At 71.1% G+C, this 108,933-nt stretch carries 98 protein-coding genes, 4 tRNA genes and 1 pseudogene (1 of these 103 only partly in view); 75 read left to right on the top strand and 28 right to left on the bottom strand.

Annotated features, from left to right (window positions below; genetic code table 11):
* Positions 1-243 precede the first annotated feature (243 nt).
* Positions 244-447 carry a cold-shock protein gene (locus AC07FY_RS13585; RefSeq protein ID WP_030012116.1) on the bottom strand — a complete coding sequence of 68 codons (204 nt, stop codon included), beginning with the start codon at positions 445-447 and terminating at the stop codon, positions 244-246.
* A gap of 237 nt (positions 448-684) precedes the next feature.
* Here AC07FY_RS13585 and AC07FY_RS13580 point away from each other — a divergent pair, with 237 nt between their 5' ends.
* The 4 genes from AC07FY_RS13580 (at position 685) to AC07FY_RS13565 (ending at position 5,465) form a co-directional block, all read left to right on the top strand.
* Positions 685-1,551: a menaquinone biosynthetic enzyme MqnA/MqnD family protein gene (locus AC07FY_RS13580; RefSeq protein WP_479004907.1), complete on the top strand. Its 867-nt coding sequence runs from the start codon at positions 685-687 to the stop codon at positions 1,549-1,551.
* A 207-nt stretch (positions 1,552-1,758) separates the two neighbouring features.
* Entirely contained in the window at positions 1,759-3,504 is a 1,746-nt protein-coding gene (locus AC07FY_RS13575) for a serine/threonine-protein kinase (RefSeq protein WP_479004905.1), read from the top strand.
* Between the two features lie 72 nt (positions 3,505-3,576).
* The gene (mqnC, locus tag AC07FY_RS13570; RefSeq protein ID WP_479004902.1) at positions 3,577-4,776 is read left to right on the top strand and encodes a cyclic dehypoxanthinyl futalosine synthase; all 1,200 of its coding nucleotides are present in this window, start codon (positions 3,577-3,579) and stop codon (positions 4,774-4,776) included.
* The gene (locus tag AC07FY_RS13565; RefSeq protein WP_479004899.1) at positions 4,776-5,465 is read left to right on the top strand and encodes an imidazolonepropionase-like domain-containing protein; all 690 of its coding nucleotides are present in this window, start codon (positions 4,776-4,778) and stop codon (positions 5,463-5,465) included. Before mqnC ends, AC07FY_RS13565 begins: the two co-directional genes overlap by 1 nt.
* Here the strand turns inward: AC07FY_RS13565 and AC07FY_RS13560 are convergent.
* Entirely contained in the window at positions 5,431-5,736 is a 306-nt protein-coding gene (locus AC07FY_RS13560; protein WP_479004897.1) for a helix-turn-helix domain-containing protein, read from the bottom strand. The two genes, AC07FY_RS13565 and AC07FY_RS13560, sit on opposite strands and share 35 nt — an antisense overlap.
* A gap of 49 nt (positions 5,737-5,785) precedes the next feature.
* A complete protein-coding gene (locus tag AC07FY_RS13555) occupies positions 5,786-6,694 on the bottom strand; it encodes a DUF3152 domain-containing protein (protein WP_479004894.1) in 909 nt (302 codons plus the stop codon).
* Positions 6,695-6,955: 261 nt separating this feature from the next.
* Here AC07FY_RS13555 and AC07FY_RS13550 point away from each other — a divergent pair, with 261 nt between their 5' ends.
* Together AC07FY_RS13550 and AC07FY_RS13545 are read left to right on the top strand one after the other, a co-directional pair.
* On the top strand, positions 6,956-7,648 hold the full coding sequence (locus AC07FY_RS13550; RefSeq protein WP_479004891.1) for a demethylmenaquinone methyltransferase: 693 nt from the start codon (positions 6,956-6,958) through the stop codon (positions 7,646-7,648).
* Positions 7,649-7,654: 6 nt separating this feature from the next.
* Complete coding sequence (locus AC07FY_RS13545) at positions 7,655-8,566, top strand: glutaminase (protein ID WP_479004888.1); 912 nt, start codon at positions 7,655-7,657, stop codon at positions 8,564-8,566.
* Positions 8,567-8,619: 53 nt separating this feature from the next.
* On the opposite strand, the gene AC07FY_RS13540 is transcribed toward AC07FY_RS13545, so the two are convergent.
* Entirely contained in the window at positions 8,620-9,150 is a 531-nt protein-coding gene (locus AC07FY_RS13540) for a GNAT family N-acetyltransferase (RefSeq protein WP_479004885.1), read from the bottom strand.
* 98 nt (positions 9,151-9,248) lie between these two features.
* Here AC07FY_RS13540 and AC07FY_RS13535 point away from each other — a divergent pair, with 98 nt between their 5' ends.
* A complete protein-coding gene (locus tag AC07FY_RS13535) occupies positions 9,249-10,532 on the top strand; it encodes a geranylgeranyl reductase family protein (protein ID WP_479004882.1) in 1,284 nt (427 codons plus the stop codon).
* On the opposite strand, the gene AC07FY_RS13530 is transcribed toward AC07FY_RS13535, so the two are convergent.
* Entirely contained in the window at positions 10,498-10,815 is a 318-nt protein-coding gene (locus tag AC07FY_RS13530) for a hypothetical protein (protein ID WP_479004879.1), read from the bottom strand. The genes AC07FY_RS13535 and AC07FY_RS13530 overlap by 35 nt on opposite strands.
* Positions 10,816-10,920: 105 nt before the next feature.
* Positions 10,921-11,766 (bottom strand): C40 family peptidase, encoded by an 846-nt coding sequence (locus AC07FY_RS13525; RefSeq protein WP_479004878.1) that lies wholly within the window; start codon positions 11,764-11,766, stop codon positions 10,921-10,923.
* An 804-nt stretch (positions 11,767-12,570) separates the two neighbouring features.
* Between AC07FY_RS13525 and AC07FY_RS13520 the strand changes: the two genes are divergently transcribed.
* From AC07FY_RS13520 to nuoN, 14 genes are read left to right on the top strand one after another with little or no spacing between them, the layout of a single operon-like run.
* Positions 12,571-12,930 (top strand): NADH-quinone oxidoreductase subunit A, encoded by a 360-nt coding sequence (locus AC07FY_RS13520; RefSeq protein WP_479004875.1) that lies wholly within the window; start codon positions 12,571-12,573, stop codon positions 12,928-12,930.
* Between the two features lie 14 nt (positions 12,931-12,944).
* Entirely contained in the window at positions 12,945-13,499 is a 555-nt protein-coding gene (locus AC07FY_RS13515) for a NuoB/complex I 20 kDa subunit family protein (RefSeq protein WP_007265818.1), read from the top strand.
* Entirely contained in the window at positions 13,496-14,245 is a 750-nt protein-coding gene (locus AC07FY_RS13510; RefSeq protein ID WP_479004872.1) for an NADH-quinone oxidoreductase subunit C, read from the top strand. Before AC07FY_RS13515 ends, AC07FY_RS13510 begins: the two co-directional genes overlap by 4 nt.
* On the top strand, positions 14,245-15,579 hold the full coding sequence (locus AC07FY_RS13505; RefSeq protein ID WP_479004870.1) for an NADH-quinone oxidoreductase subunit D: 1,335 nt from the start codon (positions 14,245-14,247) through the stop codon (positions 15,577-15,579). Before AC07FY_RS13510 ends, AC07FY_RS13505 begins: the two co-directional genes overlap by 1 nt.
* A complete protein-coding gene (gene nuoE, locus AC07FY_RS13500) occupies positions 15,576-16,337 on the top strand; it encodes an NADH-quinone oxidoreductase subunit NuoE (RefSeq protein ID WP_479004867.1) in 762 nt (253 codons plus the stop codon). Before AC07FY_RS13505 ends, nuoE begins: the two co-directional genes overlap by 4 nt.
* Entirely contained in the window at positions 16,337-17,683 is a 1,347-nt protein-coding gene (gene nuoF / locus AC07FY_RS13495; RefSeq protein WP_479004864.1) for an NADH-quinone oxidoreductase subunit NuoF, read from the top strand. The genes nuoE and nuoF overlap by 1 nt, the downstream gene beginning before the upstream one ends.
* Positions 17,680-20,187 (top strand): NADH-quinone oxidoreductase subunit G, encoded by a 2,508-nt coding sequence (locus AC07FY_RS13490; protein ID WP_479004861.1) that lies wholly within the window; start codon positions 17,680-17,682, stop codon positions 20,185-20,187. Before nuoF ends, AC07FY_RS13490 begins: the two co-directional genes overlap by 4 nt.
* The gene (nuoH, locus tag AC07FY_RS13485; protein WP_479004858.1) at positions 20,184-21,551 is read left to right on the top strand and encodes an NADH-quinone oxidoreductase subunit NuoH; all 1,368 of its coding nucleotides are present in this window, start codon (positions 20,184-20,186) and stop codon (positions 21,549-21,551) included. The genes AC07FY_RS13490 and nuoH overlap by 4 nt, the downstream gene beginning before the upstream one ends.
* Positions 21,544-22,182, top strand: a complete 639-nt coding sequence (gene nuoI / locus AC07FY_RS13480) for an NADH-quinone oxidoreductase subunit NuoI (protein WP_479004855.1) — start codon at positions 21,544-21,546, stop codon at positions 22,180-22,182. The genes nuoH and nuoI overlap by 8 nt, the downstream gene beginning before the upstream one ends.
* The gene (locus AC07FY_RS13475) at positions 22,179-22,997 is read left to right on the top strand and encodes an NADH-quinone oxidoreductase subunit J (protein WP_479004852.1); all 819 of its coding nucleotides are present in this window, start codon (positions 22,179-22,181) and stop codon (positions 22,995-22,997) included. Before nuoI ends, AC07FY_RS13475 begins: the two co-directional genes overlap by 4 nt.
* Positions 22,994-23,293, top strand: coding sequence for an NADH-quinone oxidoreductase subunit NuoK (gene nuoK, locus AC07FY_RS13470; RefSeq protein ID WP_045946785.1), 300 nt, complete (start codon positions 22,994-22,996; stop codon positions 23,291-23,293). The genes AC07FY_RS13475 and nuoK (AC07FY_RS13470) overlap by 4 nt, the downstream gene beginning before the upstream one ends.
* 12 nt (positions 23,294-23,305) lie before the next feature.
* Complete coding sequence (nuoL, locus tag AC07FY_RS13465; RefSeq protein ID WP_479004849.1) at positions 23,306-25,246, top strand: NADH-quinone oxidoreductase subunit L; 1,941 nt, start codon at positions 23,306-23,308, stop codon at positions 25,244-25,246.
* A 1-nt stretch (position 25,247) separates the two neighbouring features.
* Entirely contained in the window at positions 25,248-26,843 is a 1,596-nt protein-coding gene (locus tag AC07FY_RS13460) for an NADH-quinone oxidoreductase subunit M (RefSeq protein ID WP_479004847.1), read from the top strand.
* 5 nt (positions 26,844-26,848) lie between these two features.
* Positions 26,849-28,495: an NADH-quinone oxidoreductase subunit NuoN gene (gene nuoN / locus AC07FY_RS13455; RefSeq protein ID WP_479005470.1), complete on the top strand. Its 1,647-nt coding sequence runs from the start codon at positions 26,849-26,851 to the stop codon at positions 28,493-28,495.
* A 67-nt stretch (positions 28,496-28,562) separates the two neighbouring features.
* On the opposite strand, the gene AC07FY_RS13450 is transcribed toward nuoN, so the two are convergent.
* The 3 genes from AC07FY_RS13450 to fahA form a co-directional block, all read right to left on the bottom strand.
* Positions 28,563-29,141, bottom strand: a complete 579-nt coding sequence (locus AC07FY_RS13450) for a hypothetical protein (RefSeq protein WP_479004844.1) — start codon at positions 29,139-29,141, stop codon at positions 28,563-28,565.
* Between the two features lie 112 nt (positions 29,142-29,253).
* Positions 29,254-29,865 carry a hypothetical protein gene (locus AC07FY_RS13445; protein WP_479004841.1) on the bottom strand — a complete coding sequence of 204 codons (612 nt, stop codon included), beginning with the start codon at positions 29,863-29,865 and terminating at the stop codon, positions 29,254-29,256.
* A 197-nt stretch (positions 29,866-30,062) separates the two neighbouring features.
* Complete coding sequence (gene fahA / locus AC07FY_RS13440) at positions 30,063-31,286, bottom strand: fumarylacetoacetase (protein ID WP_479004839.1); 1,224 nt, start codon at positions 31,284-31,286, stop codon at positions 30,063-30,065.
* A 141-nt stretch (positions 31,287-31,427) separates the two neighbouring features.
* Between fahA and AC07FY_RS13435 the strand changes: the two genes are divergently transcribed.
* Positions 31,428-32,234: an HAD family hydrolase gene (locus AC07FY_RS13435; protein WP_479004837.1), complete on the top strand. Its 807-nt coding sequence runs from the start codon at positions 31,428-31,430 to the stop codon at positions 32,232-32,234.
* A 116-nt stretch (positions 32,235-32,350) separates the two neighbouring features.
* Here AC07FY_RS13435 and AC07FY_RS13430 read toward each other — a convergent pair whose 3' ends face one another.
* Entirely contained in the window at positions 32,351-34,366 is a 2,016-nt protein-coding gene (locus AC07FY_RS13430) for a CocE/NonD family hydrolase (RefSeq protein ID WP_479004834.1), read from the bottom strand.
* Between the two features lie 273 nt (positions 34,367-34,639).
* Between AC07FY_RS13430 and AC07FY_RS13425 the strand changes: the two genes are divergently transcribed.
* The 4 genes from AC07FY_RS13425 to AC07FY_RS13410 all read left to right on the top strand — a co-directional run bounded on the left by AC07FY_RS13425 (position 34,640) and on the right by AC07FY_RS13410 (position 37,818).
* The gene (locus AC07FY_RS13425) at positions 34,640-35,650 is read left to right on the top strand and encodes a polyprenyl synthetase family protein (protein WP_479004831.1); all 1,011 of its coding nucleotides are present in this window, start codon (positions 34,640-34,642) and stop codon (positions 35,648-35,650) included.
* Positions 35,651-35,886: 236 nt separating this feature from the next.
* A complete protein-coding gene (locus AC07FY_RS13420; protein WP_479004828.1) occupies positions 35,887-37,098 on the top strand; it encodes a LolA family protein in 1,212 nt (403 codons plus the stop codon).
* Positions 37,099-37,207: 109 nt separating this feature from the next.
* Positions 37,208-37,411: a ribbon-helix-helix domain-containing protein gene (locus AC07FY_RS13415; RefSeq protein ID WP_242438685.1), complete on the top strand. Its 204-nt coding sequence runs from the start codon at positions 37,208-37,210 to the stop codon at positions 37,409-37,411.
* On the top strand, positions 37,408-37,818 hold the full coding sequence (locus AC07FY_RS13410) for a hypothetical protein (protein ID WP_479004825.1): 411 nt from the start codon (positions 37,408-37,410) through the stop codon (positions 37,816-37,818). Before AC07FY_RS13415 ends, AC07FY_RS13410 begins: the two co-directional genes overlap by 4 nt.
* Before the next feature lie 25 nt (positions 37,819-37,843).
* Here the strand turns inward: AC07FY_RS13410 and AC07FY_RS13405 are convergent, their stop codons facing one another.
* The 7 genes from AC07FY_RS13405 to AC07FY_RS13375 form a co-directional block, all read right to left on the bottom strand.
* Entirely contained in the window at positions 37,844-39,160 is a 1,317-nt protein-coding gene (locus AC07FY_RS13405) for a M28 family metallopeptidase (protein ID WP_479004823.1), read from the bottom strand.
* A 236-nt stretch (positions 39,161-39,396) separates the two neighbouring features.
* On the bottom strand, positions 39,397-40,374 hold the full coding sequence (rarD, locus tag AC07FY_RS13400; protein ID WP_479004820.1) for an EamA family transporter RarD: 978 nt from the start codon (positions 40,372-40,374) through the stop codon (positions 39,397-39,399).
* A 230-nt stretch (positions 40,375-40,604) separates the two neighbouring features.
* Positions 40,605-41,672, bottom strand: coding sequence for a 2-oxoacid:ferredoxin oxidoreductase subunit beta (locus AC07FY_RS13395; RefSeq protein ID WP_479004817.1), 1,068 nt, complete (start codon positions 41,670-41,672; stop codon positions 40,605-40,607).
* On the bottom strand, positions 41,665-43,608 hold the full coding sequence (locus AC07FY_RS13390) for a 2-oxoacid:acceptor oxidoreductase subunit alpha (protein ID WP_479004814.1): 1,944 nt from the start codon (positions 43,606-43,608) through the stop codon (positions 41,665-41,667). The genes AC07FY_RS13395 and AC07FY_RS13390 overlap by 8 nt, the downstream gene beginning before the upstream one ends.
* A gap of 147 nt (positions 43,609-43,755) precedes the next feature.
* Positions 43,756-44,415 carry a response regulator transcription factor gene (locus AC07FY_RS13385; RefSeq protein ID WP_479005467.1) on the bottom strand — a complete coding sequence of 220 codons (660 nt, stop codon included), beginning with the start codon at positions 44,413-44,415 and terminating at the stop codon, positions 43,756-43,758.
* 328 nt (positions 44,416-44,743) lie between these two features.
* Complete coding sequence (locus AC07FY_RS13380) at positions 44,744-46,117, bottom strand: sensor histidine kinase (protein WP_479004811.1); 1,374 nt, start codon at positions 46,115-46,117, stop codon at positions 44,744-44,746.
* Between the two features lie 636 nt (positions 46,118-46,753).
* The gene (locus tag AC07FY_RS13375; protein WP_479004808.1) at positions 46,754-47,926 is read right to left on the bottom strand and encodes a sensor histidine kinase; all 1,173 of its coding nucleotides are present in this window, start codon (positions 47,924-47,926) and stop codon (positions 46,754-46,756) included.
* 147 nt (positions 47,927-48,073) lie between these two features.
* Between AC07FY_RS13375 and AC07FY_RS13370 the strand changes: the two genes are divergently transcribed.
* The 13 genes from AC07FY_RS13370 (at position 48,074) to AC07FY_RS13310 (ending at position 60,195) form a co-directional block, all read left to right on the top strand.
* Positions 48,074-48,481: an NADH-quinone oxidoreductase subunit A gene (locus AC07FY_RS13370; RefSeq protein ID WP_479004805.1), complete on the top strand. Its 408-nt coding sequence runs from the start codon at positions 48,074-48,076 to the stop codon at positions 48,479-48,481.
* A complete protein-coding gene (locus AC07FY_RS13365; protein ID WP_479004802.1) occupies positions 48,472-49,134 on the top strand; it encodes an NADH-quinone oxidoreductase subunit B in 663 nt (220 codons plus the stop codon). The genes AC07FY_RS13370 and AC07FY_RS13365 overlap by 10 nt, the downstream gene beginning before the upstream one ends.
* Positions 49,131-50,402, top strand: coding sequence for an NADH-quinone oxidoreductase subunit C (locus AC07FY_RS13360; RefSeq protein ID WP_479004799.1), 1,272 nt, complete (start codon positions 49,131-49,133; stop codon positions 50,400-50,402). Before AC07FY_RS13365 ends, AC07FY_RS13360 begins: the two co-directional genes overlap by 4 nt.
* The gene (locus AC07FY_RS13355) at positions 50,399-51,367 is read left to right on the top strand and encodes a complex I subunit 1/NuoH family protein (RefSeq protein ID WP_479004796.1); all 969 of its coding nucleotides are present in this window, start codon (positions 50,399-50,401) and stop codon (positions 51,365-51,367) included. Before AC07FY_RS13360 ends, AC07FY_RS13355 begins: the two co-directional genes overlap by 4 nt.
* Complete coding sequence (locus AC07FY_RS13350; RefSeq protein WP_479004793.1) at positions 51,367-52,050, top strand: NuoI/complex I 23 kDa subunit family protein; 684 nt, start codon at positions 51,367-51,369, stop codon at positions 52,048-52,050. Before AC07FY_RS13355 ends, AC07FY_RS13350 begins: the two co-directional genes overlap by 1 nt.
* Positions 52,047-52,640 carry an NADH-quinone oxidoreductase subunit J family protein gene (locus AC07FY_RS13345; protein WP_479004790.1) on the top strand — a complete coding sequence of 198 codons (594 nt, stop codon included), beginning with the start codon at positions 52,047-52,049 and terminating at the stop codon, positions 52,638-52,640. The genes AC07FY_RS13350 and AC07FY_RS13345 overlap by 4 nt, the downstream gene beginning before the upstream one ends.
* Positions 52,640-52,987: an NADH-quinone oxidoreductase subunit NuoK gene (nuoK, locus tag AC07FY_RS13340; protein ID WP_479004787.1), complete on the top strand. Its 348-nt coding sequence runs from the start codon at positions 52,640-52,642 to the stop codon at positions 52,985-52,987. The genes AC07FY_RS13345 and nuoK (AC07FY_RS13340) overlap by 1 nt, the downstream gene beginning before the upstream one ends.
* On the top strand, positions 52,984-54,984 hold the full coding sequence (locus tag AC07FY_RS13335; RefSeq protein WP_479004784.1) for an NADH-quinone oxidoreductase subunit 5 family protein: 2,001 nt from the start codon (positions 52,984-52,986) through the stop codon (positions 54,982-54,984). The genes nuoK (AC07FY_RS13340) and AC07FY_RS13335 overlap by 4 nt, the downstream gene beginning before the upstream one ends.
* Before the next feature lie 38 nt (positions 54,985-55,022).
* Positions 55,023-56,576 (top strand): complex I subunit 4 family protein, encoded by a 1,554-nt coding sequence (locus tag AC07FY_RS13330; protein ID WP_479005464.1) that lies wholly within the window; start codon positions 55,023-55,025, stop codon positions 56,574-56,576.
* Positions 56,573-58,156 carry an NADH-quinone oxidoreductase subunit N gene (locus tag AC07FY_RS13325; protein WP_479004782.1) on the top strand — a complete coding sequence of 528 codons (1,584 nt, stop codon included), beginning with the start codon at positions 56,573-56,575 and terminating at the stop codon, positions 58,154-58,156. Before AC07FY_RS13330 ends, AC07FY_RS13325 begins: the two co-directional genes overlap by 4 nt.
* Positions 58,157-58,351: 195 nt before the next feature.
* The gene (gene htpX, locus AC07FY_RS13320; RefSeq protein ID WP_479004780.1) at positions 58,352-59,215 is read left to right on the top strand and encodes a zinc metalloprotease HtpX; all 864 of its coding nucleotides are present in this window, start codon (positions 58,352-58,354) and stop codon (positions 59,213-59,215) included.
* Positions 59,212-59,604, top strand: coding sequence for a YccF domain-containing protein (locus tag AC07FY_RS13315; protein WP_361754095.1), 393 nt, complete (start codon positions 59,212-59,214; stop codon positions 59,602-59,604). The genes htpX and AC07FY_RS13315 overlap by 4 nt, the downstream gene beginning before the upstream one ends.
* 66 nt (positions 59,605-59,670) lie before the next feature.
* Positions 59,671-60,195 (top strand): SMI1/KNR4 family protein, encoded by a 525-nt coding sequence (locus AC07FY_RS13310; protein WP_479004776.1) that lies wholly within the window; start codon positions 59,671-59,673, stop codon positions 60,193-60,195.
* Here the strand turns inward: AC07FY_RS13310 and AC07FY_RS13305 are convergent.
* The 3 genes and pseudogenes from AC07FY_RS13305 to AC07FY_RS13295 all read right to left on the bottom strand — a co-directional run bounded on the left by AC07FY_RS13305 (position 60,179) and on the right by AC07FY_RS13295 (position 62,709).
* Positions 60,179-61,414 carry an APC family permease gene (locus tag AC07FY_RS13305; RefSeq protein WP_479004774.1) on the bottom strand — a complete coding sequence of 412 codons (1,236 nt, stop codon included), beginning with the start codon at positions 61,412-61,414 and terminating at the stop codon, positions 60,179-60,181. The two genes, AC07FY_RS13310 and AC07FY_RS13305, sit on opposite strands and share 17 nt — an antisense overlap.
* A pseudogene (locus tag AC07FY_RS13300) lies at positions 61,399-62,157 on the bottom strand (SulP family inorganic anion transporter); the annotation flags it as partial. The gene AC07FY_RS13305 and the pseudogene AC07FY_RS13300, both read right to left, overlap by 16 nt.
* A gap of 63 nt (positions 62,158-62,220) precedes the next feature.
* Complete coding sequence (locus AC07FY_RS13295; protein WP_030009008.1) at positions 62,221-62,709, bottom strand: YajQ family cyclic di-GMP-binding protein; 489 nt, start codon at positions 62,707-62,709, stop codon at positions 62,221-62,223.
* 199 nt (positions 62,710-62,908) lie between these two features.
* Here AC07FY_RS13295 and AC07FY_RS13290 point away from each other — a divergent pair.
* Both AC07FY_RS13290 and AC07FY_RS13285 read left to right on the top strand, forming a co-directional pair.
* A tRNA-Tyr gene (locus tag AC07FY_RS13290) sits at positions 62,909-62,990 on the top strand.
* Between the two features lie 158 nt (positions 62,991-63,148).
* Positions 63,149-63,448: a hypothetical protein gene (locus AC07FY_RS13285; protein ID WP_479004771.1), complete on the top strand. Its 300-nt coding sequence runs from the start codon at positions 63,149-63,151 to the stop codon at positions 63,446-63,448.
* Positions 63,449-63,495: 47 nt separating this feature from the next.
* On the opposite strand, the gene AC07FY_RS13280 is transcribed toward AC07FY_RS13285, so the two are convergent.
* Both AC07FY_RS13280 and AC07FY_RS13275 read right to left on the bottom strand, forming a co-directional pair.
* Positions 63,496-64,152, bottom strand: a complete 657-nt coding sequence (locus AC07FY_RS13280; protein WP_479004769.1) for an SDR family oxidoreductase — start codon at positions 64,150-64,152, stop codon at positions 63,496-63,498.
* A 53-nt stretch (positions 64,153-64,205) separates the two neighbouring features.
* On the bottom strand, positions 64,206-65,753 hold the full coding sequence (locus AC07FY_RS13275) for an amidohydrolase family protein (protein WP_479004766.1): 1,548 nt from the start codon (positions 65,751-65,753) through the stop codon (positions 64,206-64,208).
* Positions 65,754-66,100: 347 nt separating this feature from the next.
* Here AC07FY_RS13275 and AC07FY_RS13270 point away from each other — a divergent pair.
* The 10 genes from AC07FY_RS13270 (at position 66,101) to AC07FY_RS13225 (ending at position 72,620) form a co-directional block, all read left to right on the top strand.
* Positions 66,101-66,173 (top strand) — tRNA-Thr (locus tag AC07FY_RS13270).
* A 48-nt stretch (positions 66,174-66,221) separates the two neighbouring features.
* Positions 66,222-66,294: transfer RNA gene (locus tag AC07FY_RS13265), tRNA-Met, on the top strand.
* Positions 66,295-66,382: 88 nt separating this feature from the next.
* Positions 66,383-66,547, top strand: coding sequence for a 50S ribosomal protein L33 (rpmG, locus tag AC07FY_RS13260; RefSeq protein WP_007265873.1), 165 nt, complete (start codon positions 66,383-66,385; stop codon positions 66,545-66,547).
* A 158-nt stretch (positions 66,548-66,705) separates the two neighbouring features.
* Positions 66,706-67,158, top strand: a complete 453-nt coding sequence (locus tag AC07FY_RS13255) for an FAS1-like dehydratase domain-containing protein (RefSeq protein WP_479004763.1) — start codon at positions 66,706-66,708, stop codon at positions 67,156-67,158.
* Between the two features lies 1 nt (position 67,159).
* Positions 67,160-67,588: a MaoC family dehydratase gene (locus AC07FY_RS13250; protein WP_479004761.1), complete on the top strand. Its 429-nt coding sequence runs from the start codon at positions 67,160-67,162 to the stop codon at positions 67,586-67,588.
* Positions 67,589-68,444: 856 nt separating this feature from the next.
* Positions 68,445-69,014 carry a TetR/AcrR family transcriptional regulator gene (locus AC07FY_RS13245; RefSeq protein ID WP_479004758.1) on the top strand — a complete coding sequence of 190 codons (570 nt, stop codon included), beginning with the start codon at positions 68,445-68,447 and terminating at the stop codon, positions 69,012-69,014.
* A gap of 83 nt (positions 69,015-69,097) precedes the next feature.
* Positions 69,098-70,624, top strand: coding sequence for a DHA2 family efflux MFS transporter permease subunit (locus tag AC07FY_RS13240; RefSeq protein WP_479004755.1), 1,527 nt, complete (start codon positions 69,098-69,100; stop codon positions 70,622-70,624).
* 52 nt (positions 70,625-70,676) lie between these two features.
* The gene (locus AC07FY_RS13235) at positions 70,677-71,075 is read left to right on the top strand and encodes a DUF3291 domain-containing protein (RefSeq protein ID WP_479004752.1); all 399 of its coding nucleotides are present in this window, start codon (positions 70,677-70,679) and stop codon (positions 71,073-71,075) included.
* A gap of 56 nt (positions 71,076-71,131) precedes the next feature.
* Positions 71,132-72,187 carry a UDP-N-acetylmuramate dehydrogenase gene (locus AC07FY_RS13230; protein WP_479004749.1) on the top strand — a complete coding sequence of 352 codons (1,056 nt, stop codon included), beginning with the start codon at positions 71,132-71,134 and terminating at the stop codon, positions 72,185-72,187.
* 16 nt (positions 72,188-72,203) lie between these two features.
* A complete protein-coding gene (locus AC07FY_RS13225; protein ID WP_479004746.1) occupies positions 72,204-72,620 on the top strand; it encodes a hypothetical protein in 417 nt (138 codons plus the stop codon).
* Here the strand turns inward: AC07FY_RS13225 and AC07FY_RS13220 are convergent.
* Positions 72,610-73,629 carry an adenosine deaminase gene (locus AC07FY_RS13220; protein ID WP_479004744.1) on the bottom strand — a complete coding sequence of 340 codons (1,020 nt, stop codon included), beginning with the start codon at positions 73,627-73,629 and terminating at the stop codon, positions 72,610-72,612. The genes AC07FY_RS13225 and AC07FY_RS13220 overlap by 11 nt on opposite strands.
* A gap of 226 nt (positions 73,630-73,855) precedes the next feature.
* Positions 73,856-75,082 (bottom strand): pyridoxal phosphate-dependent aminotransferase, encoded by a 1,227-nt coding sequence (locus AC07FY_RS13215; RefSeq protein ID WP_479004741.1) that lies wholly within the window; start codon positions 75,080-75,082, stop codon positions 73,856-73,858.
* A gap of 205 nt (positions 75,083-75,287) precedes the next feature.
* On the opposite strand from AC07FY_RS13215, the gene AC07FY_RS13210 reads away from it, so the two are divergent.
* The 6 genes from AC07FY_RS13210 (at position 75,288) to AC07FY_RS13185 (ending at position 79,238) form a co-directional block, all read left to right on the top strand.
* Positions 75,288-75,360, top strand: a tRNA-Trp gene (locus tag AC07FY_RS13210).
* A gap of 105 nt (positions 75,361-75,465) precedes the next feature.
* On the top strand, positions 75,466-75,747 hold the full coding sequence (gene secE / locus AC07FY_RS13205; RefSeq protein WP_030825982.1) for a preprotein translocase subunit SecE: 282 nt from the start codon (positions 75,466-75,468) through the stop codon (positions 75,745-75,747).
* Between the two features lie 84 nt (positions 75,748-75,831).
* Positions 75,832-76,752: a transcription termination/antitermination protein NusG gene (nusG, locus tag AC07FY_RS13200; RefSeq protein WP_479004737.1), complete on the top strand. Its 921-nt coding sequence runs from the start codon at positions 75,832-75,834 to the stop codon at positions 76,750-76,752.
* Between the two features lie 165 nt (positions 76,753-76,917).
* Positions 76,918-77,352 (top strand): 50S ribosomal protein L11, encoded by a 435-nt coding sequence (rplK, locus tag AC07FY_RS13195; RefSeq protein WP_069921505.1) that lies wholly within the window; start codon positions 76,918-76,920, stop codon positions 77,350-77,352.
* Between the two features lie 88 nt (positions 77,353-77,440).
* Positions 77,441-78,169 carry a 50S ribosomal protein L1 gene (gene rplA, locus AC07FY_RS13190; protein ID WP_073912938.1) on the top strand — a complete coding sequence of 243 codons (729 nt, stop codon included), beginning with the start codon at positions 77,441-77,443 and terminating at the stop codon, positions 78,167-78,169.
* A 187-nt stretch (positions 78,170-78,356) separates the two neighbouring features.
* A complete protein-coding gene (locus AC07FY_RS13185) occupies positions 78,357-79,238 on the top strand; it encodes an SCO4651 family lipoprotein (RefSeq protein WP_479004732.1) in 882 nt (293 codons plus the stop codon).
* 104 nt (positions 79,239-79,342) lie between these two features.
* Here the strand turns inward: AC07FY_RS13185 and AC07FY_RS13180 are convergent, their stop codons facing one another.
* The gene (locus AC07FY_RS13180) at positions 79,343-79,477 is read right to left on the bottom strand and encodes a hypothetical protein (RefSeq protein ID WP_479004729.1); all 135 of its coding nucleotides are present in this window, start codon (positions 79,475-79,477) and stop codon (positions 79,343-79,345) included.
* Between AC07FY_RS13180 and AC07FY_RS13175 the strand changes: the two genes are divergently transcribed.
* The 5 genes from AC07FY_RS13175 (at position 79,415) to AC07FY_RS13155 (ending at position 89,282) form a co-directional block, all read left to right on the top strand.
* Positions 79,415-79,858, top strand: a complete 444-nt coding sequence (locus AC07FY_RS13175; RefSeq protein ID WP_479005462.1) for an SCO4651 family lipoprotein — start codon at positions 79,415-79,417, stop codon at positions 79,856-79,858. The genes AC07FY_RS13180 and AC07FY_RS13175 overlap by 63 nt on opposite strands.
* A gap of 320 nt (positions 79,859-80,178) precedes the next feature.
* Positions 80,179-80,709 carry a 50S ribosomal protein L10 gene (gene rplJ / locus AC07FY_RS13170; protein ID WP_479004727.1) on the top strand — a complete coding sequence of 177 codons (531 nt, stop codon included), beginning with the start codon at positions 80,179-80,181 and terminating at the stop codon, positions 80,707-80,709.
* A gap of 110 nt (positions 80,710-80,819) precedes the next feature.
* The gene (rplL, locus tag AC07FY_RS13165) at positions 80,820-81,206 is read left to right on the top strand and encodes a 50S ribosomal protein L7/L12 (RefSeq protein ID WP_479004724.1); all 387 of its coding nucleotides are present in this window, start codon (positions 80,820-80,822) and stop codon (positions 81,204-81,206) included.
* Between the two features lie 596 nt (positions 81,207-81,802).
* A complete protein-coding gene (gene rpoB / locus AC07FY_RS13160) occupies positions 81,803-85,285 on the top strand; it encodes a DNA-directed RNA polymerase subunit beta (RefSeq protein WP_479004722.1) in 3,483 nt (1,160 codons plus the stop codon).
* Positions 85,286-85,382: 97 nt separating this feature from the next.
* Complete coding sequence (locus tag AC07FY_RS13155; protein WP_479004719.1) at positions 85,383-89,282, top strand: DNA-directed RNA polymerase subunit beta'; 3,900 nt, start codon at positions 85,383-85,385, stop codon at positions 89,280-89,282.
* A gap of 64 nt (positions 89,283-89,346) precedes the next feature.
* On the opposite strand, the gene AC07FY_RS13150 is transcribed toward AC07FY_RS13155, so the two are convergent.
* Positions 89,347-91,836: a YfhO family protein gene (locus AC07FY_RS13150; protein ID WP_479004716.1), complete on the bottom strand. Its 2,490-nt coding sequence runs from the start codon at positions 91,834-91,836 to the stop codon at positions 89,347-89,349.
* A 497-nt stretch (positions 91,837-92,333) separates the two neighbouring features.
* Between AC07FY_RS13150 and rpsL the strand changes: the two genes are divergently transcribed.
* The 4 genes from rpsL to tuf all read left to right on the top strand — a co-directional run bounded on the left by rpsL (position 92,334) and on the right by tuf (position 96,694).
* Complete coding sequence (rpsL, locus tag AC07FY_RS13145; protein WP_007265893.1) at positions 92,334-92,705, top strand: 30S ribosomal protein S12; 372 nt, start codon at positions 92,334-92,336, stop codon at positions 92,703-92,705.
* A 2-nt stretch (positions 92,706-92,707) separates the two neighbouring features.
* Positions 92,708-93,178: a 30S ribosomal protein S7 gene (gene rpsG / locus AC07FY_RS13140; protein ID WP_007265894.1), complete on the top strand. Its 471-nt coding sequence runs from the start codon at positions 92,708-92,710 to the stop codon at positions 93,176-93,178.
* Positions 93,179-93,217: 39 nt separating this feature from the next.
* Complete coding sequence (gene fusA, locus AC07FY_RS13135) at positions 93,218-95,350, top strand: elongation factor G (protein WP_479004713.1); 2,133 nt, start codon at positions 93,218-93,220, stop codon at positions 95,348-95,350.
* A 150-nt stretch (positions 95,351-95,500) separates the two neighbouring features.
* Positions 95,501-96,694: an elongation factor Tu gene (tuf, locus tag AC07FY_RS13130; protein WP_352214024.1), complete on the top strand. Its 1,194-nt coding sequence runs from the start codon at positions 95,501-95,503 to the stop codon at positions 96,692-96,694.
* Between the two features lie 201 nt (positions 96,695-96,895).
* Here the strand turns inward: tuf and rfbC are convergent, their stop codons facing one another.
* Together rfbC and rfbA are read right to left on the bottom strand one after the other, a co-directional pair.
* Complete coding sequence (gene rfbC / locus AC07FY_RS13125; RefSeq protein WP_479004709.1) at positions 96,896-97,495, bottom strand: dTDP-4-dehydrorhamnose 3,5-epimerase; 600 nt, start codon at positions 97,493-97,495, stop codon at positions 96,896-96,898.
* Positions 97,492-98,367 carry a glucose-1-phosphate thymidylyltransferase RfbA gene (gene rfbA / locus AC07FY_RS13120; RefSeq protein WP_479004706.1) on the bottom strand — a complete coding sequence of 292 codons (876 nt, stop codon included), beginning with the start codon at positions 98,365-98,367 and terminating at the stop codon, positions 97,492-97,494. The genes rfbC and rfbA overlap by 4 nt, the downstream gene beginning before the upstream one ends.
* Positions 98,368-98,449: 82 nt before the next feature.
* Here rfbA and rfbB point away from each other — a divergent pair, with 82 nt between their 5' ends.
* From rfbB to AC07FY_RS13075, 9 genes are all read left to right on the top strand, one after another.
* Positions 98,450-99,427, top strand: coding sequence for a dTDP-glucose 4,6-dehydratase (gene rfbB, locus AC07FY_RS13115; RefSeq protein WP_479004703.1), 978 nt, complete (start codon positions 98,450-98,452; stop codon positions 99,425-99,427).
* A 47-nt stretch (positions 99,428-99,474) separates the two neighbouring features.
* On the top strand, positions 99,475-100,344 hold the full coding sequence (gene rfbD / locus AC07FY_RS13110) for a dTDP-4-dehydrorhamnose reductase (RefSeq protein ID WP_479005459.1): 870 nt from the start codon (positions 99,475-99,477) through the stop codon (positions 100,342-100,344).
* Positions 100,341-101,672: a polysaccharide biosynthesis protein gene (locus AC07FY_RS13105; RefSeq protein WP_479004700.1), complete on the top strand. Its 1,332-nt coding sequence runs from the start codon at positions 100,341-100,343 to the stop codon at positions 101,670-101,672. The genes rfbD and AC07FY_RS13105 overlap by 4 nt, the downstream gene beginning before the upstream one ends.
* 68 nt (positions 101,673-101,740) lie before the next feature.
* On the top strand, positions 101,741-102,430 hold the full coding sequence (locus tag AC07FY_RS13100; protein WP_479004697.1) for a glycosyltransferase family 2 protein: 690 nt from the start codon (positions 101,741-101,743) through the stop codon (positions 102,428-102,430).
* Complete coding sequence (locus AC07FY_RS13095; RefSeq protein ID WP_479004694.1) at positions 102,427-102,882, top strand: DUF2304 family protein; 456 nt, start codon at positions 102,427-102,429, stop codon at positions 102,880-102,882. The genes AC07FY_RS13100 and AC07FY_RS13095 overlap by 4 nt, the downstream gene beginning before the upstream one ends.
* 6 nt (positions 102,883-102,888) lie before the next feature.
* On the top strand, positions 102,889-103,791 hold the full coding sequence (locus tag AC07FY_RS13090) for a glycosyltransferase family 2 protein (protein ID WP_479004692.1): 903 nt from the start codon (positions 102,889-102,891) through the stop codon (positions 103,789-103,791).
* Between the two features lie 65 nt (positions 103,792-103,856).
* The gene (locus AC07FY_RS13085; RefSeq protein ID WP_479004689.1) at positions 103,857-105,689 is read left to right on the top strand and encodes a hypothetical protein; all 1,833 of its coding nucleotides are present in this window, start codon (positions 103,857-103,859) and stop codon (positions 105,687-105,689) included.
* A 193-nt stretch (positions 105,690-105,882) separates the two neighbouring features.
* Positions 105,883-108,465 carry an N-acetylmuramoyl-L-alanine amidase gene (locus tag AC07FY_RS13080; RefSeq protein ID WP_479004687.1) on the top strand — a complete coding sequence of 861 codons (2,583 nt, stop codon included), beginning with the start codon at positions 105,883-105,885 and terminating at the stop codon, positions 108,463-108,465.
* 115 nt (positions 108,466-108,580) lie between these two features.
* Positions 108,581-108,933 carry the start of a hypothetical protein gene (locus AC07FY_RS13075; protein WP_479004684.1) on the top strand. The gene runs 772 nt beyond the window's last position, so 353 of the gene's 1,125 nt are visible here — the first part of the coding sequence; the start codon lies at positions 108,581-108,583; its stop codon lies off the right edge, out of view.

Raw genomic sequence — 108,933 nt, 5'->3', positions numbered from 1 at the left:
CCCCTCCCCCCCCCCCCCCGGGGGATGCTGACAGAACAAGAAACCCCCCCCCCCCCCTCTTCCCCTGGACCCGGTAAGCGGCGCGGGCCAGGGGGGGGGGGGGGGGGGTGCCCCCCACGTCGTTACCCCGCCACCCACCCCGGGAGGGAAAAGGCAGGAGCCCTGCCGTTCTGCTCGCGCAGAAGGGGACAGGGCTCCTTGGGTACTGCTCTTTCCAACCGCGATATAGGTTGGCCCAGGCGATTAGGCCGGGGTGACGTTCTCCGCCTGCGGGCCCTTCGGACCCTGCGTGACGTCGAAGTTCACCGTCTGGTTCTCCTCGAGGGAGCGGAAGCCAGAGGCGTTGATCGCGGAGTAGTGGACGAAGACATCCGGGCCGCCGCCGTCCTGGGCGATGAAGCCGAAGCCCTTTTCAGCGTTGAACCACTTCACGGTTCCGGTAGCCATGAGCCCTCCTATGGGCCAAAGGGTCGCCCTGCTCCAGAACCTGCTAAGAAGTCTGAAAACTACAAAAGCCTGCGGGTCACATTCTCCGCAGGCCTCGTACTGCAAGGGAAACCAAACTGCAACTTGCGACGAGCCTAGCACGCAGACCGCGGCGGAGACCAGAGGGAAAGATCACGTCACTCGGACGTTTGAGACCCGCCCCGAGGCTGACGTGACCCCGGGGGCTAGTCTCGCGATGTGGACGTCTACCGCAGCCGGCCCCGCGTCGGCCACATCCAGTTCCTGAACTGCCTGCCCCTCTACTGGGGCCTGGCCAGAACCGGCACGCTGCTGGACCTGGAACTGACCAAGGACACCCCCGAGAAGCTGAGCGAGCGCCTCGTCGCGGGCGAGCTCGACATCGCCCCGATCACCCTCGTGGAGTTCCTGCGCAACGCGGACCGGCTCGTGGCCTTCCCCGACCTCGCGGTCGGCTGCGACGGCCCGGTGATGTCCTGCGTGATCGTTTCGCAGGTCCCGCTGGAGCGGCTCGACGGGGCCCGCGTGGCCCTCGGCTCGACCTCCCGCACCTCCGTGCGCCTCGCCCAGCTGCTGCTTTCCGAGCAGTACGGCGTCCGGCCCGACTACTACACCTGCCCGCCCGACCTGGGCGTGATGATGCAGGAGGCCGAGGCCGCCGTGCTGATCGGCGACGCCGCCCTGCGCGCCTCGCTCCACGACGCCCCCCGGCTCGGCCTGAAGGTGTACGACCTGGGGCAGATGTGGAAGGAGTGGACCGGGCTGCCGTTCGTCTTCGCCGTCTGGGCCGCCCGCAAGGACTACCTCGCCCGTGAGCCCGCCGTCGTGCGGCAGGTCCACGAGGCCTTCCTCGCCTCGCGCGACGTGTCCCTGGAGGAGGTCGCCAAGGTCGCCGAGCAGGCGGCCCGCTGGGAGGCATTCGACGCGGAGTTGCTGGAGCGGTACTTCACCACGCTGGACTTCCGCTTCGGGCCGGATCAGATCGCCGGCGTACGGGAATTCGCCCGCCGTACCGGGCCGACGACGGGCTATCCCGCGGAAGTGGCCCTGGAGCTCCTCACGGCGGCGGCCCCCGCCGACCGCTGACCGCGCACGAATGACCGCACGAATGACCGTGCGACGCCGGATATGCCGTTTCCGGTGAATTCGACTCCCCTTTCCCTTCCCGTCACCCGCGGGGAAAGGAAAGGAGCCCCGCCCCGTCCGCCCACCCCCTAATCTGCTGCCTGGCGTCGGGCCGCTCGTCCGGGCGATGACGAGGGGCCCGGGCTTGGCGGGGGATGGGGGGACACGATGCAGCCGCTGGAAGCCGGTGAGCCGCGGACCATCGGCGCGTACCGACTGCTGGGCCGGCTCGGTGCCGGCGGCATGGGCCGGGTCTACCTGGGACGCAGCGCGGGCGGCCGGACCGTGGCCGTCAAGATCGTGCACCCGCACTTCGCGGCCGACGAGGAGTTCCGGGCCCGGTTCCGCCGCGAGGTCGAGGCCGCCCGGCGGGTGGGCGGGGAGTGGACCGCGCCCGTGCTCGACGCCGACTGGGACGCCCCCGTCCCGTGGGTGGCGACCGGCTATGTGGCGGGCCCGTCCCTGGACCGGGCGCTGGCCGCGCACGGCCCCCTGCCCCCCGCCACGGTGCGGGCCGTCGGCGCCGGTCTGGCCCGCGCGCTGGTCGCCGTACACGCGCTGGGCCTCGTCCACCGGGACGTGAAGCCGTCCAACGTGATGCTGACCCTGGACGGCCCCCGGCTGATCGACTTCGGGATCGCCCGGGCCGCGTGGGGGTCCTCCCGGACGGAGTCCGGCGCCGCCGCCCCGCTCACCTCCACCGGGGTCTCCATCGGCTCGCCGGGCTACATGTCGCCCGAGCAGATCCTCGGCAAGGGCGTCGCCGGGGCCTCCGACGTGTTCTCGCTCGGCGCGGTCCTGGTCTTCGCGGTGACCGGCCGGCCGCCCTTCACCGGGGACAACCCGGCGACCCTCCTGTACAAGGTCGTCCACGAGCCGCCCGAGCTCGACGCGGTGCCGGCCGGACGGCTGCGGGAGCTCATCGGGGCCTGCCTGGCCAAGTCGGCCGAGGACTGGCCCGCGCCGGAGGCGGTGGCGGCGGAGCTGGGCGGGGCCCCGCTCACCCCCGGCTGGCTGCCCGCGCCCCTGGTCGAGGAGGCGAGCCGGGCCGCGGTCGCCCTGCTCGACCTGGACGCCGACCCGGGCGCGGCCGGCGCGGTGGTCCCCGACGCCCCCTCGGGCCCGATCCCGTTCACGGCCCCTTCGGCCCCTTCGGCCCCTTCGGCCCCTTCGTACGGCGGGCCGCCCGGCGCCGGCTTCGGCGCCCCCGACCCCTCGTACGGACGGCAGGCGCAGCCGGCCCCGTACGGTCCCTACGGACCGCCCGCCGCGGTCGGCGGCGGGAGCGTGCCCGCACCACCGGGCACCGCCCCCGGCGGACGGCAGGTCACCGTCGGCGCGGCCGGGCGCCGCTTCAGCTGCACGCTCGTGCTCGCCGCGGCGGCCGTGCTGGCCGCCGTGTCCGGCGGGCTGTACGGGGCGGGGCTGCTGCCGGGTTCGGGAGAGGAGGGCCGGGACAGCGCGGCGGGCGAGGGCCCGCGCACCTCCGCGTCGGCGTCGCCCCCGGCCGCGGGGACCGGCCCGACCGCCGGGAGCACGTCCCCCGGCGCCCGGCAGGACGTACCCGAGGCACTGATCGGCACCTGGAAGGGCACCGTCACCACCGCCCGGCTGGGCGTCGCCACCGAGTTCGAGATCACCATCAAGGCCGGGAAGGTCGGCGAGGCCGTCGGCCGGGACAGGTCGGTCCTCGCCGTCCTCGGCACCGACTGCAGCGGCGACTGGAAGCTGGCCTCGGCGACCGACCGCTCGCTGGTCCTGGACACCTCGGGCGGCCCCAACCCCGCTCCCGGTATCTGCTCCAACGGCTCGGCCGACGAGCGGTTCAGCCTGCGCGACAACGGGACCCTGCACTACCGGTCGGGGGACGCCGCGGCCGGAAAGCCGGAAGGGGACCTCACCCGCAGCCCGTGACGGGCGCCCGGAGGCCCTGGCGTAGGCTGGATCGGTCCGGACCTTGACACACCGCCGAAAGGTGACGCACCGGTGACCGACCAGGCCGCTCTCCAGTCTGTCCTCGACCGCGCCGCCGCAGGGGGCCGGATCACCAGGGACGAGGCGCTCGACCTCTACCGGCACGCGCCGCTGCACGCGCTCGGCCAGGCCGCCGACGCGGTGCGCCGCCGCCGCTACGCGGGCACCGAGCACATCGCCACGTACATCATCGAACGGAACATCAACTACACGAACGTGTGCGTCACGGCGTGCAAGTTCTGTGCCTTCTACGCGGCCCCCAAGGACGCGAAGAAGGGCTGGTCGCGCGACCTCGACGACATCCTGCGCCGCTGCGCGGAGACCGTGGAGCTCGGCGGCACGCAGATCATGTTCCAGGGCGGGCACCACCCGGACTACGGCGTCGAGTACTACGAGGAGCACTTCTCCGCCATCAAGAAGGCCTTCCCGCAGCTGGTCATCCACTCCCTCGGCGCGTCCGAGGTCGAGCACATGGCCCGCATCTCGGGCGTTACCGCGGAGGAGGCCATCCGGCGCATCCACGCGGCCGGCCTCGACTCCTTCGCGGGCGCCGGCGCCGAACTGCTGCCGGAGCGCCCGCGCAAGGCGATCGCCCCGCTCAAGGAGTCCGGCGAGCGCTGGCTGGAGATCATGGAGATCGCCCACAAGCTGGGCGTGGAGTCCACCTCCACCATGCTGATGGGCACCGGCGAGACCAACGCCGAGCGCATCGAGCACATCGCGATGATCCGTGACACGCAGGACCGTACGGGCGGCTTCCGCGCCTTCATCCCGTACACCTACCAGCCCGAGAACAACCACCTCAAGGGCCGCACCCAGGCGACGATCTTCGAGTACCTGCGCATGATCGCCATCGCGCGCCTGTTCCTCGACAACATCGCCCACATCCAGGGTTCCTGGCTCACCGTTGGCAAGGAGGCGGGCCAGCTCTCGCTGCACTACGGCGCGGACGACCTCGGCTCGATCATGCTGGAGGAGAACGTCGTCTCCTCGGCCGGTGCCAGGCACCGCTCCAACCGCCAGGAGATCATCGACCTGATCCGCAAGGCGGGCCGCACCCCGGCGCAGCGCGCGACGACGTACGAGCACCTCCTGGTGCACGACGACCCGGCGAACGACCCCGTCGACGACCGCGTCGTCTCGCACATCTCCTCCACCGCCATCGAGGGCGGCACCGCGCACCCCGAGCTGAAGCTCATCCCGACGAACTGATGCTGACGCTCCACACCGCCGACCTCCTCCTCCCCGGGGCGGGGGCGGCCCCGGCCGGGGAAGGGTCCGCGCCGCTGCCCGGCGGCGCGGTCCTGGTCGAGGGCGAACGGATCGCGGCCGTGGGGGCGTACGAGGACCTCGCCGCGGCCCACCCGCACGCGCGGACCAGGCGGTGGCCGGGGATGCTGACCCCGGGGCTGCTGGTGCGCGGTGCGGACACGCTCCTGGAGCGGACCTATTACCCGCACGATCCGTACGAGACCGCCGAGCTCGGCACCGAGCCGATCAGCGGGGCGCAGGCGCTGGAGCGGCTGGAGTTGACCGAGGCGCGGTGGGGCCACAGTGCCCGGCGCGGCACCCAGAAGCTCCTGGCGTGCGGGGCGGTGGCGGTCGCCGGCCGCTTCGCGATCCCGGCGGTGCGCACGGCGGTGGTCCGCTCGGGGCTCGCGGTCCTGCCGCCCGCCCCGTACGACGGCGCGCCCCGTATCGACCCCTTCGCGGGCCTCGCCGGGGAGGGCCGTGCGGGCCGGGCCGCGGCCGGGGACGCCTTCCACGGGGCCCTGGAGCGGGGCGCACCGGCCCGGTTCGCGGTGTTCGCGGTCGCCGGACCGCAGGAGCTGGTGGAGCGGGGCGCCACGACGTGCGTGGCCACGGTCATCGGGGGCCGGCTGCTGCACCGCCGTCGCTGAGTGGCGGGCGCTGCCGGGCGAGCGCGGCGAGCAGGCAGACCTGGAGGCGGCTGATCCCGCCGAGCTTCGTCCGTATGTTGCCCACGTGGAACTTGACGGTGCTGACGGACAGGTGCAGTTCGGCGGCGAGCTCCGCGTTGGAGGCGCCGGTGGCCAGGCACAGGAACACCGCCGACTCCTGCTCCGTCAGCTGCGCCGGGCCGCGGACGTCCCCGGGAGGGGCGTCGTACGGGGGGAACCACGCGGGGACGCTGAAGCTGACGACGCGCACGGTTTCCACTCCTCGGCCGCGGCCGGTCCATCCGGTGCCGGCTCTCCCCTTAAGGGACGGGCGGACCGGACAGGTAGGTTCCGTCCACGTCGTACGGCCAGGCATTGGACTTGCAGCCGAGCAGGCCCTTGATCTGCTGCATCATCGCGGGAGCGGGCTGGCCGGGGCCCGGGCAGGTCTCGTGGTCGCGGCCGAGCTCGTGCCCGACCTCGTGGTTGACGATGAGTGCCCGGTACTCCTCCACCGAGCCGCTGAACTGCGGTGATCCCTCCTGCCAGCGTTTGAGGTTCACCACCACGGTGTGCCCGGCCCGGCAGTTGGTCTCGCCGACCAGCTCGGGGGTGACCACCTCGCACAGCCGGTCGGTGGTCGTGGGCGTCGCGATCTTGACGGTGAAGTCCACCGGCTGCCCGGGGCCGGCGAGCTGGAAGGCGTAGGCCGGGTTCCTGATCCAGCCGCGCGGGTCCGCCAGGATCGCCTCGACGGAGCGGGCGGCGGAGTCCGGGTCGACCCCGCTGCCCTCCTCGACCTCGATCCGCCAGCGGCGCACGGTCCCCTTGCCGCGGGCGGAACCGGAGGCCGCGGAGGCGGTGAAGGCCCCCGTGCCGGCGGCCGGGACGGTGGGGGAGGCGGAGGCGGCCGGGGTGGGCGTGGGCGAGCCGGCGGGCTTGGCCGGGGGGCTGGCGGCGGCGGAGGGGGAGGCGGAGCGGACGCCGCCCTGGGCGGCCGGGCCCGCCCCCTCGGCGGCCGCACCGCCCTGGTCGCTGCGGGCCGCGGCGGGCCGTCCGTCCGCCGTGGCCGCGTCCTCGCCGGGCGACATCGCGTACGCGGTCGCCGAGACGGCTACGAGGGCCGCCGAGCCGAGGACGAGCGTACGGCGCAGCCGCTTGCGCCGCTCCGCCCGGCGCGCGGCGCGCGGGCCGAGGCGGGAGCGACCGGTGGAATGGCCTGCCGGCATCGTGAAGCCCTTTGCTCGTGGCGGCCGCCACGGATCCGGCCGCTGGTGAAGGCCCATGATCCATTGGGTGACCGTCACCGGGCCGCACCGGCCCCCAGTCAACGCCCCCCGGGCCCCGCGCGGAACTGTCCTTCGGGCCAGTTGTGCGCCCTGCGCCGTCCGGGACCGGTCCGTCCGGGGCCGGTCCTTCGGTGCCCGTCCGGCCTGAGAGGATGGGGCGGTACCCGCCGATCCGCAGCGCACACCGAGGGGCGAACACCAGTGACAAGGGCTTCCCTGGACAAGCAGCCGCACGAAGTCGCCTCGATGTTCGACGGCGTGGCGGCGAACTACGACCTCACCAACGACGTGCTCTCCCTCGGCCAGGCGCGGCTGTGGCGCAAGGAGGTCGCCAAGGCCGTCGGCGCCCGCCCCGGGCACCTCGTCCTCGACCTGGCCGCCGGCACCGCGACCTCCTCGCTGCCGTTCGCCGCGACCGGTGCCTACGTCGTGCCCTGCGACTTCTCGCTGGGGATGCTGCGGGAGGGCAAGAAGAAGCACCCGTGGCTCCCGCTCACGGCCGGCGACGCGACGAAGCTCCCCTTCAAGGACGGCGTCTTCGACACCGTGACGATCAGCTTCGGCCTGCGCAACGTCCAGAACACCGACGGTGCGCTGCGCGAGCTGTACCGGGTGACCAAGCCCGGCGGCCAGGTCGTCATCTGCGAGTTCTCACAGCCGACCTGGGCCCCCTTCCGCACGGTCTACACCGAGTACCTGATGCGGGCCCTGCCACCGGTAGCGCGGGCGGTCTCCTCCAACCCGGACGCGTACGTGTACCTCGCGGAGTCGATCCGCGACTGGCCCGACCAGCCCGCGCTCGCCACCCTGCTGCAGAAGGCGGGCTGGTCCAAGGTCGCCTGGCGCAACCTCAGCGGCGGCATCGTGGCGCTGCACCGGGGCACCAGGGCCTAGGGACCGGTGGACTACCAGGCACTGCTGGAGCGGGTGGCGGCCGACATCGCCCCGCTGGTGGGCAGCGGCACCCCCGCCGAGTACATCCCGGCGCTGGCCGCCGTGGACCCGGGGCAGTTCGGCATGGCGCTCGCCGACGTCGAGGGCAACGTCTTCGGCGTCGGGGACTGGCAGGTCCCCTTCTCCGCGCAGTCCGTCACCAAGGTCTTCGCCCTCGCGCTGGCGCTGGCGGAAGGCGGCGACGGGCTGTGGGAGCGGGTCGGCCGGGAGCCGTCCGGCAACCCGTTCAACTCGCTCGTGCAGCTGGAGTACGAGAACGGCATCCCGCGCAACCCCTTCATCAACGCGGGCGCGCTGGTGGTCACCGACCGGCTGCAGACCCTGACGGGTGACGCGAGCAGCGAACTCCTCGACTTCCTTCGGGTGGAGAGCGCGAACCCCTCCCTCGCCTTCGACGCGGAGGTGGCCGCCTCCGAGCAGGAGCACGGCGACCGCAACGCGGCCGTCGCCCACTTCATGGCCTCCTACGGCAACATCGACAACCCCGTACCGGCCCTGCTGGACCACTACTTCTGGCAGTGCTCGATCGAGATGAGCTGCGCCGACCTGGCCCGGGCCGGCCTCTTCCTGGCCCGGCACGGGCTGCGCGCGGACGGCTCGCGGCTGCTGACCCGCAGCGAGGCCAAGCAGGTCAACGCGGTGATGCTGACCTGCGGGACGTACGACGCGGCGGGCGAGTTCGCCTACCGGGTCGGGCTGCCGGGCAAGAGCGGGGTCGGCGGGGGGATCGTGGCCGTCGTCCCCGGCCAGTGCGTCCTGGCCGTCTGGAGCCCCGGGCTGGACCCCCACGGCAACTCGGTCGCGGGTGTCGCGGCCCTGGACCGCTTCACGACCCTGACGGGCCTGTCCGTCTTCTGACGCGCCGCGGACCCGGCCCGCCCCGGGGGCCGGGGCGGGCGGGGCCCGGCGGATCAGCTCCGGTCGAGCGCCAGCTCGTAGCGGCGGCCGTACCGCGTGCCCCCCGGCAGCGGGAAGCGGTCCGCCAGGGTCATCCCCAGCCGCTCCGCCACGGCCACGGACCGCGCGTTGGCGTCGTCGATCATCGCCACCACGTGCGGGACACCCGCTGCCCGCACCCGCTCCAAGGTGGCCAGCGCGGCCGCGTAGGCGTACCCGCGGCCCCACGCGGAGCGCCCCAGCCGCCACCCGATCTCGATCTCCCCCACCGGCCCCCACGCCTTCTCCCGCGGCCACGGCTGCGCCCCGGTGAAGCCGAGCACCGAGCCGTCCTCGCCCAGCAGCGTCCACAGGCAGTAGCCGAGCTGCGCGTCGTGCATCCGCTGGCGGGCGGTGATCTCCACGTACGAGGAGAGCTCCGCCGGTCCGCCGAGGAACTCCATGACGTCCGGGTCGTCGAACACCGCGTGCCAGGCGTGGGCGTCCTCATGGGTGGGCACGCGCAGCTGTACGGCGGGGAGCGGCCGGGTCGGCGAGGTGGTCACAGGAGGCAGCCCTTCGGTTCGTGATCTCTCTCGCTGCATAGACTGCACGTGTCCGGTGCCGCCTGGCACCCTTTATCGAGCCTTCGGGAGACCCCGCAGTGACCGAGCCCCTCTCCGAACACTCCGCGGACGTGATCGTCGTCGGGGCCGGGCCCGCCGGCTCCACCACCGCGTACTACCTCGCCAAGGCCGGACTGGACGTCCTGCTGCTGGAGAAGACCGCGTTCCCGCGCGAGAAGGTCTGCGGCGACGGGCTGACCCCGCGCGCCACCAAGCAGCTGGTCGCGATGGGCATCGACGTCTCCGAAGAGGCCGGCTGGCTGCGCAACAAGGGCCTGCGCATCATCGGCGGCGGGCAGCGGCTCCAGCTGGACTGGCCGGAACTCGCCTCCTACCCGGACTACGGACTGGTCCGCAAGCGCGACGACTTCGACGAGACCCTGGCCCGCCAGGCGCAGAAGGCCGGCGCCCGCCTCCACGAGCGCTGCACCGTCGGCGAGCCCGTCCGCGACCCGCGCACCGGGCACATCACCGGCGTCCAGGCGAAGCTCGGCGAGGAGAAGACCCCGGTCACCTTCCACGCCCCGCTGGTCGTCGCCGCCGACGGCAACTCCTCGCGGCTCTCCCTGGCGATGGGCCTGCACCGGCGCGAGGACCGTCCCATGGGCGTGGCCGTGCGCACCTACTTCACCTCGCCCCGGCACGACGACGACTACCTGGAGTCGTGGCTGGAGCTGTGGGACCGGCGCGGCCCGCAGGACCGGCTGCTGCCGGGCTACGGCTGGATCTTCGGCATGGGCGACGGCACGTCCAACGTCGGCCTCGGCATCCTCAACTCCTCCTCCGCCTTCAAGGAGCTGGACTGGCGGGAGGTCCTCAAGGCATGGTGCGCGTCCATGCCGGAGGACTGGGGTTACACCCCGGAGAACATGACCCAGCCGATCCGCGGCGCGGCCCTGCCGATGGCCTTCAACCGGCAGCCGCACTACACCAAGGGCCTGCTGCTGGTCGGTGACGCGGGCGGCCTGGTCAACCCGTTCAACGGCGAGGGCATCGCCTACGCCATGGAGTCGGGGCAGATCGCGGCCGACGTCATCGTGCAGGCACACGCCCGGGCCACCCCGGCCCAGCGCGAACTGGCGCTGCACAACTACCCGAAGGTGCTGAAGGAGACGTACGGGGGCTACTACACGCTGGGCCGTGCCTTCGTGAAGCTCATCGGCAACCCGAAGGTCATGAAGATCGCCACGCAGCGCGGCCTGACGCACCCGGTGCTGATGCGGTTCACGCTGAAGATGCTGGCCAACCTCACCGACCCGACGGGCGGCGACGCGATGGACCGCATCATCAACGGTCTGTCGAAGGTGGCCCCGAAGGCCTGAGGCCGTCGGGCGGCGGGCCGGGCGGGCCGGGCGGGGTCGGGCCGCCGCGGTCCGCTCCTGCGTGTACGCCGCGCACGCAGCGGACCAGGAGGACCAGCCCGCACACCAGCAGCACGCCCGAGGCGCTCCAGCCGAGGGCGAGGGTGAGCGGGTGCCAGGGGCGGTGCCAGGGGCGGGTGGTGGTCAGCGCCCAGCCGCCGACGGCCAGGAGGCCGAGCCCGAGCGCGGCCCGGACGGCGGTGGGATCGCCGGCGCCGCGGTTCTGTTCCGGCTTCACGTTCACGCCGCCATCTTCGCAGGACCCGGTCGCGGGCAGGACGAAGGGCCGGTACTCCACCCCCGAGCGGGGGAGTACCGGCCCTTGCGCCGTTGCGGGCGGTGCGGCGGCTCAGAGGACGCGCACGGCACCCGTCGGCTTGTCGTAGCTCATGTTGCGCTCGACGATGCCCGTGCTGGGGTTCTGCGCGCCGACGAACTTGCCGCCGCCGACGTAGAGGGCGACGTGGTAGGCGCTGCCCTTGGAGCCCCAGTACAGGATGTCGCCCGGCTGCAGGGCGCTCAGCGACACCGAGGTGCCGGCCGAGGACTGCGCCTGGGACATGCGCGGCAGGCTGATGCCGGCCTGGCGGTAGGCGGCCTGGACGAGGCCGGAGCAGTCGAACGAGGACGGGCCGGTGCCGCCCATCACGTACGCCTTGCCGACCTGCGCGCGGGCGAAGTTCACGATGGCGGCGGCGGAGCCGGTCGCCGGGGCGGCCACGGAGGCACCGGAGCCGTCGTTGGGGGTCGCGGCGGACTTGGTCGACAGCGAGGCGCGGGCGGTGCTGCGGTTGGCGCGCTCGGCCTCGGCCTTGCGGTCGGCCTCTTCCTTGGCCTTCTTGGCGGCCGTCTCGTCGTCGGCCTTCTTCTGGGCCGCTTCCTTGGCCTGCTTGGCCTCGGCGGCGGCGCCGGTGCGGGCGCTCTCCTCCTGGGCCGTCAGTTCGCCCTCGACGGCGGCCGCGCGGGTGTTCTCGGCGGCGGCGGTGACGGCGGAGGAGACCTCGGCGGCCAGATCCAGGTTGAGGACCGGCATTTCGAGCGTCGTCTCGGCCACGGGCTCGGCGGGGGACGCGCTCGCGGTGCCGGCCATGGCGAGGGTGCTGAGGACGCCACCGGCAACTCCGGCGCGGACCGCGAGCTTCGAGGCGCTGCGGCGGGGCTTCCGGTGGCTGGGTATGTGAGCGGTGTGGGACATGAGGACAACCGCTATCAGGGTGCGAGGGTTCCCTTCAAGAAACGTGGTTTGCGCCACAGTTGCGCGCGAACGGCGCTAACCGGGCGCGCCGTGGCCCTTATTGACGACGTAACGGACACAACGGACACGCCGTCACAAGGCTGTGATCATGGGGTTTCCGCAATTAGTCCGAATTGATCCTCGGACTACCATCCCTCCGCACAGATGGCCAAGCCCCCTTTCCCCGTCACGAAACGGGTGTGGCGCAGGTCACAGGAGCGTCACGCTGTGCGGACGCTGTGGGCCTTCCGTGACCCCGCCGTGAACTCCCCGCTGGACTTCGTGAACGGATGCACGCGCGGAAGGCGCCGCCGGGGCCCGCGTCCGCCCCCTGTCCACCTCCGTACGCGCGCCCTCCCTCGACCGGGCGACCCCGGTTCCTTTATCACCACACCCGATGCGACGCCAATTTGCTTGCAGGGGACATCGTTTGATAGGGCGACACTCCTTCGACCTGCGGTAACCGGCCCGGATGTCACCTTTGGTGATCATGTGGATGCTTCGCGTACGAAGATCACCACTCATCGGACTTGATGATCGTTCGCCAGGTGGTGGAGATCACAAACTCGGTGTTGTTACCCGTGTCGCAGATCATAGAGGAGCAGGCATAAGATGCGCCTGAGTCCGGCTTGTGAACTGCCTCACATGATGCGTTCGATCCCCGAGCGATCTTCGCGAGGCGGGGCACGCCCCGGCCGCCGCTGGGAAGTGCCCCAGCCGGCGCAGCGGTCCAACGGTCAAGGACGACTGGAAGGAGCGAGGAGCGTGAATGCGTACGCGCCCATCCTCGTGCTCGGCGCCCTCGGCGCAGGGTTTGCGATCTTCTCCGTGGTCATGGCCACGCTGATCGGCCCAAAACGGTACAACCGGGCAAAGCTTGAGGCATACGAGTGCGGCATCGAGCCCACTCCGGTGCCGGCCGGCGGCGGCCGCTTCCCCATCAAGTACTACCTGACGGCGATGCTCTTCATCATCTTCGATATCGAGGTCGTCTTCCTCTACCCCTGGGCCGTCACCTTCGACTCCCTGGGGATCTTCGGGCTCGTCGAGATGCTGCTCTTCGTGCTCACCGTCTTCGTCGCCTACGCCTACGTGTGGCGCCGCGGCGGCCTGGAATGGGACTGAGGGGCTGAATTCCCATGGGACTGGAAGAGAAGCTGCCGAGCGGCTTTCTGCTGACCACCGTCGAACAGGCGGCGGGCTGGGTGCGCAAGTCATCCGTCTTCCCCGCGACCTTCGGGCTGGCCTGCTGCGCCATCGAGATGATGACCACCGGAGCGGGACGGTACGACCTGGCCCGCTTCGGCATGGAGGTCTTCCGTGGCTCGCCCCGCCAGGCCGATCTGATGATCGTGGCCGGCCGGGTCAGCCAGAAGATGGCGCCGGTGCTGCGGCAGGTGTACGACCAGATGCCGGCTCCCAAGTGGGTCATCTCTATGGGGGTTTGCGCATCTTCGGGCGGAATGTTCAACAACTACGCGATCGTCCAGGGCGTCGACCACATCGTGCCGGTGGACATCTACCTGCCCGGCTGCCCGCCGCGCCCCGAGATGCTGATGGACGCGATCCTCAAGCTCCACCAGAAGATCCAGGGCTCGAAGCTCGGCGTGAACCGGGAAGAGGCGGCACGTGAGGCGGAGGAGGCGGCCCTCAAGGCCCTCCCCACCATCGAGATGAAGGGGCTGCTCCGGTGAGCGCGACCCGAGAGCCGGAGAACGGCGACAACGGCAACGGCACGGGCGGCGGCGCGAGCGACGTCCCCGCCCCGCGCGCGAGCGGCCCCGAGGTCATCGGCGTCCGCAAGGGCATGTTCGGAGCGCAGGCCGGCGGCGACACCAGCGGCTACGGCGGGCTGGTCCGCACCGTGGCCCTGCCCGGCGCGGCCACCCGACCGTACGGCTCCTACTTCGACGAGGTGGCCGACGAACTCGAAGGCGCCCTGGAGGAGCAGGACCTGCTCCCCGAGAACGCCATCGAGAAGACGGTGGTCGACCGGGGCGAGCTCACCTTCCACATCGCCCGCGAGCACCTCGTCCGGGTGGCGCGCACCCTGCGCGACGACCCCGCCCTGCGCTTCGAGCTCTGCACCGGCGTCTCCGGCGTGCACTTCCCCGGCGACAAGGGCCGCGAGCTGCACGCCGTCTACCACCTGCGCTCGCTCACCCACGGCCGGATCCTGCGGCTGGAGGTGTCCGTCCCGGACAGCGACCCGCACGTCCCCTCGCTCGTGGCCGTCTACCCGACCAACGACTGGCACGAGCGCGAGACGTACGACTTCTTCGGCCTGGTCTTCGACGGCCACCCCGCCCTGACCCGGATCATGATGCCGGACGACTGGCAGGGCTTCCCGCAGCGCAAGGACTACCCGCTCGGCGGCATCGCCGTCGAGTACAAGGGCGCCCAGATCCCGGCTCCCGACCAGCGGAGGTCGTACAGCTGATGAACACCCCGAACGCATCGCACACCGCCTCCGCGCGCGAGACGACCGAAGGCACCGTCTACACCGTCACCGGCGGCGACTGGGACGAGATCGTCCGGTCCGCCGCCAAGGCGGACGACGAGCGGATCGTCGTCAACATGGGCCCGCAGCACCCCTCCACCCACGGAGTGCTGCGCCTGATCCTGGAGATCGACGGCGAGACGGTCACCGAGGCCCGCTGCGGCATCGGCTACCTGCACACCGGCATCGAGAAGAACCTCGAGTACCGGAACTGGACGCAGGGCACCACCTTCGTGACGCGCATGGACTACCTGACGCCGTTCTTCAACGAGACGGCGTACTGCCTCGGCGTCGAGAAGCTGCTCGGCATCACCGACCAGGTCCCGGACCGCGCCACCGTCATCCGCGTCCTGCTGATGGAGCTCAACCGGCTCTCCTCCCACCTGGTGTGCATCGCCACCGGCGGCATGGAGCTGGGCGCGACCACGATCATGATCTACGGCTTCCGCGACCGCGAGCTGATCCTCGACGTGTTCGAGCTGATCACCGGACTGCGCATGAACCACGCGTTCGTCCGCCCCGGCGGCCTGGCCCAGGACCTGCCCCCGGGCGCGGTCGACCAGCTGCGCGAGTTCGTGAAGACCATGAAGAAGAACCTGCCGGAGTACGACAAGCTCGCCACCGGCAACCCCATCTTCAAGGCCCGCATGCAGGACGTCGGCTACCTCGACCTCACCGGAGCGATGGCGCTGGGCGCCACCGGCCCGATCCTGCGCTCCGCCGGCCTGCCGCACGACCTGCGCAAGTCGGACCCGTACTGCGGCTACGAGACCTACGAGTTCGACGTGCCGACCACCGAGACCTGCGACTCCTACGGACGCTTCCTGATCCGCCTGGAGGAGATGCGCCAGTCCCTGCGGATCGTCGAGCAGTGCCTGGACCGGCTGGAGCCGGGCCCGGTGATGGTCGCCGACAAGAAGATCGCCTGGCCGGCGCAGCTGGCGATGGGCCCCGACGGGCTCGGCAACTCGCTCGACCACATCAAGAACATCATGGGCACCTCCATGGAGGCCCTCATCCACCACTTCAAGCTGGTGACCGAAGGCTTCCGGGTGCCGGCCGGCCAGGCCTACGCGGCCGTCGAATCGCCCAAGGGCGAGCTCGGGGTGCACGTCGTCTCCGACGGCGGCACGCGCCCCTACCGGGTCCACTTCCGCGACCCGTCCTTCACCAACCTGCAGGCCATGGCCGCGATGTGCGAGGGCGGCCAGGTCGCCGACGTCATCGTCGCCGTCGCCTCCATCGACCCCGTGATGGGAGGCGTCGACCGATGACCGACATCTCATTGGGCATGCCCCAGCTTCCCGCCCCCGACTTCCCGGCCGACGTGCGCGAACGCCTCGAAGCGGACGCGAAGCAGGTCATCGCCCGCTACCCCGACAGCCGCAGCGCGCTGCTGCCGCTGCTGCACCTGTGCCAGGCGCAGGAGGGCCACGTCTCGCGCACCGGCATCCGCTTCTGCGCCGACGTGCTGGGCCTGACCACCGCCGAGGTCACCGCGGTGGCGACGTTCTACTCGATGTACCGGCGGCGGCCCTCCGGGGACTACCAGGTCGGTGTCTGCACCAACACCCTGTGCGCGGTCATGGGCGGCGACGCCATCTTCGAGGAGCTCAAGGAGCACCTCGGGGTCGGCAACAACGAGACCACCCCCGACGGCAAGGTCACCCTCGAGCACATCGAGTGCAACGCGGCCTGCGACTACGCCCCCGTGGTGATGGTCAACTGGGAGTTCTTCGACAACCAGACCCCGGAGTCCGCCAAGGCCATGGTGGACGACCTGCTGGCCGGCCGGCCCGTCGCGCCGACCCGGGGCGCGCCCCTGTGCACGTACAAGGAGACCGCCCGCATCCTGGCCGGCTTCCCCGACGAGCGCGAGGGCGCGGTCGAGGCGACCGGCGGCGCGGGCCCCGCCTCCCTGATCGGCCTGCGCATCGCCCGCGGCGAGTCCCCGCGCACCCCGATCGTGCACCCGCGCGGCGAATCCCGTGGCGGTTCCCGCGGCGAGACCACCACCGAGGGAGGGGAGTGATGTCCGTGTCGACTGAACTGAGCAAGAACGGCAGCCCGGAGAAGCTCCTCGCCCCGGTCCTCTCCGCCTTCTGGGACGAGCCCGAGTCGTGGACGCTGGAGACCTACCGGCGCCACGAGGGGTACGAGGGCCTGCGCAAGGCCCTGGCGATGACCCCGGACGACCTCATCGCGTACGTGAAGGACTCGGGCCTGCGCGGACGCGGCGGCGCGGGCTTCCCCACCGGGATGAAGTGGCAGTTCATCCCGCAGGGCGACGGCAAGCCGCACTACCTCGTCGTCAACGCGGACGAGTCGGAGCCGGGCACCTGCAAGGACATCCCCCTGCTCTTCGCCAACCCGCACTCCCTCATCGAGGGCATGATCATCGCCTGCTACGCGATCCGTTCGCAGCACGCCTTCATCTACCTGCGCGGCGAGGTCGTACCGGTGCTGCGGCGCCTGCACGAGGCGGTGCGCGAGGCGTACGAGGCCGGCTACCTCGGCAAGGACGCCCTCGGGAGCGGGCTGGACCTCGACATCACCGTGCACGCGGGAGCGGGCGCCTACATCTGCGGCGAGGAGACGGCCCTGCTCGACTCCCTCGAGGGCCGGCGCGGGCAGCCCCGGCTGCGCCCCCCCTTCCCCGCCGTGGAGGGGCTCTACGCGTGCCCCACCGTCGTCAACAACGTCGAGTCCATCGCCTCGGTTCCCGCGATCCTGAACAAGGGCAAGGACTGGTTCAAGTCGATGGGGACCGAGAAGTCCCCCGGCTTCACCCTGTACTCGCTCTCCGGGCACGTCGCCGGCCCCGGCCAGTACGAGGCCCCGCTCGGCATCACCCTGCGCCAGCTGCTCGACATGAGCGGCGGGATGCGGCCCGGGCACCGGCTGAAGTTCTGGACCCCGGGCGGCTCCTCCACCCCGATGTTCACCGACGAGCACCTCGACGTCCCGCTCGACTACGAGGGCGTGGGCGCGGCCGGCTCGATGCTCGGCACCAAGGCGCTCCAGTGCTTCGACGAGACGACCTGCGTGGTGCGGGCCGTCACCCGGTGGACGGAGTTCTACGCCCACGAGTCCTGCGGCAAGTGCACCCCCTGCCGCGAGGGCACCTACTGGCTGGTCCAGCTGCTGCGGGACATCGAAGCCGGCAAGGGCGTCATGTCCGACCTCGACAAGCTGAACGACATCGCCGACAACATCAACGGCAAGTCCTTCTGCGCACTCGGCGACGGCGCCGCCAGCCCCATCTTCTCCTCGCTCAAGTACTTCCGCGCGGAGTACGAGCAGCACATCACGGGCAAGGGCTGCCCCTTCGACCCCAGGAAGTCGACCCTCTGGGCTGACACGGAGGTGAACGCATGACCGTCACCAGTAACGCTCCCGCCGGTGGCGGAGGGGCCGCGGTGCCACCCGAGGACCTGGTGTCCCTCACCATCGACGGCGTCGAGCTGTCGGTTCCCAAGGGCACGCTCGTCATCCGGGCCGCCGAACAGCTGGGCATCGAGATCCCCCGGTTCTGCGACCACCCCCTCCTCGACCCGGCCGGCGCCTGCCGCCAGTGCATCGTCGAGGTGGAGGGCCAGCGCAAGCCGATGGCCTCCTGCACCATCACCTGCACCGACGGCATGGTCGTCAGGACCCAGCTCACCTCCGCGGTCGCCGACAAGGCCCAGCGCGGGGTGATGGAGCTGCTGCTCATCAACCACCCGCTGGACTGCCCCGTCTGCGACAAGGGCGGCGAGTGCCCGCTGCAGAACCAGGCGATGAGCCACGGGAACGCCGAGTCCCGTTTCGAGGGGCGCAAGCGGACGTACGAGAAGCCCGTCCCGATCTCCACCCAGGTGCTGCTGGACCGCGAGCGCTGCGTGCTGTGCGCGCGCTGCACCCGCTTCTCCAACCAGGTGGCCGGCGACCCGATGATCGAGCTGCTCGAGCGCGGCGCGCTCCAGCAGGTCGGCACCGGCGAGGGCGATCCCTTCGAGTCCTACTTCTCCGGCAACACCATCCAGATCTGCCCCGTCGGCGCCCTCACCTCCGCCGCCTACCGGTTCCGCTCCCGCCCCTTCGACCTCGTCTCCTCCCCGAGCGTGTGCGAGCACTGCGCGGGCGGCTGCGCGACCCGGACCGACCACCGCCGCGGCAAGGTGCTGCGCAGGCTGGCCGCGGAGGACCCCGAGGTCAACGAGGAGTGGATCTGCGACAAGGGCCGCTTCGGGTTCCGCTACGCGCAGCAGCGCGACCGCCTGACCACCCCGCTGGTGCGCGGCGCCGACGGCGCCCTGGTGCCGGCGAGCTGGCCCGAGGCCCTGGAGGCGGCGGCGAACGGCCTCGCCGCCGCGCGGGGCCGCGCCGGGGTGCTGACCGGCGGCCGGCTCACCGTCGAGGACGCCTACGCGTACGCCAAGTTCGCGCGGGTCGTGCTCGACACCAACGACATCGACTTCCGGGCGCGCGTGCACAGCGCGGAGGAGGCCGACTTCCTGGCTTCCGAGGTCGCCGGGTACGGGATCGATCTGCGCGGCCGGTGGGCCTCCTACACCGACCTGGAGGCGGCTCCCGCCGTCCTGCTCGCCGGCATCGAGGCCGAGGAGGAGGCCCCCGGGGTCTTCCTGCGGCTGCGCAAGGCCCACCGCAAGCACAAGCAGCGGACCTTCGCCCTCGCCCCCTTCGCCACCCGCGGGCTCCAGAAGGCGGGCGGCACCCTGCTGGCCGCCGCCCCCGGCACCGAGCCGGAGTGGCTGGACGCGCTGGCCACCCGGACCGGCCTGGAGGCGGGCGGCGGCGTCGCCGCCGAGGCGCTGCGCCTGAGCGGCGCGGTCATCGTCGTCGGGGAGCGCCTCGCCGGGGTGCCGGGCGCGCTGACCGCCGCCGTGCGCGTGGCCGCGGCGACCGGGGCGAGGCTGGTGTGGATCCCGCGCCGGGCCGGGGAGCGGGCCGCCGTCGAGGCGGGCGCGCTGCCGTCCCTGCTGCCCGGCGGCCGCCCGGCCACCGACCCCCGGGCCCGCGACGAGGTCGCCACCGCCTGGGGCCTGGACGAACTCCCGCACCGCTACGGCCGCGACACCGGCCAGATCGTCGAGGCCGCCGCCACCCGCGAACTGTCCGCCCTCGTGGTCGCGGGCGTCGAGGTCGCGGACCTGCCGGACCCGGCCCGTGCGCGGACCGCCCTGCAGGAGGCGTTCGTGGTCTCCCTCGAACTGCGGCCCAGCGAGGTCACGGAGCACGCGGACGTGGTCTTCCCCGTCGCCGCCGTGGCCGAGAAGGCAGGTGCGTTCATCAACTGGGAGGGCCGGGTCCGGCCGTTCGAGGCCGCGCTCAAGCCCGACCAGATGACCCGCCGGCTCGCCCCGGCCGACGCCCGCGTGCTGCACATGCTGGCCGACGCCGCCGACCGGCCGATCGCACTGCCCGACGTGCACGCCGTACGCCGCGAGCTGGACGGGCTCGGCACCTGGCAGGGCGCGCTCCCGACCGGGCAGGCGACCGACCCGGTGCCGCTGCCCCGGCCGGGCGCCGGCGAGGCGGTCCTGGCCGGCCACCGGCTCCTGCTCGACCAGGGCAGGCTCCAGGACGGCGACGAAGCCCTGGCCGGCACCCGGCACGAGGCGAGCGCCCGGCTCTCGGCGGCCACGGCTGCCGAGACGGGCGTCAAGAACGGGGACGTCCTCGCGGTCACCGGCCCGGCCGGGTCGGTGGAACTGCCCCTGCGGATCACCGAGATGCCCGACCGCGTCGTCTGGCTCCCGCTGAACTCCACCGGGTCCGGGGTCCTCGCCGACACCGGAGCCCGCCCGGGCACCCTCGTCCGGATCGGCCCCGCGGCCGGGGCCGGCACCGGCGACACCACCATGGAGGTGGGCGCGTGAACGCGGTACAGCTCGCCGCCGAGGACCTGACCCTGTTCGGCAGGGACGTCTGGTGGCTCGTCGTCATCAAGGCGGTGTTCTGCTTCGCCTTCCTGATGGTGACCGTGCTCTTCTCCATCGTGTGGGAGCGCAAGGTCGTCGCCTGGATGCAGCTGCGCATCGGCCCCAACCGGCACGGCCCCTGGGGCCTGCTCCAGTCGCTCGCCGACGGCGTCAAGCTGATGCTGAAGGAGGACGTCGTCGTCAAGCGGGCCGACAAGGTGGTGTACGTCCTGGCCCCGATCATCGCGGCGATCCCGGCCTTCATGGCCATCGCGGTGATCCCCTTCGGCCCGGCGGGCAACGAGGTCTCCATCTTCGGCCAGCGCACCACGATGCAGCTGACCGACCTGCCCATCGCGATGCTCTACGTCCTCGCGGTCGCCTCGGTCGGCATCTACGGCATCGTGCTGGCCGGCTGGTCCTCCGGCTCGACCTACCCGCTCCTCGGCGGCCTGCGCTCCTGCGCGCAGATGATCTCCTACGAGATCGCGATGGGCGTGGCCTTCGCCTCGGTCTTCCTCTACTCCGGGTCGATGTCGACCTCGGCGATCGTGGACGCCCAGGCCGACCGCTGGTACATCGTCCTGCTGCCGGTCTCCTTCATCATCTACGTCGTCACGATGGTCGGCGAGACCAACCGCGCACCCTTCGACATGCCGGAGTCCGAGGGCGACCTGGTCGGCGGTTTCAACACCGAGTACTCGTCCATCAAGTTCGCGCTGTTCATGCTCGCCGAGTACGTCAACATGGTCACCGTCTCGGCGGTCTCGGTCACCCTCTTCCTGGGCGGCTGGCGGGCCCCGGCGCCGATCTCCACCTACTGGGAGGGCGCGAACCACGGCTGGTGGCCGATGCTCTGGTTCGTCCTCAAGGTGCAACTGCTCCTCTTCTTCTTCATCTGGCTGCGCGGCACGCTGCCGCGCGTGCGCTACGACCAGCTGATGAAGCTCGGCTGGAAGGTCCTGATCCCCGTCTCGGTGGTGTGGCTGATGATGGTCGCCACCGTGCGGGCGCTGCGCAACGAGAGTTACGACTTCAGCCAGATCGTCCTCTACGTCGGCGGCGCCGTCGTGGCGATCCTGCTCCTCTCCTTCATCGCGGACCTGTTCCGCGACAAACGCGAGAAGGCCGCCGCGGCGGCCGGCAAGGACGCCGCGGCCGAGCCCTTCGACCCGCTCGCGGGCGGATTCCCCGTACCGCCGAAGCCCGGCCAGCACCTGGCCCCCGTACCGCGCCGACGACCGCGGACCGAGCGGGAGCTGATTGTCAGTGGTGGCGCGAATACTGAGAGTGACCGAGAGGAGGGTGCTGAGAATGGCTGACACCGACCCGAACGAGAAGTGGCAGAACCCGGTGGCCGGCTTCGGCGTGACCTTCAAGGCCATGTTCAAGAAGCGCCTCACCGAGCAGTACCCGGAGCAGCCGAAGACGACCGCCCCGCGGTTCCACGGGCGCCACCAGCTGAACCGGCACCCCGACGGCCTGGAGAAGTGCATCGGGTGCGAGCTGTGCGCCTGGGCCTGTCCCGCCGACGCCATCTACGTGGAGGGCGCGGACAACACCGAGGAGGAGCGCTACTCCCCGGGCGAGCGGTACGGCCGGGTCTACCAAATCAACTACGCCCGCTGCATCCTGTGCGGGCTGTGCGTCGAGGCGTGCCCGACCAGGGCGCTGACCATGACGAACGAGTTCGAACTGGCCGACTCCAGCCGCGAATCGCTCATCTACACCAAGGAGCAGCTGCTCGCCGGGCTCACCGAGGGCATGGTCGAGGCCCCGCACGCGATGTTCCCCGGCACGGAGGACACCGACTACTACCGCGGGCTGGTGACCGGGGCCGCGCCGGGGACGGTCCGGCAGTCGGCCGCGTCCGAGGGCGAGCAGGCCCCGCAGGAGGCGGCCTCCGACTTCGGCCCGACCGAGCCGGCCTCCCAGGAGGTGATCGGACGATGAGCGCTTCGCTCGCCGCGGCCGCCACCTCGCTCACCTCCACCGGTGAGGCGGTCCAGTTCTGGATCCTGGGCACGGTCGCCGTCATCGGTGCGCTGGCCACGATCCTGATGAAGAAGGCCGTGCACAGCGCGCTCAGCCTGGCCGGGACCATGATCATCCTGGCGGTCTTCTACCTCGCGAACGGGGCGTACTTCCTGGGCGTCGTCCAGGTCATCGTCTACACCGGCGCGATCATGATGCTCTTCCTCTTCGTGGTCATGCTCGTCGGCGTCACCGCCGCCGACTCCCTGAAGGAGACCATCAAGGGCCAGCGCTGGCTGGCCGTCCTGTGCGGGCTCGGCTTCGGGATCCTGCTGATCGGCGGCATCGGCAACGCCGGACTGACCCACTTCAACGGACTCGGCCGGATCAACTCCGCCGGGCACGTCGAAGGGCTGGCCGGCCTGATCTTCACCAAGTACGTCTTCGCCTTCGAGATCACCGGCGCGCTGCTGATCACCGCGGCCGTCGGCGCGATGGTGCTCACCCACCGCGAGCGCACCGAGCGCGCCGCCACCCAGCGCGAACTGGCCGAGCGCCGGGTCCGCGAGGGCGTCCAGCTCCCGCCGCTGCCCGCGCCCGGCGTCTACGCCCGGCACAATGCCGTGGACGTGGCCGGTCTGCTGCCGGACGGCACGCCGTCCGAGCTGACGGTCAACAAGACCCTGCGCGCCCGGGGCCAGATCCGGGACGTCTCGGCCGAGGCGCTGTCCGACCTCAAGGCACTGGAGCAGGCCTCCTCGGAGCGCCTCGGCCGTGAGGAGGCCTCGAAGTGAACCCGGTCAACTACCTGTACCTGGCGGCCCTGCTGTTCACCATCGGCGCGGCCGGAGTGCTGATCCGCAGGAACGCGATCGTGCTGTTCATGTGCGTCGAGCTGATGCTCAACGCCTGCAACCTCGCCTTCGTCGCCTTCTCGCGGATGCACGGCAACCTCGACGGCCAGATCATCGCGTTCTTCACGATGGTCGTCGCCGCCGCGGAAGTCGTGGTGGGCCTCGCGATCATCGTGTCGCTGTTCCGTACCCGCCACTCGGCATCGGTCGACGACGCCAGCCTGATGAAGCTGTAAGGGGCGTACACAGTGGAGAATCTGATTGCGCTGCTGGTGGCGGCGCCCCTGCTCGGAGCGGTGGTGCTGCTGTGCGGCGGCCGGCGCCTCGACAAGGCCGGCCACTGGATCGGCACCCTGCTCGCGGCCGTCTCCTTCGGCATCGGCGCCGTGCTCTTCGCCGACCTGCTGGGGCGCGCCGCCGAGGACCGGACCTTGAACCAGCGGCTGTACAGCTGGGTGCCGGTGGAGGGCTTCCAGGCGGACATCGCCTTCCAGCTGGACCAGCTGTCGATGACCTTCGTCCTGCTGATCTCCGGGGTGGGCACGCTCATCCACCTGTACTCGATCGGGTACATGGAGCACGACGAGCGCCGCCGCCGCTTCTTCGGCTACCTCAACCTCTTCGTCGCGGCCATGCTCCTGCTGGTCCTCGCCGACAACTACCTGCTGCTGTACTTCGGCTGGGAGGGCGTGGGCCTCGCCTCCTACCTCCTGATCGGCTTCTGGCAGCACAAGCCCAGCGCGGCCACGGCCGCGAAGAAGGCCTTCCTGGTCAACCGGGTCGGCGACATCGGCCTGTCGATCGCGATCATGCTGATGTTCACCACCTTCGGGACCTTCGCCTTCGGGCCCGTGCTCGGCTCCGTGGGGGAGACCTCGCAGGGCACGCTGACGGCGATCGGCCTGATGCTGCTGCTGGCCGCCTGCGGCAAGTCGGCCCAGGTGCCGCTGCAGTCCTGGCTCGGTGACGCGATGGAGGGCCCGACCCCGGTCTCGGCCCTGATCCACGCGGCGACCATGGTGACGGCCGGCGTGTACCTGATCGTCCGCTCCGGCGCCGTCTTCAACGCGGCGCCCGACGCCCAACTGGTGGTCACCATTGTCGGCGCGGTCACGCTGCTCTTCGGTGCGATCGTCGGTTGCGCGAAGGACGACATCAAGAAGGCCCTCGCCGGCTCGACGATGTCCCAGATCGGCTACATGGTCCTGGCGGCGGGCCTCGGCCCCATCGGCTACGTCTTCGCGATCATGCACCTGGTCACGCACGGTTTCTTCAAGGCCGGCCTGTTCCTCGGCGCGGGTTCCGTCATGCACGGGATGAACGACGAGGTCGACATGCGCAAGTACGGCGGCCTGCGGACGTACATGCCGGTCACCTTCGTGACCTTCGGCCTCGGCTACCTCGCGATCATCGGATTCCCGGGCCTGTCCGGGTTCTTCTCCAAGGACCTGATCATCGAGGCGGCCTTCGCCAAGGGCGGCACCGAGGGCTGGATCCTCGGCGGCGTCGCCCTGCTGGGCGCGGGCATCACCGCCTTCTACATGACCCGCGTCATGATCCTCACCTTCTTCGGCGAGAAGCGCTGGCAGCCGGCGCCCGACCCGGACCGGACGCCCGGCGTGGAGCCCGGCGCCGAGGCGCACCCGGGGGAGCTGCCGCACCCGCACGAGTCGCCGAAGTCGATGACCGTTCCGATGATCGTCCTGGCGTTCGGGTCGGTGTTCGCCGGAGGCTTCTTCGCCATCGGCGACCGGTTCCTGAAGTGGCTGGAGCCCGTCACCGGATACGCGCACGGACACCCGCCGGTGAGCGCCCTCACGGTCACGCTCGCCACCATGGCGGTCCTGGTCGTCGGAGTCGCCATCGCCTGGGCGATGTACGGCCGCAGGCCCGTCCCGGTCCTCGCCCCGCGCGGCTCGCTGCTCACCCGGGCGGCCCGGCGGGACCTCCTCCAGGACGACTTCAACCACGTCGTGCTGGTGCGCGGCGGGGAGCACCTGACCCGTTCCCTCGTGTACGTCGACCACAGCCTGGTCGACGGCGTGGTCAACGGTACGGCCGCCTCGGTCGGCGGCCTGTCCGGTCGGCTGCGCAAGCTGCAGAACGGCTACGCCCGCAGCTACGCGGTATCGATGTTCGGGGGCACGGCGATCCTCATCGCCGCGACCCTGCTGATGAGGGCGGTGTGAGATGAGTTTCCCGCTTCTGACGCTGACGGCCGCGGTCCCCGCGGTCGGAGCGATCCTGACGGCGGCCGTCCCGGCCGCCCGGCGGACCGCCGCCAAGTGGCTCGCCCTGCTCTTCTCGCTGGCGACCCTGGCCCTGGCCGTGCTCGTCGCGATCCGCTTCGAGCCCGGCGGCGACCGCTACCAGCTCACCGAATCCCGCTCCTGGATCGCCGACTTCGGTGTCCGCTACGAGCTGGGCGTGGACGGGATCGGGGTGGTGCTCATCGGGCTCACCGCGGTCCTGATGCCGTTCATCATCCTCGCCGGCTGGCACGACGCCGACCCGTTGGAGACCAAGAGCCGGCGCTGGCGGCCCACGCAGGGCTTCTTCGCGCTGATCCTGCTGGTCGAGGCGATGGTGATCATCTCCTTCGAAGCCACCGACGTCTTCCTCTTCTACATCTTCTTCGAAGCCATGCTCATCCCGATGTACTTCCTCATCGGCGGCTTCGGGGACCGGGCCACGTCCTCCCACTCGGCGGCCGCGGCGGGCGGCTCCGAGGAGAACGCGGCCGCGCAGCGCTCGTACGCGGCGGTCAAGTTCCTCCTCTACAACCTGGCCGGCGGCCTGATCATGCTGGCCGCCGTCATCGGGCTGTACGTGGTCGCCGGGAACTTCTCCCTCCAGGAGATCACCGCGGCCCGCGCCGCGGGCACGCTCGACATGGCGACCAGCACCGAGCGGTGGCTCTTCCTCGGCTTCTTCTTCGCGTTCGCGGTGAAGGCCCCGCTCTGGCCGCTGCACACCTGGCTGCCCAACGCGATGGGCGAGTCCACCGCCCCGGTCGCCGTCCTGATCACCGCGGTCGTCGACAAGGTCGGCACCTTCGCGATGCTCCGCTTCTGCCTCGGCCTCTTCCCCGAGGCCAGCAAGTGGGCCACGCCGGTGATCCTGGTCCTGGCCCTGATCAGCATCATCTACGGCGCGCTGGTCGCGGTCGGGCAGCGGGACATCAAGCGGCTCGTCGCCTACGCCTCCATCTCGCACTTCGGGTTCATCGTCCTCGGCATCTTCGCGATGACGTCCCAGGGGCAGTCCGGCGCGACGCTCTACATGGTCAACCACGGCCTGTCGACGGCGGCGCTGATGCTGGTGGCCGGCTTCCTGATCTCGCGGCGCGGCTCGCGGCTCATTGCCGACTACGGCGGTGTGCAGAAGGTGGCGCCGGTCCTCGCCGGCACCTTCCTCATCGGCGGCCTGGCCACCCTCTCCCTGCCCGGGCTCGCTCCCTTCGTCAGCGAGTTCCTGGTCCTGGTCGGCACCTTCGCCCGGTACCCGGTGGTCGGGATCATCGCCACCGTCGGCATCGTGCTGGCCGCGCTCTACACGCTGGTGCTCTACCAGCGCACCATGACCGGCCCCGTGAAGGAGGAGGTCCGCACCATGCCGGACCTGCGCCTGCGGGAGGTGCTGGTGGTCGCCCCGCTGATCGCGCTGCTGATCGGACTGGGCGTGTACCCGAAGGTGCTGACCGACATCGTCAACCCGGCGGTGCAGCACACCATGTCGGACGTGAAGCAGACCGACCCCGCACCTGAAGTGGAGGCGGCGAAGTGAGCACCCTGACTTCCGCCCACAGCCTGTGGCCGCTGGCGGCCGAGGCGCCGGTCGACCGGATCCCGGCGCCGGTCATCGAGTACGCGCAGCTCGCGCCCACGCTGATCGTGGTGGGCGCGGCGATCCTCGGGATCCTCGTCGAGGCATTCGTGCCGCGCAGGTCCCGCTACTACGTACAGGTGTTCCTCACCGTCGCCGCGCTGGCCTCGGCCTTCGCGGCGGTCGTCGGCCTCGCGGCCGGCGGGTACGGCTCCACCAAGGCGCACATCGCGGCGATGGGCGCGATCGCGGTCGACGGACCGGCGCTGTTCCTGCAGGGCACCATCCTGCTGGCCTCGGTCGTCGCGGTCTTCACCTTCGCCGAGCGGCGCCTGGATCCGGCCGCGCACGGCAACCGGGTGGACTCCTTCGCCGCCCAGGCGGCGTCCGTACCGGGCAGCGACAGCGAGAAGGCCGCCGTCAAGGCGGGGTTCACCACCACCGAGGTATTCCCCCTCGCCCTGTTCGCGATCGCCGGCATGCTGATCTTCCCGGCGGCCAACGACCTGCTGACGCTGTTCATCGCGCTGGAGGTCTTCTCCCTCCCGCTGTACCTGCTCTGCGCCCTCGCCCGCCGCCAGCGGCTGATGTCGCAGGAGGCCGCGGTCAAGTACTTCCTGCTGGGCGCGTTCTCCTCCGCCTTCCTCCTCTTCGGCATCGCGCTGCTCTACGGGTACGCGGGCTCCGTCTCCTACGCGGCGATCTCCGACGTGGTCGACGGCACGGTCACGAAGATCGACCCGGCGCTGGCCGCGACCATGGGCAACGACGTGCTGCTGCTGATCGGCTCCGCGCTGATCCTGATGGGCCTGCTCTTCAAGGTCGGCGCGGTGCCCTTCCACATGTGGACCCCGGACGTCTACCAGGGCGCCCCGACGCCGGTCACCGGCTTCATGGCGGCGGCCACGAAGGTGGCCGCGTTCGGCGCCCTCCTGCGGCTGCTCTACGTGGTCCTGCCCGGCCTGCGGTGGGACTGGCGGCCGGTGATGTGGGGCATCGCTATCGTCACGATGCTGGCCGGCGCGGTGATCGCCGTGACGCAGACCGACATCAAGCGGCTGCTCGCCTACTCCTCGATCGCGCACGCGGGCTTCATCCTGGCCGGTGTGATCGCGACCTCCGCGGAGGGCGTCTCGTCCGTCCTGTTCTACCTGGGCGCCTACTCCTTCGTGACGATCGGCGCCTTCGCGGTGGTCACGCTCGTGCGGGACGCGGGCGGGGAGGCGACCCACCTGTCCAAGTGGGCGGGGCTCGGCCGCCGTTCGCCGCTGACGGCGGCGGTCTTCGCGGTGTTCCTGCTCGCCTTCGCCGGCATCCCGCTGACGTCGGGCTTCTCCGGCAAGTTCGCCGTGTTCAAGGCGGCGGCGGAGAGCGGCGCCGGGGCGCTGGTCGTGGTCGGTGTGATCTCGTCCGCGATCGCCGCGTTCTTCTACATCCGGGTGATCGTCCTGATGTTCTTCAGCGAGCCGAAGACCGACGGGCCGACGGTGGCCGTCCCCTCGCCGATGACGATGACGACGATCGCGGTGGGCGTCGCGGTGACCGTGGTCCTGGGTGTGGCCCCGCAGTACTTCCTGGACCTGGCGGGGCAGGCGAGCACGTTCGTCCGCTGACGGGCTGTCGTGCGGGTCGTACCGGGGCCCGGCTCCCTTCGGGGGAGCCGGGCCCCGGTACGCGCTCTTACGGGTGGGTCATCTGCCCGGAGCACTTGATGTTCGGGTTCCAGTTGTGGAAGCGGCCGGCCGGGTTCTTCTCGTACACCCACATGTGGAGGTCGTAGTGCTTGGGCATGCCCGTCCAGTGGCCGGGCATGGGCCCGTCGAAGGGCAGGCCGAACATGCTCGGCCGGTCGTCGGCGGTGGTGAGGTCCTGGTCGCGGTCGGTGGACATCCACTCCACGGCCTGCAGTTTGCGGCGGCCGTTGCGGTCCTTCTCGGCGCTGTAGAGGAGCGCGGTCGGCCTGGCGGGGTCCGTCGAACCCCAGTGGGCCGCCTTGACGTAGTGGTAGCCCATGGCGCCCACCCCGAACGGGTTGGACATGCACTCCTTGCCGTGCGGGACGTACCCGTCCTTGAGCGCCTCCCGCTCGTCCGCGTACTTGGCCGTCGCCCGGACCGCCCTCGCCATGTCCGCCATGGCCCGGTGGTCGCGCGGGTCGGGCGCGGGCCCCTCGACGCCGTGGGCGGGGGCCACGGCGGCCAGGCCGAGCGCCGCGGCGGCCGCGCACGCGAGAAGGGGCTTGAGGGGACGTACGGGCATGGCGGCGGCTCCTCGCGGTGGGGGGAACGGGGTACGACGGGTTCGGCGGCTGCGTGCGTTCACCATCCCGGCCCACCGGGCCGTCCGCACGCGGCGCGCCTCCGAACGGGGGTCACGGCCTGGTCGTCCCCGGGCGGCAGCGCAGGTCCGGGTTGAACGTCGCGAACAGGCCGGCGGGGTTGGGCTTCCAGAGCCACACGTGCAGGGCGTAGTGCACCTTCTGGCCCTTGAAGCGGCCCGGGATGGGTCCCTTGAAGGGCTGTCCGAAGAGGCTCGGCCGGTCGTCGTCCGTCTCCACCCTGCCGTCCCGGTCCGTGACGACCCATTCGAGGGCGACCAGCCTGCGCCGGCCCGTGTCGTCGTCCTCGTAGAGCAGCGCGGCGGGCTTCTCGGGGTCGAGGGAGTCGTCGTGGGCGTGGTTGAAGTGCGGGTAGCCCACGGCCCCGCCGCCCGCCGGGTCGGCCACGCAGTACCGGTCGGGCACGTACCCGGCGGCGGTCGCCGCGGGTTCCCGCAGGTAGCGGGAGCTCGCCAGCGCCGCCCGGGTGAGACCGGTCGCGGCCGCGAGGCCGGTGCGGGGGTCGGAGTACGGGCCGGTGTGCGCGTACGGGCCGGTGTGCGGACCTGCGTTCGGGCCGGGGTGGGCCGCGGCGGGCGCCGCCGGAAGGGTGAGCGCCGCCGCTGCGGCGAGGGCCAGGGCGGACATGCCGGTACGAGAGGCCATCGGGGGACTCCTGGATCGCGGGGTCGAAGCCCCAGGAGCATCGCCCACGCCCCGCCCTCCGGCCGGGCGGCAGGCCGGTGCACCCGGACACGCCGCCCGCCCGGCGTACGGGCGCACACCGCCCGGCGTACGGGCGCCCGCCCGCGCGCGGCGCCGGATCCGCCGGGCCCGCCGCCCCGCCGGCTCCGTGTGCCGGGCTAGCGGGATCCCGCGATGCGGCCGGTGACCTCGCCCAGGCCCACCCGGGTGCCGCCGGGGCCGGGCGCCCACGCGGTGAGGGTGACGGTGTCCCCGTCCTCCAGGAAGGTCCGCTTGCCGTCGGCGAGCTCGAGCGCGTCGCGCCCGTTCCACGTCAGCTCCAGCAGCGAGCCGCGCTGGCCGGTCTCGGGCCCGCTGACGGTGCCGGAGCCGTACACGTCACCGGTGCGCAGGGACGCGCCGTTGACGGTCATGTGCGCGAGCTGCTGCGCGGCGGTCCAGTACATCGACGCGAACGGCGGCCGGGCCACCTCCGTCCCGTTGATGGAGACGGTGATGCGCACGTCGAAGCCGCCGGGACGGTCGGCGGAGGCGTCGTCCAGGTACGGCAGCAGGGGGAAGTCCCGCGCCGGCGGGGCCACTCGGGCCGCGTCCAGGGCCTCCAGCGGGGTCACCCAGGCGGAGACGGAGGTGGCGAAGGACTTCCCGAGGAAGGGGCCGAGCGGCACGTACTCCCAGGCCTGGATGTCGCGCGCCGACCAGTCGTTGAGGAGGAAGAGCCCGAAGACGTGGTCCTCGAAGTCGCCCAGCGCGACCGGGCGGCCCAGCTCGGAGGGGGTCCCGACGACGAAGCCGACCTCGGCCTCGATGTCGAGCTTGACCGACGGGCCGAAGACCGGCGCCGGGTCGGTGGGCGCCTTGCGCTGGCCGCAGGGCCGTACGACGTCCGTCCCGGACACCACGATGGTGCCCGACCGCCCGTGGTAACCGATCGGCAGGTGCTTCCAGTTGGGGGTGAGCGCGTCCCCGTCGGGCCGGAAGATCCGTCCGACGTTGGTGGCGTGGTGCTCGCTGGCGTAGAAGTCGACGTAGTCGGCGACCTCGTACGGCAGGTGCAGCGTGACCTCCTCCAGCGGCAGCAGGTGCGGCTCCACGGCGGGGCGGTGGCCGGGGTCGGTCACCCACGCGGTCAGCGCGCGGCGCACGTCGCGCCAGGCGGTGCGCCCGGCGGCCAGCAGCGGGTTGAGCGAGGACCGCCCGAGCAGTCCGGCGTAGGGGGAACCGAGCGCTGCCGCGGCCGCCCCCGCGTCCAGCACGTGTCCGCCGATCCGCACACCGATCCGGCGGCGGTCCTCCCCGGCGGTCGAGAAGACGCCGTAGGGGAGGTTGTGCGGCCCGAACGGGTCGCCCTCGGGAACATCGAGGGGGCTCTGCTGGGGCATGGGGTGCTGCCTCGCTTTCGACGCGGTCCGGGGGTGTCCCGATGGCTGGTTGACACGTTACGTGGCTGGTGGGGCCTGCGGGAGGCCGGATTCGGGCGCTATTTGTAGGACTTGTCCAACGGGGTCCGTATCCTTGGCGCCGTGACTTCCGCCCTCCCCTATGCCTTGATCGCCACTGACCTGGACGGGACTCTGCTGTGCGCCGGGGACACCGTCTCCGCCCGCTCGTACGCGGCCCTCGCCACGGCGCGCGCCGCGGGCGCGCAGCACATCATCGTCACCGGCCGCCCGGTCCCCCAGGTCCGGCACGTGCTGGACGGTCTGGGTTACGAGGGGCTCGCGGTGTGTGGGCAGGGCGCGCAGGTGTACGACGCGGCGCGCGGGCGCCTGCTGCACTCCGTGTCCATGGACCGGGGGCTGGCCGAGGTCGCCCTCGGCAAGATCGAGGCGGAGATCGGCGAGGTCTACGCGGCGGTCAACCAGGAGGGCGTCGACGCGGAGATGCTGATAGGGCCGGGCTACCGGATGTGGCACCCGCACCTGCCGACGGTACGGGTGCCGCGCCGGTCGGACCTGTGGTCCGCCCCGATCAACAAGGTGCTGCTCCAGCACCCCCTTCTCGACGACGACGAGCTGACGCGGGTGGCGCGGGGGGTGGTCGGCGACCTGGTGAACGTCACCATGGCGGGCGAGCACACCGTGGAGCTCCAGCCGCCGGGCATCGACAAGGCCAGCGGGCTCGCGCGGGCGGCGGACGTGCTGGGCCTGGCCCCCTCCGCGACGATCGCGTTCGGCGACATGCCGAACGACGTGCCGATGTTCGCGTGGGCGGCGCACGGGGTGGCCATGGCCGATTCCCACCGGGAGCTGCTGGCGGTGGCCGACGAGGTGACGCTCTCCAACGAGGCCGACGGCATCGCGGTGGTCCTGGAGCGGCTGTACGTCTGACGCCGGCGGCGGCCGAAGCTCAGCCCCGCCGGCGTTTCCAGGCGCGGGGTCCTGGGGCGGAGCCCCGGGTGGCCCGCCAGGGCCACCGGCCGCGCGGCCAGTGGCCACCGACCCGGCTAGCCCGCCGTCCGCGGCAGCCGGCGTTCCCACGTGCGGTGGAAGACCACCTCGTCCCCCTCCCGGCACACCACCTCGTCCGACGTCAGGAAACCGCCCGCGTCGCAGCGGATCTCCGACCGGGTCCGGATCCGCACGTCCCACCCCCGCTCCGGCCGGTGCAGCCGGACGGACCGGTCCGAGCGGGTACGGGCCGACAGCGGGTCCCCGTCCTGGATCTCGTACACCTCCAGCGCCTCTTCGCCGGACTCCAGGCCGTCCGGGTACACCCGCGTGCCCCCGCCCCCGGGATCGACCTCCAGCCGCCACGTCCCGCGCGCCACGTCCCGTACGACCAGCCGCTCCGGCCGCGGCTCGTCGAGCGTGGCCGGGAGCGCCACTCCCAGCGGCTCCGCCTGCTCCGGCGCCTCGAACCGGACCCCCTCCTCGGCCGCGCCGCCGCCGGCGGCAGCCGCCCGCACCGGCAGGGTCAGCGCGCTCCCCGCCGGGTCCAGGGTCCAGCCGGCCTCGGACCCGGCTCGCGGCCAGATCCACGGCCAGTACGCGGACGACACCGCGAGCCGGATGCGGTGCCCCGGCGCGAAGGCGTGCCCGATGCCGTTCAGCTCGAAGGCGACCTCCTCGTAGGAGCCCACCGGCCACGGCACGGCCCGGTCCCGGCCCTGCCGCGCGGACAGGTTCAGCGCGCCCCGGGTGACAAGCGTCGAGGAGCCGTCGGGGGCCACGTCGCACAGCCGGGCCACCGCCTGGCCGTACGGCACGTCCAGCCGCAGCCGCAGCGTCACCGAGGGCCGGCCGAGGATCTCCAGAGGCTCCCCGTCGGCCACCGGGAACTCGAAGCACGCCGACTTCGCGTCCTCCTCCCGCTGGTCCGGCGGCAGGTCGGCGCCGGCGCCCGAGGGGAGGAAGCGGCCCGCGTCCAGCCCGGTGTGCTGCGGAGAGGCGACGGCCACCGGGGCGCCCTGGAACCCGTACGCCACGGGGATCACCGACGGCGACGGCCAGGCCGTCTCGGCGACCCAGCGGCCGGGAAGCTCCTCGTAGGAGGTGGCCGGGGGGTGCGAGCCGCTGATCCAGGCGCGCAGCGCCGGCTCCTCCGGCACGCCGTTGTCCTCGCCGCGCAGCCAGTGGTCCCACCAGCGCAGGGTCTCCTGGAGGAAGCCGATCGCCGGACCGGGCGGGAGCCCGCCGTCCGGGTACTGGTGGGACCACGGGCCGATCAGGCCGCGCACCCGGGAGGGCGGCAGCGCGGCGAGCAGCCGCAGCACGGTGTCCCGGTGGGGATCGTGCCAACCGCCCACCGCCAGGACCGCCGCGCGGATCGCCGTGTGGTCCTCGCCGACGCTGCCGTGGCGCCCGTACGCGTCGCGGGTCTGGTGCGAGAGCCAGGTGTGGATCAGCGGTTCGACCGATTCCAGCCGGTCCAGCCACTGCGCGCGCCAGCCGTCGCCCGCGTACCGCGGGTCCGGCGGGAGGGCGGCGCAGGCGAGCAGGGCGGCCGCCCGCGCGTGCATGTCGCCGGCCGGCACGGAACCGCCCAGGTGGGGCCCGACGTTGTCGTACCGGCCGTCCGTGGAGCACACGGTGACGACCGCCTTCAGCGGTCGCGGGGCCAGGGCCGCGATCCGCAGGGAGTCCGAACCGCCCCGGCCGATGCCGAACATCCCCACCGCGCCCGTGCACCACGGCCGCTCCGCCAGCCACTCGATCACCGCGACCCCGTCGGCGAGCTCACGGGTGTCGTCCGCGCCGCCCGGCCGGCCCGCGCTGCACCCGTGGCCGCGCGCGTCGACGCGGACCGAGGCGTAGCCGAACCCGGCGTACCAGGGGTGGCGCTGCCCGTCGCGGGGCGCGGTCCGGTCGGTGAGCCGGCCGGGGAGGTACTCCAGCAGCGCCGGCACGGGCTCGGCGGTCACCGGGCGCCAGATCCGGGCGTGCAGCTCCACCCCGTCGGACAGCGGGATCCGGACGTCCTCGCGGGTGGTCCCGTACGGGAAATCGGTGCGGACGATCATTCGGCAACCACCTCGTGACGGGCTGCGCGGTGCGCCGCGGCCAGGGAGCGAGCGCGATCACCAGGCGGCGACCTGCGGGACAAAGCGTATTCTCCGGTTGATTCGCCTCCTGTCGAACATACCGGTGCTCTTCGGGCGCTGCGCGGGCGGCGACCGGACAGGCGCTCTCGGTGATCGAAAACGGACCCGATACGCTGGGTTGAGTGATGGCAGCGACACATCGACAATCCAGGTGATCGTCTACGTGATCGTCAGCAGACAGGAGTACCCCTCGTGACCGTCGTCGGGCCGTTCGGACTGAGCGTGCGGGACCAGGCTCTTGAGACCGATGTCCAGGCCGGACTGGCCGCCGTCGAGGCGGGTCTGCTGGAAGCCACCAAGAGCGAAGTCCCCTTCATCACCGAGGCCGCACAGCACCTGGTGCGGGCCGGTGGCAAGCGTTTCCGCCCGCTGCTGGTGATGCTCGCGTCCCGGTTCGGCGATCCCTACGCCCCCGGAATCGTGCCCTCCGCCGTGGTCGTGGAGCTGACGCACCTGGCCACCCTCTACCACGACGACGTCATGGACGAGGCGGACGTGCGCCGCGGGGTGGAGAGCGCCAACGCCCGCTGGGGCAACTCCGTCGCCGTCCTCACGGGTGACTTCCTCTTCGCCCGCGCCTCGCACATCCTGGCCGACCTCGGCCCCGAGGCGGTCCGCATCCAGGCCGAGGCGTTCGAGCGGCTGGTGACCGGCCAGATCCTGGAGACGGCCGGCCCACGCGACGGCCGCGACCCGGTCGCGCACTACCTCGACGTCATCGCCGGCAAGACCGGCTCGCTGATCGCCGTCTCCGGCCGCTTCGGCGCGCTGATGGCCGGCGCCGACGAGTCGGTCGTCGACATCCTCACGCAGTACGGCGAGCGGCTCGGCACCGCCTTCCAGCTCGCCGACGACGTCCTGGACATCGCCTCGGACGCGCACGAGTCCGGCAAGACTCCCGGCACCGATCTGCGCGAGGGCATCCCGACCCTGCCCGTGCTGCGGCTGCGCGAGATGGCGGCCCGCGACGGCGCCCCCGAGGACCTGGAACTCGTACGGCTCCTGGACGGGGACCTGACGGACGATGCACGTCACACCGAGGTGCTGACCCGGCTGCGGGCGCACCCCGCGCTGGAGCGGGCCCGCCGGGACACCATCCGTTACGCGGAGGACGCCCGGGCCACGCTGGCCCCCCTGCCGGAGTGCTTCGCCAAGTCGGCGCTGGAGGAACTCTGCGACGCGGTGGTGCACCGCGCCGGCTAGGCCCTGTCGTCGAAGTCCCGCCTGGCCGACGGGCCCTTCCGCCATGGCGACCCCTACGGGTCGGGGCGGGGGGGGGCCCGTTCCGTGTCATCCCACGGTCGTACGTCCACTTGCGTCCGGGGACTGACGCTTTGCGGCCGCCGTTTTGGTCAGATGGAGTCATCAAACCCCACCAGATCGGGTGAGCGCGGCGACACGGGGGTCGCCGCCGTCGACACAGAGGGCAGGGCACTGACATGTCAGCGAACACGAAGACTTCTCGCAAGGTCGCCCGGTACGCCGTACCGGTCGCGGTGGCGGGTGTGGCCGCGGCGACCGTCGCGATGGTCCCGGCCTTCGCCAATGCCGGCGGCCCGGACCTGCCGAAGGTGACGGCGCAGCAGCTCATCGAGAAGATCGCCGCCTCGGACGTGCAGCAGCTGTCCGGCACCGCCAGGATCAGCACCGACCTGGGCCTGCCGAAGATCGCCGGCGGGCTGCTCGGCGGCGGCGGGGGCATGGCGGGGGGTTCCGCCGCTCCGGAGGACAAGGTCGCGCAGCTGGCCAACGGGACGCACACCTTCCGGGTGGCCGCCGACGGCCCGGACCGCCAGAAGCTGACCTTCCTGGACGGCAAGGACGAGTACAGCCTGATCCACAACGGCGCCGACGTGTGGGGTTACGCCTCCAAGTCGAACGAGGTCTTCCACGAGAAGGCCCCCGCCGGCCAGGACGGCGGCGGGACCCCGGAGCACGGGAAGGCGGCCGACCGGCTCGCCGCCTCGCCCCAGCAGCTGGCCGAGGAGGTCCTGAAGGCCGCCGGCACCACCACGGAGGTCGGCGTGGGCGAGACGGCCCAGGTGGCCGGGCGCGACGCCTACCAGCTGGTGCTCAAGCCCAAGCAGGCCGGCTCCACGGTCGGTTCGGTGCAGATCGCGGTCGACGCGAAGAACGGCGTGCCGCTGCGCGTGCAGCTGCTGTCCTCCGAGGGCGGCAAGCCGATCGTCGACGCGGGCTTCACCAAGGTGGACTTCGCCAAGCCGGCCGCCGACACGTTCGCGTTCACCCCGCCCAAGGGCGCCAAGGTGACCGAGGGCGCGGACGGGGCCGGCCGGGACGGGCACGGCAAGGAGTTCAAGGCCCTGGAGTCCTTCCCCGGCCTGGACGCCCTCGCCGACGGGGCGAACGGCAAGGGCGAGGTGAAGGTCCTCGGCGAGGGCTGGGCCACGGTCGCCCGGATCGACACCGGGGCCGGCACGAACCTCAAGGACCTGGAGAACGACAAGAACGCCCCCAAGGAGGCCAAGCAGTTCCTGGATTCCCTCGGCGGCAAGGTCTCCGGGAAGTTCGGCGAGGGGCGCGTCTTCTCCACCCGTCTGGTCAACGCCCTGATCACCGACGACGGCAAGGTCTACGTCGGCGCGGTCACCAAGGACCAGCTGGTGAAGACGGCGGATTCCGCCCGGTAGTCCGCGCGGGCGCCGCGACGCCGCGGAAGGGTGGGCGGGGACTGTGTCCCTGCCCACCCTTCCGGCGTTCCCGTACCCCGTACAGCAGGGCCGCTGTACGGTGTTGGGCATGTCGAGACACGTCACCATCCGCCTGAACGAAGAGTTCCACGAACGCCTGAAGGCGCGCGCGGCGGCGCTGGGCACGACGGTCACCGCGCTGATCACCGAGGTCACGGAACGCGAACTCGACGACGACCGGCAGAACTTCCTGTCCGGCATCGAGGAGTTCGCCGACCACTGGGGCTACTTCCAGGAGCGTTTCGGCAATTGAAGATCACCATGGAGTGGGCCTGGACCGCTCTGGCCCACCATCTCCCGTCCGATCCCGCCGTGTGGGACCCCTCCGGGGTGGCCGCCGCGGTCGCCCGGCACCAGAACGACCTCGTCCTGGTCCCCGAACAGCCCGCCCCGGACACCGCGTGGCGGGCCGCCGCGTTCCTGCACACCCTCGCGGTGTGCCCGGCGCTGGAATCCCCGATGAACGAGTTCTACGCCGCCGCCGCGACCCGCTCGTACCTGCGCGTGGCCGGGGCCAGTCAGCTGCCCTCGCCCGAGGTGCTGGGCGATCTCGTCGAGGCGGCGAAGCTGGGCCGCGCCGACATCGGGGCGGTCGCCGAGGAGCTGCGGGCCCGCATACAGGACCCGCAGCCCGCCTCGCGTGGTTCCGACCGCCGTTAGACCGGCTTGCGGACCGGGCCGTCGGCTAGAAGGTGATCTTCCAGCTGTTGATGTAGCCGACGTCCTGCGCGGCCCCGTCCCTGGCCCGCAGCTTCCAGACTCCGTTGGCCACCTCGGAGGAGGCGTTCACGGTGTAGGACTGGATGAGGTTGTCGGCGCTGCCGCCGCTGCGGTTGTGCAGGTTGTAGACGGTGCCGTCGGGAGCGACCAGGTCGACCACCAGGTCACCGCGGTAGGTGTGGACGATGTTGACGTCCACCTTGGTGGTGGCCGGAGCGTTGCCCGCCACGCCCGAGACGGTGATCGGCGAGGTGACCGCCGCACCGGGGGAGTCCGGGATGTTCACGTCGGCGGTGTTCTCGAAGGACGGGCCCGGCGGGACCGGTGTGGCCGCGCCGAGGTTCCAGATCGCGTAGGCGATGGCGTCGGAGTTGCGGTCCAGCGCGGTGTCGTTGATGTTCGCCGTGCCGTCGCAGGATGAGTGGTAGCAGCGGTCGAACGCCTGGCCGGCCGTGCCGCCCCACTTCTGCGCCTGCGCCGAGGACTTCGTGTTGCTGGCGCCCGTGAACAGGCCGCCGACCGGGATGCCCACGTTCTTGAACGAGGCGTGGTCCGAACGGCCGTCGCCCTCGGTCTCGATCTCGGTCGGGACGCCGAGGCCCGAGAAGTAGGTCTTGAAGGTCTGCTCGATGGTCGGGTCGTCGTCGTAGACGAAGTAGCCCGGGTTCGGCGAGCCGATCATGTCGAAGTTCAGGTAGCCGGAGAACTTCGCGCGCTCGGTGGCCGGCAGGTTGTTCACGTAGTACTTCGAACCGACCAGGCCCAGCTCCTCCGCGCCCCACCAGCCGAACCGCAGGTGCTTCGTCGGCTGGAGACCGGCCCGGGAGACCGCCAGGGCCGTCTCGAGCACGGCCGCGCTGCCGGAGCCGTTGTCGTTGATGCCCGCGCCGGAGGACACCGAGTCCAAGTGCGCGCCCGCCATCAGGACCGAGTTCGGGTCGCCGCCCGGCCAGTCGGCGATCAGGTTGTAGCCGGTGGCGCCGCTGGAGGTGAAGGTCTGCAGGCTGGTCGTGAAGCCGGCCGCGTCGAGCTTGGCCTTCACGTAGTCGATCGAGGCCTTGTAGCCGGTCCGGCCGTGGGCCCGGTTGCCGCCGTTGTTGGCGGCGATGGTCGACAGCTGGGTGAGGTGGGCCTTGACGTTGGCCAGCGGGATGTCGGGCGGCGTCGGCGCCGCGGCGACCGCCGTCGGGGCGGCCAGCGCGGCGGGAGTGGTGGCGGCGAACAGGCCGGCGACCGCGAAGGCGGTCACGGCGGCGAGGCGCCGGGAGACGGACAGGCTCATGTGGGGGCTCCGGGGATTCCGCGGGGATGTGACGGAACGATGGGGATAGAGCGGGTGAGCGATAGTGCGTCTGTGCGAGCCCGATGGTCAGTGAGAGCGTGACGGTCCGTCAAGACCACAATTCGGTCAGGGGTGTTCGGAAAACGGACGATCCCCGTTACGGAACTTCCGTAACGGGGATCGTGGGGGCCGGGTGGCCGCTGGTGCGGCCCCGGCGCGGGTCTCTTGCCGGAGGGCTAGGCGGGCTCGCGCTCCGGGGCGGGGACGGGCGGCATCGCGGCGGCGAGCGCGGCCCGCGAGCGGCGGGCCCTGCCCAACGCGTCCCAGGTCAGCAGCGCGAGTGCGGCCCACACCAGGGAGAAGCCGGCCCAGCGCTCGGGCGGCATCGCCTCGTGGAAGTACAGGACGCCGAGCCCGAACTGGAACACCGGGGCCAGGTACTGGAGCAGCCCGAGCGTGGACAGCGGGACCCGGATCGCCGCCGCCCCGAAGCAGACCAGCGGGATCGCGGTGACGAGCCCGGTCGAGGCCAGCAGGAGCGCATGTCCGGCGTCCTGCGAGGCGAAGGTGGACTGGCCCTGCGCGCCGAGCCACAGCAGGTAGCCGAGGGCGGGCAGGAACAGCACGGCCGTCTCGGCGGCCAGCGACTCCAGGCCGCCCATGTTGAGCTTCTTCTTGATCAGCCCGTAGGAGGCGAACGAGCAGGCCAGGACCAGTGAAATCCACGGCGGCCGACCGTAGCCGACGGCGAGCACCAGCACCGCGACGAAGCTGATGCCGACCGCCACCCACTGCGTCCGGCGCAGCCGCTCGCCGAGCACCAGCACGCCCATGGCGATGCTGACCAGCGGGTTGATGAAGTAGCCGAGACTCGATTCGACGACGTGGCCGTTGTTGACGGACCAGATGTACAGGCCCCAGTTCACGCTGATCACCGAGGCGGCCAGCGCGGTCAGCGCGAGTTTGCGGGGCTCGCGCAGCAGCTGGCGCATCCAGGCCCAGCGGCGCAGCACGAGCAGCGCCAGGCTCACCACGGCCAGCGACCACACCATGCGGTGGGCCAGGATCTCCACGGCTCCCGACGGCTGGAGCAGCGGCCAGAAGAGCGGGACGAGTCCCCACATTCCGTACGCGCCGAATCCGTGGAGCAAACCCGCGCGCTGGTCGGTCACTGGCTTCACGGGGCCTCCTGTACGACTTTCAGCCAACCTCATGACGGTAGCGCCGTACGACTCGAATGTCATGCCCGTTCGCCCGAGATACTCATGACATTCGGCGGAACGCCCGGCGAGCGGCGGGGTCGCGCCGGCGGCCGCCCGCGGCCCCGGAACGCGCCCGAGCCCGGACCTCCTGCGAGGTCCGGGCTCGGGTGCCCGCGTCGTACGGGTGCCGTGCACGGGGCCGGCGGCTGCGTCCGGGCGGGGCGCGGGGCGCGGGGCGCGGGTCAGCCCACGACCGTCCACGTGTCGCCGCCGGCCAGCAGCGACGCCAGGTCGCCCTTGCCCTTGCGGTCGACGGCCGTGTCGAGCTGGTCGGACATCAGGGTGTCGTAGACGGGCCGCTCGACGCTCCGGAACACCCCGATGGGGGTGTGGTGGAGGGTGTCGGGATCGGCGAGGCGGGACAGCGCGAAGGCGGTGGTGGGGCTCGCGCCGTACGCGTCGTGCACGACGATCCGCGACTCGTTCTCGGCGGTGACCGTGACCACCTGGAGGTCCCCCGTGGCCGGGTCGCGGACGACACCCTTGCGGCCGTCGCCGCCGAAACGGATCGGCTGCCCGTGCTCCAGCCGGATCACGGCCTCCTGCGCCTGGTCTTTGTCCTTCAGCACCTCGAAGGCGCCGTCGTTGAAGATGTTGCAGTTCTGGTAGATCTCCACCAGCGCGGTGCCCTGGTGGTCGGCGGCCGCGCGCAGCACCTCGGTGAGGTGCTTGCGGTCGGAGTCCACTGTCCGCGCCACGAACGAGGCCTCCGCGCCGATGGCCAGGGACACCGGGTTGAAGGGCGCGTCCAGCGAGCCCATCGGGGTGGACTTGGTGATCTTGCCGACCTCGGAGGTGGGGGAGTACTGCCCCTTCGTCAGACCGTAGATCCGGTTGTTGAACAGCAGGATCTTGAGGTTGACGTTGCGCCGCAGGGCGTGGATGAGGTGGTTGCCGCCGATGGACAGCGCGTCGCCGTCACCGGTGACGACCCAGACCGACAGGTCGCGGCGCGAGGTGGCCAGGCCCGTGGCGATGGCCGGGGCGCGGCCGTGGATCGAGTGCATCCCGTAGGTGTTCATGTAGTACGGGAAGCGGGAGGAGCAGCCGATGCCGGAGACGAAGACGATGTTCTCCTTCGCCAGGCCGAGGTCGGGCATGAAGCCCTGCACGGCCGCCAGGACGGCGTAGTCGCCGCAGCCGGGGCACCAGCGGACCTCCTGGTCGGATTTGAAGTCCTTGGCCGACTGCGCCGCCTCGGCCTTCGGCACCAGCGACAGCAGGGTCGGGGCGTCGGTCACCTCAGTCATTGATGGCCTCCTCGAGGACCGTCGCGAGCTGCTCGGCCTTGAACGGCATTCCGTTGACCTGGTTGTAGGACTGGGCGTCCACCAGGTATTTCGCCCGGATCAGGGTGGCGAGCTGCCCGAGGTTCATCTCCGGCACCACTACCTTGTCGTAACGCTCCAGGACCTCGCCGAGATTCCTCGGGAAGGGGTTGAGGTGGCGCAGATGGGCCTGCGCGACGGGGTGACCGGCCGTGCGCAGCCGCCGGACCGCGGCCGTGATCGGGCCGTAGGTGGAGCCCCAGCCGAGCACCAGGGTGCGGGCCCGGTCGGGGTCGTCGACCTCCAGGTCGGGGACCCGGATGCCGTCGACCTTGGCCTGCCGGGTGCGGACCATCAGGTCGTGGTTGGCCGGGTCGTACGAGATGTTCCCGGTGCCGTCCTGCTTCTCGATGCCGCCGATGCGGTGCTCGAGACCGGGTGTGCCGGGGACCGCCCACGGGCGGGCCAGGGTCTCGGGATCGCGCTTGTAGGGCCAGAACACCTCGGTGCCGTCAGCCAGCCGGTGGTTGGGGCCGGAGGCGAACTGGGTGGTGAGGTCGGGCAGGTCCGCGATGTCGGGGATCCGCCACGGCTCGGACCCGTTGGCGAGGTAGCCGTCGGAGAGCAGGAAGACCGGCGTCCGGTAGGTCAGCGCGATCCGGGCCGCGTCCAGGGCGGCGTCGAAGCAGTCCGCCGGGGTGCGCGGGGCGACGATCGGCACCGGTGCCTCGCCGTTGCGCCCGTACATGGCCTGGAGCAGGTCGGCCTGCTCGGTCTTGGTCGGCAGGCCGGTGGAGGGCCCGCCGCGCTGGATGTCCACGATCAGCAGCGGCAGCTCCAGGGAGACCGCCAGGCCGATCGTCTCGGACTTCAGCGCCACACCGGGGCCGGAGGTGGTGGTCACGCCCAGGGCTCCGCCGAAGGCCGCGCCCAGGGCTGCGCCGATGCCCGCGATCTCGTCCTCGGCCTGGAAGGTCCGCACGCCGAAGTTCTTGTGCCGGCTCAGCTCGTGCAGGATGTCCGAGGCCGGGGTGATCGGGTAGGAGCCCAGGTAGAGCGGCAGGTCGGCCTGCCGGCTGGCGGCGATCAGGCCGTAGGACAGGGCCAGGTTCCCCGAGATGTTGCGGTAGGTGCCCGTCGGGAAGGCCTGGGTGGCCGGGGCGACCTCGTAGGAGACCGCGAAGTCCTCGGTCGTCTCGCCGAAGTTCCAGCCCGCCCGGAAGGCGGCCACGTTCGCCTCGGCGATCTGCGGCTTCTTGGCGAACTTCTGCCGCAGGAAGTTCTCCGTGCCCTCCGTCGGCCGGTGGTACATCCAGGACAGCAGGCCCAGCGCGAACATGTTCTTGCTGCGCTCGGCCTCCTTGCGGGAGAGCCCGAAGTCCTTCAGCGCCTCGACGGTGAGGGTGGTCAGCGGGACGGGGTGGAGGTTGTAGGCGGCCAGCGAGCCGTCCTCGAGCGGGGAGGTCTGGTAGCCGACCTTGGCCATCGGGCGCTTGGTGAACTCATCGGTGTTGATGATGATCTCCGCGCCGCGCGGCACGTCGCCGATGTTCGCCTTCAGGGCGGCGGGGTTCATCGCGACCAGCACGTTCGGGGCGTCGCCGGGCGTGAGGATGTCGTGGTCGGCGAAGTGCAGCTGGAAGGAGGACACGCCCGGCAGGGTTCCGGCGGGCGCCCGGATCTCGGCGGGGAAGTTCGGGAGGGTCGAGAGGTCGTTCCCGAACGACGCCGTCTCCGAGGTGAACCGGTCACCGGTGAGCTGCATGCCGTCACCCGAGTCACCCGCGAACCGGATGATCACGCGATCGAGACGGCGGACTTCCTTGCCGCCAGGGCTCGCCGGGGTGCGCTGCCCTGCGACAGCCGCACCCCCAGCCCCGTCGGCCTGCTCGGCTGGGCTACTGACCTGGCTGGTCACTGAACTGGACCTCCTTCGAGGCGTGGGCACCCCCACAGAACCAACCCTACGACGGTCAGCTCTTCCGGGGCGGCCACATTCTGGACCGTTGGACCGCCCTTCGAGACGGCCCGACCGGTATGCCGTATCTGACAGAGTGTCAGTCGATCAAGATTTCAGATAGGTGAGAACGGCCAGTACACGCCGGTGATCCCCGTCACTCGGCGACAGGCCCAACTTCATGAAGATGTTGCTGACGTGCTTCTCCACCGCACCGTCGCTCACGACCAGCTGCTTCGCCACGGCGGAGTTCGTGCGTCCTTCGGCCATCAGGCCCAGTACCTCGCGCTCGCGCGGCGTCAGCCCCGCCAGCACGTCCTGCTTCCGGCTGCGCCCGAGCAGCTGGGCGACGACCTCGGGGTCCAGGGCGGTACCGCCCCGGGCCACCCGCACCACCGCGTCCAGGAACTCGCGCACCTCGGCCACCCGGTCCTTGAGCAGGTAGCCCACCCCGGTCGTGGAACCGGCCAGCAGTTCCGTGGCGTACTGCTCCTCCACGTACTGCGACAGCACGAGCACCCCTATACCCGGGTGGTCGCGGCGCAGCCGTACGGCGGCCCGGATGCCCTCGTCGGTGTGCGTCGGCGGCATCCGTACGTCGGCCACCACCACGTCCGGCAGCTCGTCCTGCGCCGCGAGGTCCGACACGGTCTTGATCAGGGCGTCGGCGTCCCCGACACCCGCCACGACCTCGTGCCCCCGGTCGGTCAGCAGCCGGGTCAGGCCCTCCCGCAGCAGCACCGAATCCTCGGCGATGACCACCCGCACCCTGTCTTCCACGATTCAGCAGCTCCCGCGTCCACTCATCCCGCACTCCCTGACGCAGCCAAGCATCCCAGCCTCGAGGCCGGATCCAGGCAGACCCGGGACAACGAGTGGCTGCGGCCGCGCGGGAGGGGCCGGCGGGAGCCGGACGGCGGACGCGCGGGCCGGAAAGCGCACGAAGGCCCGGGCCGACGCGTCGGCCCGGACCGGTGCCTCTGGGTGGTGGCCGGTGATCGCTGATCGGGTCGGTGATCTGGCCGGTGGCCCGGTGGCCCGGTGGCCCGGTGGCCGGTGATCGGTGATCCGTGATCGGTGAACTGGTCGGGGTCTCTCACACCCGCCACGGAAGCTCGGCGGTCACGGTGGTCCCCATCCCCTCGGGGGAGTCGACGACGAGGATCCCGTCCACGGCGTCCAGCCGCTCGGCCAGCCCCGCGAGCCCGGCGCCGCCACCGCCCCCGCGCCGGATCCCGGCCCCACCGCGGCCGTCGTCGCAGACCTGCACCAGCAGTCGGTCGCCGGACTTCCACACGTCCACACCGGCGACCCTGGCGTCCGCGTGGCTGCTCACATTGCGCAGCAGCTCCGACACCGCGAAGTACGCGATGCCCTCGATCGCCGCCGCGGGCCGCGCCGGCAGGTCCACCGCCACCTTCACCGGCACCGCACACCGCGCCGCCACGGACGACAGCGCCGCGTCCAGCCCCCGGTCGGTCAGCACCGCCGGGTGGATCCCCCGCGCCAGGTCCCGCAGCTCCTGCAGGGCGATCTTCACCTCTCCGTGGGCCTCCTCCACCAACCGGGCGGCGGCCACCGGGTCCTGCGTCACCCTCTCCTTCGCCAGCCCCAGATCCATCGCCAGGGCCGCGAGCCGTGCCTGCGCCCCGTCGTGCAGATCCCGCTCGATGCGCCGCAGATCGGCGGCGGCGGTGTCCACGACCACCCCCCGGTCGGACTCCAGCTCGGTGACCCGGCCGGCCAGCCGCGACGGCCCGAGCAGCCCGCCCACCAACACCCGGTCGACGGCGGTCAGCGCCCGCAGCACCCAGGGCGTCGCGAGGGTGAAGACCGCCCCGACCGCACAGGTGAGGGCGATCTCGGCGGGGGAGTCCAGGAAGAAGGAGTAGGAGCCGTTCTGGAAGAGTTGGAGCCCGGGCTGGTCGGTGTAGGCCGGGAAGACCCAGAACCAGACCGGGTACAGCAGGAAGGACCACCCCGCCGTCCAGAACACCACCGCCGTGCAGAAACCGAAGACCGCCCACGGGAAGTGGATCAGGGAGTACAGCACGTGCCGCCAGGCACTGCCGCTCTTGAGCAGCGCCCCCATGGCGGCCACCGCTCCGGCCTTCCCGGCCCGAACCGGGACCGGCCCGGCGACCTCGGCCCCGAGCAGCCCCCGCACCCGGGCCCGCTCCACCCGCCCGAACCCGAGGCACAGGGCGAGCACTCCGGCGAGCACCGGAACCCCGAGAAAGGTGACGAGCAACCCGGCGCCGAGGCTCAGGCCGGTCACGGCGAGCGAGAAATACAGCACGCTCAGCGGCAGCCCGACCAGCAGGTACCCGAACTCCCGCCAGGTCCGCCCGGCCACCGGAGCCCGCACCACAGCGCGCAGCCCCCCATCCACACGGTCTTCCATCTCCGACCCCGCCCTTCCCGTCTCGGCCACCCCTCCACCCTCGCGCGCCCCCCACCCCGAAACCATCCGGCCCGTAGGTCTCCCCAACGGGGGGATAACCCCACCCACCAGGCCCTGGCCCTCCGCCACCGGGGGCGGTCCCCCGGCACCGGCCCGGCACCGCACGCCGCTCCCGGGCCGCACCATTGGCCCCCTATTGGGCGGCGCTCATCCGGCCCCGCCCCGCCTCTGCGGTTCGGGCCGCCGCTGTTCGGCCTCGGTCCGGCAAGATCAGCCCCGCCGGCGTTTGAGGCGCGGGGCTGGGGGTCGGCGCCCCGGCAGTAGCGCGGGACGCTGCCGAGGCGCACCTTTGGCCGCGTACTGGGCCGCGCTTATCCGGCCTCGCTCCGGCAAGATCAGCCCCGCCGGCGATTGAGGCGCGGGGTCCGGGGCGGCGCCCCGGCAGCGGCGCGGCAGCGTACGCACCCCGCTCAGGTCCTCCCACCGCCTCACCCGCCCGGCCCCCCGCTCCGGCAAGATCAGCCCCGCCGGCGATTGAGGCGCGGGGTCCGGGGCGGCGCCCCGGCAGTGGCGCGGCAGCGTACGCACCCCGCTCAGGTTCCGCACACACCCCCGCCATCCCCGCAACCACCCACCCCCACCCCGGACCCAGAACACAAAAGGGCCCCGTCCACCCGGACGGGACCCACCGCTCAGCCACCCCTACCGCCCCCGCCACGGCAACTCCGCCGTCACCACGGTCCCCGCCCCCACCGGCGAGTCCACGACGAACACCCCGTCCACCGCCCCCAACCGCTCCGCGAGCCCCGCCAGCCCCGACCCCCGAGACGCATCCGCCCCGCCCCGCCCGTCGTCCGACACGCGGATCAGCAGCCGCTCCCCGGCCCGCCACACCTCCACACTGGCGCCCCGCGCAGCGGACCCGGCGTGCTTGCTCACGTTCTGCAGCAGCTCCGACACCACGAAGTACGCGATCCCCTCGATCGCCGCCGCCGGCCGCGCCGGCAGATCCACCGCCACCTTCACCGGCACCACGCACCGCACCGCCACCGACGACAGCGCCGCGTCCAGCCCCCGGTCGGTCAGCACCGCCGGATGGATCCCCCGCGCCAAGTCCCGCAGCTCCTGCAGCGCCAGCTTCACCTCCCCGTGGGCCTCGTCGACCATCGTCGCCGCGCCCTCCGGGTCCTCCAGCAGCTTCTCCTTCGCCAGGCCGAGCCCCATCGCCAGCGCCACCAACCGCGCCTGCGCCCCGTCGTGCAGGTCCCGCTCGATGCGCCGCAGGTCGGCCGCCGCCGTGTCGACGACCACGCCCCGGTCCGACTCCAGCTCCGCGATCCGCCGCTCCAGGTCGTCGGAGGGCGACAACAGCCCCCGCACCATCGCCCGATCCGCGTTCGCCAGCAGCCGCACCACGTACGGCAGCACCGGCCACAGCACGAACAGCCCGGTCAGGGCTACCGTGAAGGTGAGCACCCCCCACGGGAGCCGGACCAGCTGGTACAGCACCGTCCGCCAGCCGACCGGGTCCTTGATGCTCGTCCACAGCCAGGAGAAGAACCCGCCGGCCCGACCCGGGCCGGGAATCGGCGTCGGCTCGTCCACCCGTACGCCCAAGAGGACCCGGGCCCGCGCCCGGTCCAGCCGTCCCAACTGACGAGACACCCACAGACCACATGCGAGCAGGGGAAGTCCGATCGCGGTCACGGACAGACCGCCCGTCCCGGCGACCATGACAACCGCGTAGACGAAACCGACCACCGCCAGCGGCAGGTTGCTCACCAGATGGGCGATCTCCTTCCACGTCACGGCGCTGAAGACGGCCCGGACGGGGGGCGGCCGGTCGTTGTCGGGGAGGTCATGGCTCGTGGTCATGCGGCACAGCCTGTCAAGGGCCGTTCGCCGGCGCCATGGGGTGGCCGGGGTGCTGTGAACGGGGGATAACCCCACCCCGTGTAAGGCAGGCCCTAGACTCCCGCCTGTACCAGATCGTCGACAGTGACCGAGGAGCGAGGAACGGACGTGCCTGAACCGACGGTATCGACCGCAACCGTTCTCGCGGCGGACTACTTCCGAAGTTATTCGGTCGTCGGCCTGCTGGCCCTCCTCGGTGTGCTCTTCGTGGCGGTCGCCTTCACCGCGGGCCGCCTGCTGCGGCCCGTGGTCCCGACCCCCGAGAAGCTGCTGACGTACGAGTGCGGTGTGGACCCGGTCGGCGAGGGCTGGGCGCACACCCAGGTCCGCTACTACGTCTACGCGTTCCTCTATGTCATCTTCGCCGTCGACTCGATCTTCCTGTTCCCGTGGGCGACGGTGTTCGCCGCCGCCGGTTACGGCGCCACGACCCTGGTCGAGATGTTCGTCTTCCTGGGCTTCCTGGCCGTCGGCCTGCTCTATGCGTACAAGAAGGGCGTCCTCGAATGGACGTGACACCGGCTGGGACACCGGCTGAGACACCCGCCGCGGCACCTGCCCAGAGTCCTGCCGCCGCACCCGCCGTGACACCGGCCGAGGGGGTCCTGCTCCCGGAGCCCAAGCGCCTGGGAGTGCTCTCCCGGCTCGCCCCGGAACCCATGAAGGTGGTCCTGAACTGGGGCCGCCGCTACAGCCTGTGGGTCTTCAACTTCGGCCTGGCCTGCTGCGCGATCGAGTTCATCGCCGCGTCGATGGCCCGTCACGACTTCATCCGGCTCGGCGTGATCCCCTTCGCGCCGGGCCCCCGGCAGGCCGACCTGATGATCGTCTCGGGCACGGTCACGGACAAGATGGCGCCCGCCGTGAAGCGGCTCTACGAGCAGATGCCGGAGCCGAAGTACGTCATCTCCTTCGGCGCCTGCTCCAACTGCGGCGGCCCCTACTGGGACTCGTACTCGGTCACGAAGGGCGTCGACCAGATCATCCCGGTCGACGTCTACGTACCCGGCTGCCCGCCCCGACCGGAGGCGCTGCTCCAGGGCATTCTCAAGCTCCAGGAGAAGATCGCCCGGGAGTCGCTCGCGGACCGCTACACCAAGGGCCCGTCCGTAGAACAGCTCACCAGCGGACTGGTCACGGCGCCGCCGGCCCCCGGGAGCGACGCGTGAACCTCTACGACTCCCTTCCCGACGCGGCTGCGACGGTCTTCGGCGAGGAGGCCGTCGGCTCCCTCGCGTACGACGTCCTGACGGTCGACGTGCCCGTCGGCTCCTGGGTCTCCGCCCTGGAGATCGCCCGGGACAAGCTGGGCTGCACGTACTTCGACTGGCTGAGCGCGGTCGACGAGCCGGGCACCGGCTTCCGCGTCTGCGCGCACGTGGTCGCGCTGGAGAACCGCCGCGTACGCCGCCTCCTGCTGCGTACGACGGTCCCGCACTCCGCGCCCTCCCTGCCGTCGGCCGTCGCCGTGTACGCGGGAGCCGAATGGCACGAGCGCGAGACGTACGAGATGTTCGGGGTCGTCTTCACCGACCACCCCCATCTGGTCCCGCTGCTCCTCCCGGAGAACTTCGAAGGACACCCGCTGCGCAAGGACTTCGTCCTGGCCGCGCGCGTCGCCAAGGCATGGCCCGGCGCCAAGGAGCCGGGCGAGGCCCACGACCCGGACGCGCCCAAGCGCCGTCAGATGCTTCCGCCGGGCGTCCCGGACCCCAACGACTGGGGCCCGATGAAGGGCCAGCTCCCGCCGGCCCCCACCCGCCCGGCCCGCACCCCGCGCGCCGCAGCAGGCGCGGCGGGCGCCGCCGCGCGCCCGGCCCGCGAGGGCGCCCCACCGCGCCGCACCCGCACGGCCACCGAGGGCTCGGCCACCCAGCCGACGCCGGACCCCGCGGCGGCCGGCGCCCCGCCCCGCCGCACCCGCTCCGCTTCGGACGGCTCGGCGACCCAGCCGACCCCGGACCCCTCGGCGGCCGGCGGCCCGCCCCGCCGCACCCGCTGGGCTTCGGACGGCTCGGCGACCCAGCCCGCCCCGACCCAGCCCGGCGCCGCTCCCCGCCCCACCCCGAGCAGCCCCGACGCCCCTTGGCACGACCCCAAGCCGGCGTTCACCGAGCCCCCCGCCCCGCAGCCGAAGCCCGAGGCCGACCCGGTAACCCCGCCCCAGCCGGCCCCGCAGCCGAAGCCCGAGGCGAGCCAGCCGGCCCCCACGCTGGAGCCGGCCCCACAGGCCGAGCCGCGCCCGGAGGCCGCCCCGGCAACCCCGCCCCAGCCGGCCCCGCAGCCGAAGCCGGACGTCACGCCCGAGCCCGCGCCGCAGCCCGAGCCGGCCCCCAAGGCCGAGCCGCGTCCCGACGCCGAGCCCGACGCCGACCCCGCCACCCCGTCAGACGCACCGGCGGCCCGGCCCACCCGCGACAACGGAGAAGACGCGTGAACGAGGTCCTCGACGTCGCCCTGCGGCTGATCATCGTCTTCGCCGTCTTCCTCGTGCTCCCGCTCGTCGTCGGCCAGACCGAGCACAAGGTGATGGCGCACATGCAGGGCCGCGTCGGCCCGATGTACGCCGGCGGCTTCCACGGCTGGGCGCAGCTCGTCGCCGACGGCGTGAAGTTCGCGCAGAAGGAAGACATCGTCCCGGCCAACGCCGACCGCCGGATCTTCCAGCTCGCCCCCGCCGTGGCCCTGCTGCCCTACCTCCTCGTCCTCCTCGCGATCCCGATCGGACCCGGCGAGGGCGCGGTCGGCCAGGTCATCGACGCCGGCGTGTTCTTCGTGCTCGCCGTCATGGGCGTGGGAGTCCTCGGCGCGCTCATGGCCGGCTGGGCCTCCGCGAACAAGTTCTCCCTGCTCGGCGGCCTCCGCACCGCCGCCCAGCTGCTCGCCTACGAACTCCCCATGCTGCTGGCCGCCGCGTCCGTCGCCATGGCCGCCGGCACGGTCTCCCTGCCCGGCATCGTCGAGGGCTTCGAGTGGTGGTGGCTGCCCTGGCAGATCGTCGGTGCGCTCGTCTTCTTCACCGCCGGCCTCGCCGAACTCCAGCGGCCCCCCTTCGACATGCCCGTCGCCGACTCCGAGATCATCTTCGGCGCGTACACCGAGTACACCGGCCTGCGCTTCGCCCTCTTCCTGCTCGCCGAGTACGCCGGCATCGTCGTCCTCTGCGCCCTCACCACCGTCCTCTTCCTCGGCGGCTGGCACGGGCCCTTCGGCGCCGACGGCCTCGGCTGGGTCTGGACCCTGCTCAAGACCGCGGTCCTCGCCTTCCTCGTGATCTGGCTCCGCGTGACGTATCCCCGTCTGCGCGAGGACCAGCTCCAGAAGCTCGCCTGGACCACGCTCATCCCGCTCGCGCTCGCCCAGATCGCGCTCACCGGCATCGTGAAGGTGGCGATCCAGTAATGCCCATCCCCGGATCCGGCCTGGCCAAGGGCCTCGCCGTCACGCTGCGGACGATGACGAAGCGCTCGCACACCGCCCACTACCCCGATGTCCAGCCCCAGCTGCCGCCGCGCAGCCGCGGGGTCATCGGACTGTTCGAGGAGAACTGCACGGTCTGCATGCTGTGCGCCCGTGAGTGCCCCGACTGGTGCATCTACATCGACTCCCACAAGGAGACGGTCCCGGCCGCCACCCCCGGCGGCCGCGAGCGCAGCCGCAACGTCCTCGACCGTTTCGCCATCGACTTCTCCCTCTGCATGTACTGCGGTATCTGCATCGAGGTGTGTCCCTTCGACGCCCTCTTCTGGTCGCCGGAGTTCGAGTACGCGGAGACCGACATCCACGAGCTGACCCACGAGCGGGACAAGCTCCGCGAGTGGATGTGGACCGTCCCGGCTCCGCCCGCCCTGGACCCTGCCGCCGAGGAGCCCAAGGAGGTGGCCGCCGCCCGCAAGGCCGTGGAGAAGGCCGAGGCCACCGCAGCGGCAGCCGCCGCCGCAGCCGCCGGGGCCACCCCCACCCAGGCAGCCGCCCGGGCCACCCCGCCCACGGCCGCCCCCGCGGACTCCGCCCCCGCACCCGACGCCGGCGCCGCCGAGGCCCCGGCCCCCCAGCCGCCGACCACCCCGGAGGGAGACGCGTGACCCCCGCCGTCACCCTCGCCGCCGCAGCCGGAAGCCCGGGTTTCCTCTCCCCGACCGGCGTCGAGATCGCCTTCGTCCTCGTCGGCCTCGCCACCCTCGGCGCGGCCCTCGTCACGGTCACCACCCGGCAGCTCGTGCACGCCGCCCTCTGGCTGGTCGTCGCACTCGGCGGCATCGCCGTCGAGTACCTGCTGCTGACCGCCGAGTTCATCGCCTGGGTCCAGGTCCTGATCTACCTCGGTTCCGTGATCGTCCTCCTCCTCTTCGGGCTGATGCTCACCAAGGCCCCCATCGGCCGCTCCCCGGACGCCGACTCCGGCAACCGCTGGATCGCGCTCGCCGTGGCCGTCGTCGCCGCCGTCTCCCTCGTCTGGGTCGTCGTCGACGCCTTCCGCACGACCTGGATCGACCTCGACGGACCGGTCAAGGGCTCCACGGAGGTGACCGGCGAGATCCTCTTCCAGCACTGGGTGCTGCCCTTCGAGGCGCTCTCCGTCCTCCTCCTCGCCGCCCTGATCGGCGCCATCGTGCTGTCACGCAGGACCACCGCCGCCGAAGACGGCGTCGCCAGCGACAAGGGGCAGCACTGATGCACCTCGCCTACCCCGCCGTGCTCGCGGCGCTGCTCTTCTGCACGGGCCTGTACGGAGTACTGGCCCGCCGCAACGCCATCCTGGTGCTGATGTCCGTCGAGCTGATGCTCAACGCCGTCAACCTCAACCTGGTGGCCTTCGACGTCTGGCTCCGCGACACCCTGCACGCCGGCCAGGCCCTCACCCTCTTCACCATCGCCATCGCCGCCGCCGAGATCGGCATCGGCCTCGCGATCGTGCTGATGGTGTACCGCAACCGGGGCAGCTCGGACGTCGACCGGCTCCGCGACACCGCCGAGGGACACGAGCCCACCCCGAACACCCCGAGCGAGGTGACCGCGTGAGCACCACGACCCTCGCCGTCCTGGTCCCCGTCCTGCCCTTCCTGGGCGCGGTGGCGGGACTGCTCTTCGGCCGGACCGCCCCGGGCTTCGTCCGGCCCCTCGCGATCCTGCCGACGCTCGGCGCCGCCGTACTGGCCGTGCTCGTCGCCCTCCGCCAGGGCGGCGGCACGGCGATCGACAGCGCGACCGAACTGACCCCGACCGGCTCGGTGCCGATCGAGCTCTCGCTCTATCTGGACGGCTTCGCCGCTCTGGTCGCCGTCCTGGTCGGAGTCGTCGCCACCTGCGTCCAGGTCTACTCGACGGCCTACCTCCGCGACGATCCGCGCTACCCGTCGTATGCCGCTCTGGTCTCACTGTTCACCTCCGCCATGCTGCTCGTCGTCTACTCCGGCGACCTGATGGTGCTGCTGGTCGGCTGGGAGGTCATGGGCATCTGCTCCTACTTCCTCGTCGGCCACTACTGGGAGACCGAGGCGGCCCGCTCCGCCTCCCTGAAGGCGTTCCTCGTCACCAAGCTCGGTGACGTCCCCTTCCTGATCGGCCTGTTCGCGCTCGCCTCCGACGCCGGCTCCTTCCAGATCACCGAGATCCTGGGAACCGTCGCGGCGGGCGGGCTCGACCACCCGACCCTGATCGCCCTGCTGCTGCTCGCCGGCGTCGCGGGCAAGTCGGCGCAGTTCCCGCTGCACACCTGGCTTCCGGACGCCATGGCGGGCCCCACCCCGGTGTCCGCGCTGATCCACGCCGCGACGATGGTCGCCGCCGGTGTCTACTTCATCGCCCGCCTCCTCCCCGTCTTCGCGGCCTCCCGCGCCGCACTGGTGGTCATGGCCGCCATGGCGGCCGTCACGATGGTCGGGTCCGCCCTTGCCGCCCTGGCCCAGGACGACATCAAGCGGGTACTCGCCTACTCCACGGTCGGCCAGCTCGGCTACATGACCGGCGCCCTGGCCGTCGGCGACCGCGGCGCCGCCGTCTTCCACCTCCTGTCCCACGGCGCCTTCAAGGCGCTCCTGTTCCTCGGCGCGGGCGTGATCATCCACGCCGCCGGTACGAACTCCCTGGCCGCCATGTCCCGTATGGACGGCCTGGCCAAGCGCATCCCCGACGCCTTCTGGACGATGACGATCGCGCTGCTCGCGCTCGCCGCGATCCCCCCGTTCGCCGGCTTCTTCTCCAAGGAGGCCGTGCTCATGGCCGCCGAGCAGACCGCCACCGGCCACTCGGAGTTCGCCCCGACCGCCGCCGGCTGGCTGGTCCTCGCCGCCGGCCTGCTGACCGCCCTGCTCACCGCCGCCTACGCCACCCGGCTGTGGCTGATGGCCTTCCGCGGCCGGGGCGCCGCCGCCCCCGACCACGGCAAGGAGCCCCTCGCCATGACCGGCGTGCTGTGGCTGCTTGCGGTCCCGTCGATTGCCTTCGGCCTGGCTGGGGGCCCCCTCGCCGACTGGTTCGACGGCAAGGCGCTCACCCCGACCCTGACCACCTCGCTCCTCGGCACCGGCGCCGCCGCCATCGGCGGGCTGCTCACCTATGCCCTCTGGCAGCGCGCCTCGGCCACCGCCGCCGCAGTCGGATACGGAGCAGGGCTCTCCGCCTCCACCACCGCCGCGGAATCAGCCGCCGAGACGCCCGAGGTCGCCGAGGTCACCCACGACCACCCCGCCGTCCCGGCCGGGTTCGCCCCCGACCCCGGCAAGGCGCTGCTCGGCCCCCTGTACCGCCACGCGGCCGACGGCTTCCACCTCGACGCCGTCTACGACCGGCTCTTCGTCCGGCCCGTCCGCGCGGCCGCCGGCCTGGTCCGCTTCCTCGACCGCGAGGTCGTGGACACCTACGTCCGCGGCGCGGGCGGCAGCACCCGGCTGCTCGGCAGCCTCGTACGCCGCGCCCAGACCGGCAACGTGCAGAGCTACCTGAGCGCCCTGCTCGCCGGCGCCGTGGTCCTGGCGATCGCCACCGCCGTCCTCGCCAACGTCAACGCCGGATCGTGAGCCGTGAGTCAGCCGTGATTGATATCAGCCCGTCCGTGATGCAGTTCCTTCTGGCGTTCCTCGTGGCCGCACCGCTCCTCGGCGCGGCCGCCGCCCTCCTGCCGCCCCCGCCCGGGCTCAAGGGCCGCAGCCCCGAACAGGCCGTGCTCCGCCACGGCGTGACCGTGACCGGTGTGATCCTCGCCGCGGCGATCGCCCTCACCCTGGGCTTCGACCACGACACCCCGTCCCGCTTCCAGGCGACGACGGACATCAGCTGGATCCAGGCGCTGAACGTCCGGATCCACCTCGGCGTCGACGGCATCTCGCTCCCCCTCCTCCTGATGACCGCACTGCTGTTCTTCCTGTGCGCGCTCTACAGCTACTTCAAGCTCCCCGAAGGCCCTTCCCCGAAGGCCTTCGTCGCCCTGCTGCTCGTCCTCGAATCCGGCACCCTCGCGACCTTCGCCGTCCTCGACCTGCTGCTCTTCTTCCTCGCCTTCGAGATGGTCCTCATCCCGATGTACTTCCTCATCGCCCGCTGGGGCGGCGCTCAGCGGCAGGCCGCCGCCTGGAAGTTCATCCTCTACACGCTCCTCGGCTCCGTCGTCATGCTGCTCGGTCTGCTGCTCATCGGACTGAAGAGCGGCACCTTCGACATGGTGGCACTCGCCACTGACAACGGCCGCGAACTGACCCGCACCACCCAGCTCCTGGCCGTTCTCGCCATCGGTATCGGCCTCGCCGTGAAGACCCCGATGTGGCCGCTGCACAGCTGGCTGCCGGACGCCCACACCGCCGCCCCCACCGTCGGATCCGTCCTGCTGGCCGGCGTCCTGCTGAAGATGGGCACGTACGGGTTCGTCCGCATCCTGCTCCCCGTCACCCCCGACGGCATGGCCGCCTTCGCCCCCTACCTGGGCGCGCTCGCCGCCATCGGCATCGTCTACGGGTCCCTCGCCTGCCTCGCGCTCGCCCGCCGGGGCGGCAAGGGCGACCTCAAGCGCCTCATCGCCTACTCCTCCGTCGGCCACATGGGGTTCGTGCTCCTCGGCATCGCGTCCATGACCCCCACCGGCGTCAACGGCGCGCTCTTCGCCAACATCGCCCACGGCCTGATCACCGGCCTGCTCTTCTTCCTGGTCGGCGCCCTGAAGGACCGCTACGGCACCGCCGACCTGGACACCCTCGCCGGAGCCACCGGCGCCGCCCTCTACGGCCGCGCCCCCCGCCTGGGCGCCCTCCTCGCCTTCGCCGCCGTCGCCTCCCTGGGCCTGCCCGGCCTGGCCGGGTTCTGGGGCGAGATGCTGGCCCTCTTCGGCGCGTTCGACCCCGCCGAGGGGCTGTCCAGACCCGCCTTCCTCACCTACACGGCCCTCGGCGCGTTCGGCACCCTGCTCACCGCCGCCTACCTGCTGATCGTCGTACGACGCGTCTGCATGGGCGACCCCGAGGCCGGCCCGCAGCTCGCCGTCGCGGACATCCAGCGCTACGAGTTCGCCGCCTGGACCCCACTCGCCGCCCTCACCGTCCTCGCCGGCCTGTGGCCCGCCGTCCTCCTCGGCCTCACCGACCCGGCCGTCCAGAAGCTCCTCGCAGGAGGCAACGCATGACGGCCCTCGCGGTCCTGCCCGCCGGCACGCCCAGCCTGGTCCAGTCCGTCGACTGGCTGGCCATCGCGCCCGTCGTGATCACCGCCGCCGTCGGCCTGGCCGTGCTGGTCGCCGACCTCTTTGTACCGGAACGCGCGAAGCCCGCCCTCGGCTGGATCTCCGTCGCCGGCCTCGCCGCCGCGACCGCCACCCTGCTGCCGCTGCGCGCCGGCGACCGCAGCACCTTCTGCCTCATCGGCGACCCGGCCGCCTGCAGTTACACCGCCGACCACTTCACGCTCGTCGTGCAGTTCCTGGTGCTGGCCGGTGCGCTGGTCACCGCCCTGCTGTCGGTCACCGCCGTCCGCGACGCGCGCATGCCCGCAGGCGAGTACTGGTTCCTGCTGCTCTCCTCCGCCGCCGGAGCGGCCCTGCTGCCCGCCTCCCGCGACCTCGCCACCCTGATCGTCGCGCTCGAAGTGGCCTCGCTGCCCGCCTTCGCCCTCGTCGGCCTGCGCCGCGGCGACCGCCTCTCCTCCGAGGCCGCGCTCAAGTTCTTCCTGTCCTCCGTCACCGCCACCGCTGTGTCGCTGATGGGCGTCAGCTTCGTCTATGCCACCACCGGCTCCCTGCACCTCAGCCAGGTCGCGGAACGCCTCGAGGAGGTCCCCGGCGGGCTGGACACCCTCGCCATGGTGGGTGTCGCGCTGACCCTGGTGGGCTTCGCCTTCAAGACGGCGGCCGTCCCCTTCCACTTCTGGGTCCCCGAAACCTACGTCGGCGCCCCGTTGCCCATCGCCGGCTACCTCTCGGTGACCGGCAAGGCCGTCGGATTCACCGGCCTCATCCTCGTCACGGTGATCGCCTTCCCGGCGTACTCCGACATCTGGGGGCCGGCGCTGGCCGTCCTGGCAGCGCTCACCATGACCCTCGGCAACGCCGCCGCCCTGCGCCAGTCCGCCGACCGCCCGAACAGCGCCGTACGGCTGCTCGCCTGGTCCTCGGTCGCCCAGGCCGGCTACCTGCTGGTCCCGATCGCCGCCGCCGCGTACTCCGAGCGCGACCAGATCGGTTCCACGCTCGCCTACGCCCTCATGTACGCGGCCGTGAACCTGGGCGCCTTCGCCGTGGCCGCGCTGGTCGCCCGTTCGAAACCGCTCCACCGGATCAGCGACTACCGGGGCCTGTACGCGGAGCGCCCCGCGGCCGCGCTGGCGCTGGCCTTCTTCCTGCTCTGCCTGGCGGGTCTGCCGCCGGGCATCATCGGCCTCTTCGCCAAGGTCACCGTCTTCCGGTCCGCGGTCGACGCGGGCCTGGGCTGGCTGGCCGTGGTCATGGCCGTCAACGTCGTCATCGCCCTCTACTACTACCTGCGGTGGACCGCGCTCCTCTTCCGGGCGCCGCAGGACGTCAAGGAGGCCACGGAGGTCAAGGCCGCCGAGGGCGTCGCGGCCGCCGAGGGCGCGGGCGCCCGGAGCCGCGCGAAGGCCCCCTGGCCGGTGGTGGCGGCCATCGCCGTCACCGCCGTCACGGCGGTCGTCCTCTCGGGCGCCCCGCAGCTGGTCCTGCGCGTGGCGACGGGCAGCCTTTTCGCGCAGTGAGGCCGTACGCCCCACCCGTACGGAGCAGCCCCCGCCCCCGTCGCGCCACCCTCGCCGCCCCCGCCCCCGGGGCGGCGGCCCCCGTGTGCCCTGGGAACCAGACGCGCCCACCTCGCGTTGACCAGGAAGGGAGGGTCCACTGGACCGTAGACCCTCGCTCCGGGTCCCCCTGCCGCACCACTAGGAGGGCGTACCGTGCACCGCCGGCACAACGGGCTGAAGACCGCCGTACTCCTCGGCGGCCTGTCGGCACTCATCATCCTCATCGGGAGCTTCTTCGGCCGGGGCGGCCTGATCGTCGCCGTCGTGATCGCTCTCGGGACGAACGCGTACGCGTACTGGAACAGCGACAAGCTGGCTCTACGCGCGATGCGTGCCCGCCCCGTCAGCGAGTTCGAAGCCCCCGGGCTCTACCGCATGGTGCGCGAGCTCTCCACGTCCGCGCGCCAGCCCATGCCCCGCCTCTACATCTCGCCCACCGAGGCCCCCAACGCCTTCGCCACCGGCCGCAACCCGCGCAACGCCGCGGTCTGCTGCACCGAAGGCATCCTGCGCATCCTCGACGAGCGGGAGCTGCGCGGGGTCATCGGCCACGAGCTCAGCCACGTCTACAACCGCGACATCCTGATCTCGTCGGTCGCCGGCGCCCTCGCCTCGGTGATCATGTTCCTGGTGAACTTCGCCTGGCTCATACCGGTCGGTCGATCCAGCGACGACGAGGGGCCGGGCCTCTTCGGGATGCTGCTCGTCATGCTCCTCGGCCCCCTGGCCGCCTCCGTGATCCAGCTGGCCATCAGCCGTTCCCGCGAATACGAGGCAGACGCCTCCGGTGCCCAGCTCACCGGCGACCCGCTCGCCCTGGCCAGCGCCCTGCGCAAGCTGGACGCGGGCACCAAGCAGCTGCCGCTGCCCCCGGAGCCCCGGCTGGAAACCGCCAGCCACATGATGATCGCGAACCCGTTCCGTCCCGGCCAGGGACTTTCCAAGATGTTCTCCACCCACCCACCGATGGCCGAGCGCATCGCCCGGCTCGAACAGATGGCAGGCCGTAGGCAGTGAAGACAATCCTGAACGTCATTTGGCTCGTGCTGAGCGGCATCTGGCTGTTCCTCGGCTACTGCCTCGCAGGCGTACTGCTCTGCATCACCATCATCGGCATCCCCTTCGGCATCGCCGCCTTCCGCATCGCCGTATACGCCCTCTGGCCGTTCGGCTACACCGCGGTCGAGCGCCGCGACTCGGGCGCCGGCTCGGCCGTCGGAAACGTCCTGTGGCTGGTCCTGGCGGGCTGGTGGCTGGCCCTCGGCCACATCTTCACCGGCATCGCGCTGTGCGTCACGATCATCGGCATCCCGTTCGGCATCGCCAACTTCAAGATGGTCCCGCTCTCGCTGCTCCCGCTGGGCCGCGAAATCGTCCCCACGGACGCCCCGTTCGCCTCGCGCTGACCGCGGCTTCTCCGGAGTTGTCCACAGGCTGAGCGGGCTGTCGGTGGGGTGCGCCACCATGAACCCATGAACGACACCGAGCAGTTGCTGGAGCAAGTCGCACACCGCGTCCGCACAGCCGTGCGCGGGCATGGAGAGGCCCTGCCCGCGCCGCTGGGCAGTGAGGAGATCGCCCGGGCCGAGGGCATACTCGGCTTCGCCCTGCCGCCGCTGCTCGCCGCGCTCTACACCCGCGTCGGCGACGGTCGCTTCGGCCCCGGTCAGGGGCTGCTGGCACTGCGTCACGCGGTCCGGGCCTACGGGACGCAGCGCCGGTCCGGATGGCGCTGGCCCGAGGGCGTACTGCCGATAGCCGACTTCGGCTGCGGCACGTACGCCTGCGTCGACTGCCGCTCGCAGGAGGCGAAGGTCCTGCTCTTCGACCCCAATCCCGGGGAACCGGACCTCGCCTGGTCCCTCGACACCCCGAGTCTGGAGGGCTGGCTCCGCGGCTGGCTGGACGGCACCGCATGGTTCTGCGAGGAGTCCGCCCTGGGGGAGGAGACCGAACTGGAGCTGCTCCCGTGGGCGGAGTTCAGATGCCGGATCTGATCCGCCCACGGATCCCGTAGGCCAACGCGCCGAGCACCAGCACCGCCGCCCCCGCGGCCGCCGACGCGAGGGGCAGCGAGCAGGCCAGCACCACACAGCCGGACAGCCCGACCGCTGCCACGGTCCGCCCCTTGACATCTGCATCGAGAGTCCACGCGGAGGCGTTCGCAATCGCGTAGTAGGCCAGCACTCCGAAGGAGGAGAAGCCGATCGCGCCCCGCAGATCGGTGGTGGCCGCCAGCACCGCCACGACCGCGCCCACGGCGAGCTCCGCATGGTGCGGAACCTGGCGCCGGGGGTGTACGGCGGCCAGCACACGGGGGAGATGGCCGTCCCGGGCCATCGCCAGGGTGGTCCGCGAGACCCCGAGGACCAGGGCGAGCAGCGAGCCCAGCGCGGCCAGCGCCGCGCCCACCCGCACGAGCGGGGTCAGTCCGGGCCACCCGGCCGCCCGGACCGCGTCGGCGAGCGGAGCCGCGGCCCCGGCCAGCCCGTCGGCACCGAGCACCGACAGGGCCGCCACCGCCACCAGGGCGTACACCAGCAGTGCGATCCCCAGCGCCAGGGGCACCGCCCGCGGGATCGTCCGCTCCGGATCGCGCACCTCTTCGCCCAGGGTGGTGATCCGCGCATAGCCCGCGAAGGCGAAGAAGAGCAGGCCCGCCCCCTGCAACAGCCCGGCCGCAGCCCAGTCCGCGGTGCCGAGCCGCCCGGCGTCGGCGGCGTCCGAGGACAGGCACACCACGACCACCGCCGCCAGCACCGCCAGTACCGCCGCCACGATCAGCCGGGCGATCCGGGCGGACTTCTGCACACCCCCGTAGCCGGCGGCGGTCAGCGCCACCACCGCCGCCACGGCCACGGCCCGCTGCTGCCCGGGCCAGGCGTACGCCCCGACCGTCAGGGCCATCGCCGCGCAGGAGGCCGTCTTGCCGACCACGAACCCCCAGCCGGCCAGATACCCCCAGAAGGGCCCGAGCCGCTCGCGCCCGTAGACGTACGTACCGCCGGAGGACGGGTATCGGGCGGCGAGCCGAGCCGAGGAGTGCGCGTTGCAGTAGGCCACCAGGGCCGCCAGCGCGAGGGCGGCGAGGAGCGCCCCGCCCGCCGCGCGTGCCGCCGGGGCGAGGGCGGCGAAGATACCGGCGCCCACCATCGCGCCGAGCCCGACGACGACGGCGTCGGACACCCCGAGCGTGCGCTTCAACTCGTTGTCCACGCGCGGAGGCTACCGGGCCGGGCCGACGCCCTCCCGGCCGGGCGCCGGCCCCACCGGCGCCCCCATTCCTCGAGCGCGGTCGGGCAGGCGCGGTCGAGATGCCGCAGCCCGCTCGGATCAAGCCGTGCACGCTCTCCCCGCGGCAGGGAGTCCGCGGCGTCGAGCAGTTTGGGCAGCCGCAGGAAGCTGGCATCGCCCACGACCCGGACGCACAGCGCGTCGTTCCCCCCGGACCCGCTCGATGTGCACGTGGGAGGTCTCCCAGGCCGCCTGGCGATGGCGAGCGCCAGGCCGGTCAATACGCCCTCGAAGAGATGGGTGACCACGATCGCGGTGTCGGTGACCAGCAGGACCACCGCTTCGCCCCGGTGCGTCCGCCACGGCGCGGCCACCGCCCGGGCGGGCAGCAGCTTGCACCTGGCGTGCAGGAGCCCTCCGGCGAGCGAGGCGAGGGGGAGGATCTCGAGTGCGTACGGAAACGCAGCGGCGAAGATCAGCAGTCAGCCGCCGTACGGGATCCGGGCGGCACGGATGCTTGCGCCGGCCTCCACGTCGGCGGCGCTGCGGACGATGACGGCGGTCATCGGCAGTGCCCCGAGCTGCCCCGAGAGCCCGCGGACCGTCTTCCCCGCGCCCTGGGCGACGAGTTCGCGGTCGTAGTCGGTCCGGCGGCCGTCATGCATCCGGTCCACGGCGGCGGCGTTGAAGAGGGTCTCGGCGGAGGCGATCAGCGCCAACGCAACCGCCGCGGCCCGGCGGTCCGAGAGGACCGCCGGGCCGGCGTGCGGGCAGGTCGCAGACCTGGGTCAGCGGTAGTTCACGAACTGGATCGCGAAGTCCAGGTCCTTGCCCTTGAGCAGGGCCTGCACCTCCTGGAGGTCGTCACGGCTCTTGGAGCTGACCCGCAGCTCCTCACCCTGGACCTGGGCCTTGACGCCCTTGGGGCCCTCGTCCCGGATGATCTTCGCGACCTTCTTGGCGTTCTCCTGGGAGATGCCCTCCTCGATCGTGGCGAAGATCTTGTACTCCTTGCCGGACAGCTGCGGCTCGCCGGCGTCCAGCGCCTTGAGCGAGATCCCGCGCTTGACCAGCTTGGTCTCGAACACGTCGAGGACGGCCTTGACGCGCTCCTCGGAGTTCGCCTCCATGAGGATCTTCTCGCCGGACCAGGCGATCGTGGCGCCGGTACCCTTGAAGTCGTAGCGCTGCGACAGTTCCTTGGCGGCCTGGTTGAGGGCGTTGTCGACCTCCTGCCGCTCGACCTTCGAGACGATGTCGAAACTGGAGTCGGCCATGTGCAGTGGCTCCTTGAAGTCGGTGGTGATCGCCCCGAAGGGCACGGCCGTACATCCCCGGCCCGCGCCGCAAAGCCTAGCCACCGCACCCACCCGTGGCGCTGATCAATCCGGTGGCGAAGCACCCCCGGTCATCAGGTATCGTTTACGTCGTTGCCAGGGAGCACCGCCGAAAGGCGGAGAAAATGGCAGCGGTCTTGGCGGTGTGCCCGAGTGGCCAAAGGGAGCAGACTGTAAATCTGCCGGCTCAGCCTACCCAGGTTCGAACCCTGGCGCCGCCACGCGAGTGGAACCCCCGTTCATCTGCGGAATCGCAGTGGGCGGGGGTTCTTTCGTTCTCATCGGCCGGGGCGTCCCGCCGGCCGCATCATCAGGGTCTCCATTCGTTCACCTTGGGTGAAAGGGACATCCGACATGCGGGGGGAAAGCCGGCGGCCGGGTGCTCATCGCCCTGCTCGGCGAGGGGATTCCGGTTCTGGTCGGGGCGGCGCTCCGCACGGGCGTGGGGGAGCCCTACCAGGAGACGCGGCTGTACTTCGGATCCGAGCGGTCCGATGGCCGGGGCCCCGGCGGGGAGAAGGAATTCCTGCGGTTCCCTGACCGCGAGATCACGCCTGCCTTCCCCGGGGAGGCTCGTGAGCGCAGCGGTCGTATCGAGCGGATTCGGCAGGCCTACGAGGACCAGGACCAGCAGGACTCGGTCGGACGGTCCGACGACAGGCTGACCGCCGGATTCTGAAGCCCCGCGGGGCGGAGCGGCGGGGACCGCCCTGACGGCGCCCGGCCTCAGTTGCCGGCGACGTCCTTGACCGCCACAGAGACCGGGGTGGAACCGGAGACGAGCTCCAGGGTCAGGCCGGCCGTCGCCGGGGTCTCCACCAGTTCGGCGAGCACCGCCGCCACGTCGTCGCGCGGGACGGACCCGCGGCCCGTCCGCACCTCCAGGCGGACCTGGCCTGTCCCCGCGTCGTCGACCAGCTGGCCGGGCCGCAGGACCGTCCACTCGAGGCCCAGGCGGGTGCGGACGTGTTCATCGGCCTCGCCCTTCGCCCGGAGGTAGGCGTCGAAGACCTCGTCGCCCTCGTGCCGTGCGTCGGCGCCCATCGAAGAGACCATCAGGAAGCGCCGCACACGGGCCCGTTCGGCCGCGTCGGCGAACAGCACCGCCGCCCCACGGTCCACGCTGTCCTTGCGTGCGACCCCGCTGCCCGGGCCCGCGCCGGCGGCGAACACCGCCACCCCGGCGCCCTGCAGGATGCCCGCCACGTGCTCCACCGAGGCCGACTCCAGATCGCACAGCACGGGTTCGGCGCCCGCCTCCCTGAGGTCGTCGCCCTGCGCCGGGTCGCGGATGATCCCCGCGACCTCGTACCCGCGTGCGGCGAGGAGTCGCTCCAGCCGCAGTGCGATCCGACCGTGTCCACCCGCGATGACGATGCGCATGTCCCGACGGTACGACGAGCCGGGCCCGCGCGCCCGGGAAGGCCCGGCGAACGTCAGGGGCCCGCCTCGGTGCGGCCCTGCCGGGGCAGGTCCAGGGCCGCCGCCACGGCCGAGTCGCAGTACTCCCGCACCGCACTCGTACGGGCTACCACCCGGCCCCGGTGGATCACGATCCGGCTGTACGCGAGGGACAGCACGCCCGCGATCCGGTCCCCGCGCACGGCGAGCAGCTCCGCCGGGAAACCGGCCTCCACCCGGACCTCCGGCAGCCCCATGGCCTCGCGGGCGGCGGCACTGACCGACTCGTATGCCTCCCCGGGCCGCAGCCCGCCCTGCGAGGCCAGCAGGTAGGCGGCCTCCAGTGGGTCGCCGCGGCCGACCGGGTTCCCGGCGTCCCGCAGTGCCCCGCTGCCGGCCGTGACCCGCACTCCGGCGGCCCGCAGCAGGCGTACGGGGGCGGTGCGCAGGCCGCGGCGTTCCAGGGCCGCACAGTCGCCCTGGGGCAGGCAGGTGACCCGTACGCCGGCCGCGGCCAGCTGGTCGGCGGCCCGGGTCGCCACGTCCAGCGGCAGCCGGGACAGTCCGCCGCAGGGGCCGATGCTCACGCCGGGGCGCAGCCCGCCGGCCATCGCCGCGAGCCGGGCCAGGCGGCCGGGGTCGTCACCGTCCGTGTGCAGGTCCACCGGGCAGCCGTGCTCGTCGGCCAGTTCCAGGACGGCTTCGAGGAAGCCGGTCGGATCGGGGTCCAGGTCCGGGGAGCCGCCGATCACCGAGGCGCCCATCTTGACCGCGTCCCGCAGCATGGCCAGCCCGTCGGCGCCGGCCAGGCCGGTCAGCAGCCGGGGCACGGCCACGGTGGTCAGGTCGGCGAGCCCGCGCAGCGAGCGGCGGGCCTGGAGCACCGCCTCCATGGGCCCGAGCCCGTGCACGTCGCCGATCCGCACGTGGGAGCGCACGGCGGTGGCGCCGTGGCCGAGCTGGAGCAGGGCGGCTTCGGTGGCCCGGCGCTGGACCTCGTCGGGGGCGTACGAGACCGGGCCCTCGCCGTCGGCGGTCAGGGCGGTGTCCCCGTGGGCGTGGGGCTCGGCCGGGGCGGGCAGCAGCAGGTACCCGCTGAGGTCCACCCGGGACAACCCGGGCGCGGGGAGGCTGCCCGCGGTGCCGACGGCCTGGATGCGACCGCCGCTGAGGCGTACGTCGACGGTCCGGCCGTCGGTGAGGCGCGCGCCGGCGAGCAGCAGGGTGGCGGCCTCGGCGGCGGGCGCGGGGCTCGGACCGGGGGGACGGGCAGGGGCGGGGGATCTGCCGTGGGCGTGGCCCCGGGAGCGCGGGTGGTGCTGCGCGGCGTCCAGGCGGCGGTCCAGTGGCTCCCGGTGGCGGTCGCGGCTCTGTCCCCGTCCTTCGTCCTGGTGCTCGGGCTGGTCGTGCTCGGGGAGGGGGCCGCGGCCGGGGGAGGGGCGCTGCGGAAGTCGCTGCGCAGGCCCTTGGAGAGGGCCGGGTTCGAGGCGGTGTTCGGGACGGTCTTCGGGGGCGCGTCCTTGGTCCTCGCCGTGGCCGCTGCGCGGGGGCTGGAACGGCTGCTGCGGCTGGCTGTCGGACATCGCGCTCCTGCGGTGGCTCGGGCGGTCCTGGGCCGTGGCCGCGGCCCGCGGCCCAAGATCACGCAGCGTGCTCCGAGCCTAGGGCGCGGCGCACTCCGCTTCAGGGAAGAGCGCAATAGTCGTACCGGTGTGGTGCCCCGGCCACAGCACGCCCCCTGCGGACGGTGCGGTCGCGTGCGGGCTCCGTACGCCGGTGAGGGTGTGTGAGCTCGCCCACAATCCGGGCCCGAAGTGACCGCTGGGCGCTCGTCGGGTTGATCGGCAAAGACGCCGGGCTGCCCTCCGAGCCCTGTCCCCGCAAAGGATTTGGGCGATCGGCGGGCAACCGTGTAATGTCTTCATCGCTCGCCCCAATAGCTCAGTCGGTAGAGCGTCTCCATGGTAAGGAGAAGGTCTGCGGTTCGATTCCGCATTGGGGCTCTGGTGAGAGAGGTCCCCCACCCTCGGGTGGGGAACTGATCACATCAAAGCGGCGTAGCTCAGTCGGTAGAGCAAGCGGCTCATAATCGCTGTGTCACCGGTTCAAGTCCGGTCGCCGCTACACACAGTAGCCGATTGCGGGGTCGGTCTCCCGATCGGCTACTCTTTTATGCGTTCATCCGTCCCATAGTCCGTCAAGGAGCACTCACGTGGCTGCCACCGACGTCCGCCCGAAGATCACGCTGGCCTGCGTGGAGTGCAAGGAGCGGAACTACATCACCAAGAAGAACCGGCGTAACAACCCGGATCGCATGGAGATGAAGAAGCACTGCCCGCGCTGCAACTCGCACACCGCGCACCGCGAGACCCGCTGACCTTAGCGAAGTCTCGAATAACAGGCACCGTCATGAGGTCGTCCCCTTCTTTGGGGGCGGCCTCGTGTCGTTTCCCCGACCCGTCGGCGGCGGGCGCTCGCAGTGGCGCCGCACCGTTTTCGTGTCTTTCGTGTCCCTTCATCAGGAGGTAGTGAGTCATGGCTCTCGACCAGTCCTTCGTGGGGCGGAGTTACCCCCCCACCGATCCGTACGAGGTCGGCCGGGAGAAGATCCGCGAATTCGCGGTCGCCGTGGGTGACGCCAATCGCGTCTACACCGACCGCGAGGCGGCCAAGGGGTACGGCTACCCCGACGTGATCGCGCCCCCGACTTTTGTGTTTGCGATCACTTTCGCGGCGGCGGGTCAGGTCGTCGAGGACCCGCAGCTGGGGCTGGACTACAGCCGCGTCGTGCACGGCGACCAGAAATTCGCGTACTCGCGCCCCGTGCGGGCCGGTGACCGACTGTCCGTGACCTCGACCATCGAGGCCGTGAAGTCCCTCGCGGGCAACGACATCATCGACATCCGCGGCGAGGTCCACGACGAGACCGGCGAGCACGTGGTGACGGCGTGGACGAAGCTCGTCTCCCGCGCCCCCGAGGAGGCCTGACATGGCAGCGCAGATCCAGTACGCGGACGTCGAGGTCGGCACCGAACTGCCCGCGGCGACCTTCCCCGTGACGCGCGCCACGCTGGTGCGGTACGCCGGAGCCTCGGGTGACTTCAACCCGATCCACTGGAACGAGAAGTTCGCCAAGGAGGTCGGGCTGCCGGACGTGATCGCGCACGGCATGTTCACCATGGCCGAGGCGATCCGCGTGGTCACCGACTGGGTCGGCGACCCGGGCGCGGTGATCGAGTACGGCGTGCGCTTCACCAAGCCGGTCGTGGTCCCGAACGACGACCGGGGCGGCCTGATCGAGGTCACGGCCAAGGTCGCGGCCAAGCTGGAGGACAACCGGGTCCGCGTCGACCTCACGGCGACGAGCGCCGGCCAGAAGGTCTTGGGCATGTCCCGCGCGGTCGTCGAACTGGCCTGACGGCCGCCCGGGGAGCGCGGCAGCCGGGGCTCCCGGGGCGGCAGGACCTTCCGCCGCGCACCGTGGCCCCGGCTCCGCGCCGGGGCTCAGCGGTGACCCGCGGGGCCTGCTCCGCGCCGGGCCCCGGCTGCGTGCCGGGGTGCTTGCCGTCTGCCGGGTCTGGCGGCGCGCTGAGTCCCCGCCGCGTGTGGCCTCCCGTCGAGTGCTGGGAGGCCGGCCGCGGCCGGCGCCCTCGCCGCACGGCAGGGCGGCCCGCCGCGTCGGCGGCGGTGCTGCTGCCGACCGCCGCCGCGTCACCTCTGCCCCACCGGCCCCCCGAGGTCAGCCTCGGCGGTGTCGGCCGACCGCGGCCGCGTCACCTCGGCCCCACGCCGGGGAACTCGCGAGTGCTGGCGTACACGCCGCATGGGGGTCCCCGGCCCCCCAGGGCCAGCCTCGGCGGCGTCGGCGGACCGCCGCCGCGTCACCTCGGCCCACGCCGGGGAACTTGCGAGTGCCGGTGTACACGCCGCACTGGGGCCCAGCCCCCCGAGGTCAGCCTCGGCGGTGTCGGCCGACCGCGGCCGCGTCACCTCGGCCCCACGCCGGGGAACTCGCGAGTGCCGGCGCACACGCCGCACTGGGCCCCCGCCCCCCGAGGCCAGCCTCGGCGGTGTCGGCGGGCCGCCGTGTCGGGCCTGGTGATATCGGGCGACCGGCGTCGAGCCGCCTCCGTCCGTCGCGTCCCATGCCCGGGACCGCTGGGCGGTCGCGCGCCATGACTGCCCTTCGTTTTCGTTGCAGAGCGGTCCGCGCTCCCGCGGCCCCGTCCCCGCTACCCCTTGCCCGATTAGTGATTGCGCACTAACTTGGAGCCATGCCAAGGATGAGCGCGGACGAGCGGCGTGAGAGTGTCGTTCGGGCGGCGGTGCACGAGTTCGCCCGCGGGGGTTACTACGGGACCTCCACCGAGGTGATCGCCAAGCGGGTGGGCGTGTCCCAGCCGTACCTGTTCCGGCTCTTCCCGAATAAGGCCGCCATCTTCCTCGCCGCCGCCGATCGCTGCCTGCGGGAGACCCGTGAGGTGATGGCCGTCGCCGGTGCCGGGCTGCACGGCGAAGAGGCCACGCAGGCCATGGCCAACGCCTACACCCGGCTCATCGCCGAGGATCCCGACAAGCTCCAGATGCAGTTGCAGATGTACGTCACCGTCGCCGCCGCCGAAGCCGCCGGGGACCATGAGCTCGGCGAGCTCGTCCGCAAGGGCTGGATGGAGCTCTGGGACACGGTCCGCGTGCCCTTCGGCGGGGACGTGGGCGAGACCACGACCTTCATGGCGTACGGGATGCTGATCAACACCCTTGCCGCCATGGGGTTCCCGCCCGAGCACCGGGTCTGGGAGGGGCTGTATCCGACGGCCCGGGCCAAGGGCCGCCTGGAGAAGTGAGGGCACGGCGCCGGCAGCGGCGGCCGGCGTCCTCATGCGCACGAAAGTTAGTCAGCAATAACTAACACCCGCAGGGGGAGATCGTGAACACGCACGGCACGGACACCAAGCTCGGCGGCCCCGCCGTCTGGGCCCTCGTACTGACGGGCGTCGCCAGCTTCATGGCCGCCCTGGACAACCTCGTCGTCACCACCGCCCTGCCCGCCATCCGCGAGGACCTCGGAGGCCGGCTGGAAGACCTTGAGTGGACGGTGAACGCGTACACGCTCACCTTCGCCGTCCTCCTCATGTTCGGTGCCGCCCTCGGGGACCGTTTCGGCCGCCGACGCCTGTTCGTCATAGGTCTCGCGATCTTCACCGTGGCCTCCGCCGCGGCCGCCCTCTCGCCAGGCATCGACGCGCTCATCGCCGCCCGCGCCGTCCAGGGAGTCGGCGCCGCGATCATGATGCCGCTCACCCTGACCCTGCTCACCGCCGCCGTCCCTGCCGCCCGCCGCGGCATGGCCCTCGGCATCTACGGAGCCGTCACCGGCCTCGCCGTCGCCAGCGGCCCGCTCATCGGCGGTAGCCTCACCGAGCACATCTCCTGGCAGTGGATCTTCTGGCTGAACGTGCCGACGGGCCTGGCCCTCATCCCGCTCGCCCGGCTGCGGCTCGCCGAGTCCACCGCCCCCGACGCGCGCCTGGACGTCCCCGGCACCGTGCTCATCAGCGGCGGTCTGTTCGGCATCGTCTACGCCCTGGTCAACGCCAACGCCGAGGGCTGGACCAGCGCCCCCGTGCTCACCGGCCTGATCGCCGGAACCGCTCTTGTCGGCGGCTTCGTACGCCACGGCATCCGCAGTGCGAACCCGATGCTCCCCATGCGGCTCTTCCGGAATCGGGGCTTCCTGGGCATCAACGCGGCCGGCCTGCTGATGTTCCTGGGCATGTTCGGCTCGATCTTCCTGCTCAGCCAGTTCCTCCAGGGCGTCGCCGGCTACTCGCCCACCGAGGCCGGCCTGCGGATGCTCCCCTGGACCGGTATGCCGATGCTCGTCGCGCCGATCTCGGGGATCCTCTCCGACCGGATCGGCGGACGTCCCGTCATAGCCGCCGGCCTCGCGCTCCAGGCCCTCGGCCTCGCCTGGTTCGCGGCGGTCCTGAGCGCGGACGTCTCGTACGCCGCCCAGCTTCCCGCGCTGATCATCAGCGGCATCGGGATGGGGCTGTACTTCGCCCCCGCCTCCAACGTCCTGATGTCCACCGTGGCCCCCGCCGACCAGGGCAAGGCATCCGGAACCAACACCGCCCTGCGCGAGGTCGGCGGAGCCCTCGGCGTCGCCGTGCTCGCCTCGGTCTTCGCCGCCCAGGGCGGCTACGAGTCCCCGCAGGCGTTCACCGACGGCACCGTCCCCGCCCTGTGGATCGGCGCCGCCGCGGTCGCCCTCGCCGCCGCGTTCGCCGTACTGCTGCCGGGCCGGCCGAAGTCCTCCGGAGGCCGGGTCGGCGACGCACGGCCGGCGACCGCGACGCCGCCGACCCCGACCGCCGGAATCACCCCGACGACCGGCACCCCGACGACCGGCACCCCGACGACCGGCACGGCGAAGGTCCCCGCCGCCGGCTGACCAGGACCACCCACGCACGGCCACCCGACCCAGCGCCGAAGGAGTGCCCGCCATGCCCGACGTCCCCTGGTCCACGCCCACCCAGGCCGTCCCCGACGCCGAGGTGTACGTGATGGCCTCCCGCTTCGAGACCGCCACCCTCGCCGGAGCCCTCCGGTTCTTCCTCAAGGCACCCGGCATCATCCGCCAGATCCGCACGGCCCCCGGCGCGCACGGCGTCGCCCTCCGGGCCCGCCTCCTCAGCCGTACCTTCCTGACGCTCTCCGCCTGGCAGGACCGCGACGCCCTCCACCGGTTCGCCCGCAGCGAGCCGCACCGCTCCAGCGCGCGTGCCGCCGCCGGGCTCATGAAGGAGTCCGCCTTCACCTACTGGACCGTACGGGCCGACGAACTCCCCATCGGCTGGGCGGAGGCCGAGCGCCGACTGGCCGAGCCGCGCACCGCCTCTTGAGTCACGGTCCGTGGCCCCGCCGGGAGGCGGGGGGCACGGACCGTACTCTTGTCCACGTGCAGGAACTCCACGACGCCCCCCTCGCCCCGCTGACCACCTTCCGTCTCGGTGGCCCCGCCGCACGCCTGGTCACCGCGACCACCGACGCCGAGGTGGTCGACACCGTCCGGGCCGCGGACGAGAGCGGAACCCCGCTCCTCGTCATCGGCGGCGGCAGCAACCTGGTCATCGGCGACCGGGGCTTCGACGGCACCGCCCTGCGCATCGCGACCACCGGGTTCGCCCTGACCGGCACCGCCCTGGAGCTCGCCGCCGGCGAGAACTGGAGCGACGCCGTCGCCCGCGTCGTCGAGGCCGGGCTCGCGGGCATCGAGTGCCTCGCCGGAATTCCCGGCTCCGCGGGCGCCACCCCGATCCAGAACGTCGGGGCGTACGGCCAGGAGGTCTGCGACACCATCACCGAGGTCGTCGCCTACGACCGCGTCCGCCGCGAGACCGTCACGCTGAGCGCCGCCGAGTGCGCTTTCTCGTACCGCGACAGCCTCTTCAAGCACCAGCCCGAGCGGTACGTCGTCCTGCGCGTCCGCTTCGCCCTGGAGGACGCCGGCGGGCTCTCCGCGCCGATCAAGTACCCCGAGACCGCCCGCGCCCTGGGCGTCGAGGCCGGGGACCGGGTGCCCGCCGCCACCGCCCGCGAGACCGTGCTGCGGCTGCGCGCCGGCAAGGGCATGGTCCTCGACCCCGCCGACCACGACACCTGGTCGGCCGGCTCCTTCTTCCACAACCCGATCCTGAGCGACGACGCCTACGCCGCGTTCCTCGCCCGCGTCCAGGACCGGCTCGGCCCCGCCACCGCCCCGCCCGCGTACCCCGCCGGCGAGGGCCGTACGAAGACCAGCGCCGCCTGGCTGATCGACAAGGCCGGTTTCACCAAGGGCTACGGCAGCGGGCCCGCGCGCATCTCCACCAAGCACACCCTCGCCCTGACCAACCGCGGCGGGGCCACCACCGAGGACCTCCTCGCCCTGGCCCGCGAGGTCGTCGCGGGCGTCCACGCGGCCTTCGGCGTCACCCTGGTCAACGAGCCGGTGACGGTCGGCGTCAGCATCTGAGGAGTCCCGGCCGCCCATGCTCTGTCCCCGGCACGGGGCCGGTACCGACCCCACCCGCCTCGTGGGGCGCACGCTCAGCCGTGTCGTCGCGTCCTGGCACGTCAGCGACGGCGAACGCTCCGAGGCGCCCCTCGACGTCTGGCTGATCGACAGCGTCGGCGACTCCATCCGCATCACCACCGGCTCCGACGAGTGCCTCATCGTGGAGTCCGCGGCGCCGCACGAGCCGTACGACGTGGGGGAGTGGGGCCGCATCGAGGTCGGCGAGGACCTCGGCGACCACCCCTTCCTGCCGCACCTCGGCGCGACCGTCGCCTCCGTCGCGGAGTTCGCCCTGCCCGAGCACGGCCGCACCCATCTGGAGATCGGCTTCCAGGACGGCCGCCGGGTACGGGCCGACTGCTACGAGGGGGACCTGCGGCTCATCCGGTGAGCCAGTGGTCGATCCCGGCGAGCAGCTTGTCCTGTACGTCGGCCGGCGCGGCCGACCCGCGGACCGACTGGCGGGCCAGCTCGGCGAGTTCCGCGTCGGTGAAGGCGTGGCGCTCGCGCGCGATCTCGTACTGGGCCGCCAGCCGGGAACCGAACAGCAGCGGGTCGTCGGCGCCCAGCGCCATCGGCACCCCGGCCTCGAAGAGGGTGCGCAGCGGGACGTCCTCGGGCCGTTCGTAGACCCCCAGGGCGACGTTGGAGGCGGGGCAGACCTCGCAGGTGACCTGCCGGTCGGCGAGCCGCCGGAGCAGGCGCGGATCCTCGGCGGCCCGGACGCCGTGCCCGATGCGGGAGGCGTGCAGGTCGTCGAGGCAGTCGCGGACGGAGGCCGGGCCGGTGAGCTCGCCGCCGTGCGGAGCCGCCAGCAGGCCGCCCTCCCGGGCGATGGCGAAGGCCCGGTCGAAGTCCCGTGCCATGCCGCGGCGCTCGTCGTTCGACAGGCCGAAGCCGACGATGCCGCGGTCGGCGTAGCGGACGGCCAGGCGGGCCAGGGTCCGGGCGTCGAGGGGGTGCTTCATGCGGTTCGCGGCGATGAGGACGCGCATCCCGAGGCCGGTCTCGCGGGACGCGGTGTCCACGGCGTCGAGGATGATCTCCACGGCCGGGATCATCCCGCCGAGGAGGGGGGCGTAGGAGGTGGGATCCACCTGGATCTCCAGCCAGCCGCTGCCGTCCCGTACGTCCTCCTCCGCGGCCTCGCGGACCAGGCGGCGGATGTCGTCGGGCTCGCGCAGGCAGGAGCGGGCGGCGTCGTAGAGCCGCTGGAAGCGGAACCAGCCGCGCTCGTCGGTGGCGCGGAGCTTGGGCGGCTCGCCGGCGGTCAGGGCGTCCGGGAGGCGGACGCCGTACTTGTCGGCGAGCTCCAGGAGGGTCGATGGGCGCATCGAGCCGGTGAAGTGCAGGTGGAGGTGTGCCTTCGGCAGAAGCGTGAGATCGCGTGCGTGCTCCATCCGGTGATCCTGCCGTACCGCTGCGCCGGGCGGGAGGGGGTTTCCCCTTCGGGGTCTTGCTCGAACGGGTGCGCGGGGTCCCTGGCTCGGGCACCGAGGGTGCGGGCCACCGCGCGGGGCTCCGCCCCGGACCCCGCGCGGCACAGGCCGGCGGGGCTCCACGGGCGCTGGGACGGGGCGCAGCGGCGGCGGTCCCGGTCGGGGCCGCCGCCGCTCGTGGGCCGGGTCAGTCCCGGGCTTCCGCCAGGAGCTTCTGGATGCGGGAGATGCCCTCCACCAGGTCCTCGTCGCCGAGGGCGTAGGACAGGCGCAGGTAGCCCGGGGTGCCGAAGGCCTCGCCGGGGACGACCGCGACCTCGACCTCGTCCAGGATCAGGGCCGCGAGCTCGACGGAGGTCTGCGGGCGCTTGCCGCGGATCTCCTTGCCGAGGAGCTGCTTGACCGACGGGTAGGCGTAGAACGCGCCCTCGGGGGTCGGGCAGACGACGCCCTCGATCTCGTTCAGCATCCGCACGGTCGTCTGGCGGCGGCGGTCGAACGCGGCGCGCATCTCGTGGACCGCGTCCAGGTTGCCGGAGACGGCGGCGAGCGCCGCGACCTGGGCCACGTTGGAGACGTTGGAGGTCGCGTGCGACTGCAGGTTCGTCGCCGCCTTGACCACGTCCTTCGGGCCGATGATCCAGCCCACGCGCCAGCCGGTCATCGCGTACGTCTTGGCGACGCCGTTGACGACGATGCACTTGTCGGCCAGCTCGGGGACGATCGCCGGGAGCGAGACGAACGTCGCGTCGCCGTAGACGAGGTGCTCGTAGATCTCGTCGGTCAGGACCCACAGGCCCTTCTCGGCGGCCCAGCGGCCGATCGCCTCGGCATCGGCCTCGCTGTAGACCGCGCCCGTCGGGTTGGAGGGGGAGACGAACAGGACGACCTTGGTGCGCTCGGTGCGCGCGGCCTCCAGCTGCTCGACGGAGACGCGGTAGCCGGTGGTCTCGTCGGCGACGACCTCGACCGGGACACCGCCGGCGAGACGGATGGACTCCGGGTAGGTGGTCCAGTACGGAGCCGGGACGATGACCTCGTCGCCCGGGTCCAGGATGGCGGCGAACGCCTCGTAGATCGCCTGCTTGCCGCCGTTGGTCACCAGCACCTGCGACGCGTCGACCTCGTAGCCGGAGTCGCGCAGGGTCTTGGCGGCGATCGCGGCCTTGAGCTCGGGCAGACCGCCGGCCGGGGTGTAGCGGTGGTACTTGGGGTTGCGGCAGGCCTCGATCGCGGCCTCGACGATGTAGTCCGGAGTCGGGAAGTCGGGCTCGCCCGCGCCGAAGCCGATCACCGGGCGGCCGGCGGCCTTGAGGGCCTTGGCCTTGGCGTCCACGGCCAGGGTGGCGGACTCGGAAATGGCGCCGATACGGGCGGACACCCGGCGCTCGGAGGAAGGCGTTGCAGAGGTCATGGGCCCAATCGTCCCAGACCGCAAACGGCTGCCGCACAACGTTTCAGTCACCGGACCGCGGGACGGCGCGGGGTCGGCCCGCCGGGGTGCTGTTCGACGTCAGGGCGCGGTTCACGTACACTCACCTGTCGTTGGACCTCGCCGACCGCCCCAGAGCGTGAGCACTCCGTGCACTCACTCGGATGCGGTAGGTTGGGGGACGCAAAGGGTCGTAGCTCAATTGGTAGAGCACTGGTCTCCAAAACCAGCGGTTGGGGGTTCGAGTCCCTCCGGCCCTGCTCCACACTCCTCTCGGACGTGTGTGCGCAGGTACGTACTTCGATGCAACGCCGTGCGGCGCAACCGGGCGCGGTACGGCCACGACCCGGATTCAGGTGAGAGACGTGACGGACGCCCTGGGCTCCATCGACATGCCTGACGCCGAGGACGAGACCCGCGAGAAGAAGGCCCGCAAGGGCGGCAAGCGCGGCAAGAAGGGCCCTCTGGGTCGGCTCGCGCTGTTCTACCGCCAGATTGTCGCGGAACTCCGCAAGGTCGTATGGCCCACTCGCAACCAGCTCACGACGTACACCACCGTGGTGATTGTCTTCGTGGTCATCATGATCGGTCTGGTGACCGTGATTGACTATGGGTTCCAGGAAGCCATCAAGTTCGTCTTCGGCTGATCCCCGCGGAGGGCGGCGCCTTGATGGGTGCCGCCCGTTTTCGCATGTTCCACCACCTTTTGTATCCAGGAAGAAGCAGCCACCGTGTCTGACCCGAACCTGAACGCGAGCCACGACTCCGTCGAGTCCGTCGAGGACCAGCTCGACATCGTCGAGGCTGCAGACGCCGTGGACCCCGACGAGGCCGAGCTCGCCGACGTCGAGGCGGGTGGCGCTGCCGAAGAGGCCGCGCTGCACGTCGAGGACGAGGTCGAGGCGGATGCCGAGATCGAGGATGACGCCGAGGTCGAGGCGGCTGCCGACGAGGCCGCGGAGCAGGGCGACGCCGAGGAGGCGGGCGACGCCGAGGCCGGCGAGGAGGCCGAAGAGGCCGCCGAAGCCGAGCCCGTCGACCCGATCCAGGCCCTGCGCGAAGAGCTGCGCCTCCTGCCCGGCGAGTGGTACGTGATCCACACCTACGCGGGCTACGAGAAGCGCGTGAAGGCCAACCTGGAGCAGCGCGCCGTCTCGCTGAACGTCGAGGAGTTCATCTACCAGGCCGAGGTGCCCGAGGAAGAGATCGTCCAGATCAAGAACGGCGAGCGCAAGAACGTCCGGCAGAACAAGCTGCCCGGCTACGTTCTCGTCCGCATGGATCTGACGAACGAGTCCTGGGGCGTCGTCCGCAACACGCCGGGTGTCACCGGCTTCGTGGGCAACGCGTACGACCCGTACCCGCTGACGCTGGACGAGATCGTCAAGATGCTCGCCCCGGAGGCGCAGGAGAAGGCCGCGAAGGCCGCCGCGGAAGAGGCCGGCCTGCCCGCGCCCGCCGTCAAGCGCACGATCGAGGTCCTGGACTTCGAGGTCGGCGACTCGGTCACCGTCACCGACGGCCCGTTCGCCACGCTCCAGGCGACGATCAACGAGATCAACCCCGACTCGAAGAAGGTCAAGGGCCTCGTCGAGATCTTCGGCCGCGAGACCCCGGTCGAGCTCAGCTTCGACCAGATCCAGAAGAACTGATCTTCTGCGCGAAAGCTTCCGGACAGGTCAGATCGCCCCGTAAAGGGCGGTCTGACCTGCTCGGTTTTTGGCCCCGCACCGATACCCGTTATCGTGGTGCGGTATGCCTCCATCCGGATGACCGGATCGGCGGCTGAAAACTCTCACTAGGACCCGGAGAGAGCAATGCCTCCCAAGAAGAAGAAGGTCACGGGGCTTATCAAGCTCCAGATCAAGGCCGGTGCGGCCAACCCGGCTCCGCCGGTCGGCCCCGCGCTCGGTCAGCACGGCGTCAACATCATGGAGTTCTGCAAGGCCTACAACGCCGCGACCGAGTCGCAGCGTGGCATGGTCGTGCCGGTGGAGATCACGGTCTACGAGGACCGCTCCTTCACCTTCATCACCAAGACTCCGCCGGCCGCGCGTCTCATCCTGAAGCACGCGGGTGTGGAGAAGGGCTCCGGCGAGCCCCACAAGACCAAGGTCGCCAAGCTCACGGCTGCCCAGGTCAAGGAGATCGCCGAGCTGAAGATGCCCGACCTGAACGCCAACGACATCGACGCCGCCGTGAAGATCATTTCCGGCACCGCGCGCTCGATGGGCATCACCGTCGAAGGCTGATCCAGCCCCCTCAAGCCACACCAGTGGTAGGACCAAGCGCTGGTCCGCACCACGACTCCACGCCTGAAGAAACAACACAGGAGCAGAAGTGAAGCGCAGCAAGACTCTCCGCGCTGCGGACGCCAAGGTCGACCGGGAGAAGCTGTACGCCCCGCTCGAGGCCGTCCGTCTCGCCAAGGAAACCTCCGCGACCAAGTTCGACGGTACCGTCGAGGTCGCCTTCCGCCTGGGTGTCGACCCGCGCAAGGCCGACCAGATGGTCCGCGGCACCGTGAACCTCCCGCACGGCACCGGTAAGACCGCCCGGGTCCTGGTCTTCGCGACCGGTGACCGTGCTGCGGCCGCGGAAGCCGCCGGCGCCGACATCGTCGGCGACGACGAGCTGATCAACGAGATCGCCAAGGGCAACCGCCTGAACGAGTTCGACGCGGTTGTCGCCACCCCGGACCTCATGGGCAAGGTCGGCCGCCTCGGCCGCGTGCTCGGTCCGCGTGGTCTGATGCCGAACCCGAAGACCGGCACCGTCACCATGGACGTCGCCAAGGCTGTCACCGAGATCAAGGGTGGCAAGATCGAGTTCCGCGTCGACAAGCACTCGAACCTGCACTTCATCATCGGCAAGGTCTCCTTCTCCGATGACAAGCTGGTCGAGAACTACGGCGCCGCTCTGGACGAGATCCTGCGTCTGAAGCCGTCCGCCGCGAAGGGCCGCTACATCAAGAAGGCCGCCCTGAGCACCACCATGGGCCCCGGCATCCAGCTGGACCCGAACCGCACCCGGAACCTCCTCGTCGAGGAAGACCCGGCTGCTGTCTGAGCCTGACGGCTCGCTGAGTGGCTGAACGGGCCCCTCGCCCCCTCACGGGTGGCGGGGGGCCCGTTTTTCGTGTGCTGTGCGAACCCCGTGCGATTACTGTCAGTGGTCCGACGTACTGTCATCGATGGCAGCGTCACCGCATGCAACAGGGGCTCCACGACTCCACGAGCCCCACGGGGGGAAACCGATGAACGCGTACCGCAAGAAGAAGGCCGTGACGGCCGTTCTGGCCGCTGTCCTGCTCGCCGGCGGTGCCACGGCGTGCGAGGACGGCAAGGACCCGAAGAAGGACACCGGGGCCGCCTCGGCGCCGTCGGCGTCGGCCGGGGCGGCGCAGAAGCCGGCCGATGCCGCGCCGGCCGCGTACCTGCAGAAGACGAAGCAGAAGGCGCAGGAGATCACCTCCGTCCGCTACACCATGACGGGATCCGCTGCGGGGCAGAACATCTCCGGCGAGGTCTCCATGCGGCTGAGGCCCACCGTGGCCATGGCGATGACGATGGACTCGCCCGAGGAGCCGGGGCAGAAGATCGACCTCCGCCTGCTCGACGGCGCCATGTACATGGGCTCCGCGAACAAGTGGCTGAAGTTCGACCTGAAGGCCCTGGCTCCGGAGGAGGCCAAGCAACTGGACTCGCTCGGCGCCGCCCAGCAGGGCCAGAACCCCTCGGACTCGGTTGACAGCCTCGGCGCCTCCAAGGACCTCCAGAAGGTCGGCGAGGAGACCGTCGCCGGTCAGAGGACGACGCACCTGGCCGGCACGGTCACGCTCGACGAACTGCGGGCCGCGAGCGCCGCCGCCTCGACCCCCGAGGCCAAGGAGCGCCAGGAGAAGAACATCAAGGGGCTCGAGGCCCAGGGCATCAAGAGCCTGACCATGGACCTCTGGATCGACGAGGCCGACCAGGCCAAGCAGGTCCGCACCCGGGGCACCGGCACCTCCGGCCCGATGGACGTCACCATCACGTTCCTGGACTTCAACAAGCCGGTCGAGATCACCGCGCCGCCGGCCGGGCAGGTCGTCGACCTGGCCGAGATGCTGAAGGACCCGAACGAAGGCACCGTCTGACCGGCGCCGGACACTCCGCCACCGCGCCACCGCGCCACCGCACGGAAAGGAAGTCGCCACGATGGACATGACCATCACCAGCGCTTCCGGAAAGCCGGAGCGAATCACGGGAACAAGGGCTGGTACCCGGCGGCCACGGGCCCGTACGACCAGCCCCGGCGCGGGCCGCGCTGCTCCTGGGCCAGGAGAAGCTCACGCTCGTCGGCCCCGAGCGGCCCGACGGCGTCGAGGCCCAGCACTACAAGGGCAGCCTCATCAACGCCGACCTGCTCCAGGCCGACGAGACCACCCGGGTCATGCAGGAGGCGGACCGCCGGTACCTCCACGAGGCGGTCAAGGACGTCACGAGCATGGAAGTGGACCTCTGGATCGGCAAGGAAGGGTTCCCGGTCCGCGTCGACACCGTGCGGACGATCGACAACAGCACCACGACGGTCTCGGCGAAGTTCTCCGGCTACGGCACGGCGCTCCCGGTCGTCGCGCCGCCCGCCGACCAGGTGGCCGACTTCGACGAGGTCATGAAGGGCATCGACGAGAGCCTCAAGGAGACCGACCGCACGCTGGACGAGGCCGACCTGACGCTGAAGGACGCCGGAATGGGTGGTCTGAAGCGTTCCTGAGGCCGTCCCGAGGGGCTCCGGACCGCTTCCGGGCCCCCTCCCGCGGTGGCACCTCGGGGGCTGGATGGGGGCGATTTGCCTTGGGTCGGACGGTTCGCGTACGCTTCACCAGAAGCCAAAGACCGCTGGTCGTTGCCGTGCCCGTAAGAGCGCGGTGACCGAAGGATCCGTTGAGACGCGGACGTCCTGCGCAGGTGTTCGTGGAGAAGGCTCCCGGAGTGATCCGGTCGAGCTTACGCCCCGTGCGCATGCGCCGGGGCGTTTCGTTTTGTTCAGCCCCTTCTGAGCGGTCCTCATCACCCGGAAGGAGGCGAACGCACATGCCGACGCCCAACAAGGCTGCCGCGGTAGCCGAGCTCACGGACGCGTTCCAGAGCTCGAACGCCGCCGTGCTGACCGAGTACCGGGGTCTCACCGTCGCGCAGCTCAAGACGCTGCGTCGCTCCCTCGGTGAGAACGCCCAGTACGCCGTGGTGAAGAACACGCTGACCAAGATTGCGGCCAACCAGGCCGGGATCACCGCGCTGGACGAGCACTTCGCTGGTCCGACCGCGGTCGCCTTCATCACCGGTGACCCGGTGGAGTCGGCGAAGGCTCTGCGTGACTTCGCCAAGGAGAACCAGAACCTGATCATCAAGGCCGGTGTCCTTGATGGCAAGGCTCTCTCCGCCGACGACATCAAGAAGCTTGCGGACCTTGAGTCCCGCGAGGTTCTGCTCAGCAAGCTGGCCGGCGCGTTCAAGGGCAAGCAGTCTCAGGCTGCCTCGCTCTTCCAGGCGCTGCCGTCGAAGCTCGTCCGCACCGTGGACGCGCTCCGTGCCAAGCAGGCCGAGCAGGGCGGTGCCGAGTAATTCGGCTCGCGCATTGATCCACGCCGCCTAGTGCGTGGGTCGCAGCGGGCCGTTACGCCCGCCTCTATATACAACCGGCACCTGCCGAATTAGTGGAAGGATCGCCCATCATGGCGAAGCTCTCTCAGGACGACCTCCTCGCCCAGTTCGAGGAGATGACCCTCATCGAGCTCTCCGAGTTCGTGAAGGCCTTCGAGGAGAAGTTCGACGTCACCGCCGCCGCGGCCGTCGCCGTTGCCCCCGCCGGTGGTGCCGGTGGCGCCGCCGCCGAGGCCGAGGAGGAGAAGGACGAGTTCGACGTCATCCTCACCGGTGCCGGCGACAAGAAGATCCAGGTCATCAAGGTCGTGCGTGAGCTGACCTCCCTGGGTCTGAAGGAGGCCAAGGACCTCGTGGACGGCGCCCCGAAGCCCGTCCTCGAGAAGGTCGCCAAGGACGCCGCCGAGAAGGCCGCCGAGGCCCTCAAGGGCGCCGGCGCGGCTGTCGAGGTCAAGTAACACCTCCGGGGCCCTCAGGGGCCCCAGCCAAGGGCGATCACCCGTAAGGGTGGTCGCCCTTCGGCGTACCGGCAGCGCCTGACTTGCCCTGGTCTCGTTGGGGAGTAGGGTGATCTTCGTTGCCCCGAAGCAGGGTCCGGAGATGATCCGCTCGGAGCAGGGGGCCTTGACGAACGGGACGCGGCGCGCAATTCTCAGTCCCGTCGCCAGCTCGAATCGGCTCGATCCCATGCGATCCGACCCGATCCGAGATCCGAGGTATGGATCGGCTACGAAGAGGGCAGTACTCATACGCGCTCTGTGTACGTGAGCCGGGCGTGGGACGCAGTTTTGATGTTGTGAAGAGACGTGGGGAAGGGCCTGTTGCCGGTTGCCGGAAACGCGGTCTGGACATCAGTGAGCCAACTGGCTACACTGACCCTTTGCGCTGCCTGTTAGCTGCCCCCTGCCCGTCGCCAGGGGCATGCCCACGCTCGAGCACACTTGATTGATACGCCCCGACCTGGCCTTTCAGCCAGTTCGGGAGGGGTCTGTCTTCTGTGCCGGCTGGGACCGGTACGCGCGTAGTGAGTCCGAGCCCTCGGAAGGACCCCCTCTTGGCCGCCTCGCGCAACGCCTCGACCAATACGAACAACGGTGCCAGCACCGCCCCGCTGCGCATCTCCTTTGCAAAGATCAAGGAGCCCCTCGAGGTTCCGAACCTCCTGGCGCTGCAGACCGAGAGCTTTGACTGGCTGCTCGGCAACGCCGCCTGGAAGTCTCGCGTCGAGTCGGCGCTTGAGAGTGGACAGGACGTCCCCACCAAGTCCGGTCTGGAAGAGATCTTCGAGGAGATCTCGCCGATCGAGGACTTCTCCGGGTCGATGTCGCTGACCTTCCGCGACCACCGTTTCGAGCCGGCGAAGAACTCTGTCGACGAGTGCAAGGAGCGCGACTTCACGTACGCGGCTCCGCTGTTCGTCACGGCCGAGTTCACGAACAACGAGACCGGAGAGATCAAGTCTCAGACGGTCTTCATGGGCGATTTCCCGCTCATGACCAACAAGGGCACCTTCGTCATCAACGGCACCGAGCGTGTCGTCGTGTCGCAGCTTGTCCGTTCCCCTGGTGTCTACTTCGACTCCTCCATCGACAAGACGTCCGACAAGGACATCTTCTCCGCCAAGATCATCCCGTCCCGGGGTGCCTGGCTGGAGATGGAGGTCGACAAGCGCGACATGGTCGGTGTCCGCATCGACCGCAAGCGCAAGCAGTCCGTCACCGTCCTCCTGAAGGCTCTCGGCTGGACCACCGAGCAGATCCTCGAGGAGTTCGGCGAGTACGAGTCCATGCGCGCCACCCTGGAGAAGGACCACACCCAGGGTCAGGACGACGCGCTGCTCGACATCTACCGCAAGCTGCGCCCGGGCGAGCCCCCGACCCGCGAGGCCGCTCAGACGCTGCTCGAGAACCTCTACTTCAACCCCAAGCGCTACGACCTCGCCAAGGTCGGCCGCTACAAGGTGAACAAGAAGCTCGGCGCCGACGAGCCGCTCGACGCCGGTGTGCTCACCACCGACGACATCATCGCCACCATCAAGTACCTGGTGAAGCTGCACGCCGGGGAGACCGAGACGGTCGGCGAGTCGGGCCGGGAGATCGTCGTCGAGACCGACGACATCGACCACTTCGGCAACCGCCGCATCCGCAACGTCGGTGAGCTCATCCAGAACCAGGTCCGTACGGGTCTCGCCCGTATGGAGCGCGTCGTGCGCGAGCGCATGACGACCCAGGACGTCGAGGCGATCACGCCGCAGACCCTGATCAACATCCGGCCGGTCGTCGCCTCCATCAAGGAGTTCTTCGGCACCAGCCAGCTGTCGCAGTTCATGGACCAGAACAACCCGCTGTCGGGCCTGACGCACAAGCGTCGTCTCAACGCCCTCGGCCCGGGTGGTCTGTCCCGTGAGCGGGCCGGCTTCGAGGTCCGTGACGTCCACCCGTCGCACTACGGCCGCATGTGCCCGATCGAGACGCCCGAAGGCCCGAACATCGGTCTGATCGGCTCGCTGGCCTCCTACGGCCGGATCAACCCGTTCGGTTTCATCGAGACCCCGTACCGCAAGGTCGTCGACGGTGTCGTCACCGACGACGTCGACTACCTGACGGCCGACGAGGAAGACCGCTTCGTCATCGCCCAGGCGAACGCCCGCCTGAACGACGAGATGCGCTTCACCGAGAACCGCGTGCTGGTGCGCCGTCGTGGCGGCGAGATCGACTACATCGCCGGTGACGACGTCGACTACATGGACGTCTCGCCGCGCCAGATGGTGTCCGTCGCGACCGCGATGATCCCCTTCCTCGAGCACGACGACGCCAACCGCGCCCTCATGGGCGCGAACATGATGCGCCAGGCCGTTCCGCTCATCAAGGCGGAGGCGCCGCTCGTCGGCACCGGCATGGAGTACCGCTGCGCGGTCGACGCCGGTGACTCGATCAAGGCGGAGAAGGACGGTGTCGTCCAGGAGGTCTCGGCCGACTACATCACCGTCGCCAACGACGACGGCACGTACACCACGTACCGCGTCTCGAAGTTCTCCCGCTCCAACCAGGGCACCTCGGTCAACCAGAAGGTGATCGTCAACGAGGGCGACCGGATCGTCGAGGACCAGGTCCTCGCCGACGGCCCGGCCACCGAAGAGGGCGAGATGGCCCTCGGCAAGAACCTGCTCGTCGCGTTCATGCCGTGGGAAGGCCACAACTACGAGGACGCGATCATCCTGTCGCAGCGCCTCGTGCAGGACGACGTCCTCTCCTCGATCCACATCGAGGAGCACGAGGTCGACGCCCGTGACACCAAGCTGGGCCCCGAGGAGATCACCCGGGACATCCCGAACGTCTCCGAGGAGGTCCTGGCGGACCTCGACGAGCGCGGCATCATCCGCATCGGTGCGGACGTCGTCGCCGGCGACATCCTGGTCGGCAAGGTCACGCCCAAGGGTGAGACCGAGCTGACCCCGGAGGAGCGCCTGCTCCGTGCGATCTTCGGTGAGAAGGCCCGCGAGGTGCGCGACACCTCGCTCAAGGTCCCCCACGGTGAGATCGGCAAGGTCATCGGCGTCCGCGTCTTCGACCGCGAGGAGGGCGACGAGCTTCCTCCGGGCGTGAACCAGCTGGTTCGCGTCTACGTCGCCCAGAAGCGCAAGATCACCGACGGTGACAAGCTCGCCGGCCGCCACGGCAACAAGGGCGTCATCTCGAAGATCCTTCCGATCGAGGACATGCCGTTCCTCGAGGACGGAACTCCGGTCGACATCATCCTGAACCCGCTGGGTGTCCCGTCCCGAATGAACCCGGGACAGGTCCTGGAGATCCACCTCGGCTGGCTCGCCAGCCGCGGCTGGGACGTCTCCGGTCTGGCGGACGAGTGGGCGCAGCGCCTCCAGGCGATCGGCGCCGACCAGGTCGCTCCCGGTACCAACGTCGCCACCCCGGTGTTCGACGGTGCCCGCGAGGACGAGCTGGCCGGCCTGCTCCAGCACACCATCCCGAACCGCGACGGCGAGCGCATGGTGCTCCCGACCGGTAAGGCGCGTCTGTTCGACGGCCGCTCCGGCGAGCCGTTCCCGGAGCCGATCTCGGTCGGCTACATGTACATCCTCAAGCTCCACCACCTGGTCGACGACAAGCTCCACGCTCGGTCGACCGGTCCGTACTCGATGATCACGCAGCAGCCGCTGGGTGGTAAGGCGCAGTTCGGTGGCCAGCGCTTCGGTGAGATGGAGGTGTGGGCGCTCGAGGCTTATGGCGCCGCTTACGCCCTCCAGGAGCTGCTGACCATCAAGTCCGACGACGTCACCGGCCGCGTGAAGGTCTACGAGGCCATCGTCAAGGGCGAGAACATCCCCGAGCCGGGCATTCCCGAGTCCTTCAAGGTGCTCATCAAGGAAATGCAGTCGCTCTGCCTCAACGTGGAGGTGCTGTCCTCGGACGGCATGTCCATCGAGATGCGCGACACCGACGAGGACGTCTTCCGCGCGGCGGAGGAGCTCGGTATCGACCTGTCCCGGCGTGAGCCGAGCAGCGTCGAAGAGGTCTGACGGGCCTGACGGGGGGCTCGCTCAAGAGCCCCCCGTCATCCCCGGGACCGTTCAGACCATGATTGAGACTCGACCCCGAAAGAGGGATTGACGCACAGTGCTCGACGTCAACTTCTTCGACGAGCTGCGGATCGGCCTTGCCACCGCGGACGACATCCGAACCTGGTCGCACGGCGAGGTCAAGAAGCCGGAGACCATCAACTACCGCACCCTCAAGCCCGAGAAGGACGGACTCTTCTGCGAGAAGATCTTCGGTCCGACCCGGGACTGGGAGTGCTACTGCGGCAAGTACAAGCGTGTCCGCTTCAAGGGCATCATCTGCGAGCGCTGCGGCGTCGAGGTCACGCGCGCCAAGGTGCGCCGTGAGCGGATGGGCCACATCGAGCTTGCCGCTCCCGTCACCCACATCTGGTACTTCAAGGGCGTCCCGTCGCGCCTGGGCTACCTGCTGGACCTCGCGCCGAAGGACCTCGAGAAGGTCATCTACTTCGCCGCGTACATGATCACGTTTGTCGACGACGAGCGCCGTACCCGCGACCTGCCGTCGCTGGAGGCCCACGTCTCCGTCGAGCGCCAGCAGATCGAGAACCGCCGTGACGCGGACCTCGAAGGCCGTGCCAAGAAGCTCGAGACCGACCTGGCCGAGCTCGAGGCCGAGGGCGCCAAGGCCGACGTGCGCCGCAAGGTGCGCGAAGGCGCCGAGCGCGAGATGAAGCAGCTCCGCGACCGCGCCCAGCGCGAGATCGACCGCCTCGACGAGGTGTGGACCCGCTTCAAGAACCTCAAGGTCCAGGACCTCGAGGGCGACGAGCTGCTCTACCGCGAGCTGCGCGACCGCTTCGGCACGTACTTCGACGGTTCGATGGGTGCCGCGGCGCTGCAGAAGCGCCTGGAGTCCTTCGACCTCGAGGAGGAGGCCGAGCGCCTCCGCGAGATCATCCGTACCGGCAAGGGCCAGAAGAAGACCCGAGCGCTCAAGCGCCTCAAGGTCGTCTCCGCGTTCCTGCAGACCAGCAACAGCCCCAAGGGCATGGTGCTGGACTGCGTGCCGGTGATCCCGCCGGACCTGCGTCCGATGGTGCAGCTGGACGGTGGCCGCTTCGCGACCTCCGACCTGAACGACCTGTACCGCCGCGTGATCAACCGCAACAACCGTCTGAAGCGCCTTCTCGACCTCGGTGCCCCCGAGATCATCGTGAACAACGAGAAGCGCATGCTCCAGGAGGCCGTGGACGCCCTCTTCGACAACGGTCGTCGTGGTCGTCCGGTGACCGGTCCCGGCAACCGTCCCCTGAAGTCCCTCAGCGACATGCTGAAGGGCAAGCAGGGTCGATTCCGCCAGAACCTCCTCGGCAAGCGCGTGGACTACTCCGCGCGTTCCGTGATCGTCGTCGGTCCGCAGCTGAAGCTGCACCAGTGCGGTCTGCCGAAGGCCATGGCGCTGGAGCTCTTCAAGCCGTTCGTGATGAAGCGCCTGGTCGACCTGAACCACGCGCAGAACATCAAGTCGGCCAAGCGCATGGTCGAGCGCGGCCGCACGGTCGTGTACGACGTGCTCGAAGAGGTCATCGCCGAGCACCCGGTCCTGCTGAACCGTGCGCCCACGCTGCACCGCCTCGGCATCCAGGCCTTCGAGCCCCAGCTGGTCGAAGGCAAGGCCATCCAGATCCACCCGCTCGTCTGCACCGCGTTCAACGCGGACTTCGACGGCGACCAGATGGCCGTGCACCTGCCGCTCTCCGCGGAGGCGCAGGCCGAGGCCCGCATCCTGATGCTGTCCTCGAACAACATCCTCAAGCCGGCCGACGGCCGTCCGGTCACGATGCCGACCCAGGACATGGTCCTCGGTCTGTTCTTCCTGACCACCGACGGTGAGCTCCGTGACACCAAGGGCGAGGGCCGCGCGTTCGGCTCCACGGCCGAGGCGATCATGGCGTTCGACGCCGGCGAGCTCGCGCTGCAGTCGTCCGTCGACATCCGCTTCCCGGTGGGCACCATCCCGCCGCGCGGCTGGGTGCCGCCGGTCGCCGAAGAGGGCGAGCAGGAGTTCCAGCCGGGCGACAGCTTCCGTCTGCGCACCTCGCTGGGCCGCGCGCTCTTCAACGAGCTGCTGCCCGAGGACTACCCGTTCGTCGACTACTCGGTGGGCAAGAAGCAGCTCTCCGAGATCGTCAACGACCTGGCGGAGCGCTACCCCAAGGTCATCGTGGCGGCGACGCTCGACAACCTGAAGGCGGCCGGCTTCCACTGGGCGACCCGTTCGGGCGTCACCGTGGCCATCTCCGACGTCGTCGTCCCCGAGGCGAAGAAGGAGATCGTCGCGGGCTACGAGGCGCAGGACGAGAAGGTCCAGAAGCAGTACGAGCGCGGTCTGATCACCAAGGACGAGCGCACGCAGGAGCTCATCGCGATCTGGACCAAGGCGACCAACGAGGTCGCCGAGGCGATGAACGCGAACTTCCCCAAGACGAACCCCATCTTCATGATGGTTGACTCGGGTGCCCGAGGAAACATGATGCAGATGCGGCAGATCGCCGGTATGCGCGGTCTGGTGTCGAACGCGAAGAACGAGACCATCCCGCGTCCGATCAAGGCGTCCTTCCGTGAGGGCCTCACCGTTCTGGAGTACTTCATCTCCACGCACGGTGCCCGTAAGGGTCTGGCGGACACCGCCCTGCGTACCGCCGACTCGGGTTACCTGACCCGTCGTCTGGTGGACGTCTCGCAGGACGTGATCATCCGCGAGGAGGACTGCGGCACCGAGCGCGGCCTGAAGCTGAAGATCGCCGTCCGCGGCGAGGACGGCGTGCTGCGCAAGGCCGACGACGTCGAGACCTCGATCTACGCCCGCATGCTGGCCGAGGACGTCGTCATCGACGGCAAGGTCATCGCGCCGGCCAACGTCGACCTCGGTGACGTGCTCATCGACGCCCTGGTCGCCAACGGCGTCGAGGAGGTCAAGACCCGCTCGGTCCTGACCTGTGAGTCCGCGGTCGGCACCTGTGCCTTCTGCTACGGACGCTCGCTCGCCACCGGCAAGCTGGTCGACATCGGTGAGGCGGTCGGCATCATCGCCGCCCAGTCCATCGGTGAGCCCGGTACCCAGCTGACGATGCGTACCTTCCACACCGGTGGTGTGGCCGGTGACGACATCACGCAGGGTCTGCCGCGTGTCGTCGAGCTCTTCGAGGCCCGTACCCCGAAGGGTGTCGCCCCGATCTCCGAGGCCGCCGGCCGCGTGCGGATCGAGGAGACCGAGAAGACGAAGAAGATCGTCATCACCCCGGACGACGGCAGCGACGAGACGGCCTTCCCGATCTCCAAGCGCGCCAAGGTCATCGTGTCCGAGGGCGACCACGTCGAGGTGGGCCAGAAGCTCACCATGGGTGCCACCAACCCGCACGACGTGCTGCGCATCCTCGGCCAGCGTGCCGTCCAGGTCCACCTGGTCGGCGAAGTCCAGAAGGTCTACAACTCGCAGGGCGTGTCGATCCACGACAAGCACATCGAGATCATCATTCGGCAGATGCTGCGCCGCGTGACGATCATCGAGTCCGGCGACGCGGAGCTCCTGCCGGGCGAGCTGGTCGAGCGGTCGAAGTTCGAGACCGAGAACCGTCGTGTGGTCACCGAGGGCGGTCACCCCGCCTCCGGCCGTCCGCAGCTGATGGGTATCACCAAGGCCTCGCTGGCGACGGAATCCTGGCTGTCGGCCGCCTCCTTCCAGGAGACGACCCGAGTCCTGACGGATGCGGCGATCAACGCCAAGTCCGACAGCCTCATCGGCCTCAAGGAGAACGTCATCATCGGCAAGCTCATCCCGGCCGGTACGGGCCTCGCCCGCTACCGCAACATCCGGGTGGAGCCCACCGAGGAGGCGAAGGCCGCGATGTACTCGGCCGTCGGCTACGACGACATCGACTACTCGCCCTTCGGCACCGGCTCCGGCCAGGCGGTCCCGCTGGAGGACTACGACTACGGCCCGTACAACGGCTAAAGGTTCGTAAGAGAGAACCCCCCGTCGCTCCGAGAGGAGCGGCGGGGGGTTCCTTCGTTTCCGCTCAGCCCCGCCGTCGTCGGCGGAGGCGGGGGAGGACCGCGGCGGCGGTGAGGGCGAGGAGGCCCAGGGCGGCGCCTGCCAGGCCCGGGGTGAGGCCCCTGGGGGTGAAGGTGCAGGAGAGCTTGGACGTCCCCGGGGGGAGGGGTACCGAGAGCAGGCCGTGGAAGGAGCGGACCGGGCTCGAGCACTGCCAGCCGGGGACGTCCGTCACCGCGAGGACCGCGGTGCCCGTGGCGCCCCGGGGGAGGGTGGCCTCCAGGGTGTGGCCGCCCGTGGTCACCTCGGTGGCGCCGGTCGCCTTCAGGTGGGCGACCTGCCGGTCCAGGGCCGTGCGGTCCAGGCAGCCGAGGGGATGGGCGCCGGCCGTGGCGCCCTCGGTGCGGGTCTCCACCGTGACGGTGACGCGGCCCGAGGCGGGCACCGTGCCGAGGGGGACCACACCCGTCATCCGGTCCTCCAGGCGCCGCTGGCTGCCGCCGGAGGAGAGGGTGCCGTAGAGGTCGGGGGAGTACCAGTAGGCCTCGGAGCCGGGGGTGCAGGCGGCCGCGTACGTCTGCTCGCCGGCGCTGCCGCCGCGGGTGACCGGGGGGACCCGGTAGACGGTCGCGCCGAGGACGTTCTCCTGGCGGGCGAAGACGCTGTCCGGGGGGTTCGGGGAGGTGAACGGGGCGCCGCGCACGGTGACGAGGGGCGGCGCCGGGAACGTCGAGGCCCTCCAGCTGCCGGGGGCGGCGCCCGGGTGGACACGGGCGCCGATCGAGAAGATCGCGTCGAGCACCGGGTTGTCGGCGCCGAAGAAGGTGCGGCCGTCGTTCTTGTAGCCGTAACCGAGGGGCTCCAGCGCCTTGTACGTCGCCTCGGGCAGGTAGCTGCTGTAGTACTGCGGGCCCTCCGCGCGCAGGGCGAGGGCGTCGTTGTAGGAGGTCTGCGGTGCGCCGGAGTCGGTCCGGTACGCGGGCCAGCCGTCCACGTCCCGGACGGCCTCGACGTGCTCGTTGATCGACTTGTTGGACGTCGCGACGGGCTTGGCCCAGCGTTCGCGGACCCGGCGGGCGTCCGCGTTGGCCGCGGCCACCGCGGACTCGGCGAAGACGACGCCGACCATCAGCACGGCCGCCGCGGGGAGCAGGGCGCGGTGCTTCCCGCCGAGCGTGAGCAGGACCAGCGCCAGCAGGGAGACGGCGCCGCCGCCGAGCACGGCGGGCCAGGTCCAGCCGCCGAAGTCGTTGGTGTGCCGGAGCAGGAATGCGGCCGCCACCAGCAGCCCGGCGGCCAGGGCCAGGTGCGCGGGGCGCGGCCGGTGGGCCAGCGCCAGCCAGGCCAGGACGACGACCATCCCGCTGAAGACGAAGGCTTCGCGGTAGGGGTTGCCGTTCGGCACCGCGAGGCCGTGCCACACGTACTGCGTGGGCGGGAACTGGAACGAGAGGAGGACGAGCAGGGTCGCGCCCGCCCACACCAGGCGGGTGCGCCGGGCGATGGCGGTGTTGAACAGGAAGGTCGCCGCCAGGATCAGGCCGAGGGAGGCCACGTACAGGCGCGGCCGGCCGCCCCACAGGTGGGTGGCCGGGAGCATCCCCGCCAGGAAGACGTCGATCCGCACCGGGTCGAAGGCCGCCGCCCCGGTGGGCTGGGCCGATCCGCTGGACAGGAAGGACGGCAGCAGCAGGGGCAGGGTGAGCAGGATTCCGGTCGCGGCGGCCGAGGCGGCCCGACCGAGCGCGCGCAGCCGGCGCGCGGCCGTCAGGTCGAGGGTGGCCAGGCGGATGGCGAGCAGGACGCAGGCGGCCATCGTCGCCATCATCGCGGTGTAGAAGTTCCCGTACCAGGCGAGCGCGACCAGCAGGGCCGCCCCGGGCCACCGGCGGCCCTCCAGGCACCACTCCACGGCGATGCCGAGCATCGGGAGGGCCACCAGGCCCCACAGCCACATGGGGATGTACGAGGCGTCGCTGAGCGCCCAGCCGCACAGGCCGTAGCAGGCGCCGAGGACGCCGCGCTGCCACCAGGGGCCGGGGTGGAGCCTGCCGAGGTACACCGTCATCAGGGCGGCGGCGGTGCCCATCGTGAGCGGCGTGAGCGCGAAGACGGCGAGGTCGACGTGGGCGCGCGGGACGAGGACGGCCAGCCACGAGAAGGGATTGCCGAGGTAGGTGTGGTAGTCGGACAGGAACTGCTGTCCGAAGCCGCCGCGCCAGGTGAAGAGCAGGTCCCCGGCGGCCTCGCCGTGCGCCAGGTCCCACAGGGCGCGGTGGAAGGGCACGTACTGGTTGGCCTGGTCGTTGACGGCCCGGCCGGTGTCGCCGAAGGGGAAGGTGCCCCGGGCAACCCAGGCCGCGCAGAAGGCGCCCGAGGTGACGAGGAAGGCGAGCAGCGGCCCGTACAGGCGGGCGAGGCGGGGGCTGCCGGGGCGGCGGGGCGGGGCGGTCTCGTGGCCGCCTTCGGGGGGCGGGCTGTCCGCCGTGGCCGGCTCCGAGGTGACCGTCCCCAATGTCCCGCTCCCCTGGTGGTCGTGCCGTTCGGGTTGAATCGCTCGGCAGTTTAGTTCGCCGGGCGGGCCCACTCGCCCGGCGAGGCGGGCGGGGGAGGGCGTACGGAGTCCGGGTGGGAGGCCCGCCCGGCCGCGTACGTCGCCCGGACGTCGGCTGACCTGGCCGTCGCTGCCACGCCCCTACCACATCCGCGAGTCGGCGGGGCCGTGCGGGGGTGTCGCCCGTGCGGGGTATGGGCCGTGGGGGTTCGCGGGTGGGCCCGGGCGGGCTTTTGTTTTGACCGGAGTGGATGCGGTAGGTACGCTCAGACCTTGTGCCTGGGGTGTGCCTGGGCTCCCGTGCGTGTCCATCAACCGCACGCGAGCCGCATCAGCCACCGCGATCCATGCGTTTCCGTGCTTGCGCGGAGGTCCGCCGGATCCGACACACCCGACCGCGTGGGTCGGCAAAGTTCCAGGTTAGCTTCACTACACGGCACACAGAAACCGGAGAAGTAGTGCCTACGATCCAGCAGCTGGTCCGTAAGGGCCGGCAGGACAAGGTCGAGAAGACAAAGACCCCCGCGCTCGAGGCTTCGCCCCAGCGTCGCGGCGTCTGCACGCGTGTGTTCACGACCACCCCGAAGAAGCCGAACTCGGCGCTCCGTAAGGTCGCGCGTGTGCGTCTGACCTCCGGCATCGAGGTCACCGCTTACATTCCGGGTGAGGGACACAACCTGCAGGAGCACTCGATCGTGCTCGTGCGTGGTGGCCGTGTGAAGGACCTGCCGGGTGTTCGTTACAAGATCATCCGCGGTGCGCTTGACACCCAGGCTGTCAAGAACCGCAAGCAGGCCCGCAGCCGCTACGGCGCCAAGAAGGAGAAGTAAGAATGCCTCGTAAGGGCCCCGCCCCGAAGCGCCCGGTCATCATCGACCCGGTCTACGCATCTCCTCTGGTGACGTCGCTCATCAACAAGATCCTCCTGAACGGCAAGCGCTCCACCGCCGAGCGCATCGTCTACGGCGCCATGGAAGGCCTCCGCGAGAAGACCGGCAACGACCCGGTCATCACGCTGAAGCGCGCGCTGGAGAACGTCAAGCCGTCCCTCGAGGTCAAGTCCCGCCGTGTCGGTGGCGCGACCTACCAGGTCCCCGTCGAGGTCAAGCCGGGTCGCCAGTCGACCCTGGCCCTCCGCTGGCTCGTGGGTTACTCCCGCGCCCGTCGTGAGAAGACCATGACCGAGCGCCTCATGAACGAGCTGCTCGACGCCTCCAACGGTCTTGGCGCTGCTGTCAAGAAGCGTGAGGACACGCACAAGATGGCCGAGTCCAACAAGGCCTTCGCGCACTACCGCTGGTAGTCCCAACCCACATCGAGACCGAGAGAAGACTGAGCCGATATGGCTACCACTTCGCTTGACCTGGCCAAGGTGCGCAACATCGGCATCATGGCCCACATCGACGCGGGCAAGACGACCACCACCGAGCGCATCCTGTTCTACACCGGTGTGTCGTACAAGATCGGTGAAGTCCACGACGGCGCTGCCACGATGGACTGGATGGAGCAGGAGCAGGAGCGCGGCATCACGATCACGTCCGCCGCGACGACCTGCCACTGGCCGCTCGAGGACGTCGACCACACCATCAACATCATCGACACCCCGGGTCACGTGGACTTCACCGTCGAGGTGGAGCGTTCGCTCCGCGTCCTCGACGGCGCCGTCACCGTGTTCGACGGTGTCGCCGGTGTGGAGCCGCAGTCCGAGACCGTTTGGCGTCAGGCGGACCGCTACGGCGTGCCGCGCATCTGCTTCGTCAACAAGCTCGACCGTACCGGCGCCGAGTTCCACCGCTGCGTCGAGATGATCAAGGACCGCCTCGGTGCGATCCCGATCGTCATGCAGCTCCCGATCGGTGCCGAGGCCGACTTCCAGGGCGTCGTCGACCTGGTCACCATGAAGGCGTTCGTCTGGTCCGCCGAGGCGACCAAGGGCGAGATGTACGACATCGTCGACATCCCCGACACGCACACCGAGGCCGCTGAAGAGTGGCGCGGGAAGCTCGTCGAGACCGTCGCCGAGAACGACGACGAGATCATGGAGCTCTTCCTGAACGGCGACGAGCCGTCCGCGGAGCAGCTGCACGCCGCCGTCCGTCGCATCATCCTCGGCTCCGGCAAGGGCAAGGGCGAGCCCACGATCACCGCGGTGTTCTGTGGCACGGCGTTCAAGAACAAGGGCGTCCAGCCCCTGCTCGACGCCGTCGTCCGCTACCTGCCGTCGCCGCTGGACATCGAGGCCATCGAGGGCCACGACGTGCGCGACGCCGAGCTGGTCGTGAAGCGCAAGCCGTCCGACGAGGAGCCCCTCGCCGCGCTCGCCTTCAAGATCATGAGCGACCCGCACCTCGGCAAGCTCACCTTCGTCCGGGTGTACTCGGGCCGCCTGGAGGCCGGCACTGCGGTGCTGAACTCCGTGAAGGGCAAGAAGGAGCGCATCGGCAAGATCTACCGCATGCACGCGAACAAGCGTGAGGAGATCGACTCGGTGGGCGCCGGCGACATCGTCGCCGTGATGGGCCTGAAGCAGACCACCACCGGTGAGACGCTGTGCGACGACAAGCAGCCCGTGATCCTGGAGTCCATGGACTTCCCGGCTCCGGTCATCCAGGTCGCCATCGAGCCCAAGTCCAAGGGTGACCAGGAGAAGCTGGGTGTCGCCATCCAGCGTCTCGCGGAGGAGGACCCCTCCTTCCACGTCCACTCGGACGAGGAGACGGGCCAGACCATCCTCGGCGGTATGGGCGAGCTGCACCTCGAGGTGCTGGTCGACCGTATGAAGCGCGAGTTCAAGGTCGAGGCCAACGTCGGCAAGCCGCAGGTCGCGTACCGCGAGACGATCCGCAAGGCCGTCGAGCGCCACGACTACACCCACAAGAAGCAGACCGGTGGCACCGGTCAGTTCGCCAAGGTGCAGATCGCGATCGAGCCCATCACCGAGACCGACGGTCCGGCGTACGAGTTCGTGAACAAGGTCACCGGTGGACGCGTCCCGAAGGAGTACATCCCTTCGGTCGACGCCGGTGCGCAGGAGGCCATGCAGTTCGGCATCCTGGCCGGCTACGAGATGACGGGCGTTCGCGTCACGCTTCTCGACGGTGGCTACCACGAGGTCGACTCCTCCGAGCTCGCGTTCAAGATCGCCGGTTCGCAGGCCTTCAAGGAGGCCGCGCGCAAGGCTTCTCCCGTGCTGCTCGAGCCGATGATGGCCGTCGAGGTCACCACGCCCGAGGACTACATGGGTGACGTCATCGGCGACATCAACTCCCGCCGTGGCCAGATCCAGGCCATGGAGGAGCGTCACGGCGCTCGCGTCGTCAAGGGCCTCGTGCCGCTTTCGGAGATGTTCGGCTACGTCGGAGACCTCCGCAGCAAGACCTCGGGTCGCGCCAGCTACTCGATGCAGTTCGACTCCTACGCCGAGGTTCCCCGGAACGTCGCCGAGGAGATCATCGCGAAGGCCAAGGGCGAGTAACTCTTCGGAGTTCACGCTTTAGGCTTGCCACCGGAGCCTCTGGGGCAACAGGAGCACCACTCCCGTTGCCCCGGGGGAACCGGCTATCCAGCAAAGATCACCTGGCGCCGATGAGTTAAGGCGTACAGAACCACTCTCAGGAGGACCCCCGTGGCGAAGGCGAAGTTCGAGCGGACTAAGCCGCACGTCAACATCGGCACCATCGGTCACATTGACCACGGTAAGACGACCCTCACGGCCGCCATTACCAAGGTGCTGCACGACAAGTACCCGGACCTGAACGCGGCCTCGGCCTTCGATCAGATCGACAAGGCTCCTGAGGAGCGTCAGCGCGGTATCACCATCTCGATCGCGCACGTCGAGTACCAGACTGAGGCGCGTCACTACGCCCACGTCGACTGCCCGGGTCACGCGGACTACATCAAGAACATGATCACCGGTGCCGCGCAGATGGACGGTGCCATCCTCGTGGTCGCCGCCACCGACGGCCCGATGCCGCAGACCAAGGAGCACGTGCTCCTGGCCCGCCAGGTCGGCGTCCCCTACATCGTCGTCGCCCTGAACAAGGCCGACATGGTGGACGACGAGGAGATCCTGGAGCTCGTCGAGCTCGAGGTCCGTGAGCTCCTCTCCGAGTACGAGTTCCCGGGCGACGACCTGCCGGTCGTCCGCGTCTCGGCGCTGAAGGCGCTCGAGGGCGACAAGGAGTGGGGCGACAAGCTCCTCGGCCTGATGGACGCCGTCGACGAGGCCATCCCGACCCCGCCGCGTGACACCGAGAAGCCGTTCCTCATGCCCGTCGAGGACGTCTTCACGATCACCGGTCGCGGTACGGTCGTCACCGGCCGTATCGAGCGTGGTGTCCTGAAGGTCAACGAGACCGTCGACATCATCGGTATCAAGGAAGAGAAGACCACCACCACGGTCACCGGTATCGAGATGTTCCGCAAGCTCCTCGACGAGGGCCAGGCGGGCGAGAACGTCGGTCTGCTCCTCCGTGGCATCAAGCGCGAGGACGTCGAGCGCGGCCAGGTCATCATCAAGCCCGGTTCGGTCACCCCGCACACCGAGTTCGAGGCCCAGGCCTACATCCTGTCGAAGGACGAGGGTGGCCGTCACACCCCCTTCTTCAACAACTACCGTCCGCAGTTCTACTTCCGTACCACGGACGTCACGGGTGTCGTCACCCTGCCGGCCGGCACGGAGATGGTCATGCCGGGCGACAACACCGAGATGTCGGTCGCGCTGATCCAGCCGGTCGCCATGGAGGAGGGCCTGAAGTTCGCCATCCGTGAGGGTGGTCGTACCGTGGGCGCCGGCCAGGTCACCAAGATCACGAAGTAATTCGTGTTCTGACCTGGTGGTCCGGTTCACCGGACACCGAGTTGCACGGGAGGGCCCCGTCCCACCGCTCCGGCGGAGGGACGGGGCCCTCTCGCGTTCCCCGGGTGGTCCGGTTCCCGGGTGCGCGGGAAACGCGAGAGGGCCGCACCCCCGTCCGGGGTGCGGCCCTCTCGCGTACGGCGGAGCCGCCGTGGCGGCCGGTCAGCTCACGCGGAGCGACTCGGTGAACGCCTTGCAGGCGGCGTAGTCCGGCAGCAGGCCGGAGGCGACGGCCTCGGCCAGCGACGGGGCGGCCTCGTCCCGGGCGGACAGCTGCGGGACCTCGGCCGGCCACTCGATGCCGAGATCGGCGTCGAGCGGGTGGACCGAGTGCTCACCGGTCGGGTTGTACGTCTCCGAGCAGAGGTACGAGAGCGTCGCGTCGTCCGTCAGTGCGCAGAAGCCGTGGCCCAGGCCCTCGGGGATGTAGACCGCGCGGCGGTCCACGTCGTCGAGGCGGACGCCTTCCCAGCGGCCGAAGGTGGGCGAGCCCACCCGCAGGTCGACGATGACGTCGAGCACGGCGCCGCGCACGCAGGTCACGTACTTGGCCTGGCCGCGCGGCACGTCGGCGAAGTGGATGCCGCGGACCACGCCCGCGGAGGAGACCGAGAGGTTCGCCTGCGCCAGGTTCAGCGGGTGCCCGACGACCTCGGCGAGCCGGTCGAAGCGGTACCACTCGGTGAACAGGCCGCGGGGGTCGCCGTGCAGCTGGGGGCTGACCTCGAAGGCGCCCTCGATGGAGAGTTCGCGGAACTTCATCGCGCGGCCTCCTCGTCGAGCAGGGTCAGCAGGTAGGTGCCGTAACCGCTCTTGGTGAGGGGCTCGGCCAGCGCGCGCAGCTGCGCGGAGTCGATCAGGCCGGCCCGCCAGGCCGCCTCCTCGATGCAGCCGATCTTGAAGCCCTGGCGCTCCTCTATGACCCGCACGAACTCCGAGGCCTGGACCATCGAGACGAAGGTGCCGGTGTCCAGCCACGCGGTACCGCGGTCGAGGATGGTGACGTTCAGCTCACCGGCCTGGAGGTAGGCGTCGTTGACGGCTGTGATCTCCAGCTCGCCGCGGGCGCTGGGCTTCAGGCCGCGGGCTATCTCGACCACCCGGTTGTCGTAGAAGTACAGGCCCGGAACCGCGTAGCGGGACTTGGGCGCGGCCGGCTTCTCCTCGATGGAGATGGCCTGGCCCGTCTCGTCGAACTCCACGACGCCGTACGCCGTCGGGTCCGCCACGGGGTACGCGAACACCCGGCCGCCCTTGGCGTCGGTGTGCTGGGCCAGGCGCGTGCCGAGGCCGCTGCCGTGGAAGATGTTGTCGCCGAGGATGAGCGCGACGGACTCGTCACCGATGAAGTCGGCGCCGAGCACGAAGGCCTGGGCGATGCCCTCCGGACGCTCCTGGACGGCGTACTCCAGCCGCAGGCCGAACTGCGAGCCGTCGCCGAGCAGTCGCTCGAACTGGTCGCGGTCTTCCGGTGTGGTGATGATCAGGATCTCGTTGATCCCGGCCATCACCAGGGTGGAGAGGGGGTAGTAGATCATCGGCTTGTCGAAGACGGGCAGCAACTGCTTCGAGACTGCCCGGGTCAGCGGCCAGAGTCGGGATCCGGTACCACCGGCCAAGAGGATTCCACGCATGGGGAGAACCCTATGCGAGAGGCCGTGGGGGAGCCGAGCCCAGGGCATGTGACGTTCGGCGGGCGGCTAGACTCTTCGTATTATGCGCATCCTCGTGACCGGCGGCGCCGGCTTCATCGGTTCAGAATTCGTCCGCCAGCAGCTCGGCGCAGATGCCTCGGCCCGGATCACGGTCTTCGACAAGCTGACCTACTCCGGAGTCGAAGCGAACCTGGCGCCGGTCGCGGACCACCCCGGATACACCTTCGTCCGCGGTGACATCTGCGACGCGCAGGCCGTCGACGAGGTGATGGCCGGACACGACGTCGTGGTGCACTTCGCCGCCGAGTCCCACGTCGACCGCTCCATCGCGGGCGCGGGCCCCTTCGTGATGACCAACGTGGTGGGCACCCAGGTCCTGCTGGACGCCGCCCGCAAGCACGGCGTCGGCCGCTTCGTCCACATCTCCACCGACGAGGTCTACGGCTCGATCAGCGAGGGCTCCTGGACCGAGGAGTGGCCGCTGGTGCCGAACTCCCCCTACTCCGCCTCCAAGGCGTCCTCCGACCTGCTCGCGCTGGCCTACCACCGCACGCACGGGATGGACGTGGTGGTCACCCGCTGCTCCAACAACTACGGGCACTACCAGTTCCCGGAGAAGGTCATCCCGCTGTTCGTCTCCAACCTGATGGACGGCAAGAAGGTCCCGCTGTACGGCAACGGCGGCAACGTGCGCGACTGGCTGCACGTCTCCGACCACTGCCGCGGCATCGACCTGGCCATGCGCAAGGGCCGGGCCGGCGAGGTCTACAACATCGGCGGCGGCACCGAGCTCACCAACAAGGAGCTCACCGGCGTCCTGCTCGAGGCCGCGGGCCTCGGCTGGGAGATGGTCGAGCAGGTCGAGGACCGCAAGGGCCACGACCTGCGCTACTCCATCGACATCGGCAAGATCGGCGCCGAGCTGGGCTACGCCCCGCAGGTCACCTTCGAGGACGGCATCAAGGCCACCATCGAGTGGTACCGCGAGAACCGTGCCTGGTGGGAACCGCTCAAGGCGAAGGCGGCGCTGCAGAAGTGACCACCCGCCCCACGGCCGCCCGCTGGCTCGTCACCGGCGCCGCCGGGATGCTCGGACAGGACCTCCTGGCCGTCCTGAAGGACCACGGTACCGAGGCCGTCGGCCTGGGCCGGGCCGACCTCGACATCACCGACCCGGCAGCGGTCCGGGCCGCCGTCGAGGGCGTCGCCGTGGTCGTCAACTGCGCCGCCTGGACCGACGTCGACGGAGCGGAGACGGCCGAGGAGGCCGCGACCGCCGTCAACGGCACCGGCGTACGGGTCCTCGCCGCGGCCTGCGCCGAGGCCGGTGCCCGGCTGCTGCACGTCTCCACCGACTACGTGCTGCCCGGCGACGCCTCGCAGCCGTACCCCGAGGACGCCGAGACCGGCCCGGTCAACGCGTACGGCCGCACCAAGCTGGCGGGCGAGCGAGCCGTCGCCGAACTCCTGCCGCGGGACGGCTACATCGTGCGCACGGCCTGGCTGTACGGCGAGCACGGGCCGAACTTCGTCGCCACCATGCTGAAACTGGCCGCGCAGCGCGACACCCTGGACGTCGTCGACGACCAGCACGGCCAGCCCACCTGGTCCCACGCGCTCGCCCGGCGCCTGGTCGAGCTGGGAGAGGCCGCGCTGGAGGGACGCGCCCCCGGCGGGGTCTACCACGGCACCGCCAGTGGCCGCACGACCTGGTTCGGCCTGGCCCGCGAGGCCTACCGGCTCGGCGGGCTGGACCCGGAGCGGATCCGCCCGACCACCTCCGCCGCGTTCGTACGCCCCGCCGCGCGCCCGGCCTTCAGCGTGCTCGGGCACGACCGCTGGACCGAAGCGGGCCTGGCTCCCCTCGCCGACTGGCAAGAGCAGCTCGCCGAAGCGCTCGACACCCCGGCCTTCGCCGCACTGGCCACACACGCCCGGGACGGCCGCACGGGATGAGGGCCCTGCTGAACAAGCTGACCGCGGCGCTGCCGCCGGGCACCGTCGCGGTGGCCGGCGGCACCGTCGTGCTCGGCGCGGCCTCCTACGTCCACCTGGGCGTGGCCGGCCACAGCCTGTCCGAAGAGGCCATGGCGAACGTCTCGGTGCTGTGGACGATCGTGATGTCCGTCGGCATCGGCGTCTTCTTCCCCATCGAACAGGAACTCACCCGGATCGTCTCGGCCCGGGTCGTGCTGGGCCAGGGCACCACCCCGGTTCTGCGCCGGGCCGCTCTGCTGACCGCGGGGATGCTCGGCGCGACCCTGCTGGTCCTCGCCCTCGCCGCGGACGGCATCGCCGACCTGCTCTTCCAAGGCGACCGCTCCCTGGTGGCGGCGCTCGGCGGGGCCTTCGCGGGCATGGCCGTCTGCTACCTCACCCGCGGCGTCCTGGCCGGGCTCGGGCGCTTCGCCGCGTACGGCACGCAGCTCGCCGTCGACGGCGGCCTGCGGATCGTGCTCGCCTTCGGCTGCGCACTGCTCGGCCTGCACTCCGCGCTCGCCTTCAGTCTCGTCCTCGCCCTCGCGCCCGTCGTCGCGACGCTGGTCACCCTGCCGGCGCTGCTGCGCGCCGTCGGGCCCGGCGAGCCGATCGCCTGGCGCGAGCTGTGCAACGGCCTCGGCCTGCTCATCTGCGCGACCCTGCTGTCGCAGGCCGTCGTCAACGCGGCGGTCCTGAGCACCAAACTGCTGGCCCCGACCGACAGCGTGCTGATCGCGGCGCTGCTGAGCGCGCTGGTCCTGGCGCGGGTGCCGCTCTTCGTCTTCGGCTCGCTCCAGGCTTCGCTGCTCAGCGGCCTCACCGCGGCGTTCACGGCCGGGGACCGGGCCGCGTTCTGGGCGATGCTGCGCCGGATCGCGCTGGTCGTGGGCGGCCTCGGCCTGCTCGGCGGGGTGCCCGCCACCGCGCTCGGTCCGTGGCTGATCGAGGTGCTCTTCGGCGCCAAGCCGCGGCTGGGCTGCTTCGACTTCTTCCTGATGTCCGCGGGAACCGTGGCGTACATGTTCGCGATGGTCCTCGGCCAGGCGCTCATGGTATTCAAGCGGCACAACCTGCAACTGCTCTGCTGGGCCCTCGGAACCGCGGTCCTGGTGGGCATCACCCTGATCCCGGGGGACGTGGCCGTGCGCGTGATCGTTGCCTACGCCGTCGGTTCCCTCGCCACCGTGCTCGCTATGCTGGCAGCGCTGAGGCTGAGCTTCCCCGGAGCGGCTGCGGCAGCCACCGAAGGGCCCGGGCGGATGGCCGACACGGCCGGCCTGGGCGTGGGCGCGGTCGGCACATGACCATGCCCGCCCACGACCTCACACCGATCACCGAGCACTCGTTTGTGCCCCGTTCCGCTGGAGCTACCGTGTCCGATTACGACGATGTCTGGCTGGTCATACCGGCCTATAACGAGGGCCAGGTGATCGCCGACGTGGTCGAGGGGGCCCGCAAGACGTTCCCCAACATCGTCGTCGTCGACGACGGCAGCACGGACGACTCGGCCCGGCACATAGCCACCACGGGTGCGCACCTGGTGCGCCACCCGGTCAACCTCGGCCAGGGCGCGGCCCTCCAGACCGGCCTCACGTACGCGCTCGCCCAGCCCGGCGCCCGCTACTTCGCGACCTTTGACGCGGACGGTCAGCACCAGACCAAGGACGTCGAGACGATGGTCGCGGTGCTGCGCCGCGACGAGGCCGACGTCGTGCTCGGCTCCCGCTTCATCGAGCAGAACGGCCAAGTGCCGTGGATCAAGCAGGTGGTGCTGCGTACGGCCGCCGCGGTCAGCCCCACCGCCCGCAAGCTCAAGCTCACCGACGCCCACAACGGTCTGCGCGTGCTGAGCCGCAAGGCCGCCGAGCAGCTGAACATCACCATGAACGGCATGGCGCACGCCTCCGAGCTCGTCGGCTTCCTGGCCGGCTCCGACCTGCGGGTCACCGAGGTCCCGGTGGACATCCTCTACACCGACTACTCACGCGCCAAGGGTCAGTCCCTGATCAACGGCGTCAACATCCTTTTTGACATTTCGCTGCGGGAGCGTGGGCGTCGATGAAGTACTTCTGGATCCAGCTGCTGCTGATCGTCGGCTCGGTGTCCATGGCCCTGATGTTCATCCGGACCTGGGGCCAGGCCAAGAACCGCGCGTGGAAGCGCATAGCGTTCTCCGTGTTCGTGATCGTCAACGTCTACGCGGTGCTCCGCCCGACGGACGTCACCTGGCTCGCCCAGCAGCTCGGCGTCGGCCGGGGCACCGACCTGGTGCTCTACGTGATGGTGCTCGCGATGGGCTTCCTCACGCTCAACACCTTCCTGCGCTTCCGGTCGCTGGAGCAGAAGATCACGGACCTGGCGCGCACCGTGGCCATCAACGAGGGCGTACGGCACAACGACGAGCGCCTCGGCCAGGACCAGGCCGCGGGCTCCGGCGCCTCCGCCGGCCCGTCCGCGGTCGCCCGAGCCGATGCCGAAGCCGACGCCGCCGACTCCGACTCCGTGAAGGCCTGACGCTCCATGGTGACCTTCGACTTCATGCTCCCCTACTACGGGGACGTGCGGCTGATGCAGGACGCCGTGCGCAGCGTCCTGGCGCAGACCGACCGCGACTTCCGGCTCGTCGTCATCGACGACGGCAAGGAGCCGGACGTGCCCGGCTGGTTCGAGCAGCTCGGCGACGAGCGGGTCCGCTACACCCGCAACGAGCGGAACCTCGGCATCACCAAGAACTTCCAGAAGTGCGTGGAGCTCTCCGAGGCCGACCACGTAGTCATCATGGGCTGCGACGACATCCTGCACCCGCACTACCTGGAGACCGTCCGCGGGATCGTCGCCGCCCACCCGGGCGTCGGCATGGTCCAGCCCGGCGTCGAGGTCATCGACGGCTCGGGCCGGGTGGTGCAGGGCGGTCTGGCGGACAACACCAAGAAGCGGCTGTACGCACCGCAGGTGAAGGGCCGCCGTGTGATGGGCGGCGAGGAGCTGGCCGCCAGCGTGCTGCGCGGGAACTGGCTGTACTTCCCCTCCATCGCCTGGCGCGGCGAGGCGCTGCGCAAGGTGAACTTCCGCGACGACTACTCGGTGATCCAGGACCTGGCGCTCGTGGTCGACCTGCTGGAGGCCGGTGAGCAGATGGTGATCGACAACTCGACCACCGTTTTCCAGTACCGCCGCCACGCGGTCAGCGAGTCCTCGGTGCAGGCCTTCTCCGGCACCCGGTTCGCCGAGGCCGAGCGCTACTTCGCCGCGGTCGCCGCCCGCATGGACGCCCGAGGGTGGACCAGGGCCGCCCGAGCGGCGCGCTTCCACAGTGCTTCCCGCCTGCACGCGCTCACCATGCTCCCCGGCGCGCTGCGCCGCGGGCAGCGCGCCGGGGCCCGCACCCTGGCGAAGCACGCCTTCACCTCCGGCCAGAACTGAACCGGCAGCCGGCAGCCCACGGCCGACGGCAGACGGCCGGCACCGCACCGACGAAACGGACTGAGATGACACACCTGGCCCCCGAGGAGGTCGGTGAGGCCGGCGCTCCGGCGCCCCGCCCCGCCCCGACAGCGGAAGGCAAGGGCCGTCCGTCCGCCTCTCGGAGCCGGGAGTGGCTCGCGAAGCGGTGGGTGCTCCCGCTGGCCGAGGCCGTCGTCAGCCTGGTGGCCGCCCTCGGGTTCACCCTGCTGAGCACGCACATCAGCGTCAACCCGCTCATCCGGGTCGGTCAGGTCAGCGGTCTCGCCAAGCTCCAGCAGTACGTGGCCGTCCTCGCCCTGCCGCTGCTCGCGGTGCTGCTGTACACCGCCTACCGCGGCCACCTCCGCCGCCACCAGGTGGCCAAGCGGCTGGTGTGCGCGGCGCTGGCCGGACTCGCCACCGGCGTCCTGGCCGGCGGCGTGGTCGTCGCGCTGCGCGGTACGCCCTGGGGTCTCGGCGGCCAGGAGGGCGACCCGAGCGCCCTGATCGCCATGGCCAATTCGTTCCTGCACGGCGAGAGCATGTCGGGCATCTACCCGCCCCTGTTCCCCGGCCTGATGGCCGTCTGGGCGAAGATCCGCTACGACGTCCCCGGCGGCACCGGGTTCGCGCTCAAGGACTTCCAGATCTTCTTCACCGCGATCGCCGGCCCCATGACGTACCTGGCCTGGCGGCTGCTGCTGCGCCCGTTCTGGGCGCTGCTCATCGCGGTGCCCTCGGCCATCCTCTTCATGGACCCGATCCGCCCCTACAGCCACGGCAGCATGCTCGTCCTGCTGCCGCTGCTCGGCTACTGCCTGCGCGAGCTGCGCCGCTCCGCCGACCGTCCGCTGCGCCGGTCGCTGGTGCGCGGCGCGGTCCTCGGCCTCGTCTTCGGCGTGGTCTTCCTCTGGTACTCCGGCTGGTACGTCTGGGCCGCGCCGGGCGTGTTCGTGCTCACGCTGTTCCTCTTCCCCTGGCGCGCCGGGAAGACGGCGGTCAAGCGGGCCGGCGCGTTCATCGGCGTCACGCTGCTGACGGCGGGCGTCGTCGGCGCCCCGCTGCTGTACCAGATGGCCCGGCTCGGCTCCCAGACCCCGGACCGCTACGCCTTCCTGGCCGTGTACGCCGACCCGACCTACGTCCTGGGCTGGGTCTCCGACCGGTCCGGGAAGCTGGAGTACCAGACCTGGCCGGAGGCCGGCGAGATGGCCGGCCAGAGCGGCTTCGCCCTGCTGCTGCTGTTCGCCGTGGGGCTGGGCATCGGCCTGGCGCTGCGCAACATCATGGTCCTGACCGCCGCCGCCACGCTGGCCGGCGCCTGGCTGGCCCGCTTCTGGTTCGCCTCGCACATGGCGCACGACAAGGCCGTGCAGCTCTACCCGCGCACCACCTGGATCATCATGTACTGCCTGATGATCCTGGCCGTCCTCGGCATGATGGCCGTGGTCAACCGGGGCTCCGGCTGGGCCGAGCGGACGCTGCGGCCCGGCGGCGCCGACCCGGCCGCCCGCGTCGTCCCCCGGCGGGTGGTCGCCCAGCTCGCGGCCGGCATGGTGTGCGTGATCGCGCTGTTCGCCACGATGGGCGTGTCCTGGTCGGTCAACCGGTACATGCCGCAGTCCGACAACATGTCGATGGGCATCGACGCCTGGCGGGCCCACACCATCAAGAAGGCCGACGGCACCTGCCCGCGCTACGCGCCGAACAAGAAGAGCTGCGCGGACATCATCACCGCCGACTGGCGGCAGAACCGCGACGACGGCGAACTGTGGTGCGGCGGCATCGGACCGCTGAACTGGCAGTCCGTCTGCGGGCGCAAGGCGCCGGCCTCGGAGCTGAAGAAGGAAGAGCAGGAGCAGAAGGCGAAGCAGTAGCCTTCCGCCCCAACCCAGGGCCCCCGCACCGCGGTTCGTCGCGGACGGGGGCCCTCGCGCGTCCCCGGCCCCGGTTCCCCCACGTCCACCCCCCTGCCCGGACTGTCACTGACGGCCAGTAGCATCCGGCCGGTCGGACATGTGTTCTGGCGGAATCGCCACAGGGGTTGGGGACAACGTGAAACTAGGTCGTGTGCGCGGAACGGCTGTTGCCGCCGCGCTCGGTGTCGTCGCCGTCTTCGGCATACAGGGGGTCGCCAACGGCGTCGACGACACCGCGGTGTCGCCCTACAGCGCGGGCGCCCGTGAGAAGGGCCCGGTCGAGGGGGAGCTGCACAGGCTCGCACTGAAGCCCAAGGGCAGGGGCGAGGCCGTCCTCTCCCAGCAGGACACCGAGCCCTTCGGGATGCTGGGCGTCTCCTGGACCGACCCCGAGGCCGAGGTGAAGGGCAGGATCGAGGCCCGCACCCGGGACGCCGCCACCGGCAAGTGGTCGAAGTGGACGGTGCTGGAGCAGGCCGAGTCCGGACTCGACGGCAAGCGCCCGGGTCTGCGCGGCGCCACCGAGCCCGTCTGGGTCGGTCCGTCCGACGGTGCCGAGGTACGGATCGGCGGTGGCGGCGGCGACCTGCCGGCCGGCATGGAACTGAACCTGGTGGACCCGGGCGAGGGCGCCGCGCAGGGCAAGAAGAAGGGCGCCCTGAGCCTCGGGCCGGCGTCCCTGGCCCTCCCCGCCGTGGACCCCGCCCCGACGACGCCGGGACCGGAGTCGACGGCGCCGCGGCCGGACGTGGTCTCGCGCGTGCAGTGGGGCGCGGACGAGTCCCTGAACGACGAGGGCCCGATCTACCTCCCCGGGGCGAAGATCAAGGCGTTCTTCGTGCACCACACCGCGTCCGCCGCGCCGTACGAGTGCTCCGAGTCGGCGGCCATCGTGCGCGGTCTGCACGTCTACCACGTGCAGACCAGGGGCTGGCGGGACCTCGGCTACAACTTCCTCGTCGACAAGTGCGGCACCCTCTTCGAGGGCCGTCAGGGCGGTGTGGACCAGCCCGTCCTGGGCGCGCACACCTACGGGTGGAACCAGGAGTCGACGAGCGTCGCCGTCCTCGGTGACCACACGAACGCCGGAGCCTCGGCCGCCGCGCTCGAAGGCATCTCCAGGATCGCCGCGTACAAGCTGGGCCAGTACGACGGCGACATGAACGGCACCACGACGCTGACCGCCGGCGCCACCCAGACCAACTTCTTCGGCACCGGGTTCACCCAGGGCCAGCAGTACGCCTTCAAGACCCTCTCGGGCCACCGCGACGGCTTCAACACCGAGTGCCCCGGCAACCAGCTTTACCCGCAGCTGGACGCGCTGCGCAAGACGGGCCCCGCGGCCCAGCTGAAGATCGCCTCGGTCAACGGGGCGGCGGCCGCGCCGGGCGCCACCCTGCCCAGCGGCGCGGCCCTCACGGTCGACTGGACCACCAGCACGGCGAGCGGCCAACTCCGCACGTTCGAACTGCTCGTCGACGGCGAGACCGTCGCGACCACCGACGCGTCCGCCCGCAAGGCGACCGTCGTGGTGACCGACGGCCGCCACGAGGTCCGGGTCCGTTCCACCGCCGCCAACGGCAAGGTCTCCACGAGCCTCCCGGTCGTCGTCGAGGCGGACGTCAAGGGCGCGAAATTCGTGCCGCTGACGCCGAAGCGCCTGATGGACACCCGTACGGGCCTGGGAGTTCGGGCCGGCGCGGTCGGTTCGGGCGGTGTGGTGACCCTGCCGGTGACCGCCGCCACCGGCGGTACGCCCACCGCGGTCGTGCTGAACGTGACGGCGACCAACCCGACGCAGCCGAGCTTCGTGTCGGTGTACCCGGGCGGCACGAACCGCACCAGCGCCTCGAACCTGAACTTCACCCCGGGCCAGACGATCCCCAACCTGGTGGTCGTCCCGGTCGTCGACGGGACCGTGAGCTTCTACAACAACCAGGGCACCGTCGACCTGATCGCGGACATCACCGGCTACTTCACCTCGAACGGCGAGGGCGCCACGCAGACGAACTTCGGCCCGAAGCGCCTGATGGACACCCGTACGGGCACGGGCGTCCCGGCCGGCCCGGTCGGTTCGGGCGGCGTGGTGACCCTGCCGGTGGCGGGCGTCGACGGCATCCCGGCGACGGGCGTCAAGGCCGTGGTCCTGAACGTGACGGCCACCAACCCGACGCAGCCGAGCTTCGTGTCGGTGTTCCCGAGCGGCACGACCCGCTCCAGCGCCTCGAACCTGAACTTCACCCCGGGCCAGACGATCCCCAACCTGGTGGTCGTCCCGGTCGTCGACGGGAAGGTCAGCTTCTACAACAACCAGGGCACCGTCGACCTCCTCGCCGACATCACGGGCTACTTCTCGGACAGCGCCTCGGGCGCCCTGCAGTCGAGCTTCGGCCCCAAGCGCCTGATGGACACCCGCACGGGCCTCGGTGTGCGCCCGGGCCCGGTGGCCGGCGGCAGCGTCGTCACCCTGCCGGTGGCGGGCGTCGGCGGCATCCCGGCGGCGGGCGTCAAGGCCGTGGTCCTGAACGTGACGGCGACGAACCCGACCGAGTCCAGCTTCGTGTCGGTGTTCCCGAGCGGTACGACCCGCACGAGCGCCTCGAACCTGAACTTCACCGCCGGTCTGACGATCCCCAACCTGGTGGTCGTGCCGGTCGTGGACGGCAAGGTCAGCTTCTTCAACAACTCGGGGTCCGTGGACCTCATCGCGGACATCACCGGCTATTTCAGCTAGCGGCCTTGAGTCGGTCTCCGCGCAGGGGAGAGGCCCCGCACCCTCGGGTGCGGGGCCTCTCCCGCGCTTCGGGACCGGACCGGGCACGGGCACGTGGGGACAGGGGAACAGGAACATGGCAGCGAACGACAACGACGGACCGGGCGTCTCCGACGAGGAGTGGGCGCGGTTCATGGAGCGGGCCGCCGAGGGCCCGGCGGGCGCGCCGCGGGAGCCGTCCGCCCGGCAGCGGATGGTCACCGAGCGGCTGCGGAACGAGCCGGAGCCGCCCGGGTGGCGCACCGGGCCGGGCTCGCGGGAGAGGCAGGCCCGGGCCGGGCGCCGGCGGGGGCTGAAGGCGGCGCTCGCCGTCGCCGCCATCGCCGGGGCCGCGCTGGTCGCCGTATGGCCGGAGTTGCTGATCGACCGCGTCACGGGCGCTGCGGAGGGCCGCCGGGCTTCCGCCGCCACCACTCTTGCCCCGGAGAC

The sequence above is a fragment of the Streptomyces sp. NPDC045967 genome (genome assembly GCF_056430495.1).
The sequence above is the reverse complement of the archived record's forward strand: the minus strand, read 5'-3'. Positions and strand labels throughout refer to the sequence as shown.

Bases quoted from the DNA above. Each gene is read 5' to 3' on its own strand.
- AC07FY_RS13585 (WP_030012116.1), bottom strand. From the start codon at position 447: ATGGCTACCGGAACCGTGAAGTGGTTCAACGCTGAAAAGGGCTTCGGC.
- AC07FY_RS13575 (WP_479004905.1), top strand. From the start codon at position 1,759: ATGCAGCCGCTGGAAGCCGGTGAGCCGCGGACCATCGGCGCGTACCGA.
- AC07FY_RS13565 (WP_479004899.1), top strand. From the start codon at position 4,776: ATGCTGACGCTCCACACCGCCGACCTCCTCCTCCCCGGGGCGGGGGCG.
- AC07FY_RS13555 (WP_479004894.1), bottom strand. From the start codon at position 6,694: ATGCCGGCAGGCCATTCCACCGGTCGCTCCCGCCTCGGCCCGCGCGCC.
- AC07FY_RS13525 (WP_479004878.1), bottom strand. From the start codon at position 11,766: ATGTCCCACACCGCTCACATACCCAGCCACCGGAAGCCCCGCCGCAGC.
- AC07FY_RS13515 (WP_007265818.1), top strand. From the start codon at position 12,945: ATGGGACTGGAAGAGAAGCTGCCGAGCGGCTTTCTGCTGACCACCGTC.
- AC07FY_RS13505 (WP_479004870.1), top strand. From the start codon at position 14,245: ATGAACACCCCGAACGCATCGCACACCGCCTCCGCGCGCGAGACGACC.
- nuoE (WP_479004867.1), top strand. From the start codon at position 15,576: ATGACCGACATCTCATTGGGCATGCCCCAGCTTCCCGCCCCCGACTTC.
- nuoF (WP_479004864.1), top strand. From the start codon at position 16,337: ATGTCCGTGTCGACTGAACTGAGCAAGAACGGCAGCCCGGAGAAGCTC.
- AC07FY_RS13490 (WP_479004861.1), top strand. From the start codon at position 17,680: ATGACCGTCACCAGTAACGCTCCCGCCGGTGGCGGAGGGGCCGCGGTG.
- nuoI (WP_479004855.1), top strand. From the start codon at position 21,544: ATGGCTGACACCGACCCGAACGAGAAGTGGCAGAACCCGGTGGCCGGC.
- AC07FY_RS13475 (WP_479004852.1), top strand. From the start codon at position 22,179: ATGAGCGCTTCGCTCGCCGCGGCCGCCACCTCGCTCACCTCCACCGGT.
- AC07FY_RS13460 (WP_479004847.1), top strand. From the start codon at position 25,248: ATGAGTTTCCCGCTTCTGACGCTGACGGCCGCGGTCCCCGCGGTCGGA.
- AC07FY_RS13450 (WP_479004844.1), bottom strand. From the start codon at position 29,141: ATGCCCGTACGTCCCCTCAAGCCCCTTCTCGCGTGCGCGGCCGCCGCG.
- AC07FY_RS13445 (WP_479004841.1), bottom strand. From the start codon at position 29,865: ATGGCCTCTCGTACCGGCATGTCCGCCCTGGCCCTCGCCGCAGCGGCG.
- fahA (WP_479004839.1), bottom strand. From the start codon at position 31,286: ATGCCCCAGCAGAGCCCCCTCGATGTTCCCGAGGGCGACCCGTTCGGG.
- AC07FY_RS13430 (WP_479004834.1), bottom strand. From the start codon at position 34,366: ATGATCGTCCGCACCGATTTCCCGTACGGGACCACCCGCGAGGACGTC.
- AC07FY_RS13420 (WP_479004828.1), top strand. From the start codon at position 35,887: ATGTCAGCGAACACGAAGACTTCTCGCAAGGTCGCCCGGTACGCCGTA.
- AC07FY_RS13415 (WP_242438685.1), top strand. From the start codon at position 37,208: ATGTCGAGACACGTCACCATCCGCCTGAACGAAGAGTTCCACGAACGC.
- AC07FY_RS13405 (WP_479004823.1), bottom strand. From the start codon at position 39,160: ATGAGCCTGTCCGTCTCCCGGCGCCTCGCCGCCGTGACCGCCTTCGCG.
- rarD (WP_479004820.1), bottom strand. From the start codon at position 40,374: ATGAGGTTGGCTGAAAGTCGTACAGGAGGCCCCGTGAAGCCAGTGACC.
- AC07FY_RS13395 (WP_479004817.1), bottom strand. From the start codon at position 41,672: ATGACTGAGGTGACCGACGCCCCGACCCTGCTGTCGCTGGTGCCGAAG.
- AC07FY_RS13380 (WP_479004811.1), bottom strand. From the start codon at position 46,117: ATGGTTTCGGGGTGGGGGGCGCGCGAGGGTGGAGGGGTGGCCGAGACG.
- AC07FY_RS13375 (WP_479004808.1), bottom strand. From the start codon at position 47,926: ATGACCACGAGCCATGACCTCCCCGACAACGACCGGCCGCCCCCCGTC.
- AC07FY_RS13365 (WP_479004802.1), top strand. From the start codon at position 48,472: ATGGACGTGACACCGGCTGGGACACCGGCTGAGACACCCGCCGCGGCA.
- AC07FY_RS13350 (WP_479004793.1), top strand. From the start codon at position 51,367: ATGCCCATCCCCGGATCCGGCCTGGCCAAGGGCCTCGCCGTCACGCTG.
- nuoK (WP_479004787.1), top strand. From the start codon at position 52,640: ATGCACCTCGCCTACCCCGCCGTGCTCGCGGCGCTGCTCTTCTGCACG.
- AC07FY_RS13330 (WP_479005464.1), top strand. From the start codon at position 55,023: ATGCAGTTCCTTCTGGCGTTCCTCGTGGCCGCACCGCTCCTCGGCGCG.
- AC07FY_RS13325 (WP_479004782.1), top strand. From the start codon at position 56,573: ATGACGGCCCTCGCGGTCCTGCCCGCCGGCACGCCCAGCCTGGTCCAG.
- AC07FY_RS13310 (WP_479004776.1), top strand. From the start codon at position 59,671: ATGAACGACACCGAGCAGTTGCTGGAGCAAGTCGCACACCGCGTCCGC.
- AC07FY_RS13295 (WP_030009008.1), bottom strand. From the start codon at position 62,709: ATGGCCGACTCCAGTTTCGACATCGTCTCGAAGGTCGAGCGGCAGGAG.
- AC07FY_RS13280 (WP_479004769.1), bottom strand. From the start codon at position 64,152: ATGCGCATCGTCATCGCGGGTGGACACGGTCGGATCGCACTGCGGCTG.
- AC07FY_RS13275 (WP_479004766.1), bottom strand. From the start codon at position 65,753: ATGTCCGACAGCCAGCCGCAGCAGCCGTTCCAGCCCCCGCGCAGCGGC.
- AC07FY_RS13255 (WP_479004763.1), top strand. From the start codon at position 66,706: ATGGCTCTCGACCAGTCCTTCGTGGGGCGGAGTTACCCCCCCACCGAT.
- AC07FY_RS13250 (WP_479004761.1), top strand. From the start codon at position 67,160: ATGGCAGCGCAGATCCAGTACGCGGACGTCGAGGTCGGCACCGAACTG.
- AC07FY_RS13245 (WP_479004758.1), top strand. From the start codon at position 68,445: ATGCCAAGGATGAGCGCGGACGAGCGGCGTGAGAGTGTCGTTCGGGCG.
- AC07FY_RS13235 (WP_479004752.1), top strand. From the start codon at position 70,677: ATGCCCGACGTCCCCTGGTCCACGCCCACCCAGGCCGTCCCCGACGCC.
- AC07FY_RS13225 (WP_479004746.1), top strand. From the start codon at position 72,204: ATGCTCTGTCCCCGGCACGGGGCCGGTACCGACCCCACCCGCCTCGTG.
- AC07FY_RS13220 (WP_479004744.1), bottom strand. From the start codon at position 73,629: ATGGAGCACGCACGCGATCTCACGCTTCTGCCGAAGGCACACCTCCAC.
- AC07FY_RS13215 (WP_479004741.1), bottom strand. From the start codon at position 75,082: ATGACCTCTGCAACGCCTTCCTCCGAGCGCCGGGTGTCCGCCCGTATC.
- rplK (WP_069921505.1), top strand. From the start codon at position 76,918: ATGCCTCCCAAGAAGAAGAAGGTCACGGGGCTTATCAAGCTCCAGATC.
- AC07FY_RS13185 (WP_479004732.1), top strand. From the start codon at position 78,357: ATGAACGCGTACCGCAAGAAGAAGGCCGTGACGGCCGTTCTGGCCGCT.
- rplJ (WP_479004727.1), top strand. From the start codon at position 80,179: ATGCCGACGCCCAACAAGGCTGCCGCGGTAGCCGAGCTCACGGACGCG.
- rplL (WP_479004724.1), top strand. From the start codon at position 80,820: ATGGCGAAGCTCTCTCAGGACGACCTCCTCGCCCAGTTCGAGGAGATG.
- rpsG (WP_007265894.1), top strand. From the start codon at position 92,708: ATGCCTCGTAAGGGCCCCGCCCCGAAGCGCCCGGTCATCATCGACCCG.
- fusA (WP_479004713.1), top strand. From the start codon at position 93,218: ATGGCTACCACTTCGCTTGACCTGGCCAAGGTGCGCAACATCGGCATC.
- rfbC (WP_479004709.1), bottom strand. From the start codon at position 97,495: ATGAAGTTCCGCGAACTCTCCATCGAGGGCGCCTTCGAGGTCAGCCCC.
- rfbA (WP_479004706.1), bottom strand. From the start codon at position 98,367: ATGCGTGGAATCCTCTTGGCCGGTGGTACCGGATCCCGACTCTGGCCG.
- rfbB (WP_479004703.1), top strand. From the start codon at position 98,450: ATGCGCATCCTCGTGACCGGCGGCGCCGGCTTCATCGGTTCAGAATTC.
- rfbD (WP_479005459.1), top strand. From the start codon at position 99,475: ATGCTCGGACAGGACCTCCTGGCCGTCCTGAAGGACCACGGTACCGAG.
- AC07FY_RS13105 (WP_479004700.1), top strand. From the start codon at position 100,341: ATGAGGGCCCTGCTGAACAAGCTGACCGCGGCGCTGCCGCCGGGCACC.
- AC07FY_RS13095 (WP_479004694.1), top strand. From the start codon at position 102,427: ATGAAGTACTTCTGGATCCAGCTGCTGCTGATCGTCGGCTCGGTGTCC.
- AC07FY_RS13090 (WP_479004692.1), top strand. From the start codon at position 102,889: ATGGTGACCTTCGACTTCATGCTCCCCTACTACGGGGACGTGCGGCTG.
- AC07FY_RS13085 (WP_479004689.1), top strand. From the start codon at position 103,857: ATGACACACCTGGCCCCCGAGGAGGTCGGTGAGGCCGGCGCTCCGGCG.